Annotated in this window: 74 protein-coding genes, 2 tRNA genes and 1 pseudogene; 42 read left to right on the top strand and 35 right to left on the bottom strand. The window is 72.6% G+C overall.

Features of this window, described 5'->3' with window-relative positions:
* Positions 1-622 precede the first annotated feature (622 nt).
* Both AB0M80_RS38100 and AB0M80_RS38105 read left to right on the top strand, forming a co-directional pair.
* A complete protein-coding gene (locus AB0M80_RS38100; protein ID WP_364574666.1) occupies positions 623-3,316 on the top strand; it encodes a SpoIIE family protein phosphatase in 2,694 nt (897 codons plus the stop codon).
* A 51-nt stretch (positions 3,317-3,367) separates the two neighbouring features.
* Positions 3,368-5,023: a DUF6461 domain-containing protein gene (locus AB0M80_RS38105; RefSeq protein WP_364574668.1), complete on the top strand. Its 1,656-nt coding sequence runs from the start codon at positions 3,368-3,370 to the stop codon at positions 5,021-5,023.
* Positions 5,024-5,026: 3 nt separating this feature from the next.
* Here the strand turns inward: AB0M80_RS38105 and AB0M80_RS38110 are convergent, their stop codons facing one another.
* Positions 5,027-6,727 carry an alpha/beta fold hydrolase gene (locus tag AB0M80_RS38110; protein WP_364574670.1) on the bottom strand — a complete coding sequence of 567 codons (1,701 nt, stop codon included), beginning with the start codon at positions 6,725-6,727 and terminating at the stop codon, positions 5,027-5,029.
* Between the two features lie 124 nt (positions 6,728-6,851).
* The gene (locus tag AB0M80_RS38115; protein ID WP_364574672.1) at positions 6,852-7,391 is read right to left on the bottom strand and encodes a hypothetical protein; all 540 of its coding nucleotides are present in this window, start codon (positions 7,389-7,391) and stop codon (positions 6,852-6,854) included.
* Positions 7,392-7,519: 128 nt separating this feature from the next.
* On the opposite strand from AB0M80_RS38115, the gene AB0M80_RS38120 reads away from it, so the two are divergent.
* The gene (locus AB0M80_RS38120) at positions 7,520-8,542 is read left to right on the top strand and encodes an LLM class flavin-dependent oxidoreductase (protein WP_364574674.1); all 1,023 of its coding nucleotides are present in this window, start codon (positions 7,520-7,522) and stop codon (positions 8,540-8,542) included.
* A gap of 39 nt (positions 8,543-8,581) precedes the next feature.
* On the opposite strand, the gene AB0M80_RS38125 is transcribed toward AB0M80_RS38120, so the two are convergent.
* The 3 genes from AB0M80_RS38125 to AB0M80_RS38135 all read right to left on the bottom strand — a co-directional run bounded on the left by AB0M80_RS38125 (position 8,582) and on the right by AB0M80_RS38135 (position 12,247).
* On the bottom strand, positions 8,582-9,346 hold the full coding sequence (locus AB0M80_RS38125) for a polysaccharide lyase family 7 protein (protein WP_364574676.1): 765 nt from the start codon (positions 9,344-9,346) through the stop codon (positions 8,582-8,584).
* A 178-nt stretch (positions 9,347-9,524) separates the two neighbouring features.
* Positions 9,525-11,798 carry a catalase/peroxidase HPI gene (gene katG / locus AB0M80_RS38130; RefSeq protein WP_364574678.1) on the bottom strand — a complete coding sequence of 758 codons (2,274 nt, stop codon included), beginning with the start codon at positions 11,796-11,798 and terminating at the stop codon, positions 9,525-9,527.
* Positions 11,795-12,247: a Fur family transcriptional regulator gene (locus tag AB0M80_RS38135; protein WP_364574680.1), complete on the bottom strand. Its 453-nt coding sequence runs from the start codon at positions 12,245-12,247 to the stop codon at positions 11,795-11,797. Before AB0M80_RS38135 ends, katG begins: the two co-directional genes overlap by 4 nt.
* Positions 12,248-12,351: 104 nt before the next feature.
* On the opposite strand from AB0M80_RS38135, the gene AB0M80_RS38140 reads away from it, so the two are divergent.
* The 4 genes from AB0M80_RS38140 to AB0M80_RS38155 all read left to right on the top strand — a co-directional run bounded on the left by AB0M80_RS38140 (position 12,352) and on the right by AB0M80_RS38155 (position 16,913).
* Positions 12,352-13,149, top strand: coding sequence for a thymidylate synthase (locus AB0M80_RS38140; protein WP_364574682.1), 798 nt, complete (start codon positions 12,352-12,354; stop codon positions 13,147-13,149).
* A complete protein-coding gene (locus AB0M80_RS38145) occupies positions 13,146-13,604 on the top strand; it encodes a dihydrofolate reductase (RefSeq protein ID WP_364574684.1) in 459 nt (152 codons plus the stop codon). The genes AB0M80_RS38140 and AB0M80_RS38145 overlap by 4 nt, the downstream gene beginning before the upstream one ends.
* 109 nt (positions 13,605-13,713) lie before the next feature.
* Positions 13,714-15,342, top strand: a complete 1,629-nt coding sequence (locus tag AB0M80_RS38150; RefSeq protein WP_364574685.1) for a GMC family oxidoreductase N-terminal domain-containing protein — start codon at positions 13,714-13,716, stop codon at positions 15,340-15,342.
* Positions 15,339-16,913: a succinic semialdehyde dehydrogenase gene (locus AB0M80_RS38155; protein ID WP_364574686.1), complete on the top strand. Its 1,575-nt coding sequence runs from the start codon at positions 15,339-15,341 to the stop codon at positions 16,911-16,913. Before AB0M80_RS38150 ends, AB0M80_RS38155 begins: the two co-directional genes overlap by 4 nt.
* 4 nt (positions 16,914-16,917) lie before the next feature.
* On the opposite strand, the gene AB0M80_RS38160 is transcribed toward AB0M80_RS38155, so the two are convergent.
* The 7 genes from AB0M80_RS38160 to AB0M80_RS38190 all read right to left on the bottom strand — a co-directional run bounded on the left by AB0M80_RS38160 (position 16,918) and on the right by AB0M80_RS38190 (position 25,037).
* A complete protein-coding gene (locus AB0M80_RS38160) occupies positions 16,918-18,375 on the bottom strand; it encodes a phospholipase D-like domain-containing protein (RefSeq protein ID WP_364574687.1) in 1,458 nt (485 codons plus the stop codon).
* Positions 18,376-18,426: 51 nt separating this feature from the next.
* The gene (locus tag AB0M80_RS38165; RefSeq protein ID WP_364574689.1) at positions 18,427-19,344 is read right to left on the bottom strand and encodes a PDR/VanB family oxidoreductase; all 918 of its coding nucleotides are present in this window, start codon (positions 19,342-19,344) and stop codon (positions 18,427-18,429) included.
* Positions 19,344-19,502, bottom strand: a complete 159-nt coding sequence (locus AB0M80_RS38170) for a hypothetical protein (protein ID WP_364574691.1) — start codon at positions 19,500-19,502, stop codon at positions 19,344-19,346. The genes AB0M80_RS38165 and AB0M80_RS38170 overlap by 1 nt, the downstream gene beginning before the upstream one ends.
* On the bottom strand, positions 19,499-20,539 hold the full coding sequence (locus AB0M80_RS38175; RefSeq protein ID WP_364574693.1) for an aromatic ring-hydroxylating dioxygenase subunit alpha: 1,041 nt from the start codon (positions 20,537-20,539) through the stop codon (positions 19,499-19,501). Before AB0M80_RS38175 ends, AB0M80_RS38170 begins: the two co-directional genes overlap by 4 nt.
* Before the next feature lie 91 nt (positions 20,540-20,630).
* Positions 20,631-21,389, bottom strand: coding sequence for an IclR family transcriptional regulator (locus AB0M80_RS38180; protein ID WP_364574695.1), 759 nt, complete (start codon positions 21,387-21,389; stop codon positions 20,631-20,633).
* A 22-nt stretch (positions 21,390-21,411) separates the two neighbouring features.
* Positions 21,412-22,353: an acyl-ACP desaturase gene (locus tag AB0M80_RS38185; protein WP_364574697.1), complete on the bottom strand. Its 942-nt coding sequence runs from the start codon at positions 22,351-22,353 to the stop codon at positions 21,412-21,414.
* Between the two features lie 86 nt (positions 22,354-22,439).
* Positions 22,440-25,037: an alpha-glucuronidase family glycosyl hydrolase gene (locus tag AB0M80_RS38190; RefSeq protein WP_364574699.1), complete on the bottom strand. Its 2,598-nt coding sequence runs from the start codon at positions 25,035-25,037 to the stop codon at positions 22,440-22,442.
* A gap of 177 nt (positions 25,038-25,214) precedes the next feature.
* Between AB0M80_RS38190 and AB0M80_RS38195 the strand changes: the two genes are divergently transcribed.
* Complete coding sequence (locus AB0M80_RS38195) at positions 25,215-28,610, top strand: TM0106 family RecB-like putative nuclease (RefSeq protein WP_364574701.1); 3,396 nt, start codon at positions 25,215-25,217, stop codon at positions 28,608-28,610.
* On the opposite strand, the gene AB0M80_RS38200 is transcribed toward AB0M80_RS38195, so the two are convergent.
* Positions 28,565-28,723, bottom strand: a complete 159-nt coding sequence (locus AB0M80_RS38200; RefSeq protein ID WP_364574703.1) for a hypothetical protein — start codon at positions 28,721-28,723, stop codon at positions 28,565-28,567. The two genes, AB0M80_RS38195 and AB0M80_RS38200, sit on opposite strands and share 46 nt — an antisense overlap.
* 142 nt (positions 28,724-28,865) lie before the next feature.
* Positions 28,866-29,858, bottom strand: coding sequence for an SDR family oxidoreductase (locus AB0M80_RS38205; protein WP_364574705.1), 993 nt, complete (start codon positions 29,856-29,858; stop codon positions 28,866-28,868).
* A 109-nt stretch (positions 29,859-29,967) separates the two neighbouring features.
* On the opposite strand from AB0M80_RS38205, the gene AB0M80_RS38210 reads away from it, so the two are divergent.
* Genes AB0M80_RS38210 through AB0M80_RS38230 form a run of 5 tightly spaced genes read left to right on the top strand, consistent with a single transcriptional unit; the run spans position 29,968 to position 33,404 of the window.
* Positions 29,968-30,891 (top strand): DMT family transporter, encoded by a 924-nt coding sequence (locus tag AB0M80_RS38210; protein WP_364574707.1) that lies wholly within the window; start codon positions 29,968-29,970, stop codon positions 30,889-30,891.
* Positions 30,866-31,336, top strand: a complete 471-nt coding sequence (locus tag AB0M80_RS38215; RefSeq protein ID WP_364574709.1) for a hypothetical protein — start codon at positions 30,866-30,868, stop codon at positions 31,334-31,336. The genes AB0M80_RS38210 and AB0M80_RS38215 overlap by 26 nt, the downstream gene beginning before the upstream one ends.
* A 49-nt stretch (positions 31,337-31,385) precedes the next feature.
* Positions 31,386-31,844: a DUF2243 domain-containing protein gene (locus AB0M80_RS38220; RefSeq protein ID WP_364574711.1), complete on the top strand. Its 459-nt coding sequence runs from the start codon at positions 31,386-31,388 to the stop codon at positions 31,842-31,844.
* The gene (locus AB0M80_RS38225) at positions 31,841-32,593 is read left to right on the top strand and encodes a cytochrome c oxidase assembly protein (protein ID WP_364574713.1); all 753 of its coding nucleotides are present in this window, start codon (positions 31,841-31,843) and stop codon (positions 32,591-32,593) included. The genes AB0M80_RS38220 and AB0M80_RS38225 overlap by 4 nt, the downstream gene beginning before the upstream one ends.
* Positions 32,594-32,612: 19 nt before the next feature.
* A complete protein-coding gene (locus tag AB0M80_RS38230; RefSeq protein ID WP_364574804.1) occupies positions 32,613-33,404 on the top strand; it encodes an FkbM family methyltransferase in 792 nt (263 codons plus the stop codon).
* On the opposite strand, the gene AB0M80_RS38235 is transcribed toward AB0M80_RS38230, so the two are convergent.
* A complete protein-coding gene (locus AB0M80_RS38235) occupies positions 33,401-35,440 on the bottom strand; it encodes a glycosyl hydrolase family 65 protein (RefSeq protein WP_364574715.1) in 2,040 nt (679 codons plus the stop codon). The genes AB0M80_RS38230 and AB0M80_RS38235 overlap by 4 nt on opposite strands.
* Before the next feature lie 760 nt (positions 35,441-36,200).
* On the bottom strand, positions 36,201-38,183 hold the full coding sequence (locus AB0M80_RS38240; protein WP_364574717.1) for an amino acid transporter: 1,983 nt from the start codon (positions 38,181-38,183) through the stop codon (positions 36,201-36,203).
* A gap of 313 nt (positions 38,184-38,496) precedes the next feature.
* Between AB0M80_RS38240 and AB0M80_RS38245 the strand changes: the two genes are divergently transcribed.
* A complete protein-coding gene (locus tag AB0M80_RS38245) occupies positions 38,497-38,901 on the top strand; it encodes a ChaB family protein (RefSeq protein ID WP_364574718.1) in 405 nt (134 codons plus the stop codon).
* 95 nt (positions 38,902-38,996) lie between these two features.
* Here AB0M80_RS38245 and AB0M80_RS38250 read toward each other — a convergent pair whose 3' ends face one another.
* Positions 38,997-39,389, bottom strand: a complete 393-nt coding sequence (locus tag AB0M80_RS38250; protein WP_364574720.1) for a hypothetical protein — start codon at positions 39,387-39,389, stop codon at positions 38,997-38,999.
* Between the two features lie 150 nt (positions 39,390-39,539).
* Between AB0M80_RS38250 and AB0M80_RS38255 the strand changes: the two genes are divergently transcribed.
* Positions 39,540-39,929, top strand: a complete 390-nt coding sequence (locus tag AB0M80_RS38255) for a hypothetical protein (protein ID WP_364574722.1) — start codon at positions 39,540-39,542, stop codon at positions 39,927-39,929.
* A 216-nt stretch (positions 39,930-40,145) separates the two neighbouring features.
* Here the strand turns inward: AB0M80_RS38255 and AB0M80_RS38260 are convergent, their stop codons facing one another.
* Positions 40,146-41,798 (bottom strand): glutamate--tRNA ligase family protein, encoded by a 1,653-nt coding sequence (locus tag AB0M80_RS38260; protein ID WP_364574724.1) that lies wholly within the window; start codon positions 41,796-41,798, stop codon positions 40,146-40,148.
* A gap of 140 nt (positions 41,799-41,938) precedes the next feature.
* Between AB0M80_RS38260 and AB0M80_RS38265 the strand changes: the two genes are divergently transcribed.
* The 6 genes from AB0M80_RS38265 (at position 41,939) to AB0M80_RS38290 (ending at position 45,530) form a co-directional block, all read left to right on the top strand.
* Positions 41,939-42,544, top strand: coding sequence for a hypothetical protein (locus tag AB0M80_RS38265; RefSeq protein WP_364574726.1), 606 nt, complete (start codon positions 41,939-41,941; stop codon positions 42,542-42,544).
* The gene (locus tag AB0M80_RS38270; protein WP_364574806.1) at positions 42,541-42,843 is read left to right on the top strand and encodes a DUF1905 domain-containing protein; all 303 of its coding nucleotides are present in this window, start codon (positions 42,541-42,543) and stop codon (positions 42,841-42,843) included. Before AB0M80_RS38265 ends, AB0M80_RS38270 begins: the two co-directional genes overlap by 4 nt.
* An 87-nt stretch (positions 42,844-42,930) precedes the next feature.
* Positions 42,931-43,425: a YbaB/EbfC family nucleoid-associated protein gene (locus AB0M80_RS38275; protein WP_364574728.1), complete on the top strand. Its 495-nt coding sequence runs from the start codon at positions 42,931-42,933 to the stop codon at positions 43,423-43,425.
* A gap of 10 nt (positions 43,426-43,435) precedes the next feature.
* Positions 43,436-43,771 (top strand): hypothetical protein, encoded by a 336-nt coding sequence (locus tag AB0M80_RS38280; protein ID WP_364574730.1) that lies wholly within the window; start codon positions 43,436-43,438, stop codon positions 43,769-43,771.
* Positions 43,768-44,895 (top strand): hypothetical protein, encoded by a 1,128-nt coding sequence (locus AB0M80_RS38285; protein WP_364574732.1) that lies wholly within the window; start codon positions 43,768-43,770, stop codon positions 44,893-44,895. The genes AB0M80_RS38280 and AB0M80_RS38285 overlap by 4 nt, the downstream gene beginning before the upstream one ends.
* The gene (locus tag AB0M80_RS38290) at positions 44,892-45,530 is read left to right on the top strand and encodes a hypothetical protein (RefSeq protein WP_364574734.1); all 639 of its coding nucleotides are present in this window, start codon (positions 44,892-44,894) and stop codon (positions 45,528-45,530) included. Before AB0M80_RS38285 ends, AB0M80_RS38290 begins: the two co-directional genes overlap by 4 nt.
* A 9-nt stretch (positions 45,531-45,539) precedes the next feature.
* Here the strand turns inward: AB0M80_RS38290 and AB0M80_RS38295 are convergent, their stop codons facing one another.
* Positions 45,540-45,941, bottom strand: a complete 402-nt coding sequence (locus AB0M80_RS38295) for an ATP-binding protein (RefSeq protein WP_364574736.1) — start codon at positions 45,939-45,941, stop codon at positions 45,540-45,542.
* 104 nt (positions 45,942-46,045) lie between these two features.
* Positions 46,046-46,282, bottom strand: coding sequence for a hypothetical protein (locus AB0M80_RS38300; protein WP_364574738.1), 237 nt, complete (start codon positions 46,280-46,282; stop codon positions 46,046-46,048).
* Between the two features lie 473 nt (positions 46,283-46,755).
* Here AB0M80_RS38300 and AB0M80_RS38305 point away from each other — a divergent pair, with 473 nt between their 5' ends.
* Entirely contained in the window at positions 46,756-47,862 is a 1,107-nt protein-coding gene (locus tag AB0M80_RS38305) for a S1 family peptidase (protein ID WP_364574740.1), read from the top strand.
* Positions 47,863-47,909: 47 nt separating this feature from the next.
* Here the strand turns inward: AB0M80_RS38305 and AB0M80_RS38310 are convergent, their stop codons facing one another.
* The 6 genes from AB0M80_RS38310 to AB0M80_RS38335 all read right to left on the bottom strand — a co-directional run bounded on the left by AB0M80_RS38310 (position 47,910) and on the right by AB0M80_RS38335 (position 52,542).
* Positions 47,910-48,173 (bottom strand): GlsB/YeaQ/YmgE family stress response membrane protein, encoded by a 264-nt coding sequence (locus AB0M80_RS38310; RefSeq protein WP_364574742.1) that lies wholly within the window; start codon positions 48,171-48,173, stop codon positions 47,910-47,912.
* A gap of 104 nt (positions 48,174-48,277) precedes the next feature.
* Positions 48,278-49,171: an MBL fold metallo-hydrolase gene (locus tag AB0M80_RS38315; protein WP_364574744.1), complete on the bottom strand. Its 894-nt coding sequence runs from the start codon at positions 49,169-49,171 to the stop codon at positions 48,278-48,280.
* A 77-nt stretch (positions 49,172-49,248) separates the two neighbouring features.
* Positions 49,249-50,124 (bottom strand): helix-turn-helix transcriptional regulator, encoded by an 876-nt coding sequence (locus AB0M80_RS38320; RefSeq protein WP_364574746.1) that lies wholly within the window; start codon positions 50,122-50,124, stop codon positions 49,249-49,251.
* Between the two features lie 120 nt (positions 50,125-50,244).
* The gene (locus tag AB0M80_RS38325; RefSeq protein ID WP_364574748.1) at positions 50,245-51,435 is read right to left on the bottom strand and encodes a hypothetical protein; all 1,191 of its coding nucleotides are present in this window, start codon (positions 51,433-51,435) and stop codon (positions 50,245-50,247) included.
* Positions 51,436-51,588: 153 nt separating this feature from the next.
* Positions 51,589-52,146 (bottom strand): PadR family transcriptional regulator, encoded by a 558-nt coding sequence (locus AB0M80_RS38330; protein WP_364574750.1) that lies wholly within the window; start codon positions 52,144-52,146, stop codon positions 51,589-51,591.
* Between the two features lie 6 nt (positions 52,147-52,152).
* On the bottom strand, positions 52,153-52,542 hold the full coding sequence (locus tag AB0M80_RS38335; protein WP_364574751.1) for a nuclear transport factor 2 family protein: 390 nt from the start codon (positions 52,540-52,542) through the stop codon (positions 52,153-52,155).
* A 189-nt stretch (positions 52,543-52,731) separates the two neighbouring features.
* Here AB0M80_RS38335 and AB0M80_RS38340 point away from each other — a divergent pair, with 189 nt between their 5' ends.
* Complete coding sequence (locus tag AB0M80_RS38340) at positions 52,732-53,577, top strand: protocatechuate dioxygenase (RefSeq protein ID WP_364574753.1); 846 nt, start codon at positions 52,732-52,734, stop codon at positions 53,575-53,577.
* Positions 53,578-53,690: 113 nt separating this feature from the next.
* Here AB0M80_RS38340 and fadD8 read toward each other — a convergent pair whose 3' ends face one another.
* The 3 genes from fadD8 to AB0M80_RS38355 form a co-directional block, all read right to left on the bottom strand.
* Complete coding sequence (gene fadD8 / locus AB0M80_RS38345) at positions 53,691-55,292, bottom strand: fatty-acid--CoA ligase FadD8 (RefSeq protein ID WP_364574755.1); 1,602 nt, start codon at positions 55,290-55,292, stop codon at positions 53,691-53,693.
* Positions 55,293-55,432: 140 nt separating this feature from the next.
* Entirely contained in the window at positions 55,433-56,404 is a 972-nt protein-coding gene (locus AB0M80_RS38350; protein ID WP_364574757.1) for a 5'/3'-nucleotidase SurE, read from the bottom strand.
* Between the two features lie 154 nt (positions 56,405-56,558).
* Positions 56,559-57,956 (bottom strand): alpha/beta hydrolase domain-containing protein, encoded by a 1,398-nt coding sequence (locus AB0M80_RS38355; RefSeq protein ID WP_364574759.1) that lies wholly within the window; start codon positions 57,954-57,956, stop codon positions 56,559-56,561.
* A 318-nt stretch (positions 57,957-58,274) separates the two neighbouring features.
* Between AB0M80_RS38355 and AB0M80_RS38360 the strand changes: the two genes are divergently transcribed.
* Positions 58,275-59,600 carry a sigma-70 family RNA polymerase sigma factor gene (locus tag AB0M80_RS38360; protein WP_364574761.1) on the top strand — a complete coding sequence of 442 codons (1,326 nt, stop codon included), beginning with the start codon at positions 58,275-58,277 and terminating at the stop codon, positions 59,598-59,600.
* A gap of 31 nt (positions 59,601-59,631) precedes the next feature.
* On the opposite strand, the gene AB0M80_RS38365 is transcribed toward AB0M80_RS38360, so the two are convergent.
* A complete protein-coding gene (locus AB0M80_RS38365) occupies positions 59,632-61,878 on the bottom strand; it encodes a PQQ-dependent sugar dehydrogenase (protein WP_364574763.1) in 2,247 nt (748 codons plus the stop codon).
* A gap of 252 nt (positions 61,879-62,130) precedes the next feature.
* Positions 62,131-62,808, bottom strand: coding sequence for a helix-turn-helix domain-containing protein (locus AB0M80_RS38370; RefSeq protein WP_364574765.1), 678 nt, complete (start codon positions 62,806-62,808; stop codon positions 62,131-62,133).
* Positions 62,809-62,890: 82 nt separating this feature from the next.
* Between AB0M80_RS38370 and AB0M80_RS38375 the strand changes: the two genes are divergently transcribed.
* Entirely contained in the window at positions 62,891-63,748 is an 858-nt protein-coding gene (locus tag AB0M80_RS38375) for an NAD(P)H-binding protein (protein ID WP_364574767.1), read from the top strand.
* A gap of 141 nt (positions 63,749-63,889) precedes the next feature.
* A complete protein-coding gene (locus AB0M80_RS38380; protein WP_364574769.1) occupies positions 63,890-65,137 on the top strand; it encodes a hypothetical protein in 1,248 nt (415 codons plus the stop codon).
* Between the two features lie 70 nt (positions 65,138-65,207).
* Here the strand turns inward: AB0M80_RS38380 and AB0M80_RS38385 are convergent, their stop codons facing one another.
* Genes AB0M80_RS38385 through AB0M80_RS38395 form a run of 3 tightly spaced genes read right to left on the bottom strand, consistent with a single transcriptional unit; the run spans position 65,208 to position 67,394 of the window.
* Entirely contained in the window at positions 65,208-66,713 is a 1,506-nt protein-coding gene (locus AB0M80_RS38385) for a hypothetical protein (protein WP_364574771.1), read from the bottom strand.
* A gap of 56 nt (positions 66,714-66,769) precedes the next feature.
* Positions 66,770-66,970 (bottom strand): hypothetical protein, encoded by a 201-nt coding sequence (locus tag AB0M80_RS38390; protein WP_364574773.1) that lies wholly within the window; start codon positions 66,968-66,970, stop codon positions 66,770-66,772.
* 1 nt (position 66,971) lies between these two features.
* Entirely contained in the window at positions 66,972-67,394 is a 423-nt protein-coding gene (locus AB0M80_RS38395; protein ID WP_364574775.1) for a DUF6010 family protein, read from the bottom strand.
* A gap of 131 nt (positions 67,395-67,525) precedes the next feature.
* Here AB0M80_RS38395 and AB0M80_RS38400 point away from each other — a divergent pair, with 131 nt between their 5' ends.
* The 14 genes and pseudogenes from AB0M80_RS38400 (at position 67,526) to AB0M80_RS38465 (ending at position 86,017) form a co-directional block, all read left to right on the top strand.
* Positions 67,526-68,542 carry an SDR family NAD(P)-dependent oxidoreductase gene (locus tag AB0M80_RS38400; protein ID WP_364574777.1) on the top strand — a complete coding sequence of 339 codons (1,017 nt, stop codon included), beginning with the start codon at positions 67,526-67,528 and terminating at the stop codon, positions 68,540-68,542.
* Positions 68,539-69,429, top strand: a complete 891-nt coding sequence (locus AB0M80_RS38405) for an alpha/beta hydrolase (protein WP_364574779.1) — start codon at positions 68,539-68,541, stop codon at positions 69,427-69,429. The genes AB0M80_RS38400 and AB0M80_RS38405 overlap by 4 nt, the downstream gene beginning before the upstream one ends.
* Before the next feature lie 52 nt (positions 69,430-69,481).
* Positions 69,482-70,123: a helix-turn-helix domain-containing protein gene (locus AB0M80_RS38410; RefSeq protein ID WP_364574781.1), complete on the top strand. Its 642-nt coding sequence runs from the start codon at positions 69,482-69,484 to the stop codon at positions 70,121-70,123.
* 255 nt (positions 70,124-70,378) lie between these two features.
* Positions 70,379-71,852, top strand: a pseudogene (locus AB0M80_RS38415) (amidohydrolase family protein).
* Positions 71,849-72,991, top strand: coding sequence for a M20 family metallopeptidase (locus tag AB0M80_RS38420; RefSeq protein ID WP_364574783.1), 1,143 nt, complete (start codon positions 71,849-71,851; stop codon positions 72,989-72,991). Before AB0M80_RS38415 ends, AB0M80_RS38420 begins: the two are co-directional and overlap by 4 nt.
* 23 nt (positions 72,992-73,014) lie before the next feature.
* Positions 73,015-73,908, top strand: a complete 894-nt coding sequence (locus tag AB0M80_RS38425; protein WP_364574785.1) for a GNAT family N-acetyltransferase — start codon at positions 73,015-73,017, stop codon at positions 73,906-73,908.
* The gene (gene menC / locus AB0M80_RS38430) at positions 73,905-75,008 is read left to right on the top strand and encodes an o-succinylbenzoate synthase (protein WP_364574787.1); all 1,104 of its coding nucleotides are present in this window, start codon (positions 73,905-73,907) and stop codon (positions 75,006-75,008) included. Before AB0M80_RS38425 ends, menC begins: the two co-directional genes overlap by 4 nt.
* A gap of 19 nt (positions 75,009-75,027) precedes the next feature.
* A complete protein-coding gene (locus AB0M80_RS38435; RefSeq protein ID WP_364574789.1) occupies positions 75,028-76,413 on the top strand; it encodes a serine hydrolase domain-containing protein in 1,386 nt (461 codons plus the stop codon).
* Positions 76,410-77,300, top strand: a complete 891-nt coding sequence (locus tag AB0M80_RS38440; RefSeq protein ID WP_364574791.1) for a serine hydrolase — start codon at positions 76,410-76,412, stop codon at positions 77,298-77,300. Before AB0M80_RS38435 ends, AB0M80_RS38440 begins: the two co-directional genes overlap by 4 nt.
* Positions 77,297-78,889: an ABC transporter substrate-binding protein gene (locus tag AB0M80_RS38445; RefSeq protein WP_364574793.1), complete on the top strand. Its 1,593-nt coding sequence runs from the start codon at positions 77,297-77,299 to the stop codon at positions 78,887-78,889. Before AB0M80_RS38440 ends, AB0M80_RS38445 begins: the two co-directional genes overlap by 4 nt.
* Positions 78,886-79,866, top strand: coding sequence for an ABC transporter permease (locus AB0M80_RS38450; RefSeq protein WP_364574795.1), 981 nt, complete (start codon positions 78,886-78,888; stop codon positions 79,864-79,866). The genes AB0M80_RS38445 and AB0M80_RS38450 overlap by 4 nt, the downstream gene beginning before the upstream one ends.
* 1 nt (position 79,867) lies before the next feature.
* On the top strand, positions 79,868-81,751 hold the full coding sequence (locus AB0M80_RS38455; RefSeq protein ID WP_364574797.1) for a dipeptide/oligopeptide/nickel ABC transporter permease/ATP-binding protein: 1,884 nt from the start codon (positions 79,868-79,870) through the stop codon (positions 81,749-81,751).
* A complete protein-coding gene (locus AB0M80_RS38460; RefSeq protein WP_364574799.1) occupies positions 81,748-82,671 on the top strand; it encodes an ABC transporter ATP-binding protein in 924 nt (307 codons plus the stop codon). The genes AB0M80_RS38455 and AB0M80_RS38460 overlap by 4 nt, the downstream gene beginning before the upstream one ends.
* A 25-nt stretch (positions 82,672-82,696) precedes the next feature.
* Positions 82,697-86,017, top strand: coding sequence for a serine hydrolase (locus AB0M80_RS38465; RefSeq protein WP_364574801.1), 3,321 nt, complete (start codon positions 82,697-82,699; stop codon positions 86,015-86,017).
* 180 nt (positions 86,018-86,197) lie between these two features.
* On the opposite strand, the gene AB0M80_RS38470 is transcribed toward AB0M80_RS38465, so the two are convergent.
* A complete protein-coding gene (locus AB0M80_RS38470) occupies positions 86,198-87,661 on the bottom strand; it encodes a DHA2 family efflux MFS transporter permease subunit (RefSeq protein ID WP_364574802.1) in 1,464 nt (487 codons plus the stop codon).
* Between the two features lie 181 nt (positions 87,662-87,842).
* Between AB0M80_RS38470 and AB0M80_RS38475 the strand changes: the two genes are divergently transcribed.
* Both AB0M80_RS38475 and AB0M80_RS38480 read left to right on the top strand, forming a co-directional pair.
* Positions 87,843-87,917, top strand: a tRNA-Val gene (locus tag AB0M80_RS38475).
* Between the two features lie 37 nt (positions 87,918-87,954).
* A tRNA-Val gene (locus AB0M80_RS38480) sits at positions 87,955-88,026 on the top strand.
* Positions 88,027-88,223 lie beyond the last annotated feature (197 nt).

An 88,223-nucleotide genomic window follows, 5' to 3' on the forward strand; every position in this document is an offset into this window, starting at 1 on the left:
CCCGCGCGGCACAACCCAGCCGCTGCGGGCGATCCAATGATGCTCCCGATCCCTTCTCTCCTGTGTATTCCACTTACCGGATACTGCAACTGCACAAACAGGTACTGCCACTGCACTTACTGGTACTGCAACTTCTGGTACTGCACTTGCCGATACTTCACTAACTGGTATTTCACTTGCCGGTACTGCACTTCTCGGTGCGACCGCCACGACCGGAACCCTTCCACTGATCGGTCCCAGCACGCTGACGCCGCTGGTCACTGCCCGGAGCCCCTTACACCGATCGGCCCCGGCCACCTGACCGGTCCTACACACTGCACTTCCACTACTTCACGGCCACCAGCCGAAACCATGTTCCCTGATCGGCTCCGCACTGCCTGACCGTCTTGTCTCACCTCGCGGGCAGTTACTTCCTCTCCCGCGCCTGCTGGACGTTGTCTCTCTCGCTACAAGAAGAACCCTACACACACCCGCCACCGAATGTCTACTCCAGTCGCCATAGATTTTCTCCAAGTCCCTCGGCCGGGTGATGCGGCCTGCTCGCCGGGCTGGCACCGGCCTCCGCTCCGGCTAAGGTGTGCCCAGCCGCGTGGCGGGTCGACGTTCGTGGGAGCCGGGGAGTATGCAGCCGGAAGACTGGCGGGATTTTGTCGACGGCCTGCCGGTCGTCGTGTGGGAAGCCGACGCCCGCACCGGTGCGTTCTCCTTCGTGTCCGGCGCTTCCCGTGCGCTGCTGGGGCATCCGCCCTCGGCGTGGCTGGCCGATCCGGCCTTCGCCCTGTCGGTGGTCCACCCGCAGGACCGCGACGACTGCGCGCGGACGCGGGCCGAGGGCTGGGCCCGCGGCGGCTACGAAATCACCTATCGCGCACTGACCGCCGACGACCGGGTGGTGTGGCTGCACGAGCTGGGGCAGGGGCGTCCCGGCGGCGCGACGATCCGCGGCGTGCTGCTGGACGCCTCGGGCCGGCGGTCCGAAGCGGAACGGCAGCGGTTCCTCGCCGGGTTCGAACGCGGGTTGCAGGAGCTGGACGACGCCGAAGAGATCATGGTGTACGCGGCTCGCAGCCTCGGCGAGTACCTCGGTGCGGATCGCTGCGCCTACGCCGAAGCGGAAGAGGACGAAGACCACTTCGTGATGAGCGGTGACCACGCCACCGGCCTGCCGCCGCTGCCCGGCCGCTTCGCCATGTCGGCGTTCGGCGACGGGTGCATGCGGGCGATGCGGGCCGGCCGCTCGTGGGTGGTCGCGGACAGCCGCCACGACGAGCGCCTCGATCCGGCGGACCTGCACGCCTACCGCGTGACGGGCATCCGTGCCGTCATCTGCGTGCCGTTGCTGCGCGGCGGCCGGTTCGTCGCGGCGATGGCCGTGCACCAGGCCACCGTCCGGGAGTGGGCGGACACGGAGATCGAGCTGGTGGAGCTCATCGTGAGCCGGTGCTGGGAGTCCATCCAGCGCACGCACGCGGGCCGCGCCTTGCGGGAGAGCGAACAACGGCACCGGCTGCTGGTGGAACGCGCGACCGATGCGATCTGGGTGCTCGACCGCGACCTGCGGTTCACCGAAATCAACCCCGCGGCCTGCGAACTCCTCGGCTACGCGCGCGACGAGCTGATCGGCACGCCGATCACCGCCCTGCTCGACGACGCCGGGAGCGACCGGTGGCGGCAGCTGATCGCCCAGCCGGGTGCCGTGCGGGAGACCGGCGAAGCCGACCACCTGCGCCGGGCCGACGGCACGCAGGTGGCGCTGGAGGTGAGCATCCAGGCCACTCCCTCGGGCGTGCAGGCGATCGGCCGCGACGTCACCGAACGACGCCGGCGCGAAGCCGAGCGGGACCTCCTGCTGCAGCGGGAGCACGAGATCGCCGAGACGCTCCAGCGCAGCCTGCTGCCGCGCGAGCTGCCCGCCCTGTCCCGGATCGCCGCCGCGGCCCGGTACCAGCCGGCGGCCGTCCACGCCCAGACGGGCGGCGACTGGTACGAGCTCGTCTCCGTGGGGCCGACCCGGGTCGCCCTTTCCGTCGGGGACGTGGTCGGCAAGGGACCGCAGGCCGCCGCGGTGATGGGGCAGTTGCGCAGCGCACTGGCCGGCAGCCTGCTCGACGGGCACGGCCCGGCGGCCGCCCTCGACCGCCTCGACGCCTTCGCCGCACGCACGGACGGGGCGGCCGGCACGACCTGCGCGTGCCTCACCCTCGACTGGGAAACCGGCGAACTGCGCTGGGCCGTCGCCGGCCACCCGCCGCCCGTGGTCGTCGAGGACGGCGGCGCCCGGCTGCTGCCCGGCCGCGGCGCCGTGCTGGGCGGGCCGGACCGGACGCGCTACCGCGAGGACACCGCGGCCCTGCAGCCCGGCGCGTCGGTGCTCCTCTACACCGACGGCCTGGTCGAGCGACGCGACGAGCCGATCGACGAAGGTTTGCGGCGGCTGTGCGAAGCCGCGGGCCGCGCGCACGCCTCGGCGCCGGAGCAGCTGGTCACCGCGCTCTCCGCGGCCCTGCTCGACAGCGGGCAGGAAGACGACGTCGCCCTGCTGGCGATCCGGCTGATGCCGCCCCCGCTGCGGCGGTGCGCGGCCGCCGAACCCGCCGTGCTGCGGCGCCTGCGTGAGGACGTCGTGCGCTGGTCGGCGCTCGCCGGCCTGCCCGCGGAACTGCACCAGGATTTGAACCTCGCACTGGGGGAGGCGGTGGCCAACTCCGTCGAACACGCCTTCGCCGAGACGCCGGGCGAGGTCGAGTACTCGGTGACCCGGACGGCGCACGGGCGGCTCGAGGTCGTCGTCCGCGACGACGGCCGGTGGCGGCCGGAACCGGCCGACAACAGCCACCGCGGGCGTGGCATCGGCATCATCAAGGCGCTGTCGGAAGACTTCGGCATCGACCACGGCGAACCCGGCACCGCCGTGCGGTTCCGCATCGCCCCGGACCCGGCCGCGTCGCCGGAGACCGTGCCCGTGCCGGCCGAAACCGTGGTCCCGGCCAACGTCTCGGTCGACGAGACGGTGCCGGGGCTGCTGGCGCTGAAGCTGACCGGCGACCTCGACCTGGCGACGATCGGCGAGGTCCGCCCGGCCGTCCTCGGCGGCGTCGAAGCCACGGCGTCCCGGAGCGTGGTCCTCGACCTGACGGAACTGCGGTACCTGAGCAGCTGCGGCGTCGCCCTGCTGCTCGACGTCGCGGCGGTGACGCGGCGCCGCGGCCTGGACTTCACCACCCGGGCGGACGCGGCGCCGCTGCGCATCCTCGAGCTCGCCGGTCTGGCGGGGACGCCGTCCGGGCCGTTCTCGGTCGAAGCTGCCCGTCCGTAACGGCTTCACCGGTGTCCGCGGCCCGCCCGCGGGTTCTGGCACAGTGGTCGCATGGGGGAGGACCTTGCCGTCGCCGTGGCCGCCGTCGTGCCTGCCGTGCGTGCCGTGATCCCGCCCGCGCCGGCCGCGGTGCTGGGCCGCCTGCGGTTCGAGCCGCAGCGGCGGCGGTTCCCGGACGCGCCCGAGTCCGCGGTGCTGCGGTCGCTGCGGACCCTGCCGTCGTGGGTGGTCGAGCAGGTGCACGGGGCGGTGGAGCCGATGCTGGCCTCGCTGCCGGTTCCGGCGCCTTCGGTGACGGCCGCGCCGGAGCCGCCGCCGTCGTCCGGGACGTTCGGCTTCCTCAGCACCGGCGGCGAAGCGGAAGCGTTGCGGGAGACGCGGTTGCTCGCCCAGACGCGGCCCGGCCTCCTCGAGCTGGTGGCGGAGCTGACCGCCGGCCTGGCGGCCGGCGACGCGCTGGCTCCGTTCCTGACCGCCGAAGGCGACGAAGCGGCGATCGCGGCCGCGCACGGAGCCGCCCACCTCGCGATCGCGCTGGTGACCGCGACGATCGCCGCGCGCGAAGCCGGCAGCCCCGGCGTCGCGGGCATCGTCGGGACGGCGCTCGGGGTCGCGGCGAGCCTGCTCCGCTCGGCTCCCATGCCGGCCGGGTACGAAGCGGCGCTGCGGGAAAAGCAGCGTGCCGAGTACCGGCTGCCGCAGTCCGGCGGCACGTTCGTGGACGTCCGCGACCACGTCTTCGCCTTGACCGAGGGTGGGTTCCCGGCCTTCGGCAGCTTCGCGGAAAACGGTCTCGCGGAGGCCGTCGAAGGTGGCGTGGTCATCCGCACCGGCACCGGGAACGGCTCGGTGCGGGTGGGCGTCCGGGTACTGGCCGAGCCGCCGGCCACGGCGGAGACGCTCGGCTGGAACGAGGTCGTCGACCTCAGCTGGCGCGCGGAGCACGGCTCGGCCGCTCTCGCACCCGGGTCGTGGCGAGGGGTGACGACGCCGCCGTGGCCCGGCGAGTACCGGATCCGCGTGCACGCGTACGGCCGCGACGACCCGGAAAGCGAGGGCTACGACCTCTGGATCTGGGCCGCGCCGGCCGAGCCGCCGCGGGTGCACGCCCGTGCCGACCGCCTCGGCCACCGCCTGCGCGGCGAGCCGGAGCCTCCGCTCGTGGACCCGCCCGAGGGGGGCTACCGCTGGATCCGGCGGTCCCGGCTGACGGTGGCGGCGACGGTCACGGTGGTCACCGGCCTCCCGGCGGAGGACGTCGTGCGCGGTTTCGGTGGCGACCCGGCCCGGCCCGAGCCGCTGGAGGAGCTGCGCGAGGCGTACGCGGAACCGTGGCTGGCGGTGCTGGATCTCGACGGCGTCGTGGTGGCGATCGAAGAGAACGGCTATCGCGGCTCCCGCGCACCGGTGCTGACGGCGGTGTCCCGGGCCGGCCGGGCGGCGAGCATGTTCTGGAACGTCAACGCGGTGCGGCGGCTGTCCTTCGCACGGGGCGGCGAAGTCGTGTCGTCGTTCGAGCCGGGACCGGGGGAGCCGGCCGCGGACCCGGAGGTGGCCGCGGCGCTGGCCGGCCTCGACCTGAAGAACTACCGCGACCGGGAGGAGAAGGGCTTGGTGGCGGTGGAGCGGTTCACCGGACGCGGGCTCCACCCCGCCGACCTGGAGGACATCGACCGGCTCGGGGTGGCCTACCGCGTCACCGGTTGAGGGTCAGCGTCCGCGGTTGACCGAGCTGATGGTGTTCTGCAGCCGTTCGCGCGCGGTCGAACGGGCGTCGCGCGGTGCGGGTGCCGCCGTCCCGGACGGCTCGCCCGCCGGCCCCGGCACCGGGAAGACCCGGTGTTCGCCGGGCAGCGGGACGCCGGGGCAGATGGTGGCCGCCGGCCGCGCGGTGCCGAGGTAGAAGCCGTTCACCAGATTGTCCACACAGGAATTCCCGCCGACGGCGTACTGGCCGTGGAAGGGCGATTCCGCCACCGAGATCATCGGCACCCCGGCCGCCCGCGCCGCCGCCTCCGCCTGTTCGTAGCCGGTCTGCGGATCGAACTCGCCCTGGATGACCAGGATGTTCTTCGCGGCGGCCGTCGAGAGCCTCGGGAGCTCGTGCCGGGGCCGGTCGGACCAGTAACCGCACGGCTCGCTCAGGCCGTACGCCCAGCCGAACAGCGGGTAGACCGGCCCCTGCAGGTCGCTCAGCAGCTTGTACCAGTTCGCCTCCGGTGCCGGCTGGTCGCCGCACGCCACGGCCAGCCGGGTCCCGGGCACGTCGGCGTAATCGGGTTCGAGCTCCGGCGCGGCCGCGACCACGTCGGCGGCGGTCAGCCGGTCCGCCGACCGCCCGAAGACGGCGCGGGAAACCCGGTCGAGATCGTCCTTCAGCGCGGCGGGCGGCGGCGGGGTGGCCGTGCCGTCGAGCGCCGCCGCGCCCTTGGTGAGGACCAGAGCACCGGTCAGCCACTGCCGGGGACTGCCGTTGCCGACGAAGATCTGGTCGAAGTCGTCGGGTGACACGCCCCGGCTCTCGAAGTAGGTGCGCAGCCGCTCCCACTTGGCGCGGACCTCCGCGGCGGTCTTGCCGAGCTGGTCCGGGAACCGGCGGGCCAGCCACGGGGCGTAGACGCGGTCGAACTGCCGCTGGTCGATCGTCGGGAACGCTTCGAACGCGGCCTGGAGCCGGCCTTCGAAGTTCACACTGGAGTCGAGGACCATCTTGCCGGCGCGGTCGGGGAACAGCGACGCGTACTTCGCGCCGAGCCAGGTGCCGTAGGAAAAGCCGAGGTAGTTCAGTTTCCCGTCGCCCAGCAGCGAGCGGATCAGGTCCATGTCGTGCGCGGTCTGCCAGGTGGTGATGAAGGGCGCGAGCGCGTCGCTCTGGCACGCCTCGGCCACGACGCGCGGCGTCCGCTGGTGCAGCGCGATGCTGCGGGCCGAGCGGTCGCGGGCGTCGAGGGCGTCGTCCAGCGGCAGCCGTCCCAGCGGCACCCGGCACACGTACCCCGGGTCTTCGCCGCCTTCCTGGCCGGTGCCCCGGGGGTCCATGCCGACGATGTCGTAGTGCTCGTTCACCGACGGCTCCAGGCCGGCCAGGGCGCCGGCGAGCGAAGTGCCCCGGCCACCGGGCCCGCCGGGGTTCACCAGGATCGCGCCCTGCCGGGTGCCGGTGGCCGCCACGCGGCTGATCGCCACCTTCAGGTCGGTGCCGGCGGACGGGGCCGACCAGTCCCGCGGGACGGTGATCCGCGCGCATTCCGCGACCCGGCTCGGGCTCCGCAGCTTGAAGGGACACGCGCCCCAGGCGACCTGCTGTCCCCGGTACGGCGCGAGCGGGTCGGGGGTGGTCGCGGCAGCGGGTGCCGTGGCCGCCACCAGGACCGAGACGGCCACCGCCAGCCCTGCTCGGGACGTTCGCACCGCAGTTTTTCCTTCCTCGCGCACCGGCCGGGAAGATCCAATCACGAGCGGTGGGGGCGCGGCAGCGCGAAGACCGCGGTTCACCGGGCCGATTCCTTCGATCCGGTGAACGCGGCGGCTCGGCTCAGGCGCGGTACGGGCCGTGGCTCCCGAGATCGGGGCTCACCTGCGGGTGCGGGCCGCTCTGGCCCGGCACGGGGGTGACGGCGGGGCGCCACGACGGTTCCGCCGCCGGCTCGACGACCACCTCGGTGGCCGGCCGGACGTAGGTTTCGGTGCCGGGCCGGAGATAGGTTTCGGTGCCGGACCGCTCGCTGTCGCGCTCCTGGAAGTGTTCCTCGACGAGCCGGTCCTGACGGCGGCGGGCGAGCACGGCCAGCGTGAGCACGTGCGCCACGGCCATCAGCAGGAGGAAGACGCCGAGCCTGCCGACCAGGGCGGCCGTCGAGCCCGTCCACTGGGGGCCGACGACGGAGAGCAGGGCGAGGACGCCGAACGAGACGAGGTGGAAGACGGTCACCACCATCCACGCCAGCGAGCCGGTCCCCTCGCCGCCGTCCGGTCCGCTCAGGTAGCGCCGGCCCCCGCGGTAGAGCACCTGGCCGTCGGCCACCACGAACACCAAGCCGATGATCAGGAATCCGGTCAGATCGTTGTCGGGCATCGTCTCCTCCTCCTTTCGGGCGGAGTACCCGGCCCGGCGGGCCGCGGGCACCGGTTCACCGGAACGAGCGACCGGCCGGCCGCCTCACAGCGGGGAATCAAACGCGGCCGCCGGACGCTGGAGGTGACGTGAAGAAGATTGGCTTCCTCTCGTTCGGCCACTGGTCGGCGAGTGCGCATTCCGAGACCCGGTCGGCCGCCGACTTCCTGCACCAGTCGATCGACCTGGCGGTCGCCGCCGAGGAGCTCGGCGTGGACGGTGCCTACTTCCGCGTGCACCACTTCGCGCGGCAGGCGGGCAGCCCGTTCCCGCTGCTGTCGGCGATCGGCGCGCGGACCTCGAAGATCGAGATCGGCACCGGCGTGATCGACATGCGCTACGAGAACCCGCTGTACATGGTCGAGAACGCGGGCGCCGCCGACCTCATCGCCGGCGGCCGGCTCCAGCTCGGCATCAGCCGGGGGTCCCCCGAGCAGGTGATCGACGGCTGGCGCTACTTCGGCTACGCCCCCGGGGACGGCGAGACCGACGCCGACATGGCCCGGCAGCACACCGAGGTGTTCCTCAAGCTGCTCGACGGCGAAGGCTTCGCGCAACCGAACCCGCGGCCGATGTTCGCCAACCCGCCGGGGCTGCTGCGGCTCGAGCCGCACTCGGAAGGCCTGCGCGAGCGCATCTGGTGGGGCTCGAGCTCGAACGCGACGAGCGTCTGGGCCGCGAAGCTGGGCATGAACCTGCAGAGCTCCACGCTCAAGGACGACGAGACGGGCGAGCCGTTGCACGTCCAGCAGCGCAAGCAGATCGAGGCCTACCGCGAAGCGTGGGCGGAAGCCGGCCACGAGCGGGAGCCGCGGGTTTCGGTCAGCCGCAGCATCTTCGCGCTGACCAACGACCTCGACCGGGCCTACTTCGGCCGCGACCGCCACTCGCGCGACCAGGTGGGCATGATCGACGAGAACACCCGGGCGATCTTCGGGCGCTCGTACGCCGCCGAACCCGACGAGCTGGTGCGGGAGCTGAAGGAGGACGAGGCCGTCCAGGCCGCGGACACCCTGCTGCTCACCATCCCCAACCAGCTCGGCGTCGACTACAACGTCCACGTGCTGGAGAGCATCCTCACCCACGTGGCCCCGGAGCTCGGCTGGCGCTGAGGGGAGACGGCCCGGTGGCGGCCGGGCCCGCTTCCCGCCTCAGCCGTGGGAGACGTTCAGGCCGTAGAACGCGACCCGCGCGCCCCTGGTCGTGCTGTCCGAAGAGGACTGGTTGTACGAGCCCGCCTTGAAGTACTGCTTGTACGGCTTGAACGACGACGGGATGCCGTAGTGCGTGGTGCTGCCGTTGACCGTGAGGTCGATGGTGTTGCCGCCGGAGATGCCGATCGTGTAGGTCCACGTCTTGCCGAGCGAGACGTGGCCGACGGTGTGCGCCGTCTGGCCGCCGTCGGGGGAGTTCTCCGTGCCCAGCACGATGTCCCCGCTCGCGCGGTAGTACAGCTCCAGCAGCGGTTTGGTCGATGAGCCGCCGGTGCCGAGGTGCACCTGGCCCACGCACACGTTCGACGTCACCGACACCACCCGCAGTGTCGCGCTCAGCTTGTGCGACCCGCTCAGCGACCAGTTCGCGGCGGACCCGTCGCGGTTCATCTCGCGCAGCTCCGAGCGCGCGTAATTGGAGTTCGGTGTGGTGACGCCCTTTTCCGGCGCCCAGAAGGTCATCGCGCCGTCACGGGTGTCGGTGTAGAAGTAGCTGTCCTGGAAGCCGTTCGGCCCCTGCAGCCGGGACGAGGAGATGGTGGTCGGCTTGCCCGGTGAGCCGACCGGCTCCTGCAGCTGCCAGACCGACAGGTCGAAGTTGCCACCCGGCGCCACGGACGGATCCGCTGCCAGTGCGGGCGCCGCGGTGACCGCGGCCAGTACCGGGACCGCCAGGAGGGTGAGGAAGGCACGCACGCGCATCGTGGTGTCCTTTCGCGGTGGGGACACTGCACCATTCGTTCACGGACGTGAAATAAATGGTCTGGACAACCCGGCGGCGTGGACCCACGGTAGGACGGCGATCACCGGTTGTCAAGATCGCCGCGGACGCGAACGGGCCCGGCCGATCGCGAGGATCGGCCGGGCCCGTGCGGGTGGATCAGGCGAGGTCGAAGCGGTCGAGCTCCATGACCTTCGTCCACGCCGCGACGAAGTCGCCGACGAACTTCTCGCGGGCGTCTTCGCTGGCGTAGACCTCCGAGAGGGCGCGCAGCTGCGAGTTCGAGCCGAAGACGAGGTCGACCGCCGTGGCGGTCCACTTCAGCTCGTCGGTCGCCACGTCGCGGATCTCGTAGACGTTCTCCTCGGACTCCGACGCCTTCCACCGGGTGCCCGGCGCGAGCAGGTTGGCGAAGAAGTCGTTGGTGAGCACGCCCGGCTGGTCGGTGAGGACACCGTGCGCGGCACCGCCGTGGTTGGTGCCGAGCGAGCGCAGGCCGCCGACGAGGACGGTCATCTCCGGCGCGGTCAGGCCGAGCATGTAGGCGCGCTCGAGGAGAAGCGTCTCCGGCTGGAGCTTCTCGCCGGAGCGCAGGTAGTTGCGGAACCCGTCGGCGCGCGGCTCGAGGACCTTGAACGAGTCGACGTCGGTCTGCTCCTGCGAGGCGTCGGTGCGGCCCGGGTGGAACGGCACGGTCGTCTCGACGCCGGCGTCGCGCGCCGCCTTCTCGACGGCGGCCGAGCCGGCCAGCACGATCAGGTCGGCGAGCGAGATCTTCGCGCCGCCGGCCTCGTTGAACTCGCGCTGGATGCCCTCGAGGATCTCGAGGACCTTGCCGAGCTGCTCGGGCTGGTTGACCTCCCAGTTGCGCTGCGGCTCCAGGCGGATCCGGGCGCCGTTCGCGCCACCGCGCTTGTCGGTGGAGCGGAAGGTCGCGGCCGACGCCCACGCGGTGGCGACGAGCTCGCTCGTGGTCAGCCCGGAGTCCAGCACCTTCGCCTTGAGTGCCGCGATGTCGGCGTCGCCCACGAGGTCACCCTCGACGGCGGGCACCGGGTCCTGCCACAGCTGCGGCTCGGCGACCCACGGGCCGAGGAAGCGGCTGACCGGGCCCATGTCCCGGTGCAGCAGCTTGTACCAGGCCTTGGCGAAGGCCAGCGCGAACTCGTCCGGGTGCTCCAGGAAGCGGCGCGAGATCGGGCCGTAGACCGGGTCGAAGCGCAGCGACAGGTCCGTCGTCAGCATCGTCGGCTTGTGCTTCTTGGTGGGGTCGTACGGGTCCGGGATGATCTCCGGGGCGTCCTTGGCGACGTACTGCTTGGCGCCGCCGGGGCTCGTGGTGAGTTCCCACTCGTAGCCGAACAGGATCTCGAAGAAGCGGTTGCTCCACTCGGTCGGCTTGTCGGTCCACGTCACCTCGAGGCCACTGGTGATCGTGTCCGGGCCCTTCCCGCTGCCGTGGGTGCTCAGCCAGCCGAGGCCCTGGGTCTCCAGGTCCGCGCCCTCGGGCTCGGGGCCGACGTGGTCGTCGGCGACACCGGCGCCGTGGGTCTTGCCGAAGGTGTGGCCACCGGCGATGAGGGCGACGGTCTCCTCGTCGTTCATCGCCATCCGGGCGAAGGTCTCGCGGATGAAGTGCGCCGCCGCCTCGAAGTCCGCGCTGCCGCGGGGACCCTCGGGGTTGACGTAGATCAGGCCCATCTCGGTCGCGCCGACCTCGGGCGCCATCTCCGAGTCGCTGACGTAGCGCTCGTCACCCAGCCAGTCGTCCTCCGGGCCCCAGATGATCTCCTCGGGCTCCCAGACGTCTTCACGGCCGAAGCCGAAGCCGAAGGTCTTGAAGCCCATCGACTCCAGGGCGACGTTGCCGGCGAGCACGAGCAGGTCGGCCCACGAGATCTTCTGGCCGTACTTCTGCTTGACCGGCCACAGCAGGCGGCGCGCCTTGTCGAGGTTGGCGTTGTCGGGCCAGCTGTTGAGCGGGGCGAAGCGCTGGCTGCCGTCCCCGGCGCCGCCACGGCCGTCGTGGATGCGGTAGGTGCCCGCGGAGTGCCAGCTCATCCGGATCATCAGGCCGCCGTAGTGGCCGAAGTCGGCGGGCCACCAGTCCTGCGAGGTGGTCAGCACCTCGGTGATGTCCCGCTTGAGCGCCTCGACGTCGAGCTTGGCGAACTCCTTGGCGTAGGAGAACTTCTCGCCGAGCGGGTTGCTCTTGGCGGAGTGGGCGTGCAGCACCGAAAGGTCGAGCTGGTTGGGCCACCAGTCCTTGTTCGTGCGCGGACGTCCGCCCGTCTTCGGCTGCGGCGAGTCGATCGCCGGGTTCTCGCTCTCGCTGCCGTGCGAGGTCACCGAGTCGTGGGCGACCGGGCAACCGGCCGCCGCCTTCTTGTCCACGCCCTGTGCGCTGGACGGGGTGTCCTGGGTGGAGCTCATTTACTTCCTTCCGGGAGCGGCGAATCATTTCGGGGGCGTTCGGCCGCGCAGCCGGGGCAGGTGCCCCAGTAGACGACCTCCGCCTGGTCGATCACGAAACCGTGGTCGTCCGAAGCGGTGAGACAGGGGGTGTGGCCGACGGCGCAGTCGACGTCGGCTATCGCCCCGCACGAACGGCACACGACGTGGTGGTGGTTGTCACCCACCCGTGCCTCGTAGCGGGCGTTCGCGCCGGCCGGCTGGATCCGCCGGATCAGCCCGGTGTCGGTGAGCGCCCGCAACACGTCGTAGACCGTCTGGTGCGACACCGCCGGGTGCTCGGCGCGGACCAGGTCGATCACCGTCTCGGTGTCGACGTGAGGATGGTCGCGCAGCGCGGCGAGCACGGCCAGCCGGGGCCGGGTGACCCGCAGCGAGACCGCTCGCAGCTGTGCTTCGAAGTCCGGCATCACCGCCGACCCTAGGGCCTTTTCTGGAATGAGTCAAGTTATGCCGGGGCGGGTTCGGCCATCCGGGGTTCACGCTGAGTCAGCGGCTGGCTAGGCTCCCGGGCATGCCGGACACGCAGTACGAAGACCTGCTCCGCCACGTTCTCGACACGGGCGCCCGCAAGGGCGACCGTACCGGTACCGGGACGCGGTCGATCTTCGGGCACCAGCTGCGGTACCGCCTGTCCGAGGGTTTTCCCTTGATCACGACGAAGAAAGTCCACTTCCGGTCGATCGCCTACGAGCTGCTGTGGTTCCTGCGCGGCGACGCGAACGTCTCGTGGCTGCGGGAGCACGGCGTCACGATCTGGGACGAGTGGGCGGCCTCCGACGGTGATCTGGGCCCCGTCTACGGCGTGCAGTGGCGGTCGTGGCCGACCCCGGACGGCGGACACGTCGACCAGATCGCCGAGGTACTGCGCACGCTGCGTGAGAACCCCGACTCCCGCCGGATCGTCGTGTCCGCGTGGAACGTCGCCGACATCCCGCGGATGGCGCTGCCGCCGTGCCACGCGTTCTTCCAGTTCTACGTCGCCGGCGGCGAGCTGTCCTGCCAGCTGTACCAGCGCAGCGCGGACCTGTTCCTCGGCGTGCCGTTCAACATCGCCAGCTACGCGCTGCTGACCCACATGATCGCCGAGCAGGTGGGCCTCGGCGTCGGTGACTTCGTCTGGACCGGCGGCGACTGCCACATCTACGACAACCACGTCGACCAGGTCCGCACGCAGCTCGCCCGCGAGGCGCGGCGGTTCCCCGCCCTCAGCCTGAAGCCGGCGGACAGCCTGTTCGACTACACCTACGAGCACTTCGCGCTCGACGGCTACGACCCGCACCCGGGCATCAAGGCGCCGGTGGCGGTGTGATCGGGCTCGTCTGGGCGCAGTCGGCGAACGGTGTCATCGGCCGCGACGGCACGCTGCCGTGGCACCTGCCGGAAGACCTCCGCCATTTCCGGGCGCTGACCGCCGGGGCGGCCGTGCTGATGGGCCGCCGCACCTGGGAGTCGCTGCCGCCGCGGTTCCGGCCGCTGCCGGGCCGGCGCAACCTCGTGCTGTCGGGCACGCCGCAGGACGGAGCCGAGACGTTCGCCGACCTGCCTTCGGCGTTCGCCGCGGTGTCCGGGGATCTGTGGGTGATCGGCGGCGCGGCGGTGTACCGGGCGGCGCTGCCGTTCGCGGACCGGATCGTCGTCACCGAGCTGCGGGAGTCCTTCGAGGGGGACACCCGCGCGCCGGAGGTGGGGCGCCCGCCCGAGTCGGCCGGCGAGTGGCAGGAGTCGTCGACGGGGTTGCACTACCGCTTCCTGACCTGGGGCTGAAGCCCGCTTCGCCGGTCCGGCCGTTGCGTTCGCGGGGGTCGGGGCGATACGGTTGGCTCGAACTAGAACACGTTATAGTTTGCGTGGCCGGCCTGACCGAGGAGCGGAAATGGCGAAGCGGGCGCCGCGGGCGGACGAAGCCGATTACGTGGTCGTCGGGTCGGGGAGCTCGGGAGCCGCGATCGCGGGACGGCTGGCCCAGTCCGGGGCCAGCGTGATCGTTCTGGAAGCCGGGAAGAGCGACAAGCAGCTGCTGGTCAGCAAGCCCGGGCTGGTCGGTCCGATGCACGCGGTGCCGCAGCTCAAGAAGCCGCTCGACTGGGGCTACTACGGGGTGCCGCAGAAACACGTTCTCGATCGGCGGATGCCGGTGCCGCGCGGCCGGGTCGTCGGCGGCTCCAGCTCCATCAACGGCATGGTCTACGTCCGTGGCAACCGCGCCAACTTCGACTCCTGGGCCGCCGAGGGCAACACCGGCTGGGACGCCGACAGCGTCAACGCGGCGTACAAGCGGATGGAGGACTTCGAGGACGGCGAGAACGCCTTCCGCGGGGCGGGCGGACCGATCCGGATCACCCGCGCGAAGAACCCGCAGGAAGGCTCGCTGCAGTTCGTCGACGCCACCGCCGACGCGCTCGGCTGCAAGATCCTCGACGACTACAACGCCGAGTCGCAGGAGGGCGTCAGCCGGATGCAGCAGAACGCCGCCGACGGCTTGCGCTACAGCGCCTCGCGCGGCTACCTCCACCACCTCGCGCCCCCGACGCTGCAGGTGCAGTCCAGCGTGCTGGTCGAGAAGGTGCTCATCGAGAACGGCCGCGCCGTCGGCGTCGAGGTCGTCGACCGTGGTCGTCAGCGCACCATCCGCGCCGGCAAGGAGGTCATCCTCTCCGCCGGCGTCGTCGGCTCGGCGCAACTGCTCATGCTGTCCGGCATCGGCCACGCCGAGCACCTGAAGGAGCACGGCATCGACGTCCTCGCCGACCTGCCGGTCGGGGACAACCTGCACGACCACATGTTCCACGCCCTGACGTTCCACGTGTCCTCCAGCAAGAACAAGGGCACCGCGCCGTACTTCGCCCGCGGGCTGGCCAGGGAACTGCTCCGGCCCGGCACCACGTTCCTGGCGAACTCGGTCTTCGAGGCGGTCGCGTTCCTGCGGACTTCGCAGGCCGGAGCGATCCCAGACCTGCAGCTGCACCTGCTGCCGTGGGCCTACGTGTCGCCCAACCAGGACGCGCCGATCCGGCACGCCGTCGACAAACGCGGCGCGCTGACCGTGCTGACGACGCTGATCTACCCGAAGAGCCGCGGCACCCTGCGGCTCGCTTCGGCCGATCCCACCGCGGCCCCGCTCATCGACTTCCAGTACCTGTCCGACCCGGCCGACCTCGAGCTGCTCGGTGAAGGTTCGGAAATGGTGCGCGAGATCTTCGCGTCCAAGGCGTTCAAGGGCGCGGTCAAGGAAGAGATCCATCCGGGGAAGGACCTCAAGGGCCAGGAACTGCGCGACGCGATCCTCAACCGCGCGACGTCGGTCTACCACGGCGTCGGCACGTGCCGGATGGGCGTCGACGAGCTCGCGGTCGTCGGCCCCGACCTGCGCGTGCGCGGCGTCGAGGGCCTGCGGGTCTGCGACGCCTCGATCATGCCGTCGATCACCGGCGGCAACACCAACGCGCCCTGCATCATGATCGGGGAAATGGGCGCCCAGCTCGTGCTCGGGAGCCGGTCATGACCCTTACTCCGCTCGAACTCACCCGTCCGGCGTCGGTGACGGACGCGTTCCTGGAGCAGCTCGTGGCCCGGGTGCCGGGCTCGTCCGGCGCGACCTGGAAGCTGACCGAGGTCTACACCGGCGACGTGCTCGTCGAACTGCCGCAGTCGACGACCGACGACATCGAGCGGGCGTTCGCCGTCGCGCGCGAGGCCCAGCGGAAGTGGGCGGCCACGCCGCTCAAGGACCGGCTGGCGGTGTTCAAGCGGGCGCACGCGCTGTTCGTCGGCCACGCGCGGGCGGTCGCCGACCTCATCCAGGTCGAGAGCGGCAAGAACCGGCGGATGGCGATCGAGGAAACCTGCGACCCGCCGATGGTGATGAGCCACTACCTGAAGCGGGCGGCCCGGTTGCTGGCGCCGACCCGGCGCGGCGGCCCGGTGCCGCTGCTGACGACGTCGACGGAGATCCGGCAGCCCAAGGGGGTCGTCGGCATCATCGCGCCGTGGAACTTCCCGTTCGCCACCGGGGTTTCCGACGCGGTGCCGGCGCTGATGGCCGGCAACGCGGTGGTGCTGAAGCCCGACAACAAGACGGCGCTTTCGCCGCTCTACGGCGTCCGGCTGCTGGAGGAAGCGGGCCTGCCGGAAGGGCTGTTCCAGGTGGTCTGCGGCGAGGGCCCGGACGTCGGCCCGACGCTGATCGACCACGCGGACTACGTGATGTTCACCGGCTCGACGGCGACCGGCCGGGTGATCGGCGAGCGGGCGGGCCGCAACCTCATCGGCTGCTGCCTCGAGCTCGGCGGCAAGAACCCGATGATCGTGCTGGAGGACGCTTCGCTGACCGAAGCCGTTCAGGGCGCGATCTTCGGTGCGTTCGGCAACACGGGCCAGATCTGCATGCACATCGAGCGGATCTACCTGCCGGAGTCCCGCTACGAGGAGTTCAAGACGGCGTTCGTGGCGGCGGCTTCGGCCCTCGACGTCCGCGCGGCGTACGACTTCGGGCCGGACATGGGATCACTGGTTTCGGTGGACCACATGCGCCGGGTGAAGTCCCATGTGGACGACGCGGTCGCGAAGGGCGCCACGGTCCTCTGCGGCGGCAAGCCCCGCCCGGACCTCGGCCCGGCGTTCTTCGAGCCGACGATCCTGGAGGGCGTCACCACGGACATGCTGTGCGGCGTCACCGAGACCTTCGGACCGGTGGTGTCACTGCACAAGTACCGCACGGTCGACGAAGCGGTGGCGCTGGCCAACGACACGGACTACGGGTTGAACGCGTCGGTCTGGAGCACCGACGTCACGGCGGCGCGCGCGGTGGCGGCCCGGATCGAGTCGGGCAACGTGAACGTGAACGACATCCTGGCGACCGCGTATGCGGCGAAGGGGACGCCGTCGGGCGGGGTGAAGAACTCCGGGGTCGGGGCGCGCCACGGTGATCAGGGGTTGCTGAAGTACACGGACGTGAAGAACCTGGCCGTGTTGAAGAAGCAGGTGATGGGGCCGCGGCCGGGGCAGGGGTACGAGAAGTACGTCGAGAGCATGCTTTCGGGGCTGAAGCTGATGCGGAAGCTGCGGATCCGGTAGCCGCTCAACCGTCCACCAGAAGCCCCCGCAACGGGCCCTGCAACCGGCCCGCCCGCCGCGAGACGCCCGGGAGCAGCACCAGCCGGTGGGTCCGCTGCTCACCCCGGCGTTCCCGCTCCGCCTGCTCCTCCGCCAACGGCCGCCACAGGTTGTCGACGATGTCCGCCGGGTCCCGGCTCTCCAGCTCCGATACCGGGCGGCCCAGGTGCTCGGCCCACAGCCGCAGGCGGGTCGCTCGGACTACGGACGGGTCGTCGGTCGCGATGTTCACCTCCGTGTCGTTGAACAGCGAATGCTCGTTCAGGTTCGCCGACCCGACCGTCAGCCACGAGTCGTCCACGATGCCGAGCTTGGCGTGGACGTACACCGGGGCCGCGGAGTCGCCGTCGTGCGCGCTGATCGTCGTGGCCAGCAGGCGGCGGTTGCCGTCGTCGGCGTCCAGGAGCCTGCCCAGCTGGCCGCGCGTGGTGTCCGAGCCGTTGCTCGGCTTGCGCGGCAGCAGCAGGACCACGCGGAACCGGTCATCCGGCGGGTTGCGCAGCTTGTCGAGCAGGACCTCGGCGATCTCCGGCGACCACAGGAACTGGTTCTCCAGGTAGACCAGCCGCTGCGCCGAGCGCAGCGCCCGGAGGTAGCCGTCGAGGAGCGTGAACTCGCCCTTCGGCAGGAAGTCGTACGTGTTGTTCGGCACCGTCCGCAGCAGCTGGACGCGGCTGCCGCCCACCGGCTCCGGGACCGCGGGCGCCGGCAGGTCCTCGCCCGCCACCTCGGTCCACCGGCGGCGGAAGTGCTCGGCGACGTCGGCGATCACCGGGCCTTCGAGCCGGGCCATCAGGTCGTGCCAGCCGATCGAGCGCGGCGGGTGGTCCGGGCTGTCGTGCCGGTCACCCTCCAGCGCCGTGAAGTCCACGCCGCCGACGAACGCGACGGCGTCGTCGACGACCACCAGCTTCTCGTGGTGGCAGTGCAGGGTCCGCTCGCGGGAATCCAGCACGCAGCGCACGTCCGTGCCCTCGGTGAACTTCCGCCGTTCGGACCGCGCCAGGCGCCGCGACGGCTGGAACGCCGGGAAGGGCGGCCCCGCCCACAGCAGGACGCGGACCTCGACCCCGCGCCCGGCCGCCTCGGCGAGCAGCTCGCGCAGGGTGGGCGAGCCGGGCTCGCGGGTCAGCCGGAAGTCGGCGCTCGCGTGCCAGTTGGCGATGTGCACGTGGGACTTCGCCCGCCGGATGGCGTCGGCGACGGCCGGCAGCGACTCCTCGCCGTCGATCAGCACCTCGACGCGGTTGCCGTCGCGGACCGGGGCGCGGCCGCCGAGCGGCTCCTGCGCGCCGCCCGGTTCGAGCACGTCACCCCAGCCGAGCCCGCGCAGCCGCCGCCGGTGGTGGGCGCACAGGGCGCTCTCGAGCCCGTCGCCCAGCCGGTCGTCCACCTTGTCCAGGAAAGAGTGAAACGTCGTCACCCGTCCCATACCACTACAGATCGGCCCGGTTCGCCGTGCAGTGACGCTCCGTCAGAGGTCGAGCACGAGCCGCGCGGAGCACGCGCGGGAGACGCAGAGCATCATCACCTCGTTCTCCAGCCGCTCATCCGCGGTCAGCACGGAGTCGCGGTGGTCCGGTATCCCGCCGAGCACGCCGGTTTCGCAGGTGCCGCACGTGCCCTCGCGGCACGACGACAGCACCGTGACCCCGGCTTCCTCGACCACCTCCAGGATCGACCGGTCCGCGGGCACCGGCAGCACCCGGCCGGACCCGGCCAGCTCGACCTCGAACGCCGTGCGCGGTCCTTCCTCCGTTCGAGGGGTGAAGCGCTCGACGTGCAGATCGGCGGGGCCGAGCGCCTCCACCGCCGCCAGCAGGGGTTCCGGGCCGCAGCAGTACACCGCCGTGCCCGGCCGCAGGTCGGCGAGCAGCCGCGGCAGGTCGAGCAGCCCGTGCTCGTCCTGGGGCCGGAACGTCACGCGGTCGCCGTGCCGGGCCAGGTCGGCGGTGAAGGCCATCGACGCGCGCGTCCGGCCGCCGTAGACCAGCTGCCATTCGTGACCGGCGCGGGCGACCCGGTCGAGCATCGGCAGGATCGGCGTGATGCCGATGCCGCCGGCGAGGAACAGGTAGCGCTCCGCGTCCACCAGCGCGAAGTGGTTGCGGGGTCCGTCCACCCGGACCCGGTGCCCGGCGAGCAGCCGGTCGTGGACGTGGGCGGAGCCGCCGCGGCCGTCGGCCTCCCGCAGCACCGCGACCTGGTAGGCCGACGTGTCCTCGGGACGGCCGCACAGCGAGTACTGCCGGACGCCGCCGGGCAGCAGGAGGTCGACGTGCGCCCCCGGCTCCCACGACGGCAGCGGCTCCCCGCCGGGCGCGCGGAGGGTGAGCCGGACGACGCCGTCGGCCACCTCGTCCTTGCGGTCCACCAAGAGATCGAGGGTCATCAGTGTCCTTCGGGGTGGGCGAGCAGCCAGTCCCACAGCTGCACGGGATCTTCGAACTCGCGCTCGGCGCCGCAGTGGCAGACCGCGCGCAGCCGGTCGGTGCCGAGCACCCAGTGGATCCGGTTGACGCGGTCGCCGGTGAGCATCGGGCGGGTCACGACGTCACCGGCGCGGCCAGCCGCTGCAGCATCCGGCGGGCCGCGAGACCGCCGGTGTCGATGTTGACCGACAGCTCCTGGTACCCCGCCGGTTCGGCGGCGATCACGCGTTCGAGGACGTCCAGCGCTTCGACGTCCTGCAGCACGACCGTGCGGTTGTTCTCCGCGAGGAAGGCCGACACGCCTTCGTCGTCGAGCGCGAAGTCGCGGGCCACCGCCCAGAAGTCGTGCGTCGAGTGCTCGGTCTCGGGCGTGATCGCGTAGACGACCTCGACGTGGAAGGCGTCCGGGTCGCTGCCGTCCGGGTTCGGCACGGACCCGACCGGCGCGATGCGGCTGTGCAGCTTGTACAGGCACGGCGGCGTGTACTCGATGTCCTGCCAGCGCGTGATGCGGCCCTCCAGGCCGGTCGACTTGGCGTAGAAGGGCGGGCACGCCGCGTCCGCCATGTGCCGCGAGACGTAGACGGTGCCGGCCTCCTCGTCGACCTCGGTCGTGATCGGCGTTTCGGCGACCTCCGGGGTGCCGATGTAGCCGCCGTGCAGGTAGGTCTCGTGGGACAGGTCCAGCAGGTTGTCCACCAGCAGCGAGTACCGCGCCTTGAGCGGTTCCATCCCGGCGACCGTGGTGTAGCCGGGGGAGTCCAGGTAGGGCGCCCGGGGGATCGTCGCCGCGTCGGCCTTCTCCGGGTCGCCGATGAACACCCAGACGAACGAGTCCTGCTCCACCAGCGGGTAGCGTGTCAGCCGCGCGGTCCGCGGCACCCGGGTCTGCCCGGGCACGGCCACGCACTTGCCGTCCACGCCGTAGGTGAACCCGTGGTAGCCGCACACGACCTGGTCGTCGACCAGCCGCGAAGGCGCCTGCGACAACGGGAACCGCCGGTGCACGCACCGGTCGGCCATCGCGGTCACGCTCCCGTCGCGGGTGCGCCAGAACAGGATCGGCTCGCCGCAGACGGTGCGGCTGAACAGGTCGGCGCCGATCTCGGAACCGTAGGCGGCGACGTACCACTGGTCGCGGGGAATGGCGCTCATCGGAGTCCTCTCGTGGCGGGAGCCGTGTCCGGGCTCACAGACTCCGCGGACGAGCCGCCGCCACGAAGGGCGATTCCATAAGATGGAAAATTCAGCCGAGGGCGCGGGAGATCGCCCGGGCGCTCGTCCGGACCAGGGGAGCCAGCGCGTGCGGCGAGGCGCTGCCGTACCGGACGACGAGGGACACCGCGGCCACCACCCGGCCGCGGGTGTCGTGGATCGGCGCGCCGACGGAGAGGCTGTCGAGGGTCACCTGGCGCTCGCTGATCGAGAACCCGTGGGTGCGCACGTCGGCCAGCAGGTGCCGCAGCCGGTCCGGATCGGTGACGGTTTCGGGGGTGTACCGCTCGATCGGGCGGCCGAGGACGTCTTCCTGCACCTCGGCGGGGGCGTGGGCGAGCAGGACGAGCCCCACCCCGGTCGCGGTCAACGCGAACCGGCCGCCGACGCGGGTCAGCACGGGCACCGCGCCGGTCCCGGCGATCCGCTCGATGAAGACCACCTCGGTGCCCTCGCGGACGGCGAGCTGGACGTTTTCCCGCGTGATCTGCGAAAGGTCCTCCAGGAACGGCAGGGCCCGTTCGCGCAGGCCGAGGCCCCGCGGCGCGAGCGAGCCCAGCTCCCACAACCGCAGCCCGACCCGGTAGACGCCCGTTTCGTCCCGCTCGAGCGCGCCCCACGCGCAGAACTCCCGCAGCAGCCGGTGCGCGGTCGCGGCCGGCAGCCCGGCCCGGCGCGCGACCTCGCTCAGCCGCAGCGCCGGCCGGTCGGGCGAGAAGGCCTCGAGCACGCGCAGCGCGCGTCCCAGCACCGGCCCGGTGGCGCCGGGCACGCGACCTCGGTGCGGCACGGGCGACCTCCGGCGGTGGGGCTCAGGCGTCCACTATGCCCCGGGCCGCGCGCCGTGCGGCGGTCGCGTCACGACGCTCTTCGAACCGGGACGCCTGCGTGTCGAGCCCCTTGACGAACGTGGCCAGCTCCTCCCGCGCGGCTTCCCCGGTGGCGCCGAGGCCGGTCAGGTCGAAGACCTTCCAGTACCGCAGCAGCGGCAGGACGACGTCGTCGTGGTGGATGCGCAGGTCGTAGATGCCGGCCTTGGCCATCAGCGCGGCCTTGCGCTGGAAGCTCGGGATCACCGCTCCCGGCATCGCGAAGTTCAGGACCTCGTCGGTGATCGCGCGCACCATCGCGTCGGGGGAGATCTCCAGGGCCGCCTTGACCAGGTTGCGGTAGAAGACCATGTGGAGGTTCTCGTCCGTGGACACCCGGGCCAGCAGCCGCTCGGCCAGCGGGTCCTGGGTGTAGCGGCCGGTGTTGCGGTGCGAGAGCCGGGTGGCCAGCTCCTGGAACGAGACGTACGCGCAGACGTTCAGCAGCGGCTTGTCGCCGGTGTCGTAGCCCGCCTGCATGGTCTCCATCCGCATCCGCTCCAGCTCGACGGGGTCGACGGCGCGGGTGACCAGCAGGTAGTCGCGGATGCAGATGCCGTGGCGGCCCTCTTCGGCCGTCCACCGGTGCACCCAGGTGCCCCACGCCCCGTCGCGGCCGAACGCGCGCTCGATCTCGCGGTGGTAGCTGGGCAGGTTGTCTTCGGTGAGGAGGTTGACCTCCAGGGCCGTCCGCGCGATCGGGGTCACCCGCGACTGCTCCGGGTCCCACGGCTCGCCGCCCAGCTCGGCGAAGTCACGACCCTGGCTCCACGGGACGTACTCGTGCGGCATCCATTCCTGGGCGACGGCGAGGTGCCGGTTGAGGTTCTCTTCGACCGTGCCTTCCAGCTCGTGCAGCAGGCGGGTGGTTTCGGGGACCGGCATGGGACGTCCTTCCGTACCTACGCGACCGTAACTTACGGAGCCGTAGGATACGACAACGGAGCCGGGCGTCGCGCGGTTCCCGGAGCTCAGTGCGTGGCTACCACCAGGTCGAAGACATAGTCCTTGAGGATGGGCCCGAAGAAACTGTTCGCGGTGATTCGCACCACAGCGCGCCCGGGGACCCCGTGCGCCTGACTGATGAGCTCGCACTTCGCGGCCGGATCGACCGGCACCACCTTCGTGATTTCCGGGGACGTGCCGGCCGCCACCGGGATGGTGGACGACGGCGCGCCGGCGTCGAAGCCGCCGATCGTCCGGCCGCCGACGACGATCTTGATCGAAAGCGGCCCGTCCGTCGGGATCGGCAGGCCGTTGAACTCCTGCCAGTAGCGCACGCAGGTGTCGCGCCAGGTGCCCGCGTCGGCCTCGTGGGCGGCGAGCTTGGCCCGCACCTCGGCGAAGCGCCGGGCGTCGACGTGGGGTTCGAGCGAGTCCCAAGCCCGGCGCATCCACGACACGTAGTGGACGCCCGTCTGGTACCGGTACACCAGTTCGTCCCAGAAGAGCCGGCCGGTGCGCATCCGCCGGTCCCACGGCACGTGGTGGAACCACATCAGCAGGTTTTCGGGGACGGTCTCGATGTCGGCGTACCGGGCCGCGAGCACCGGGAAGTACTGCGCGGTGAAGCCGCTGCCGGTGGGGGAGCGGTCGTAGCCGAGCCCGGTGCGGTCGGCCCGGTTGTAGTACACCGGGCTCCAGTCGTCTCGCGCCAGCCGTTCGGCGGGGTTGGGGCCGTAGTGGTCGCTCGACCGGAACTGGTGCGCGACGCCGAGCGGCGTCTGGTAGCTCACCAGCGCCTCCCGGGAACCCATCATCATCGTGACGATCGTCCGGACGGCGAAGTCGCGGTTGCCCCAAGTCAGCCGGACCCAGTCTTCGGCGATGCCGCGGGCGTCCAGGGTCCAGTCCCACGCCAGCCTGCCGAAGGCGTACAGGTTCGCCTGCGCGAAGTGGTGCCCGGTCAGGTTGTCCGCGTTGCCGAAGTTGGCCACGCCGACGATGGCGCTGTCCGGGTGGCCTTGGGCCGTGCCGTCCACCACGTGCCCCACCAGGCGCTTCGCCAGCAGCCGGCCGTGCTCGTCGGTGGCGAACGTGTCGGACTTGAGGACCTCTTCCCACAGCGGGCCGAGGTAGCACAGCATCGTGTTCTGTCCGGTGTACTCCTGGGTGACCTGCAGTTCCAGGGCCTGGTTGGTGTGTTCCATCCGGCCGAAGAGCGGGTTGGCCGGCTCCCGGGCCTGGTAGTCGAGCGGGCCGTTCTTGGTCTGCAGGAACACGTTCTCGGCGAACCGGCCCTTCGTGCCGTCGGGCTGGGGCTCCTCGTCGATGGGGCCGAACTCCAGGTACGCGCGCTTCAGCCGGTCCGCGTCCACGTCGGCGTTGTAGACGAAGGTCCGCCAGAAGATCCGCATCCCGAGCGGCGCCACCGCCGCCGCCATCCCGTTGGCGCCGTCACCGTGGTCGTAGCCCAGGTCCTGGGGACCCGGCTGGCCCTCGGAGTTCGCTTTGACGGTGAACCCCATGAAGTCGGGGATCGCGGCCTGCAGCTGCCGGGCCCGGCGGGTCCACCAGTCGCGGAACTCGGCGCCGTAGGGATCCAGCTGTTCCCGGGTGAGGGTGTCCGGCGCGAACCGGGCGTCCGTCGGGGCCGCGTAGTTGATGGAGACGGCGAGCTTGATCCCGTACGGGCGCAGTGCGTCCGCCAAGGCGGCTTCCTGCTCGATGGCGGCCGGGGTGAGGTAGAAGCTGTTCGCGTTGACGTTGTTGATCGTGAGGCCGTTGATGCCGACGGAAGCCATCGCCCGCGCCGCCACGAGGTACCGGTCGAGGATCACCGGCAGGTTCAGCCCGGCGGCGGCGCCCGTGGCGGTGAAGTCGAAGATCGCCCCGTTTTCGCCGTTCAGCCCGCCGGTTCCGGCCGGGTTGTTCCCGGCGTAGAGGCGCTCGGTCTCCCAGTAGTTCAGGTACCGGTGGTTGATCCTGGGGACCGACGAGAGGTCCAGGTTCGTGACGGGTTGCCGGGCCTGGAGACGCCGGAGGAAGGCGAAAGTCCCGTACAGGGCGGCGAGATCGGTGTTGCCGGCGATGACGATCGCGCGGTGCCCGCCCCGGGACAGCGAGCGGATGAGGTAGCCGTCGTCACCGAGCGGCGCCAGGTCGTGCGCGGGTACGTGCCGGCGCACCAGGGGTGAGCTGTCCGGGGTGCCGACGACCACCGCCCGGTCGGGAAACCCGCCCTGCACCGGCACGGACCGCCCCAGCAACCCGCCGAGGCCCCGGACGAGTTCGTCCCGCGCCGCTTCCAGGGTGCTTTCCACCAGGTGCTCGGTGGAGCCGGGGGCCATGCTCAGGTTCGCCGTGTGGCGGTGGACCGGGGTCTGCCCGGCGTTCTCCACGACGATCGCGCCGAGCGCGGCCCGGTAGCGGGCGAGGAGGCCGGGATCGGCGACCCGCTCGTAACGCAGCCACAGGTCCGAGCCGTCGTAATCGCCTGGGAAGGCGCTCGGCGGAGTCGCTTGTGCCGGAGCGGCACCGAACATCGAGGTGGCCACGACAGCTCCGCTGCCGATCAGGAAGGAACGCCGGCGCAGCCGGCTCTGCTCGTTCTCGTCGCTGGAAGACACGGCGCCCCCATCGTGTTCACGAGTATTCAGTTCGGTTCTCGCACTATTGCGGGCGTGGTCCGCGCTGTCAAGAATTGGCGATATACCAGGGAATTCCCGAAAGTTTCGGCGCACGCCCGGCGTGTCGGGGACGGCGTGCTCCGGCCCTGATGATCGGCCGTGTCAGACTTCGCGGCGATGCTCACCCCAGCCGATCTCGCCGACCTGCTCGATTGTGAGCACCGCAGCATCCTCCTCCAGGCGCTGGCCGCGGACCTGCCGGGAGCGCCGCGGCCCACGCCCGCCGAACCGGACCCGCGGCGCGGGCACGCCACGGCGATGCTCGCCGGATTCCGCGCCGGTGGGCGTGAGGTCGCGGAGATCGACGTCCAGGACACCGCGCTCGCCGCGAAGGCGACGGAGGAGGCGTTGCGCTCCGGAGTACCGGTCATCCACCGGGCCGTCTTCCTCGACGGTGAGTTCTCGGCGCAGGCGGACTTCCTCGTCCAGGACGGCGAAGGCCGCTACGAGGTCTACGACGCGACGCCGGTCCGGCAGGCGACGCCGGCCGCGGTGGTCCGGCTGACGGCCTGCGCCGACGCGATCACCCGCGCCGGCTGGCCCGCCGGGCCGCACCTGCACCTGCGGCTGACCGACGGCGGCACCCGGACGCTGCGCGTCGAGGACTTCCGGCCCCTGGTGGACCGGCTGCGGACCCGGCTGGCCGCCCGGCCGCCGCGGCTGCCGGTGCCGCTGTGGGCCGACGAACGCCCGGCCTGCGCCGGCTGCGGCTTCGCCCGGCACTGCGCGGCCGCGCGGGAAGCCGACCGGGACCTCTCGCTCGTGGCCGGGATGCGCGGCGACCAGCGCCGCAAACTGGTCGCCGCCGGGCTCGGCTCGATCGACGCGCTGGCCGCGGCCGGTCCCGGCGACCGGCCGCGGGACCTGTCCGTGACGGCGTTCGCGACCCTGCGCGCCCAGGCCGCGCTGCAGGTCCGGCAGGACACCACCGGCGAGGTGGCCTACGAGGTCGTCGACCCGGACGAGCTGGCCGCCCTGCCGGCCCCCGCGCCGGGCGACGTGTTCGTCGACCTGGCGGGCGATCCGCACGCCCTCGCCGGCGAGGGCCTCGAGTACCTGTTCGGCGCGGTCGGCGGCCGGGAGTTCACGCCGTTCTGGGCGCACAGCCGCGCCCAGGAGCGGCGCGCGTTCGAGGAGTTCGTCGACTTCGCCGCGGCGCGGGTCGCCGAGCACCCCGGCTCGCACGTCTACCACTACGCGCCGTACGAGGTCACCGCGATCAAGCGGCTGGCGGCGGTGCACGGGACGCGCGAGGAAACCGTCGACCACCTGCTGCGCAGCGGTGCGGTCGTGGACCTGCACGCGGTCGTGCGCAAGGCGCTGCGGGTGTCGCAGCGGTCGTACTCGATCCGGCACCTCGAGCCGCTCTACCAGCCCGGCGCCCGCGGCAAGACCGCCGTGTCGGACGTCGACGCGTACGAGCAGTACCTGGCGCTCGCGCAGGCCGGTGAACCGCAACGCGCGGACGAGGTCCTGCGCCGCATCGGCGAGAACACCGAAGACGACTGCGTCTCCGCGCAGCGGCTGTTCGAGTTCCTGCACCGGGTCCGCGCCGACGCGGGGATCGACGTCCCGGAGCCGGCCGCGGAAACCGCCGAGGACGCGCTGCTGCGCGCGGCCGAGGAGGACGTCGCCGCCGAGCGGCGCGCCGAACGGGCCGCGCAGCTGGCCGCGCTGGTCGACCCCCTCCTCGAGGGCCTGCCGGACGACCCGGGCGACTTCACCGGCGAGGAGCGGGCCCGCGCGCTGCTGGCGGCGTCCGTCGGCTACCACCGCCGCGAGACCAACCCGGCGTGGTGGGAGTACTTCCGCCAGCTGGCCGCCCCGCTCGGCGACCTCGAAGTGGACACCGCCTGCGCCGTGCCGGTTTCGCTGGAGGCGGGGGAGTGGGTGCCCCCGGCCGGGCGGGCCCGCACCGCGAAGCGGACGCTGCTGCTGGCGTGCGACCCCGACCGGCCGCACCCGTTCGCCCCCGGCGACGACGTGCGGCTGCGCTACGGCGACACCGCCCGCGACGCGAAGGTCGTCGCCGCGTCGGCCGTGGAGCTGACGCTGGAGGAGAGCTGCCCGCCGGACGCCACCACGAACGAGCGGCCGGCCGCGGTGCTGCCGGGCAGCCCGGTGCGGCCCTCGCCCAAGGACGAGGCGGTCGCCGAGCTCGCCCGCCGGGTCGTCGACGCCCTCCCGGTGCTGCCGCGGCACCCCGGCGTCGACCTGCTCCGGCGGACGCCGCCGCGGCTGCGCGGCGGCGCGGCGCTGCCGGCGCCGGGGGAGGACCTGGTCGCCACGGTGATCGAGGCGGTCGACGCCCTCGACGGTTCGGCGCTGGCCGTGCAGGGACCCCCGGGTGCGGGCAAGACCTACCTCGCCGGGAAGCTGATCGCCCACCTCGTGCGCGCGGGGCGGACCGTCGCGGTCACCTCCACGAGCCACAAGGCCGTGGAAAACGTGCTGAGCGCGGCCAAGAAGAGCGCGCCGGAGCTGCCGTGCGCCAAGCGCGCGAAGAAGACACCGGACCCGGCCGCGCCGTGGGACCAGCCGAAGAGCAACCCGGCGTTGGTGAAGTGGCGCGAAGAGCACGACACCGGGCACCTGGTCGGCGGGACGGCGTGGACGTTCGCCAACGCCGCGATCCGCGAGGAACCGTTCGACCTGCTGATCATCGACGAGGCCGGCCAGTTCGCCCTCGCCGACGCGCTCGCGGTGTCGGTGTGCGCCCGCAACGTCCTGCTGCTGGGCGATCCGCAGCAGCTGCCCCAGGTGGTGCAGGGCACGCACCCCGCGGGCGCCGAGGCCTCGGCGCTGGGCCACCTGATCGGCGACGCCGACATCATGCCGCCTTCGCTGGGGTACTTCCTCGACGAGACCCGGCGCATGCACCCGGCCGTGTGCGAACCGGTGTCGAAGCTGTCGTACGCCGGAAGGCTGCACGCCCATCCCTCGGCCGCCGACCGCGCCCTGGAGGGGATCGCCGCCGGGCTGTACCTGACCGAGGTGGACCACCGCGGCAACACGACCCGGTCGGTGGAGGAAGCGGCCGCCGTCGTCCGGATCGTGTCCGAAGTGCACGGTCGCCTGTGGACCGACCACGGCCACCGGCGGCCGTTGGGCGACCACGACATCGTCGTCGTCGCGCCCTACAACCTCCAGGCGCGCACGGTGACCCGGGCCCTGGAGGAGGCCGGGTTCCCCGGCGTCCGGGTGGGCACGGTCGACCGGTTCCAGGGCCAGGAGGCCCCGGTGGTGATCACCACGATGACGTCGTCGTCGGCGGTCGACCTGCCGCGCGGCCTCGACTTCCTGCTCTCCCGCAACCGGCTCAACGTGGCGCTGTCGCGGGCACAGGCGCTGGCGATCCTGGTGTGCTCGCCCCGGCTCGTCGAGGCGGACATCCGAACGGTGGACCAGATGCGGCTGGTCGCGGGCATGATCGGCCTGATGACCGCGGCGCGGCCCTGGCCGGCCGGTCAGCTGGGCGGTTCGACCTCGCCCGCGTCGTCTTCGACGTCCTGAGTGTCGGGTTCCTTCCGGTCGGCTTCGGGGATTTCGACGTCGAGGTCGATCTCCGGGGTGCCGGGCGGGCGCGGGGCGTCGGGGGTCAGGGGCTGGTTTTCGGATTCGGTCATGGGAGGCGGTTACCCCGGCGGCCGGTGATCGAAGCCCGGTCCTCGTGGCCACGGCGACGGGCGGGGGAGGATCCACCGAACGGCGCCGTCGCCGCGCCGCCGCCCGCCGCCGTGCAACACGTCGACGCGCGCCCGCCGATCCTCAGCCGGTCGTGCGGTGCCGCCGCGACACCGCCGCGGTGAGCAGGTCGCCCGGGCGGGGGAGCGTGCCGACCAGCCTGGTGAACGCGCTGCGCCGCACCACCTTGCCGGGGTGGCTGCCGTGGACCTGGCCCGGTTCGTCCACAGTGGAGTCGACGTTGTCCGTGCCGTTGTCCGGCAGGGTGTTGCGGAAGCTGCGCGAGCCGACCCGGCGCAGCGACAGCAGCGCGTCGGTCAGCGCCGGGGAAAGCCGCTGGCCGAGAAAGAACCCGACCGCGGCCCCGCCCACGGGGATCTCGCGGCGGGGGTGCGTCGAGGCGAACACGATGGTGTCCGCCACCGTCTCGGGCGCGTACACCGGCGGTGGGGGCTTCGGCAGCGCGCCGATCTTGCTGCGTGCGTGCTCGAAGAACGGAGTGTCGATGGCGCCGGGCAGGATGGTGGTGACCGCGATCGGCGCGCCCTCCTGCGCGAGCTCGATGCGGAGGCAGTCGTAGAAGCCGCGCAGGGCGAACTTGCTGGCGGTGTAGGGCGCGTGCAGCGGCACCGCCCGCACGCCCTCGACCGACGCCACGCCGATCACCGAGCCGCCGCCGGTGCGGCGCAGGGCGGGCAGCACCGCGCGCACCCCGTGGACGTGGCCCAGGAAGTTCACCCGCAGGACGCGGTCGAACTCTTCGTCGGTGATGTCTTCGACGCGGCCGAACACGGACACGCCGGCGAGGTTGACCCAGGTGTCGATCCGGCCGAACCGCTCCTCCGCCGTGCGGACCAGCGCGCGGACCGCGTCCGGGTCGGTGATGTCGGTGGGCACGGCCAAGGCCGTCCCGCCCGCGCCCGCGATCTCCTCGACCACCGTGTCGAGGGCGCGAGCGGTGCGTCCGGCGCACACGACACGCGCCCCGTGGGCGGCGAAGGCGAGCGCGGTGGCGCGCCCGATCCCGCTCGACGCGCCCATCAGCACGACTACCTGGTCGGACACCGGTCGGGGCATGAGGGTCTCCTCGTGGTCGCACGGGCTTTCCCGGACCACCCGGTTACCGCTTCCCCCGGCTCACAAACGCGGCCCGGATAACTGCCGGGGCCCGGGGTACCCGTACCGGGTGCCCCTCCCCGCCGGAATCGCCGCCTTCGTCCCCGGAACGGCGGTCGCCGCGGCCGCCGCCGTCCTGTTCGCCGTCGGATCGGTGCTGCAGCACGAGGCCGCTTCGAGCAGTGCGCACGCCCGGGGCCTCGAACTGCGCCTGCTGGTGACGCGTCCGAAGTGGATGGTGGGGCAGAGCGCCACCGTGCTGGGGACCCTGCTGCAGGTGGTCGCGCTGGCCTTGGCGCCGGTGTCCATCGTGCAGCCGGTGCTCGCCGGGGGACTGGTCGTCGCGCTGGCGATCCGCTCGGTGCGCGATCGGTGCCTGCCGTCCCGGCTCGACGGGATCGGGGCCGTCTGCACCTGCGGTGGCCTGGCCGTCTTCCTCGTCGCGGCCCGCCCCGCCGCCGGCAACGGCGCCCACCTGCCGCCCTGGTTCGCCGTCGTCGCCGCGGTGCTCCTGGCCGGGGGTCTGGTCGCCGGGTGCAGCCGGATCGGCCGCGGGCCGTGGGGCGCGCTGGCCTGCGGGGCGGCGGCCGGGATCGCCGCGGGCGTCGCGGCGGTGCTGATCTCCGCGGCGGTGAAGACGTTCGGCGAACGCGGGCTGCCGGCCACCCTGACCGGCAGCGCACTGTGGGCGGCCCTCGCCGTGGCGGTGCTCGCGCAGTTCGGCAGCCAGCAGGCCTACGCCCGGGGTGCGCTGTCGTGGTCGATGCCCGCACTGGTGCTGCTCGACCCCCTGGCCGCCGTGCCCGCCGCCCGGCTGCTCACCGGGGAACGCCTCGAACCGGGTCACGCTTTCGTGTGGGTCCCTGCCGCGGCGGTGGCCGTCGTGGGCGTGGTCCTGCTGGCCCGGACCGGGGAAGGCTGCCGGCGGCCGGTGTTTCGCCGTCGCGTCAGCGGGAAGTCCGGGGAACATGACCGAACCGGATCAGAGCTATGACCCGCCGCAGGACACCGGCGCACCGGACGCCGTCGAGACGGATCCGGCCGCGCTCAACAGCGCCGAGGACCTCGACGAGGACCGGATCCGCGCCGACCCGCTCGAGGAGGGCATGGACCCCCCGGAGCACTGGTCGGGCGTGACGAAGTACGGGATGACCCCGTGGGAGCAGGCCCACCCGCGGGGGCTGGGCGACCGCATCGACGAGGAGATCCCGGACCCGGCCGCGGAGGTACCCCCGGCCGGTCTCGGCGCCCGGGCGGACGAGGAAGCGGACCCGGACCCGGACACGGGCGAGACCCCGGACCAGCCGATCCAGCTGGAACCGGTCGACGGCGACGGCTTCCCGGTCGACACCGAGCCTGACCAGGTGGGCGTGGAAGCCGGTTCCGCGGTGGCCGCGGGGCCGGAACAAGCCGCCCTGCACGTCGAGGAAGAACGCTGAGCCGCAACGACTTCCGGGCGGGCGCCCGGGGACCGGAGGTGTGGTGCGGATGCCGGACGGCGTCAAGAACGAAGTGAGGCACCCCGCCCGCTCGGCGTGGGCGGGAGTGCTCGCCGGGATCGGCGTGGCGGCCTTCGTCGACGAGACCGTGTTCCACCAATTGCTGCACTGGCACCACTTCTACGACCGCTCGACCACGGACGCCGGCCTGGTCTCCGACGGGCTGTTCCACGCCTTCGGCTTTTTCGCCGTGGTGTTCGGCCTGGTGCTCGTCGCCGACCTGCGGCGGGGTGACCGGCTCTCCGGCCGCGCCCTCGCGGGCGGCGTCCTGACCGGCGCCGGCGCCTTCCAGCTGTACGACGGCACGATCCAGCACAAGCTCCTCGGCCTGCACCAGATCCGCTACGCGGTCGACCTCACGCCGTACGACTGGACGTGGAACGTCGTCGCGGTGCTCCTGGTCGTGGCCGGGGTGGTCCTGCTGCGCGGCGCGCGGAAGGCGGCGTGAGCGCCCACGTCCTTCACCAAGGGCTCGCGCTGTTCACCTTCGCGGCCTACGAAGCCGGTGCGTGGCGGCTGCGGCGCAGGGGCGACCGGTGGCCACCCCTCCGGGACGTCGTGTTCGGTGCCGGCGTCGCCGCGGCGCTGGTGCCGGGCGCGCCGACGTTCACCGGGCACATGGTGCAGCACGTCGTGCTGGGCATGCTGGCGCCCGTCCTGGTGGTGCTCGCCCGCCCCGTGACCCTCCTGCTGCGTGCGGTTCCGGCGGCGGCTCGCCACCGCCTCAAGCGCGTCCTGGGCTCCCGGCCCGCAGGGGTGCTGGTCTTCCCACCGGTCGCGGCCGCCTTGGAGGCAGGCAGCCTGTGGCTGCTCTACCGGACCGGCCTGTACGCGACGAGCGGCGACGCGCTGTGGATGCACGTCCACGTCTTCCTGACCGGGCTGCTGTTCACCACGGCGGTGTGCCGGCTCGACCCGTTCCGCCACCGGGCCGGGCTCGGCGTCCGCGCCGGCGCATTGATCGGCGCCGCCGCCGCGCACGCCGTGCTGGCCAAGACGTTGTACGTCACCCCGCCGCCGGGCGTGCTGCTCGCGGTCGCGGACCGGCAGGCCGGTGCCCGGCTCATGTACTACGGCGGGGACGTCGTCGAACTCGGGCTCGCGCTGATCGTCGCGCTGCAGTGGTACGCCGCCCGGGCTCGCGCCGAGGTCCGGAGTAGCCGCCGAACGGGGGTGCCCCGCGGAGCCCGATGCTGATAAGCCTCTGCGGGTGACCATGGACACGATCGACCTGCACAGCATCAACCCGTGGGAGGTGTCCTTCCTGCGCGAGGAGGTGGGTGCCTACTTCGCCCACGGGGTGGAGCTCGCGCCCGGAGCGACCGTCCTCGACGTAGGCGCCAACATCGGCGTCTTCTCCGCGGCCGTCTACGAGCGGTTGGACGGGGACGTGCGGATCTACGCGTTCGAGCCGCTGCCGCCGCTCCACGCGACGCTGGAGCGCAACGGCCGCGACTTCTTCGGCGGCCGGCTGACCGCGCTGCCCTACGGGCTGGCGGCCGCCGAGGACGAGCTGGACTTCAGCTACTTCCCGGCGGCGACCATCTTTTCGTCGTCGTGGCGGGACGCGGCCAACGTCGAGGCCGAGCGGCGGCGGGTCACCGCCAGCGTCGTCGAGATGATCCGCCGCGGCGGGCTGGGTGCGCCCCTGCGCCGCGTGCCGGCGCCCATCCTGCGGGGGATCGTCGGGCGCAAGCTGCGCGTGATGCGTGAGCTGGAAACCCACCGCGTCCGCGTCCGGCCGCTGTCGGCGGTGCTCGACGAGCAGGGCGTCGAGCGCATCGACCTGCTCAAGGTCGACGTCGAAGGCGCCGAGCTCGACGTGCTGCGCGGGCTCGAAGACCGGCACTGGCCGCTGGTCCGCCAAGCCGTCGTCGAGGTCGAAGGGTGGCTGCGGAACCGCGACACCGTCCGCGAAGTCTTCACCGCACGCGGCTTCGCGGTCGAGGCCGTGCAGGACCCCGTCCAGGAGGCCGCCGACATCGGGATGGTGTTCGCGGTCCGCTAGCGGCGGTACTCGAGCCAGTCGAGGTTGATCGAGCCGGTGTCGCCCGCCCCGTAGGAGAGGGTCACCACCGGGTCCCGGCCGGTGAGCGGGACGTCGGTGAAGGTCGTCGTGCCCCAGGCGTCCCAGCTGTCGGAGACCTTCGGGAAGCCGACCTGCCGGACGGTCTGCCCGTTCACCGACAGGGTCATGGTCCGCGTGTCGTTGCTGGCGTTGGCGTACCGCACGGTGATCGCGGCGCTTTCCGGTGCCGTCGTGGTGCGGTGCACGGTGAAGGACGACGCCGCGCCCTGCGCCCAAAGCCCGTCGAGGAACGCGCGGCCCGAGTAGCCCGTGTGGTTCACGTTCGTCTTCACCCCGCCGGAGTTGCGGGCGTCCTCGGCCTCGAGGTGGGCGGGGTCCGGGCAGCCGGTCAGGGCGGCGGTGCCCGTGGTGTCGGCGCAGCGGTCCTGCGCATCGGGCACGCCGTCGCCGTCCCGGTCGCCGGCGGGGGCTCCGGTGAGGGTGATGTCGATGGTGTGGTCGCCGGTGAGGGTGGCCGGGAGCTCGGTGGGGGCGGGCCGGCCGTCGACCGTGAACGAGCGGATCGTGGTGCCCGCGCCGTGCAGCGCGACGGTGAGGTTCGCCGCGCGGTAGCGGAGGGTGCGCAGGGTGACGTCCCCCCAGCCCGCCGGGAGGCGGGGCGCGAAGGACAGCCCGCGGTCGGTGAAGGTCACCCCGAACAGGCCGGTGTGGATCATGTCGAGGAACGCCGTGGCCGACCAGGTCTGGTCCGGCTCGGAACCCCAGTGGAACTTCACGGTGTCGCCCAGCCGCTGCCAGCCGCCGTCGACGACCCCGGTGGTCCCGTTGTAGATCTCCCAGAAGCCGCTGTTGCCGCCGGCCAGCTTGGCCAGGCGCGCCGTCTCCGCCGCGAACGCGTTGGGCTCGCCCTGCCCGGCCAGGGCCTTCGCCCACAGCCCCTGGACGAGCGGCCAGACGATCGCGTTGTGGCGGCCGGGCTGCGCGTCGCTGTAGCGCGCCCAGTTCGGGAAGGTGTCGGGCATGCCCCAGGGCAGTTCCCGGGCGTGGGCCAGGATCGAGCGGGCCTGCGCCGGGTTCGCGACGCCGAAGATCAGGGCGAACGCCAGCCCGGTGCCCTCCTGGAAGGCACCGCGGGAGCCGTCGGCGAGCAGCTGGTAGTCGTACAGACCGGTGCCCGGGTTCCAGAAGTGCCGGTTGATCGCCGTCCGGAGCGCGGTGGCCTTGGCCCGGTAGCCGGCGATCTCCGGCCCCGGCCGGCGCAGCTTCTCGGCCATGGCGGCGGCGTTGACGTAAGCGGCGTAGTAGAGCTCGTTCGTGCTCAGGTACATCCCGCTGGCCACCCCGGGCCACGGCATGCTCCCGGTGCTGACCGACTCGGTCGCGTCGGCGGGTGGGGCGGGGTAGCCGGCGATCCCGTCGTTGAAGAAGGAGGCGCCGGTGAACAGGCCGTACGTGGCGTTGAAGCCGGCGGTGGTGGCGTGTTCGCGGATCGCCAGCGTGGTCGCCGCCGTGCGGTAGGCGTTCTGGAGGAAGGCCGGGTCGCCGGTGACCAGGTAGTGGTGCCAGGCGGCGGTCACCCAGACGACCTGGTCCCACTGCTGGTCGTCCTGCTGCACGCGCAGCGCGCCGCTCGAGTCCTGGTCCACCACCGCCCAGAGCGTGTTCTTCGCCAGGGCCGGGTCGAGGAGGCTGGTCGCGTTCCAGCTGTTGACCGACGCGTCGCGCGTCCACGGCTGGTCGTAGCCGCCGCCCGCGCGGACGATGCCGGTGGCCGGATCCAGCAGGCCACTGCGGTTGTAGCGCGCGTCGTAGCCGATGGTGTTGGTGCGCAAGAGGTTCTGCAGGGCGGCGGCGTAGGCGGCGCCGAACAGGGCCTGGCTGTCCGGGTTCGCGAACTCCAGCGAGGGTGGCGGCGCCGGGCTCGCCGTCGCCGGGGCCGTGCCGGCGAGCACGCCGCACGCTGTCGCGAGGGCCAGAAGCGTGTAACCGATCCGCGACGGGAAGCCGTTCCTCATGCGCGTACCCCTTTCGGCGCCGTCGCCATTGCACCACGGACCGGCGATCTCTCTCCGGATACGCACGAATCCTGTCCGTTTCTGTCCACCGCCGCGGACAGGTGAAAACGTCATGCCTGATCACGCCGTGTGATCATGGTCGCCCCGGTACCCCGACCAGGTGGCCGTGCCGGGTGCCGTCGTTGCATACTGCTGGAATGGCGCCAAGGAACCCGGAGACCGCAAGGTGAGTCCCCGCGAGGGGCCGGCACGCCCGAAGTTCGGCCGGATCGACCCGTTTTGCCTGATGGCGGTGCTGCCGGTGCTGCTCGTGGCCGGGATTCTCGGTGCACTGGTCAACGTGGCGCTGGGGATCGGGTGCGCGGTCTTCGCGGGCTTGATCCTGCTGTTCGACTCCTGGGTCAACCGGCCCCGCCCGGTTCCGGCTGCCGACCGCCCGGCTCGCCCGGCGCCCCGCGGACCCTCGCGAACACCGGCTCGGGCTCCCGCTCGCGCGCCACGCCCGGTGGACGGGCGCGGACCCGCTCGCGCGCCTGGTCGCGCTCCGGTGCGGCGGGCAGGCCCACCGCCGGCCGGCAGATGAGGACCCGCTGACCCCAGGCGGTTCAGGGGGTCTGCGGGTTGAGTTCGGCTCTCGGGCGAGCCGGTCGGGGTCGCCCGGCGAGCTCGGCACGACCCGGCAGTCCGGCGGCTCGCCCCGGGCGCGGTCCGGCGACTTCGGCGGACCCGTCCCGGCAGCGCGTGAAGCCCGGCCGCCCCCTCAGCCGCCGACGTGGATGCCCGGGCGGCGGGCCGGGTCCTTTTCGATGCTGCGGATGATTTCCCGGACGACGGGCGCGGTGTCGCCGCGGCCCAGGAGCAGGTAGCGGAACAGGTGCCCGAGCGGGTTGCCTTCGGACCACTCGAAGTAGCAGCGGGGGCGGACGCCGGTCACGTCGCGCAGGGTGAGCAGGATCGCGGCGATCGCGTTGGGCGCCGCGGGGCTGTTCGCGCGGAGGATCCGGTAGCCGTCGATCTCGACGCCCCGCACCCGGAGCACGTTGCTGAACTCCGAGGGGTCCACGACGTCGATCTCGAGGAACAGGATGTCGGCGGCCCCGGGCACCGGGTTCATCCCGCGCTGTTCGGCTTCCTTCGCGGAGTACTCGGCGTGGTCGCCGCCCTGGCGCTTGTTGGCGACGATGTTCAAGGCGCCGTCGTGGTCCAGCGAGTCGGCGATGAACCGGCGGGCCTCCTCGTCGAACTCGATGCGGTCGGCGCGCAGCTCCGTCGTCCGCGAAACCCGCGACACCAGCGAGACGATGATGATCCCGACGATGAACAGGGCCGAGATGGCGATCCCGTCGGGCTTTTCGATGACGTTTTCGACGAGGGCGTACAGCAGGACCAGCGTCAGGACGACGAAGCCGGCGGCGGCGCCGCGCTGCCGCCGCCGGATCGCCGAGATGCTGACCGCCACCGCGCCGGAGACCATCATGGCCAGGATCCCGGTCGCGTAGGCGCCGGCCTGGGCGTTGACGTCGGCGCCGAACGCGATGGTGATGAGGACGCTGATCGCGGTGTAGACGAGCACGACCGGCCGGACGGCGCGGCCCCACTCCGGCGCCATCCCGTAGGAGGGCAGGTACCGCGGGACGATGTTGATCAGCCCGGCCATCGCCGAGGCGCCGGCGAACCACAGGATCAGCACGCTGCTGATGTCGTAGACGGTCCCGAAGAGCTCACCGAGCTCGTGGTGGGCGAGGTAGGCCATGGCGCGGCCGTTGGCCTCGCCGCCGTCCTTGAACGCCTCGGCCGGGATCAGCACGGTGGTGACGAAGCTGGTCGCGATCAGGAACACCGACATGACGAGCGCGGCGGCGGTCAGCAGCTTCCGCGTGTTGCGGATCCGCGATTCCAGCTTCTCCTCGGCGGTCTTCCCCTCGGCCGCGACCAGCGGCATCATGCTCACGCCCGTCTCGAACCCGGAGAGGCCCAGCACCAGCATGGGGAACGCGATGACGGCCGGGCCGAGCACGCCGGTGAAGCCGCCACCGCCGGCGGTCAGCGCGTCCGTCCAGCGGGAAAGGGCGGCGGAATCGCCCAGCAGGTCGATCACCCCGGCCACCGTCACCACGCCGTTGAGCAGCAGGAAGACCGCGACGAGCGGGATGGCGACCCCGACGGCCTCGCTGAAGCCGAGCAGGAACACACCGCCGAGGACGAGCAGCAGCACGACGGTGATCAGCACCGCGTGGCCGTGCAGGAAGCCCGGCAGGTACGGGTTCTCCAGCATGTGCACGGTGGCGTCCGCCGAGGACAGCGTGATCGTGATGATCCACGACGTGGCGACGAACCCGAGCAAGGTGAGGACGAAGAGCTTGCCCCGCCAGAACGGCAGCAGGGTCTCCAGCATCGCCACCGAGCCCTGTCCGTGCGGGCTTTCGCGGGCCACCCTGCGGTACATCGGCAGCATCCCGAGCAGCGTCAGGGCGACGATCAGCAGGGTCGCCAGCGGCGACAGCGCCCCGGCGGCGAGCGCGGCGATCCCGGGCAGGTAGGAGAGGGTGGAGAAGTAGTCGACGCCGGTCAGGCACATGACCTTCCACCAGGCCTGCGGCGTGCCGTGGTCTTCGCCGCCCGCGCGGCCGACGGGGGCCACCCGGTGCTCCAGCAGCCACCGGGCCACACCGGACGCGGGTGGGCGCGCCGCCACCGGGCTTTCGACACTCGCCGGTACGGTCAAATCGGGCGAAGCACCCATTCTTCCCTCGCGTCCCCTCGTTCCCGCCAACACCGGCCACCAGGATGCCGGATCCGGGTGCGGCGCCTCACGGGAGGCTCACCACGGTCCGTTTGGTCCTCTTCGGACGGTAACAGCCACGGCGGCGCGATCGGTTCGCCACGCTGGGCGGGGCGTGAGGGGCGATCGGAGGGCAGCTGTTTCGTCGCCGCCGTGGTGGCTGGCGGTGAGGTGACGGGCTTGAGCGGGGGTGCGGTGTCAGGTGCCCTGTTCGTCGCCGAGAACGCCGCACCTCGCCGTTTCGCCACTCCGGTGCCGGGGTAGCCGAGGCGGCATGCCCGGACGCGAAGACTTGCCCAGCACCCTGCTGCGGTCGCCGCGCAAGGCGCAGGACACGTGGGTGGCCGCGCACGACTCCGCGCTGCGGACCTACGGACCCGGCAGGCGGGCCCAGCAGACCGCCTACGCGGCGTTGAAGCACACCTTCGAGAAGGTCGGCGACCACTGGGAGCCGAAGCCGGAGCGCGGCCCGTCGGACGAGCAGGCCGCCGGCGGTGCGGGGCAGCCCGAGCGGCCGACCCGCGGCGGCGTCTACGCGACCGCGAGCCGGCAGCACCTCTACGAGCGCGCCAAACAGCTCGGCATCCCCGGCCGGTCGCGGATGTCCAAGGACGAACTCGTCACCGCGCTGGAGAAGGAGAACCGCCGGCGCACCGACCGGGCCCGGCGCGCGGAGTGAAGCGGCGGCCCGTGGAGTCGGCCGGCATCGCCTCGATCGGCTACGACGCCTCGGTCGGCACGCTCGATGTGGAGCCCCGCGTCCGGTGTGGACGGTCAGAAGTCGTCGGCGCCGGTGAGCTCGTGCTCGAAGGCGTCCGCGCGGGCGACGACCGCCTTCAGCGGGCGTTCGAACTCCTCCTGGATGCTGAGGTCCTCCAGGGGCACGGTGTGCTTGAGCAGCGCGACGCCGTCCACCACCGCCGCGCCGCCGACGGCCGAGCCGCCGGCGAGCTCGAGCAGCCGCCGCAGGTCGACCGCGTCGGCCCAGCCGACCGGGGAGGAGATCTCGATCCACGAGCCGCCGTCGAGCTCGGCGAGGTGGTGCACCGTCACCTGCTGGGTCCGGTCCCGCGGGCCCTCCAGCCGGAACCGCAGCCAGTCCTCCGATTCCTCGAGGACCTCGTACCGCGTCCGGACAAAGTTGATCACGTCGATCCAGCTGGTCACCCGCTGCGCCTCCCGCCTTAGGCCTGCCTGCGCGGTCGAGCATCTCACGCCCGCCCCGCGCCCGGCACCGAGGCCGTGCCATGGCGGCAGGCGCAGGTCGGACCGGCCGGGCGATTGCGGCCGCGCCGGCCGGGTGTTATCCGTTGATCCATGGGGTTGACCAAAGTTTGGCTCGCGACGCTCAGTGACGGCCTGCTCCGCGCCGACCAGGTCGTCGGCCTGACGGCGCACGCGACACCGGCGTTGACCGGGAAGCCGCCGCGTTGGCTGTTCGACGCGACGATCCGGACCGCGGCGGGCAGCGGCAGGGGCGACGGCTGGGACGTCGGGATCCTCCACCGCACGCTGATCCAGACGCCGTCGGAACCGGCGGGGGCGCCGGAGGCGCTGGCCCGCCTCCTGGCCCGGCTCGACGGCGAGGACGCGGCGGGGCTGATCACGGCGGTGGCGGACGGCGGCGCCGGGGCCCGGCCGGCGAGCATGGTGCGCTTCCGCTTCCATCCGTTCGAGGACGACGCGGGCCACACCGGCGACGCCTGACGCTCGCCGACCTCGGGGCCGGGCGACCGCCGCGGCCTCCTTGGCGCGCGGCTCTCGGCGGTGGCCCGCTGCTTGTTGGCGAGCGCGGCTCCCGGTGGAGCCCGGCCCTACTAGTGGGCGCGGTCCCCGGCGGAGGCGCGCTGCTCCTTGGCGCGCGCGGCTCCCGGGGGCCCCGCCGTTACTGGGCGCGCGCGGCTCCCGGCGGAGCCCCCGCCGCTACTTGGTGAGCGCGGCGATCCGGCCGAGGACTTCCTCCTGGCCCAGTGCCTGCGTGATGGCGTGCAGGTCGGGGCTGCGCGTCGACCCGGTGAGGGCGATGCGGATGATCTGGGAGGCCTCGCGGATGGAGCCGGGGTAGCCCTCGGGGTTCTTCTTGAACTCCTTGGCGTTGCGGGCGAAACCGTGCTTGGCCGCGACCGCGCGGATCTGGTCGAACCACTCCTGGCCGTCGTCGAGCTGGCGGTAGTCGGCCGCGAAGTCGCGGGCCACGGCCTGGACGACCGCGGGGTCGACGCCGAGGGCCGCGATGCGTTCGTCGTCGGGACCGGTGACGGCCGCGTGGAGCTGGGGGAAGAAGAAGCCGTAGACCGCGCGGAACTCGCTCCACTTCTTCAGGTCCTTGCGGGGGTTCTCGGCGCCGTCGCGCTCGACGGCCAGCGCGCGCAGGGCCAGGTCGGGCTCGTCGTCGAGGACCCGGCGCAGCTCGGGGTCGAACCGGCCGGCCCAGGCGCGGACGGCGTCGAGGATCGCGGCGCCGGACAGGGTGGCGATGTGATCCGCGGCGATGTCGTCCAGCTTGACCAGGTCCACCAGCGGGCCGGCGACGCCGCACTCGTCGAGGTTGATCGGCTCGGTCAGCGCCTGCTCGAGCGGCATTTCGGCGAGCCGGCCGTTGGCGAGGCCGCGCAGGTAGTACAGGACGGCTTCGGCGGGGTAGCCGGCCTCGATGTAGAAGTCGACGGACGCTTCCGGGTCCTTGCGCTTGGACAGCTTGCGCTTGCTGCCGCCCTCCTGCTTCATCAGCGGCGCGATGTGCGCGTAGGTGATCGGCTCGAAGCCGAGCGCGTCGAACAGCTGCTGGTGCACCGGGACCGACGAGATCCACTCGTCGCCGCGGACGACCAGGTTGATCCGCATCAGGTGGTCGTCGACGGCGTGGGCGAAGTGGTAGGTCGGCAGCCGGGGGCTCTGGTCGGAGCTCTTCAGGATGACGACGTCGTTGCGGTTGGCCTCGGCTTCCAGCGGCCCGCGGATGGCGTCGGTGAAGCGGGCGCGGGCGCCGGTGTCGTCCGGGGCGCGGAACCGCACGACGTACGGGGCGCCCGCGTCGAGCTTGGCCTGGACGTCGGCCGGGTCGGCGTCACGCCAGATGGCCCAGCTGCCGTAGTAGCCGGTGGGCAGCTTGGTGGCCTGCTGCCGCTGGGTGATGGCGGCCAGCTCCTCCTTGGTCGCGAAGTCGAGGTAGGCCTTGCCCTGGCGGAGGAGGTGGCGGACGTAGGTGAGGTAGATCTGCTCGCGCGCGGACTGCTGGTAGGGGCCGTAGTCGCCGCCGCGGCCGAGGTCTTCGTCGGCGGCGAGGTGGAAGTAGCGGAAGCCGCGCTCGAACTGCTCCAGTGCGCCTTCGACTTCGCGGGACTGGTCGGTGTCCTCGACGCGCACGAGGTAGCGGCCGCCGGTGCGGCGGGCGAGGTCCTGGTCGATGGTGGCGACGTAGATGCCGCCGACGTGCACGAACCCGGTCGGCGACGGGCCGAAGCGGGTGACCAGCGCGCCGTCGGGGAGGTCGCGGGCGGGGTAGCGCTGCTCCCAGTGCTCGGGTTCGGGCAGGTCGGCAGGGAAGAGGGCGTCGATGACCGCTCGGTCCAGCATGGGTTGTTCTCCCCGCGTCGTGGTGCACATGCGTCGGCGAAAGTGGTGGTCGTTTTCGCCGACGAAGAGCCTAGCCGTGCGGCCTGCCGTCACTTCCGGGTAGGTGGTGCTCGGCCGTCCGCGGTGCTAGCTTGCCGGGAATGCGCGGTCGGTTTCCTTTCACCAGAACGCTTTCGATCCTGACCGCCCTGCTGGTGGTCCCCTTGATCGCCCCGGCGGCGGCCTCCGCCCGGCCGGGTCACGAGTGCGCGACACCGTCGATCGACCGGCTGCAGCAGTGGCTCGCCAGCGGCGAGGGCGCCACGGTCCCGGCGACCGGCAGCCTGCTCGTGCCCGAGGGACGCCGGTACGCGGCCAAGGTGACGTTCCTCAACGCGGAGTGGCACGTGGCCGTGGTGTGGCTGGGCAACCGGTTCGAGGCGCAGGCCGACCTGTCCCGGTCGGCGGGCTTCCTGATGACCTACAGCGCGACCGACGACCTCTACGTCCAGCTGCGCCCGGCGTCGCACTGGAGCGGCGGGGACAAGTGGCTCACGCTCGTCCCGTCGACCGGCGGGAAGATCGTGACGCGGTTCTTCGGCTTCGCGCCGCACCGGTGGACATCGCTGCCCGAGCTGGGCACGCCGTCGTACTCGTTCGCCTCGGCGCTGAAGGAGGCGCGCGGCCTGGTGTTCGTCGGCAAGACGCCGAACGAGCTGGAGTTCCGCGGGTTGCGCGTCGACGGCTACCGGCCGCCATGTCTCTGACCGTCGTCTTCGACGCCGAGCTCTGGGAATGGGACGCGCGGCGCACCGACAGCTGGACCTTCGTCAGCCTGCCCGCCGAGGCGTCGGACGACGTCCGCGAGCGCGCCGCCGAGCCGCGGCGTGGCTTCGGATCGGTGCGCGTCCGGGTGACCGTCGGCGCCACCAACTGGCAGACGTCGATCTTCCCGGACGGCTCGCGCGGCACCTACGTGCTGCCCGTCAAGCGGGCCGTCCGCGAAGCCGAAGGCCTCGATGTGGGGGACACCTGCACCGTCACCGTGGAGCTCGCCGGCGGCTGAGCGCCCGATCCGGGGAAACGCGATCGGCGGCCGGGTGGATCTGCGATGATGCGGACACAGGCCCCCGAACCGCGCAAGGGAGACCCGATGTCCGCCCAGATGGACGAGCTGATCGCCCAGTTCGAGAACTTCCGCAGCAAGGTGCGGCAGGCCGAGGCCCGGTTCGCCGGGGTCGGCGACATGCAGGAGCGGATCGCCCGGCTGGAGACCACCGTCACCTCACCGGACGGGACCGTGACGGTGACCGCGGGCGCCGGGGGGACCATCACCGACCTGCGGCTCACCGCGGGGGCCACTCGCGTGGAAGCCGGCCGGCTGGCCGCGACGATCATGGACACCATCCGCCGGGCGGTGGCCGGGGCCGCGCAGCAGCAGGCCGGCATCGTCGACGACGCCTTCGGCGACGCGTTCGGCGTGGACGTCTCGGCGCAGGTTCGCGAAGCCCAGGCGGAGGCGTTCGGAACCGCGGCGGCCGAACCCGCGTCGGAGCAGCAGCCGCGGCAGCCGTCGCGGCCGGCCCGCCGGCCCGCCGCCGAGGACGACGACGACTTCGGTCAGGGCCCCATCCTCCGCCGATCCTAGGGAACTCCCGATGCCAGACGGAATACAGACGAACATCGGCGCGATCTCCGCCTACGCCCGGCAGCTGCCGTTCTACGAGCAGGAAGCGGACAAGTTCGGCGCCAAGATCGACGCCGCCGACGTGACCGACGAAGCGTGGGGGCTCGTCGGCCTCTTCGCCAAGCAGGGCTACACCGAACGGCTCACGGAGCTGCGCTCGCTGCTGACCGACCTCAAGGACGGCGTGGACGGGTTCACCACCAAGCTGACCAAGGCCGCGGAGATGTACCAGGGCACCGAAGACGCCGGGAAGGTCACCTTCGGCCGGTACGAAGCGGAAATCGACGCGATCGGGCAGGGCGAATGACCGAGCCGAAGAAGAGCATCGCCGACGCGCTGAACGTCGAGGCCTACGACGAGAGCACCGGCGCCAACCTCGACCGCGCCGCCGGGTACGTGCCGGTGGCCGGCACCGCCTACAAGGCCGGCAAGAAGATCGGTGAGCACGCCCAGCAGGCTGCGGAGGCCGACGGCCCGGCCGAGCTGGCGTCCGCGGGCGCCGCGCTGGTCGGCGACGGCGCGGCGTTCGTCGGTGCCGCCGCCGGCGACATGGTCACCTTCGCCATGGACCCGATCGGCTGGCTGGTCAGCCACGGCCTGAACATGCTGCTCGAACTGGTCCAGCCGCTGCAGGACGCGCTGCACCAGGTCACCGGCGACGGCCCGGCCATCGGGCACGCCTCGGAAAACTTCGTCACGATCGCGCAGGGCTTCGTCGCGCTCGCCGACGACTTCGAGCGCACCGGCGACACCGCGCTGGCCGAGTGGGTGGACGACGCCGGCAACGCGGCGAAGGAAGCGCTCGGCGACTTCTCCTCCGGCATCCGCGGCATCGGCTCGGCCGCCGGCTCGGTGGCCGAGGTGCTGCAGATGTGGTCGATGGTCATGGTGGTCATCGAAGAGGTGATCAAGGGCATCATCACCGAGCTGGTGTCCTGGCTGATCACCCTGTGGCTGCCGGCGCTGGCCGCCTCGGTGATCAGCTTCGGCGGCTCGGTCGCGGCCGCGATGACCGCGTCCATCGCCAAGGCGGCCAGCGTCCTGCAGAAGGTGACGCGCTACCTCGGCAAGTTCGGCAAGCTGCTCGACACCTTCATGGAGTTCCTGGTCAAGTACTCCGGGAAGCTCGAGGTGTTCGCCCGGAAGCTGCGGATCGGCGTGATGCCCGGCGAGACGAAGTTCGGCTTCGGCGCGGTCGCCCAGGGCTGGCAGCCCAGCAACCGGGCGCTGACGACGATGTTCGGCACGTCGGCCGGCGTCAAACCCTTCCTCGCCGGTGCGGGCGTCAAGGCCGGCATCGGGGCCGGGAAGGGCGCCTTCGCCGAAGGCAAGGAAGCCGTCACGCCGGAGGGGGACGAACCGTGGTTCGACAAGAGCGAGATCGGCGGGGACCGCAGCCCGGAGGAGACGCGCAAGGACCTCGACATTTGAGCGGGTTCGCCGACCACGCCGAACGCTGGTCCGCCGAGGCCCAGGTCCGGCCCGGGTTCCGGGAGCGGGTCGAGGCGCTGATGCGGGACCGGTGGCACGAGCCGGTCATCGTGCTGCGCCTCGGGGACACGGATCTCGGCTTCGCCGTCCCGGGACGGCGCCAAGACGGGACGCTCGAGGGAAAACGGCTCGTCCGGCAGTTCTTCCGGAACATCCTGCGCGGTCTCGGCGGGGCGGTGCTCTACGTCCTCTACCTGGCGAACGGTTCCGCCGGGGGTGGCAAGACGGGTCATCCGTTCCAGCGGGAGATCCGCGTCGCGGGTCCGGAGAACGCGATGGTGCTCGACCTGGTCGACCGGCTTCGCCCGGCAAGCGGCCCATGGCTCGTGTGCTCTCCGTCGTGCTTGGCGGTGGTGGACACCGGAGTCACCTACGTCGACCCGGCCGACGCGCCCCCGCCGCGGATCGTCTGGGAAGCGCGCCGGCCGCAAGCTCCCGAGCTGAACTTCCGCAAGCGCACCCTGACCTGGCCGGACGGCTCGAGCTTCCGGTTCCCGCTGCACGGCCGCACCGAGGAGCAGCACCTGCGGAAGTACCTCGAGCCGCCGGACACCGTGCACTGGAACGGCCGCTAGGCCCGGCCGCTACTCGCAGGCGAGGCGGGCCCACACGACCTTGCCGTCGTCGTGGTGGCTCACGCCCCAGGCGAGGGCGAGTTCGTCGACGAGCAGCAGGCCGCGGCCGCCGGAGCGGCCCGGCACCCGCAGCCGGGGTTCGCCGGTGCCGACGTCGGCGACGGCCACGATCACCTCGCACGGGCCGTGCGCGAGGTGGATCCGCAGCTGCTGGGGGCCGGTCGCGTGCACGTGGGCGTTTTCCAGCAGTTCTCCGACCACGATCAACGCGTCGACCCGATGTGCCTCGGCGAGCGAAGCCAGCTTGGCCCCGGCCCACCGGCGCGCGGAGGTCAGCCCCGTGGTGTCGGCTCCGGCCAGGTCCAGTACTTGCCAACCCGGCTCGGGCGCCGCTCCCCAGTTCACTTGCACGTGCGGCTCCTCCTTCCGCAGTGGCGTACCCGGGAAAGCGGCCGTTACTCGTGCGGCCGCCCGCGGAAAGTTCGCGGGGAGGTCAGGAGGAGCGGCGGGGGAGACTACGGGAGCCCGGTCCGCCAGCGGAACGCGGCACGCAACGCCTCGATGAGGGCTTCGTCGTCGACTTCGCTGGGCCGGTCGCCCATCGGCAGCCAGACCTCGTCGTCGGGGACGCCGGCGATGACCCGGGTGAGGGTGACACCGGGATAGGTGAGCGTCTCGCGGCCGCCGTCGACGTCGGACACGCTGACGTCCCGGGACTCCGCCCGGACGAGCACCTGCCGCTGGTCGTTCATGTCGCGCGTCTTCCCGGAACCGACGGGTCTGGCCGCTCTCCAGCATAGAGACGCGCAGCGGTGAACACGTTCCGGCGAACAGCGGATTCTCGTCCACTTCAGCTCAAGAACCACTGCGGGACAACATCTCCGCTGGCGGGCACGGCGCGCTCCGAGGGGGAGGAGAGCGCGCCATGTCCGTGCCTCGAACGGTACGCCGGGGGCCGGCCTCCGGCGCCGGAACCACTCGTACGCCGGAGCGGCGCACCGGGGACGGGGCGCCCGTGCCCGGTTGCTGTGCGCGAAACTCGCGTAGGGCGAATTGCCCGCTACCTATCTTTTGTCCTGTCCGACGAAAGTCGGTATCGCCGTGCCGGGCCCGCGATCACCCTCGAGCCACCGGATCACCGGTGCCGGCCCCCGGCCGGTTCACCCACCGTGGCCGGCGTGGCCACCCTTCGCGCCGGCTCGCCCCGCGAAAGTGAGTTACCGGCATGCGCAGAACGTCCCCGGGACACCACCTCCTCGCCCGCTCCGCCACCACCCTGGTGGCGGCCGCCGCGGCCATCGGCTTCTTCACCCCGGCCACCGCCACCGCCACCACCATCGACGGCTACTCGGCCACGGTGCAGAGCGAAGCGGTCGCTTCCCTCGCCGCGGACGCGGGGATCAGCGAATCCGCCGCCGTCGCGCTGCTGCGCACCCAGGCGCGCAGCGTCGAAACCCTGCACCAGGTCACCGCTTCCCTCGGGGCTCGCGCCGCCGACGGCTACCTCGACGCGGCCGCCAAGCCCGTGGTGAACGTGCTGGACCAGGCCGCCGCGGCCCAGGTCACCGCGGCCGGGGCGCAGGCCAAGCTGGTCAAGCACTCCAGTGCCGCGCTGGCGAGCGCGCAGGACGCCCTGCAGGCGCTGCCGGCGGTGGCGCACACCTCCGTCGGCCTCGACCCCCAGGCCAACCAGGTCGTGCTGACCGTGGCCGACGCGGCCAAGGGCACCGAAGCCCTGCTGAAGGCCGCCGGGTCGCTCGGTGACCGCGTCCGCGTGGAGCGGGTCGCCGGCGAGATGCACACCGCGATCTACAACGGCGAGGCCATCACCGGCGGTGGCATCCGCTGCTCGGTCGGCTTCAACACCAACCGCGGCGGCCAGAACTACATCATCGACGCCGGTCACTGCACCCGCGCGGTGTCGCAGTGGAACGTCGGCCCGTCCCAGGGGGCGAGCTTCCCGACCAACGACTACGGGCTCATCCGCAACACCACCGGCAGCGCGCCGGGCGCGGTGACCCTGTGGAACGGTTCCACCCAGCGGATCAGCTCCGCCGGCACCGCGACCGTCGGGCAGCGGATCAGCAAGAGCGGCAGCACCAGCCACCTCACCTCGGGCTCGGTGCAGCGGACCAACGTGACGGTGAACTACGCCGAGGGTTCGGTGTACCAGCTGATCCAGACCAACGCGCTGGTCAACCCCGGCGACTCGGGCGGCTGCCTGTTCGCCGGCAGCGTCGGCCTGGGCATCACCTCCGGCAAGGGCGGCGGGAGCTCCTACTTCCAGCCGGTCGGCGAGGCGCTGAGCGCGTACGGCGTCACCCTGAACTGAGCGGACGCGCCGGCGGGGGACACCTCCGGGTGCCTCCCGCCGGTGCGTCAGTCGTGGCGGCGGCCGAAGATGAGGCGGTAGCCGGCCAGGATGATCAGGGCGCCCAGGACGGCCAGGCCCCACGTGCGCAGGTCGAAGAACGTGCCGAGCTGGGTGTGGAACAGCGTCTTGCCCACCCAGCCACCGACGAACGCGCCCGCGATGCCGAGCAGGATCGTGATGATGCAGCCACCCGGGTCCTTGCCCGGCATGAGGGCTTTCGCGATCACCCCGGCGATGAGACCGAGCACGATCCAGGCGATGATGCCCACGGGGGTGTCCTCTCGTCCGCTTCCTCTTGACGGCACAGGATCGCAGGTGCCCACCCCCGGAGCGCACCGAAGCACGCGGACGTGATGCGGATCTCACCCGGCGCTCACCGGCGCGGGAACGGGCCCCACCGTTTGACGGCGAACGCGCCGCCGCGGCGCTCGACCTCCAGGGCGCTGTGGCCGCCGAAGTGGGCGGGCAGGAGCAGGACGGCTTCGTCGGCGGCCCAGCCCAGCAGGCGGTGCCGGGTGGTGCGGGCCCGGGCCGGGTCTTCGCAGAAGCAGCTGTTGTGCCCGGGTTCCGCGAGCTGCAGGGGAGTGTGCAGGACGTCGCCGGCGAACAGGGCGCGGTCGCTGCCGGAGGCCAGTTTCACCACGCTGGAGCCGGGCGTGTGGCCGGGAGCGGCTTCGAGACTGAGGTTCGCGTCGATCGTGTGGGCGTCTTCCCACAGCCGGACCTGTCCCGCCTCGTACACCGGCCGGATGCTGTCTTCGAAGGCGTGTTCGTTGACGCCCCCGGCGACGGCCGGGTTGCGGGCCGGGTCCCAGTGCTCGAAGTCCGCGCGGGGCATGAGGTGCGTGGCGTTGGGGAAGGTCGGTACCCACGTGCCGTCGACCAGGCGCGTGTTCCACCCGATGTGGTCGAGGTGCAGGTGGGTGTGCACGACGAGGTCGACGTCCTCCGGGCGGGCCCCGGCTTCGCGGAGCCGGTCCAGGTAGTCCAGCCGGAGGTGGTCCCAGGCGGGGACGGCCGGGCGGTGCTTGTCGTTGCCCACTGCGGTGTCGATCAGGATCGTGCGGCCTTCGCTGCGCAGCAGCCAGGTCTGCATCGAAGAGAGGACCAGTCCGTCGGGGGTCAGGAAATCCGGTTCCAGCTCGGAGCGGTGCTCCTGCCAGGCCCGCTCCGGCAGGTCCGGGAAGAAGTCCCGCGCCGGCATGATCGGGCCGTGCTGCTCTTCGACGCGGGTGACGGTGACGTCCCCGAGCTTGATCTCGGTCATCTTTTCCTTGCTTTCAAGGGGTTTTCGGGCGCGTTCGGCTCGGCATTCCTCGCCGAATGCTTGGTCAGAACAATTTTTCAGTCGCGCGCCGGCTGGCTGCGGCGTGCGGTGGCGGTGGTGTGGGTCAGCAGGGTCATCGCGGCGTGCGACGCGGAGCCGGGTTCGGTGGTCGCGATGACGACGTGCTGGTCCGGCTCGGTGCGCAGCGCCTGGTGGGTGACGGTCATCGCGCCCACCAGGGGATGCCGCATTTCGTAGACCGCGTCACCGCCGGACTTGACCCGCTGGGCTGCCCACCACGTCGCGAATTCGGTGCTCCGCACCGAAAGTTCGCCGACGAGCGCGGCCGTCCGGGGATCGTCGAGGTACCGCCCGGACGCCATCCGCAGCGTCGCCACCACCGCGCGGGCCTTGGCCGGCCAGTCGGCGTACAGCTCGCGGGTGTGCGGGTCGAGGAACACCAGCTTCGCCAGGTTCGGGCGCCGGCCGGGCCGCTCGGGAGCGTCGGGCTCGAGGTGCCCGGCGAACAGGGCGTGGCCGGCGGCGTTCCACGCCAGGACGTCGCTGCACCGGCCGAGCACGACCACCGGCACGTCGCCCAGGGTGGCCAGGAGCTGCCGGACGGCGGGGGTGACGCGCTCCGGCGCCGGACGTCGTCGCGTGGCCGGTCTCCGTGCGCCGGTCGCCAGCTCGTGGAGGTGGCGGCGTTCGGCGTCGTCGAGCCGGAGAGCCTGCGCGAGCGCGTCCAGCACCTCCGGGGAAGCGTTGGCGGACTGGCCCTGTTCGAGCCGCGAGTAGTACGGCGCGCTCACCCCGGCCAGCTGGGCGAGCTCCTCGCGGCGCAGGCCCGGTACCCGGCGGCGGTCGCCGTAGGTGGCCAGGCCGAGGTCCTCGGGCTGCAGGTGGGAACGGCGGGTCTTGAGGAACTCGCCGAGTCGTCGTCTGGCTTCCATGGAGCCAGTATGGGCAGCGGTGCGGCGGCGCAACCACACCCTCGCGGGGTGCGGGTCGGCGCGCGAAAGGGCCCGCCCGGGAACCCTGCCCCGGACGGGCCCTTTCGCGATCCGGCTCCCTCAGCCACCGCCGTAGGTGGCCTGGGTGACCGCGAAGACGTTGCGGTTGCCCGCGCCTTCCTGCAGCGACCACAGCAGGTCGGCGCTGGTGTCGTCTTCCCAGTACGAGAGGCTCTCGCCACTGCTCACCCAGGAGAACGTCTGCGCGGCGGCCGACGGCTTCCAGTAGTAGAGCTGCTTCTGGCCGGACGACTGGAACCACCAGCGGCCGTTGTGCGAGGCCACGCCGTTGAGCTTGGACCAGGGCAGCTGCAACGCCTGGCTCGCCGTGGTCGTGGCGGCGAAGACGCCGGAGGAGGCGAACGGGTAGCGGATCGCCCGCGGCGCCCGGTTCGGGTAGTCGGTGCAGCCGGACGGGCAGGTGTACTCGGTCATCACGATCGACTTGCTGACGCGGTCGAGGGAGATCGACGACCACGCGAGGTTCGTTCCCGACGTCGTCTTCGAGGAGATCGTGCCGACCTGCGGCAGGACGTAGGCGTAGTTGTGGGCGTAGTACGTGCTGCCGCTCTGGTGGCCGATCTGGTCGGCGGTGCCGCCGCCGTTCGTCTTGAGGATCTTGCGCATGTCGAACACGCGCATGCCCTTCCCGGTGTCGGCGACGTAGAGGTAGTCGCCGTACCAGGACATGCCGCCGGCGTGGATCGGGATGTCCTTGAAGTCCGGCGCCGCCGCGGTCCCGGTCGGCTCGACCAGCAGGATCTTGCGGTAGGCGTTCGGGTAGGTGGCGTCCCAGTCGACCAGGGTGATGCGGCTGCGCTGCTGGCCGCCGTCGCAGCCGTCCTTGGTGTACCAGCTGACCGCGATGAGCTGGTGCCCGTCGTAGTTGCCGCCGTTCGCCGTCCCCACGGCGTCGCGGCTGGTGGTGATGCCCTGGGGGTAGTTGGTGCAGTCGGAGTTGTCGCCGCTGTCGAACCGGAACCCCGTCGAGAGCCCGGCGACGGAGAACGACGACGGCAGCGCGGTGCGGTCGTGGTTCGCGTTGTCCATCACGGTGTGGACGGCGGCGGTGCCCAGCGTCGACACCAGAGCGCTGTTCACCGCGTCGAACTGGTTGTAGTTGGCGGTCAGGGTGTACTGGTCGGCCGGCAAGGTGGACGGCGCGGCCGCGGCGGCCGCCGCCGGCGCGGCGAACAGGCCCGCGAGCACGCCCGCGGCCAGTGCGGCCTTGGTGAGACGGTGCAATGACATGGGACCCATCGTCGGACTGACCTGTACAAGAGCCGTACAACCCTGGATTGAGACTTTCCGCCTGTTCCACGACCTCCGAAGTTCCGATGTGCGCTGCCGCCGTGCCGGTGCCGATCCCGCGCGAGCACGACGTGTCCGTCCACATCGGACGCGCTACCGCGCCGCCCGCCGGTCGAGCACCTTCAGCGACTGCTCGCACCACCGCAGGTTCTCCCGCTCGAACGACAGTCCCCGCATCAGCGTGAGGTACGGGCCGATCCGCTCGGCTTCGGCGAGGTAGTCGTCTTCGAAGCGGCCGTCCAGCAACCGGGCGCGGAGCCGCTCGTAGCCGGCGATCTTGGTCTCCGCCCGGGCCATCCGCGCCGCCAGGGCGCGCCGGACCGCCGGCTCGTCGCCTGCGTCCACCGCCTGCACCTGGACCAGCAGTTCGTCGCGGATCACGCCCGGGCGGGGCGGGCGGGCCGTGAACTCGCGCAGCGTCCGGTGCCCCGCTTCGGTCAGCGAGAACAGCCGCTTGTCCGGGCGCCGCTCCTGGTGGACCACCCGGGCGCACACCAGGCCGTCGGTCGCCATGCGGTCGAGTTCCCGGTAGAGCTGCTGCGGGGTCGCCGCCCAGAAGTTCGCCACCGAGGCGTCGAACCCCTTCGCCAGGTCGTAGCCCGACGCCTCGCCTTCGAGCAGCGCCGCCAGCAGCGCGTGACGCAGTGCCATACTCAACTAGTTGACTGCTTCGCGCTGGATCCGGTCGAACTGCGCCGCCATCGCCTCCGACAGCGCCTGCGCCGCCGACAGCGGCCGGACCATCACCGTGAACTCGTCGATCAGGCCGTCGTCGTCGAGGTGCAGGAAGTCGCACCCCTCGACCCGCACGTCGCCGATCCGGGCCTCGAAGACGAGGGCGTGCTCCCGGCCCTCGGCGCCGGTCAGCTCACGCACGTAACGGAAGTCCTCGAACACGCGCAGCACGCCGCGCAGGATCGCGGCCGTGATCGCCTTGCCGGGGTACGGCCGGAACGCCACCGGGCTGCGGAACACGACGTTCTCCGCCAGCGTCGCGGCCATGGCGTCGGGATCGCGGGCCTCGACGGCCTTGCGGAAGCTGCTCATGCGCACCTCGGATACTCAATTAGTTGACTAGGTCGCCGTCAGCGTACCTCCTGGCCTGCGGTGACCGCTCGACGACGCACAGCTCCACCACAGGCCGGCCACAGCTGCTCTCGCCACGCTGGCCCAAGGCCGGGTCAGGCGGAAGTCAACCGGCCATTACCCACCACGACCGGCAGCGGAAGGACAGGCATGGGAAACGATCACGAGGGACAACGGGTCAGCAGGCGCCGGATGCTCGCGGGAGTGAGCTCGGTCGGCTTGGGCGCGCTCGTCACGGCGTGCGCGGGCCGGAGCGCGGTCACGACGTCCACCGGGGAGACGGTCGCGCTGCAGGCGGTCACCGACGCGGACCTCACCGCCCTGTTCGCCGGCGCGCGGACGTGCACCCTCACCGCGTCCACCACGCAGGGGCCGTACTACTTCGACGCCGACAAGATCCGCAGTGACATCCGCGAAGACAAGCAGGGCGCGAAGCTGCGGCTCGCCCTGCAGGTGCAGGACAGCGAGACGTGCAAGCCCATCCCGCACGCGGTGGTCGAGATCTGGCACTGCGACGCGGGCGGCCTGTACTCCGGTGCGGAAGCGGCGTCCGGCGGCGGGGGTGGCACCCCGCCCACGGGCGAACCGCCGACCGGGACCCCGCCCACCGGCTCCCCGCCGCCCGGTGGTGGGGACGGCGACCTCGTCCCCACCGACGACCGGCGGTACCTGCGCGGCGCCCAGGTCACCAACCAGCGGGGAACCGTCGAGTTCACCACGATCTGGCCCGGCTGGTACCGCGGCCGGACCGTCCACGTCCACGTGATGGTGCACGTCGGCAGCGAGAAGACGCTCACCACGCAGCTCATGTTCGACGAAACGCTGAACGCCGAGGTGCTGGCCACCCAGCCCTACGCGCAGCGCACCGGCCGGGACACCTTCAACGACGGTGACTCGATCTACCGGCCGAGCATGCTGCTGAAGGTGACCCGGGCGCACGACGGGTACGTCGGCTGCATCGTGCTCAACGCCGACCCGGACCACGACGGCGCGTAGCGGAGCCGGTCACGACCGGGCGAGCCGCGCGCCCGGCCCGGCAGGAGGTCTTCCGGCCCCGGCGCCGCACTTCGGTGCGGTGCCCGCGGGCCGGGAGACCGCCGTATAACGCCCTACACAGCGGCGCTACGTGGCTCGTACTGGGCGCGCAGCGCCTTCTTGTCCGGCTTGCCCAGCCCGGTCATGGGCAGCGAGGCGGCCACGATCACCTGCTTGGGCACGTGCACCGGGCCCTTGCGCTCGCGCACCGCGGCCTGGATCTCGGCGGTGAGCCGCTCGAGGTCGTGGTCCGCGTCCTCGCGCAGCACCACGACCGCCGTCACTGCCTCGCCCCACTTGTCGTCCGGGGTGCCGATCACGCCAACCTGCGCGACGGCGGGGTGTTCGGCCACGACGTCCTCCACCTCGCGGGGGAAGACGTTGAACCCGCCGGTGACGATCATGTCCTTGACCCGGTCGACGATGAACCAGAAGCCGTCCTCGTCCTCGCGGGCGACGTCGCCGGTGTGCAGCCAGCCGTCGCGGAAGGTCTCCGCGGTCACCTCCGGCAGGTTCCAGTACCCGCCGGCGAGCAGCGGGCCGGCCACGCAGATCTCGCCCGGTTCGCCGGGGGCCACCGGGGCACCGTCCGGGCCGAGCAGCGCGGTGCGCAGGAAGGCCGACGGACGGCCGCAGGAGGCCAGCCGCGCGTCGTCGTGGTCGCCCTTGGCGAGGTAGCTGATCGCCATCGGTGCCTCGGACTGGCCGTAGTACTGCGCGAAGATCGGCCCGAACCGGTCGATCGCTTCGCGCAGGCGCACCGGGTTGATCGACGCGGCCCCGTAGTACACCGTTTGCAGCGAGGACAGGTCACGCGTGCGCGAGTCGGGGTGGTCCATCAGGGCGTAGAGCATGGTGGGCACCAGCATGGTCGCGGTGATCCGCTGCTCTTCGACGATCCGCAGCACCTCGGCGGGGTCGAACTTCGGCACCACGATCAGCGAACCGCCCTTGAGCAGCGTCGGGGCGAAGAACGCCGCGCCGGCGTGCGAAAGCGGGGTGCAGATCAGGAACTTCGGCGCCTCGGGCCATTCCCATTCGGCCAGCTGGATCTGCGTCATCGTGGTCATCGCCTGCGCGGTGCCCATGACGCCCTTGGGCTTGCCGGTCGTCCCGCCGGTGTAGGTGATCGAGACGACCTGGTCCGGGGGCAGCACGGCGGGCTCCAGCGGCCCGGGTTCGAACGTCGCGGCGGCCGCGGTCAGGTCCTTGCCGACGTGGGCCAGCGGCTCGGGCACCGGTCCGATGGTGAGCACCTGGGTCAGGCCGGGGACCTTTTCGAGCAGGCCGAGCGCGCGGTCGACGAAGGCGGGCACCGGGTCGATGATCAGCGTGGTGATGCCGGCGTCGCCGAGGATGTAGGCGTGGTCGTCGAGCGACCCCAGCGGGTGCAGCGCCGTGCGCCGCGAGCCCTGCAGCTGACCGGCGGCGATGATGAGCAGGACTTCCGGCCGGTTCAGCGAGAGCAGCGCGACCGGGGCGCCCGTGCCGGCCCCGAGCGCCTCGAAGGCCTGGGCGTACTGGCTGACCTGCTCGGCGGTCCGGCCCCCGGTCATCGTGGTGTCGCCCAGCACCATGACCGGCTTGTCCCGGTGGCGTTTCAGGGCGGAGACGACCAGGTGGCCGAGGTGGTTCGGATACCGCATCGCCTGCTCGTCCATCCCGGTCCCTTTCACGGCGCCAGACTAGAACACGTTACTGTTCTGGACAAGGTACGGCGGTCGGGCGTGGTTTGTCAGCTCGGCGGCGTGGTGGAACAGGTTTCAGTGACTCTGGAGGAGGCGCCGCGCGCCGCGATGCGCCCCCCGGAGCCGTCTCAGCCGCGCAGGCGGCCGGTGTAGTTGCGGTCGACGGCGACCGCCGACACGCTCACGTACCCGTCGAGCAGGGCCTTCGCATCACTGTCGGCTTCGTACGCCGGCGCGGGCACCGAGTTGTAGGACAGCTGGTACGTCCCGTCGGCCGCCGGCACGTACGCCACCCAGCCCGATGCCACCCGGCTCACCTTCGTCCAGCGCACCGGCGACGGTCCGGAACCCGGCACGACGTCCGGCTGGTTGACGTTGACCAGCGCCATGTCCTGCACGAACTTCCACATCCCGGGCGACGCGAGCAGCCGGATGACGACGTCGGCCGCGGCCGCGTACGTCTCCGTCGACGGTGGCGTCGCGCTCGAACCCGCGCTGACCGCCACCGCGGGCACGCCCCGCTCGATCGCCACGGAGGCCGCGCCGATCGTGCCGGACATGTTGACCGGGATGCCGGTGTTCTGGCCCGCGTTGACCCCCGAAAGGACCAGGTCCGGTCCTGTGGTCCAGCCGAGCCGCTGCGGCAGGATGCCGGTCAGCGCGAGCTCGGTCACGTCCGCCGGGGTGAGCGACGGGCTGCCGGGGCCGCACGGGGTGCCGCCCTGGCACGCGCCGAGCACCAGCCCGTGTCCCGGCGCCCCGGCGCAGTCGGCGGCGAACTCGGCCGGCACCGCCGGCGGCGGCGCGACGGAGGACGTGAACGACACCGCCGTGGACCGGCTCTTCCCACCCTGCGAAGCCCACGGGCCGACGATCGCCACGTCGGCTCCGGCCCGGCACAACGCCTGCCGGAGCACGTAGATGCCCCGCCCGTCCGACCCGTCGGGCTTTGCCGCCTGTACCGAATCGTCGTTGACCAGCAGAACCTTCTTGCCCCCCAGCGAAACCGGTTGATCGGGCCGCGGGCTGGCTTGGGCGGGCACGGCCAGCGACAGTGCCACCACCGCCGCGACCGCGACGCGCAAAGCCTTGAACCGCATCGCCACCTCCTCATTCGTTCGGAAACTCAATCATTCGGAATCGGAGGGGTCAGGGTAGCGAGAACGGCGGTGGCGAGGGGGCGTTTCGGCGGTTTCGCCGGCGAGCCCGCCCCGGACCGGGGCGGGCTCGCGGTTTATATTCCTTTGTGGACGGTTACGGCACCGGCGTGGCCTGCGCCCGGGCCACGGCCTCGTCGCGGTCGGCCTGCAGCAGGTAGCCCGACCGCAACGCCCGGTCCGCCGCCGCGGTGAACTTGGCGACGTAGGTGGCGTGGTCCGGGTACAGCTGCCGGATCCGCTCCGGCGTCAGCGGCGTGGTCGTGCCCAGCAGCAGGCACGCGCCCGGCACGTTGCCGCCGCTGTTGTTCGGCGCGTACGACGCCACGGGGACGTCGAGGTCGGGCAGCCGGACGCCGCCGAGGGCGTTCTGGTCGCCGTCGCGCAGGATGATGAGGTTGAACAGCATCGAAATCGGCGAAGCCGTGGGCGGGGCCGCGCCGCCCCGCGCCCAGCGGTCCAGGTAGCGGAACGCGGCGTTCTCCGCGTAGCGGAAGGTCATGCTGTTGACCGGCTTGTCGCACGTCGTCGGGGCACCGCCGTTGATGGACTTGTCGCGGGCGTTGGCCGCGTTGTACAGGTTCAGGCCGTACTGGTCGGCGTGCGCGGTGCCGGCGACCTCCCAGGTGCGCACCTGTGCGGTGTCCTGCCGGACCGAGGCCGACGCGATGACGTCGGTCTCCGACTGCAGGACGAACACCGGGACCCCGAGATCGGTGCGGATCCGGGCCGACAGCGGGCCGACGACGCCGTCGCCGATCGGGGCGGCGAGCGCCGCGCGGCCGTGGATCATGAAGCCGTCGTGGTTCCGGCGCACCGGCTGGATCGCGTTCGCGTAGGTGGTCAGCCGCAGCGCGGACTGCGAGTGCCCGGTGCCCAGCACGACTGCCGGGGTCCGGCCGCCCAGCACCTGCGGGTTCGCCCGGACCGCCTGCGCGGCCTGGGCGAAGATGTCGTAGGAAAGCGCGTCGCCGCTGATGTTCACGGCGCCGTACCGCGCGGGGTCGAGGCTCTTGAGCTTGTCGGCCCCGGCCTTCTGGGTCGTCACGCCGACGTAGGCGTAACCCTCGCGGATGAAGTGCTCGTAGGACTGCGAGAAGTCCACGGGGATGTCGACGCCGAAGCTGACGTTGAGCCATTCGACCACGACCGTGCCGTTGAACCGGGCGGCGTCGCGCGGCCGCACCACGACCAGCCGGGTGGTGTACGGGTTGCCGGTGGTGGCCACCCGGGTGGCCCAGCGGCCGTCTTCGGTCCACAGGCCCACCTGGTCGAACGTATCGGCCTGGCCGGACAGCAGGTACTCCTCCTCGACGTACCCGCGGGCGGCGAGGTCGAGGACGCCTTGGGCGCCGCTGACCGGCCAGCCCCGCCCGGCGTTCGCGGGCACCGCCGCGACGGTGGGCGCGACGGCGGCCGGCGCGGCTTGGGCGATCCCGGTGGTCACGAAGGATGGCAGGAGCACTATCAGCAGCACGAGCAGGGCTCTGCGCATGGGTAAACCCTTCTGGTGGTCGACGGCGGCGGAGCGGCTCCCGGCTCCGGTACCGTCCACATCGGACACTGAGCGGTGACCGGCCGGCCACCGCCTTTGTCTTCTACTCGCCGGTAAGGGCCGGGGCAACGCCGTGCCCCCGAACCGGGAGGACCCCGCCGGGGAACGCTCAGGGAACTGACAACTCCGCCGCCCGCCCACTCGCCAACGGAGAAATCCGGGAAAGTGCTTTCGCGGCCGCAACCTTGCGCAGGTGTCACTCGTTGCGCGACTATCTCGGGACGTTCTGCACGTGCATCCGCACGGCGAGGGGGTGTGGTGACCGAACTGGCGCCGGCGGTGGCCGGGACGACGGACGTCCCGAGCGACGCGGCCTTGATCGCGGCAGTCCGTGGTGGCGACATCGCGGCGTACGGCGAGCTCTACGACCGGCACCTCGCCGCCGCCCGCCGGGTGGCGGCCGCGATCGCGGCCGACCGGGCGGAGCGCGACGATCTGATCGCCGAAGGATTCACCCGCGTATTGCGGATTCTGCGCTCCGGCGAGGGGCCGGACGAGGATTTCCGGCCGTATCTGCTGACGACGATCCGGAACACGATGATCAGCTGGCGCCGGCGCGACTCGGCCGTCTCGCTGGTGGCCGAGGTGCCGGACGTCCTGCCGGGTGCGGGCAGCGACGAGCCGGTGGGCAGCCGGATGCACGCCACGGTCGCCGCGGACGCGTTCGCGAGCCTGCCCGAGCGGTGGCGGACGGTGCTGTGGCGGACCGAGATCGACGGTGACCCGCCCGCGCGGATCGCCGAGGACCTCGGGATGACGCCGAACGGGGTGGCCGCGCTGGCCTACCGGGCCCGGGAGGGCCTGCGCCAGGCCTACCTGGACCAGCACGTTCCCGAGGCGCGGCGGCGCAACTGCCGGAACGTCTCCGGCCAGCTGGCCCGGTGGGTGCGCGACGGCATCTCCGACCACAAGGCGCACCGGATCGCGGCCCACCTCGACCGCTGCGTGGACTGCCGGGAGCTGGCCGCCGGTCTCCGTCAGCTCAACGAGGAACTGCCCGTCGCGGTGGTCCCGCTCATCCTGGGCGTCCCGATCGTCTCGCAGTGGTTGTCCGCGGGCGGCTCCCTCGCCACCTCCGGCGCCGCCACCGGCACGGGCGCGTCCGCCGTGTCGTGGGCCACGGCCGCGAAGGTGGCCGTGGCGGGCGCCGCGCTGGTCACGACGGTGACGATCGGCGCGAGCACCTCCAGCGACGCCCCGCCGCCGCTCTCCGGCGGCGAAGGCACGACGACCCAGCCCGTCCGGACCGGGCCGCAGGCCGGCTCCCGCGCCGGCGCTCCGCCGGGCGGCGTCGCGCCGGCCTCGGACGGGCCGGGCACGTCGGCGCCCGCCGTTCCGGGCGTGGAACCGACGGGCGTGCAGCCGGCGGGCGACTCGCCGGGGGCCGCGACTTCCGGCGATGCGGGAGCGGCCGCGGGCAACGGCAACGGCAACAACGGCAACAACGGCAACGGGAACGGGAACAACGCGGACAAGCAGGCCGCGAAGGAGTCCAAGCAGGCCGCCAAGGAGTCGTCCAAGGCAGCGAAGGAATCCGCGAAAGAGTCGAAGAAGGCGGAGAAGACGAAGAACCCCGGGGAATGACCCGGCGCCGCGTGGCGCCGGGTCATCCCGCTCAGCAGGGCTGCAGCAGCCAGCAGAGCCGGTAGTTCGCCTGGTAGGTGGCCGTCGTCGCCGGGGCGACGATGTTCTGCGTCCGCGCCCCGCCGTGCGCCCAGCTGGTGAAGGCGTACTTCATGTTCAGCGGGGGCAGGGTCTGCGGGCTGTTCGCGCTGATCGAGTTGGTCGATCCGGCGATCACCGTCCGGGAGAACGGGGTCCGCTGCTGGGTCCCGCCGACGGTGAGCATCGCCTGGCTGGGGTTCGACGTGAAGTTCAGCGTCACCGTCTTCGGCTGGAGGTCGATCGTCTTGGTGCCGGTGCGGCCCGTCGAGTCCGTCGCGGTCAGCGTGAGCTGCAGGTACGACGGGTACTCGTGGTCCGGCGCGACGAACGAGCCCGCGGCGACGCCGGCGAAGTCCTGGACGTTGTGGGTGTGGCAGGTGCCGTTGGCCGCGCAGTGCCGGATGGCGAGCCGCCAGGACAGCGCCGAGGGCGGGAGCGTGCCGTCCTGGGCGTCGACGGCGCGGCCGGCGAAGGGCACGGTCTGCCCGACCGACCAGGTCAGCGTGGCGGCCGGGGCGTCGATGACCGGCACCGGGTCGAGCCCGGCCGGGGTCCCGACCGTCACCCGGACCGTCGTGGCCGCCGTCGCGCCGTGGGAGTCGGTCACCCGCAGCCCCGCGTCGACGGCCGCCGCGCTGGTGTAGGTCCAGGTCGGCCGCGCGGCCGCCGAGTCGTCGTAGGCGCCGTCCGCATCGAGGTCCCACGCGTACGAGAGCGTGTCCCCGGCGTCCGGGTCGGTGGAGCCGGTGCCGTCGAACTGGACGGTCAGCGGGGCGGGCCCGCTGGAGGGGGTCGCGGTGGCCGCGGCGACGGGCGGCCGGTTGGTGCCGCCGGCGTAGCCGACCCGGTGCAGTTCGCCGGCGCCCAGCGCGACGTAGAAGAGATCACCGCCGGGACCGGTGAGCACCTGCACGGGCGTGCTGACGCCGGTCACGAAGGGCACCAGCTTGCTGGGACTGGGCTGGCCGCCGGCCGTCTGCATCGCCCAGATGCAGCCGCGGGAGGAATCGGCGAAGAACAGGGCGCCGGCGTACTCGGCCGGGTAGTTGCTGCCCGACTCGAAGGCGATCCCGCTGATCGAGGAACCACCGGCGGGGCACGGGTCGGTCGCCACGACCTTGGCGTTGTGGTTGTAGGCGTAGTACGGCGCGGTCTGCCCGCCGGCCGAGTACAGCGATTCGCAGCGGTCGAGGTTCGCGCCGTCGTAGCCGGCTTGGCGGGCGGTGCCTTCGAAACAGGGCCAGCCGAAGTTCTCCGCCACGCCGTCGCCGGCGGCGGCGACCCGGTTGATCTCTTCCCAGGTGTTCCAGCCGACGTCACCGGCCCACAGCTCCCCGGTGCCCGGCCGGAACCCGAACCGGAACTGGTTGCGCGAGCCGTAGGCGATGACGCGCCGGGCGTTGGCGTCGGCACTCGCGGCGAAGGGGTTGCCGGGCAGGCCGTCGCCGGTGTCGGGATCGATGCGCAGGAGCGTGCCGTTGAGCAGCACGGGCTGCCCGGCCGCGCGGCGCGGCGACTGCGAACGCAGGGCGCCGCCTTCGGCCGTCGGCGGGGTGAGGTTCGTGCCGGCGGGCGACGGCGGGTCGGCGCAGGGGTTGCCGACCTGGCCGTAGTCGGCGAAGTTGAAGCTGGCGCCGTCGCCGCCGCCCGCGTACAGGGCACCGTCCGGGCCGAAGGCGAGCGAGCCGACCGAGTGGCTGGGGTACTGCTGGCACCAGCCGGTGACCAGGGGTTTCTCGCTGACCGCCGTCCCGTCCGGGCCCATCGTCAGCTGGGAGACGCGGCCGGTCACGACGCAGCCCTGGTCGGTCGCACCCGGCGGCGTCGGGCAGGTGTCGCCCCACTTCGGCGCGGTGCCGCCCGGCAGGGCGTCGAGCGTGTAGGACACGTAGACGTACGGCCGGGCCGGGAAGGCCGGGTCGACCGCCAGCCCGAGCAGGCCGCGGTCCCAGAAGTCCTGGGTGGGGGTGCGCAGGTCGGCGAACACGGTCGCCGTCGGGTCGGAGAGCGAGTCGAACACCTTGACCAGGCCGCTCTTCTCGGCGACGAACACCCGCCCGTCGGGGGCGAACGCGGCGGCGGTCGGCGAGCTGAGCCCGCCGACCGCGACCGTGTCGGCGAACCCGGTGGGTACGGCGGCGGCGGGGGCCGCGGTGGCGACGGCCACCGCGAGGGCACCGGCCAGGGGCACGACCACCCCCAGTGCCAGTGCGCGTCTTGATCTTCGCGGAAGCGTGGAACGACGACAACCCATCACGAACTCCTCGTGCGGCGGGGACCGGACTGGCGCGAACGCCGTCCCCTATGGCGCGCGAAGTCCGAAAGTTGTTACGTCATAGGCAAAAGTGTGCACGAACAGCTCAATCCCGTTGGGCGGGAATAACTTACCGCCCCTCGCGCGGCCACCGCGGTGCGGCCACGGCGGGGCCGGTCCGGGAGACCGAGGAGGTCACGTCCGTGGTGCGGCCGGCTCCCGGTCCGCCGGGCGGTCCAGCCACTCCGCCAGCAGCGCCCGTTCCGCCTTCGTGAGCGGGGCCGGGAAGGCGGCCGCGGCCGGGGGTGTCGCCGGTGCGTCGGTGAGGATCTGCTGCGCCACGGCCTCGAACATCGCGTCGGCGAGCCCGGGATCCCGGCTTTCCGGCGGCTGGGCCAGCAGGGTGAGCACGGCGCCGGTGCCGGCGGCGTGGACCAGGTCGGCCGCGCGGGTCTCGGGGACGCGCAGCCGCCCGCTCCGCCCGACGCGGTCGATCCGGGCGCGCAGGACCGCCCGGCCGGCCTCCGCCGCGGGGGAGACGCGGCCGGGGGCGACGAGCAGGCCGAACAGGGCCGCGTTGGCGAGGCCGAAGCCGATGTGCGCGTCCCAGCCCGCCCGCAGGTCCGTCACCGGGTCTCCGCTGCCGGCGGCGCGGGACTTTCCGGTGACGTAGGTGGTGAAGACGTGCTCGGCGACCGCGTCGAGCAGCGCGTCCTTGTCTTCGAAGAAGCGGTAGAGCGCCGGGACCTGCACCCCGGCCGCCTGGGCGACCGCGCGGAGGGTGACCGCCGCGGCGCCCCGCTCCTGAAGCAGCCGCGCGGCGATCTCCACGACCTTTTCCCGCGCTTGCGCCCGGCTGATGCCCTTCATCATGGTTCCAATGATAACCCTCTATTGCTATCAGCGGTGATAACGTGGTTAGTATCAGTGTGAACATCGAGAAGAGGGGTACCCCATGATCGTCATCACCGGCGCCACCGGCCGGCTCGGTTCCCAGGTCGTCGACCGGCTGCTCGAGCGCGTCCCGGCGGCCGAAATCGGCGTCAGCGTCCGTGCACCCGGCCGGGCGGCCGGGCTTGCGGCCCGGGGCGTCCGCGTGCGGCGCGGCGACTTCGCCGACCCGGGCTCGCTCGCCGAGGCCTTCGAAGGGGCGGCGCAGGTCCTCGTCGTCTCGACGGACCAGACGGGCGATGCGGCCGTCGCCCACCACGTCGCCGCGATCGAAGCCGCGCGCGAAGCGGGGGTGAAACGCGTCCTCTACACCAGCCACCAAGGCGCCGCCGAGGATTCGCTGTTCGCTCCGATGGCCGACCACGCCGCGACCGAGCGCCGGCTCGCGGGTGCGGCGTTCACCGCGCTGCGCAACGGTTTCTACGCCGGCACGGTGCCGCTGCTGCTGGGCGAGGCGCTGCGGACCGGTGAACTGGCCGCCCCGGCCGACGGGCCGGTGTCGTGGACGGCGCACGCCGACCTCGCCGAGGCCGCGGCGATCATCCTCGCCGGGGAGGGCCGGTTCGACGGGCCGACGCCGCCGCTGACCGCGCCGGTGGCCTTCGACCTCGAAGACGTCGCCGCTCTCCTGACCGACCTCGCCGGGCGTCCCGTCCGGCGCGTCGTGGTCGGCGACGACGAATGGGTGGCCACCTTGACCGGGCACGGTGTTCCGGCGGACCGGGCGGAGCTGCTGCTCGGCATGTTCCGCGCCGCCCGCCGCGGCGAGTTCGCGGCGGCCGGGTCGGACCTGGAAGCCCTGCTGGGGCGTCCGGCGACGCCGCTGCGTGCGGTACTGGCCGAGGCCGTCGAAGGGCAGTGATCGCGGTGCGCCGGGGGTACTGAAAACCTCCACAATGGACGGTGCCGGCGGAGCGGATCCGGATCCGCTCCGCCGGCCGGTACAAGAGCCGTACAACGTCGGTGTACGGAATTTGGATCGCCGACCGGCGTACTGGCTCCCATGCGAATTCGGAAAGTCCTCCTGCTGGCGCTGGCCGTGGCGGCCGGCGCACTGGCGTTGCCCGGCACGGCGAGTGCCGCCTACAGCGACCCCCTGACCACGACGACCAAGCAGAGCCTGGTGTGGCACGCCACGCCGGCCGCCGCGCTGACCACGCTCGACAACGCGCTGCCGAACGTCAGCCTCAACACCGTGGTCAACGACCCCAGCTACGACATGACCGGCTGCACCGGTGCGGAGAAGGCCGCGCTGCCCCAGGCGCCGGTGGCCACCAAGTCGATGTGCTGGGACGCCGACCGCGCCGGGACGACGACGTGGAGCCCGCAGGGCATCACGACCTCCGGCGACGCCGACAACGACGGGAAGTGGGGCGACGACAAGGTCATCCTGTCCGGCTGGCACGGCACCGACGCGCTCGGCCGCTACAACGACGCGCGGATCCAGGCGATCAACTACAACGACCCGGCTTCGCCGTCGTACCGGATGCTCTACCTGGCGGTGCCGAACAGCGCCGGCACCAGCTTCTCCGCGGCGCAGGCCCACATGGGCGGGATGGCCTGGTACGGCGACAAGATCTACGTGACGGCGGAGGGCAGCACCTCGACCGCCATCCGGGTCTTCAGCACCAAGCACATCCTGCAGCTGACCGACACGACGTCGAACGCCATCGGCAAGACCTCGGGCGGGTACGCCGCCTACACCTACAAGTACGCGATGATGCAGGTCGGCTACTACACCTACGCGGGTGGCACCTGCAGCATGTCGTCCGACACGGGCGTGCCGTGCTTCTCGTCGATGTCGCTGGACCGCAGCACCACCCCGGCCAGCGTCGTGACGACGGAGTACTTCTCCGACCAGAGCCTCCACGGCCGCCTCTACCGCTACCCGATGGGCACGGACTACCTGCTGGCGGCCTCGTCCGGCACGGTGGCCGCGACCGAGGCGCTCCGCAGTTCGGTGGGCAACATGCAGGGCGTGCTGTCCAACAACGGCAAGTGGTACGTCGCCCACAGCTCGGCGACGATCAACGGCCAGCTCTGGACCCAGACGACGGCGAAGAGCAGCTCGGCGACCTGCGGTTCCGGGACGACGGCCTGCTGGGCGGTCCACCCGGAGGCGCTGACCTACGACTGGTCGACGGGCCTGGTGTGGTCGCAGTCCGAGTGGTCCACGGCCGACTGCACGGCGAAGAACCAGACGTGCGGCCGGTCGGTGTTCGCGGTGCCGCTGTCCTCGCTGCCCGCGTGACCCCGTCCGTGGCGGCCTGCCCCCCGGTTGTGGGAGCAGGCCGGCCATGGCTGGTCCCGTGGACGAAGTTTCAGTTGACCGGGGCCACGGGCTCGGGCTCCCGCGGTTCCTCCGCCGCGACGGCCGGAACCCGCCGCCGCCGGTTCCACAGTTCCCGGCCCCGCCGCAGCAGCACCGGGGCCACCATGACGCACAGCGAGAGGGTGGCGACGTCGAGCAGGTAGGCCGCCAGCCACACGTGCTTGGCGATCTCGAAGTACCCGTCGCCGACCACCGACATCGCGGCGATGCCCAGCGCGCTCGTCACGGCCACGCCGGCGACCACGCCGTAGCGGGTCGTCGACCGGTGGCGCCGCACCAGCGCCACCACCGCGGCGGCCAGGCCGAGCAGGACGAGCAGGGCGGGAAACCACGGCACGCCCATGCCGTCGAGCCACTCCTGGAACGTCGCCGAGTCGCCGCCCATGTCGCCGCTGACCGGGGCCGAGTTGTCCGGGGGGCGGCTCACCGCCGACCACGGCTCGTCCGGCAGGTACGGCAGGCTCCGCCCCAGCGTCGCCTGCAGGCCGATGCCGATCGCGCGCACCAGCACCCCCGGGTGCTCCAGCAGGACGTCCCACGCCTTGTGCTTGACCGTGGTGGGGTCCTCCAGCAGCACGTCCGAGCCGGCGAGCGCCTCGGGGCCGTCCGGGTAGTACGCGTGCCCCGCACTGTCCTGCGCGGCTTCGGGCAGGCCGAGCCGGGGCGCCGAACCCGGCACCTCGGCCAGGGTGAAGGTGTAGACGACGTTGACCGCGTTGACGTCGGCGTAGTTGCGCTCCTGCCACGCGAGATTCGCGCGGACCGGGGCGATGATCTCCAGCACGAGCAGGACCGCGAGCACCGGCCCGACGATCCGGCCGGACCACCACCGGCCGCTGCCGGGCCGGGCGGCGGTGACCGCGCAGACGACCACGGCCAGCACGAACAGCGGGAGGAAGCCGATCTTCGCCAGCCCGCCCACGACCCCGCCGACGGCGACGAGGACGAGGGCCGCCAGCCGCGCGAAACCGTCACCCGCCTTGGTCGCGGCGATCACCGCGAGCCCGCACATCAGCGTGTACGCGCCGAACAGCCCGGCCGGCTCGGCGAACGTCGAGACGAACAGCCGCGCGAAGGCGGGCTCGAGCAGGGGCACCAGGGGCGGCACCAGGAAGAGCAGCCGCAGCGGGCCACGGGCCTGCACCGCCCAGGCCGCGAGCAGCGTGACCAGGAAGACCAGCAGCACGTACAGCCAGCCGAGTTCGACGAGGCTGAACGAACCGTGCCCGTTGGCGACCGACCCGAACAGCACCGCCGCGCTGGACGGCTGCGGGTCCGGGCACGGCGTGCCGCGCGCGAAGTCGAGCACCACGCCGCCCAGCCAGCTCGCCTTGTGGTTCGGCGTCGCCGGCGTGAGCCCGGGCCCGCAGAACAACCGGTAGCCGTCCCCGTTGTCCCCGGCGCCGGTCGGTGTCCCGCCCAGCAGGCCGAGGACGAGCGCCAGCGCGAGCGCGGCGACCGCCGCGGTCGCCGTGGCGATCCCCACCCTCTTCATGCCGGTCAGCGTAGGTGGTCGGTTCGCCGGCCGGTTCCGGAACTCCCGAATCTGCCTCAGGCGCCGGGGTGCCCGCACGCGTAGACGTTGGCCGAAGCCAGCGTCACACAGGCGGGGCAGGTGTGCAGCGGCCGGTCGCGGCGGCCGTAGTAGGAGTGGCGGGCGCCGCACAGCGCCGTGATCACGTCCCCGGGGCGCGGATCCGGGTGGCAGCGGGGACAGTAGGCGTGCGCGGCGCGTTCGACCTCGGCGCTCATGTCACCCGGGTACCCCCGGCGGCGGTGTGCCAACCCGCCGTGGAAGCAGCGCCGTGAACAGGGACCGGCCCCCGGTGAAGCACCAGATCGCGATGACCGGGTCGCAGATCGCGCAGCCGAACGACGAGCCGTGGGCGAAGGGGAGGATCGGCTGCCCCTTGAGGTGGTGGACGACGTCCCAGCCGGTGTGCAGCAGCCAGCCGAGACCGATGAACGTCCACGAGTCGAGCCCGCGGAACGCGACGTAGGTCAGCACGGCGCAGAACACGAGCTCCCACGGCCCCAGCGCGCCGCCGGAGAGGTAGGCCGCGCCCGCACCGCCCACCAGCACGGCGTTGAACCGCCGCCGGTGCGGCTCCGGGACGAGCGAGCTGAGCAGGACGTAGACGAGGCCGATGAGGATCGGCGCCAGGATCTCGAGCACGGGATCGACGTTAGGGACCGGCCGGCCGGGCGGACAGTGGCCGTCTTGCCAGGGGACGCCGGATTCTCGCCACCACCGAGGAGGCCCCATTAACTCAAGCGCTTGACTTAAAGCCGGGGTAGGCTGCCGTCATGACCACCACGGAACCGCTGAGCGCGGACACCCCGATCGGCGACTGGGTTGCGCACCCCGAGGGCGGCCCGCTCATCCGCGCCCTGCTCGCCGAAGCGGGGGTCGACGAGACCGTCCTCGCGCCGGTCCGCCTGCTGCCACTGCGGCAGCTGGTCGGCCTCAGTCGGGGGCGGCTCGACCAGGACGTCGTCGACGACCTGGTGGCCCGCGCCAACCACGGTGTGGTCCCGGCGCCCGGGGCCGGCCGGACGGGGTGGCGCGAACGGACCGTGCCCGGCCGGTTCGAAGGCCGGACGGTCGTCGTGACCGGGGCCGCCTCCGGGATCGGCCGCGCCACCGCGTCGCGCATCGCTCGTGAAGGCGGCCGGGTCGTCGCGGTCGACGTCTCGGCGGGCAGGCTGGACGAGTTCGCCGCCGAGCTCGGCTCGCCGGAACTGGTCGCCGTGCCGGCCGACATCACCGACGAGGGCGGCGTGGCGCGGATCCTCGCCGCCGCGGGCTCCCGCATCGACGGGCTGGCCAACGTCGCGGGCGTCGTCGACGACTTCTCCCCGGCCCACGAGGTGAGCGACGAGCTGTGGCGGCGGGTCTTCGCGGTGAACGTCGACGGGACGTTCCGGCTCATCCGCGCGGTCGTCCCGTCGATGCTCGAAGCGGGGTCGGGCGCCATCGTCAACGTCGCTTCCGAAGCGGCGCTGCGCGGCTCGGCCGCCGGGATCGCCTACACCGCCTCGAAGCACGCCGTCGTCGGCATCACCCGCAGCTGCGCCTTCATGTACGGGCCGCACGGCATCCGCGTCAACGCCGTCGCGCCCGGCGGCGTCGCGACCGGCATCGGCCTGTCCGGCGAGCCGTCGGAGTTCGGGCAGGGCCGGCTCGGAGCCTTCCTCGGGCTCATCCCGCCGATCGCCACGGCGGAGCAGCTGGCCGCGTCGATCACCTTCCTGCTCGCCGACGACGGCGTGAACGTCAACGGCGCCCTGCTGCCGTCCGACGGCGGCTGGTCGGTCCAGTGACCGTGCCGCTGTCCGCGGTGGCGCCCGAACTGCGCGGCCCGGTCCGGCGGATGCCGCGCCTGCCGCTGGAGCGGGCCTGGGTCCGGCGCCTGGTGCGGGCGGCGACCGGGCGGATGCGGCCGCCGTCGCTGCCGGACGTCGCCGTCGAACTGCACCCCGGCCTGCGGGTGTACCGGCCGCGGACGCCACGGTCCGAGCTCACCCTGCTGTGGATCCACGGCGGCGGCCTGGTCATCGGCGGCGCCGCCCAGGACGACCGCTTCTGCGCCGGGACCGCGCGCGAACTCGGCATCACCGTGGTGTCGGCCGAGTACCGCCTCGCCCCGGACGACCCCTATCCGGCGGCGCTCGACGACTGCCACGCCGCCTGGACGTGGCTGCGGGGTCACGTCGCCGCCGAGCGGGTCGTCGTCGGCGGGCAGAGCGCGGGCGGCGGGCTCGCGGCGGCCCTCGTGCAGCGCCTGCACGACCAGGGCGAGCGGCCGCGCGCGCAGTGGCTGTTCTGCCCGATGCTCGACGACCGCACCGCCGCCCGGCGCGGCCTCGACGACGCCGGCCACCGGGTCTGGGACAACCGCCTCAACCGCTTCGGCTGGCGTGCCTACCTCGGCACCGAACCCGGCGCCCCCGTCGTGCCGCTCTACGCCGTGCCCGCCCGCCGGGACGACCTCTCCGGCCTGCCGGACACCTGGATCGGCGTCGGGGACATCGACCTGTTCCACGACGAAGCCGCCGAATACGCCCGCCGGCTGCGCGCGGCCGGCGTCGGCACGACGTTCCACGTCGCGCCCGGCGGGCCGCACGGGTTCGAAGCCTGGGCCCCCGGGACCGAGTTCAGCCGACGCTATCTGGACGCGGCGCGGGCGTGGCTGGGCCGGCTGCGGTGACCGGCTCCGTAAGGTGGGGCCCGGCAGAGCGTCGGGGTGACCGGGTGGGTGGATGAACGTCAAGGCGGACCGCGCGAGTGCCACGCGGGAGAGCATCCTCGTCACGGCGGAGCGGCTGTTCGCCGAGCACGGGGTGCACGCGGTGTCCAACCGGCACATCAGCGAGGCGGCCGGGCAGGGCAACAACGCCGCGGTCAACTACCACTTCGGCACCAAGGTCGACCTGGTCCGCGCGATCGCCCGCAAGCACTTCGGGCGGATCGAACGGCTGCGCGCCGAGCTCGTCGAGGCCATCGACGGCGACGGTGACCTGCGCGACTGGGTCGCGTGCCTGGTCCGCCCGACCACGAGCTACCTGCACCAGCTGGGCGCGCCGACGTGGTTCGCGCGGTTCAGCGCCCAGGTGATGACCGACCCGGCCCTGCGGGCGATCGTCGCGGAGGAGTCGCTGTCCGCACCGGCGCTGGCCCGCGCGGTCGAGGGCCTGAACCGCAGCCTGGACGGCCTGCCGCCCGACGTCCGCGCCGAACGCGGCGACATGGCCCGTCAGCTGATGATCCACATGACGGCGGAGCGCGAGCGGGCACTGGCCGAGGGCACGGCCACCCCGCGCGCGAGCTGGAACGACGCGGGCACGGGCCTGATCGACGCGATCACGGGCCTCCTCCTGGCCCCGGTCTCCCCACCTTCCTGACCCGGTACCCACCCGGACGACACGCGTACCCACCCGGACGACACGCGTACCCACCCGGACGACACGGCGTCCGGCGCCGGCTCCGGCCGTGTCGTCCGTCCAGGTACGCGTGTCGTCCATCGGGGTACGCGTGTCGTCCGTTGGGGTTCGTCCGCGCGGATGGAACCGGCCGCTGCGATTCGTCGTGGCGCACGAACGGGACCGCCGGAAATCCTCCTAACGTCACCTCGGTCGGCGGCGACGAGGAGGCGGCGGGTGCGGACACTCTTGCGGGGCGGCCGGGTCATCGATCCGGGGACCGGGTTCGACGGCGTCGCCGACGTGCTCCTGGCCGGCGGGACGGTCGAAGCGGTCGGGCCCGGCCTGGCGGCGCCGGACGCCACCGAAGTCGACGTCGCCGGGCTCGTCGTCGGGCCGGGCTTCGTCGACCTGCACAGCCACGTGCATTCCGTCGCCGGGCAGCGGCTGCAGGCGATGGACGGCGTCACCACCGCGCTCGACCTCGAAGCCGGCCTGATGCCGGTCGAGCGGGCCTACGCCGAAGCGGCCGCGGCCGGGCGGCCGCTGCACTACGGCTTCTCCGCCTCCTGGAGCGCGGCCCGGGCGCAGGTGCTGGCCGGGATCGAACCCGACGCGAACATCGACAGCGGCTTGGCGGTGCTCGGGAACCCGGCGTGGCAGCGGTCCTCGTCGCCGACGGAGCTGGCCGCCTGGCTGTCCCTTTTGGACACCGAACTCGCGGGGGGGTGCCCTGGGGATCGGCGTGCTCATGGGGTACGCGCCCCAGACCGCGCCCGGCGAGTTCCTCGCCGTCGCCCACCTCGCCGCGAGGGCCGGGGTGCCGGCCTACACCCACGTCCGCGAGCTGGTCGAGGTCGACCCCGAAATCCCCGTCGACGGCTCGGGGGAGATCGCCGCCGCCGCGGGGGAGACGGGCGCGGCGATGCACCACTGCCACGTCAACAGCACCTCCGGTCACCACATCGACCGCGTCCTCGCCACGCTCGCCGACGCCCGCCGCGAAGGATCCCGCGTCACCGTGGAGGCTTACCCGTACGGCGCGGGCAGCACCGCGGTCGGTGCCGCCTTCATCGAGCCGGAACGCCTGCGGCTGAAGGGACTCCGCCCGTCGAGTGTGGTCATCCTCGAAACCGGGGAGCGCGTGCGGGACGAAGCCCGCCTGCGCCGGCTGCGGCGGGAGGACCCGGGCGCACCCTGCCTGCTGGAGTTCCTCGACGAAGAGAATCCCCGCGAACGCGCGCTGCTGCAACGGGCCCTCGCCTTCCCCGACGCCGTCGTCGCCAGCGACGCGATGCCCGTGTACTGGCCGGACGGCCGCACCGAAAGCACCCAATGGCCGCTGCCGGCCGGCGGCAGGACGCACCCGCGCACCGCGGGGACCTTCGCCAAGACCCTGCGGCTGATGGTCCGCGAAACGGCGGCCTGGAGCTGGCTCGAGGCGTTCCGGCGGTGTTCCCACCTGCCTTCGCGGCTGCTCGACGACGTCGCGCCGGCGGCCCGCCGCAAGGGCCACCTGGGCGCCGGGGCCGACGCCGACATCGTTGTGCTCGACCCGGAACGGATCACCGACACCGCCACCTACGCCGAGCCCACCCGGCCCTCGCTCGGCGTCCGGCACCTGTACGTCGCCGGGGTCCCGGTGGTCGGCGACGGAAGGCTCGACACCGGCGCGTTGCCCGGCCGGCCGCTGCGGGGTGAGCCCCGATGAGCGACCTGATCGCCGACATCGAAACGCTCGTCCGCTGCGAATCACCGTCGGCGGACCACGACGCCGTCGCGCGCAGCGCCGAAGCCGTCGCCGGCCTCGGCCGCCGCCTCCTCGGCGCCGAGCCGGAGCGCCTGGTCACCGACGGGTGCACGCACCTGCGGTGGCGGTTCGGCGACGGCCCGCCGCGCGTCCTGCTGCTCGGCCACCACGACACCGTGTGGCCCCTGGGCTCCCTGCGGACGCACCCCTTCTCCGTCTCCGGCGGCATCCTGCGCGGCCCGGGGTGTTTCGACATGAAAGCCGGCGTGGTGATGGCCCTGCACGCGGCCGCGGCGCTGCCGGACCGCACCGGCGTGGCGATCCTCGTCACCGGCGACGAAGAAATCGGGTCCCCGCTGTCCCGCGGGCTCATCGTGGAAGAGGCCCGAAGCTGCGACGCGGTGTTCGTGCTCGAAGCCTCGGCCGACGGCGGGGCGCTGAAGACCCGCCGCAAGGGCGTTTCCCGGTACCGGATCGAAGTCGACGGCCGGGCCGCGCACGCCGGTCTCGAACCCGAAAAGGGCATCAACGCCGGGGTGGAGGTGGCCCACCAGATCCTCGCGGTGGCCGCGCTCGCCGACCCGGCCCGCGGCACCACCGTCGTCCCGACCGCCCTCGGCGCCGGCACCACCACCAACACGGTGCCGGCCGCGGCCAGCGTCGCGGTCGACGCGCGGGCGTGGGACGCGGCCGAGCAGGATCGCGTCGACCGGGCCGTGCGGAGCCTGGTGCCGGTGCTCGCGGGCGCGCGGATCCGCATCGCCGGCGGCATCAACCGGCCGCCCCTGGCCGCGGCCGCGTCGGCGGAGTTGTTCACCCTCGCGGACACACTGGCGGCCGGGCTCGGCATCGGGCCGCTCACCCAGGCCGCGGTCGGCGGTGCCTCGGACGGCAATCTCACCGCGGGACTGGGCATTCCGACGCTCGACGGCCTCGGTGCGGTGGGCGGCGGAGCCCACGCCGACGACGAACACGTCGTCGTCGCCGAGCTGCCCCGGCGGACCGCGCTGCTCACCGCGCTCACCGCAACCGTGCTGGCCCAACGGAGTTCGTCTGCGCCGACGAACCCCCACGGTGAATCCGGTGCGGAGCAACGGTGACCGGGGGCGAGCGTCCGGAAAGGATGGTGGGCGTGACAGAAGTCGTGACGAACACAGCCCCGCCGCTGCGGGACGAGGCCACGGCCGCGGCGGCCGGCGCCGCCCTCGCCTCGGGCGTCCGGATCCGGACGCTGGCCGAGGTCGCCGACCTGGCCGCCGTGTCCCGGCTCTTCGCATCGATCTGGCGGACCGCGCCGGGAAACCCGCTGGTGACGGCCGAACTGCTGCGGGCGATGGTCTCGGCGGGCAACTACGTCGCCGGGGCGTTCGACGGGTCCGAGCTGCTCGGCGCCTGCTTCGGGTTCTTCGGCGAGCCCGCGAAGGGAGGACTGCACAGCCACATCGCCGGGGTCGCGACGACCGGGCACGGCCGCGGCATCGGCTTCGCGCTCAAGCTGCACCAGCGGGCGTGGGCGCTGCGCCAGGGCGTCGCGGTGATCTCCTGGACGTTCGACCCGCTGGTGCGCCGCAACGCGCACTTCAACCTGACCAAGCTCGCCGCTCGCCCGGAGCACTACCTGCCCGACTTCTACGGCCCGATGAGCAACGGCCTGAACGGCGCCGGCGAGACCGACCGCCTGCTGGTCGCCTGGGACCTGGCGAGCCCGTCCGTGCGGGCGGCCGCAGCCGGCCGGCCGGACCGGGTGGACGCGGCGGCGCTGCGGGCCGGGGGAGCCGCGGTCGCGCTGGCGGCCGGTCCGGACGGCGGGCCGGTCACCGGCTCCGCGGACGCGCCCGTGGTGCTGGTCGCCGTACCGCCGGACATCGAGGCGCTCCGGCGCGCCGACCCGGAACGGGGCCGGGCGTGGCGGGTCGCGCTGCGGGAGGTGCTGGGCGGCCTGCTCACCGAGGGCGCCTCGGTCACCGGGTTCGATCGGGCCGGCTGGTACGCGGTCGCCAAGGAGCGTGCGTCGTGAAACTCACCGGTGTGGAACTCCTCCGGGTGCGGATGCCCTTGGTGGCCCCGTTCCGGACGTCGTTCGGCACGCAGACCGCCCGCGAACTGCTGCTCCTGCGCGCGGTGACGTCCGAAGGCGAAGGCTGGGGAGAGTGCGGGGCGATGGCCGACCCGCTCTACTCCTCGGAGTACGGCGACGGCGTCGAGCACGTGCTGCGGACCTTCCTCGTGCCGGCGCTGCTGGCGGCCGGGGAGCTCACCGCGCACCGGGTCGCGCCGCTGCTGGCGAAGTTCAAGGGCCACCGGATGGCCAAGGCCGCGCTGGAGATGGCGGTGCTCGACGCCGAGCTGCGCGCGCACGGGATGTCCTTCGGCACCGCACTGGGGTCCACGACGGACTCGGTGCCGTGCGGGGTGTCGGTCGGGATCATGGATTCGATCCCGCAGCTGCTCGACGTCGTCGGCGGCTACCTCGACGCGGGGTACCTGCGGATCAAGCTGAAGATCGAACCCGGCTGGGACGTCGGGCCGGTGCGCGCGGTCCGCGAGCGCTTCGGCGACGACATCCTGCTCCAGGTCGACGCGAACACGGCGTACACGCTGTCGGACGTGCCGCAGCTGCAACGGCTCGACCCGTTCGGGCTGCTGCTGATCGAGCAGCCCCTGGACGAGGAGGACGTGCTCGGCCACGCCGAGCTGGCCCGGCACCTGCGGACGCCGATCTGCCTGGACGAAACCGTCGTGTCGGCGCGCTCGGCCGCCGACGCGATCAGGCTCGGCGCCTGCCGCATCGTCAACATCAAGCCGAGCCGGGTCGGCGGCTACCTGGAAGCGCGGCGGGTGCACGACGTCTGCGCGGCGCACGGCGTCGGAGCCTGGTGCGGCGGAATGCTCGAAACCGGGCTGGGCCGGGCCGCCAACGTCGCGCTCGCGTCGCTGCCCGGGTTCACCCTGCCCGGCGACACCTCGGCGTCCGACCGGTTCTACCGCACCGACATCACCGAGCCGTTCGTGCTCGACGCCGGGCGGCTGCCGGTGCCGTCCGGTCCCGGCCTCGGCGTCACCCCGATCCCGGAGCGGCTGGCCGAGGTGACCACCGCCAAGTCCTGGCTCGCCTAGCGAAACCCGAGAGGCCCCCATGTCGAAACTCCCCGCACTCTCCGCCTGGCTCGAAGGCCGCCTGCCCGCCCTGCTGGCCGAGCACCAGGTCCCCGGCGCGGCCGTCGCCGTGTACGCCGGCGGCGAAATCGTCGACCGCGCCGCCGGGGTGCTCAACAAGGCCACCGGCGTCGAAGCGGACGTCGACTCGCTGTTCCAGATCGGCTCCATCACCAAGGTCTGGACGACCACGCTGGCGATGCAGCTCGTCGACGACGGCGTGCTGGACCTCGACCAGCCGGTCCGGAAGCACCTGCCGGAGTTCGTGCTCGCCGACGCGGACGCGGCCGCGCGGATCACCGTCCGGCAGCTGATGTGCCACACCGCCGGGTTCGAAGGCGACATCTTCACCGACACCGGCCGTGGCGACGACTGCGTCGAGAAGTACGTCGCCACCCTGGGCGACGTACCCCAGCTGTTCGCCCCCGGCGAGCTGTTCTCCTACAACAACGCCGCGTTCTGCGTGCTCGGCCGGATCGTCGAGGTCCTGCGCGGCAAGGCTTTCGGCGCCTGCCTGCAGGACCACCTGTTCGCGCCGCTCGGCTTGACGCACGCCGCGCAGAGCCCGTACGAGGCGATCCGGTTCCGCGCCGCGCTGGGGCACCTGACCCCGTCGCCCGGCGCCGATCCGGAACCCGCGGGCATGTGGGCGCTGACGCCGTCCAACGCCCCGGCCGGCTCGATGCTCGCGATGCGCCCGCGGGACCTCGTCAAGTTCGCCGCGATGCACCTGAACGACGGCGAAGGCCCCGACGGCACCCGCGTGCTGAGCGCGGAAAGCGCCCGCGCCATGCGGGACCGCCAGGCCGAGCTGCCCGACCTCGGCCTGTTCGGCGACGCGTGGGGGCTCGGCTGGTCGCTGTTCGACTGGCCCGGCGGACAGGTCGTCGGCCACGACGGCGGCACGATCGGCCAGTCGGCGTACCTGCGCGTCGCTCCGGAGCACGGCGTCGCGGTGGCCCTGCTGACCAACGGCGGCGACACCATCGCCGTCTACACCGAGGTCATCGAGCACGTCCTGCGCGAGCTGACCGGCATCGAGCCGGTCGCGCCGCCGAAGCCCGACCCGGCCGCGCCGCGCGTCGACGCGTCGCGGTACGTGGGCGAATACTCCTCGGCGGTGGCGGACATCGTGGTCAGCCAGGACGACGACGGCCGGGTCTGGGTCGAGCGCGTCCCGAAGGGGATCTTCGCGGAGCTGGCCAAGCCGGAGAAGACCGAACTGGTCGCGATGAACGGCGACACGCTCATCCTGGCCGAGCCGATGCAGGGCATGTACGTGCCGCACGCCTTCGTCGGGGACGACGGCACCGGCCGCGCGCTGTACCTGCACACCGGCCGCGCCGATCGGCGGGTGAGCGCGTGAGTGCCGTCGAGGCGGAGATCACGGGAGTCTTCGCCGAAGCGGACGCGCGCGGGTTCCTGCACGCACGGGAGATCGGCGGCGGACCGGAAGTGGCCGTCGGCGCGGACGACCCGGTGGTGCTCGCGTCGGTGTTCAAGATCCCGGTCGCCGTCGCCTACGCGCGGGAAGTGGCCGCGGGACGGCTGGACGAGACCGCCCGGACCCGCGTCGGCCGGCGCTACCGCATCGGCGGCATCGGCACCGCGGGCTGCGCCGACGACGTCGAGCTGAGCTGGCGCGACCTCGCGCTGTTCATGCTGACGATGAGCGACAACGCCGCCACCGACGTCGTCTACCACCGGATCGGGCCGGACGCCGTGAACCGCCTGCTGGCCGACCTCGGCCTGCACCGCACCCGGCTGGCCGGCTGCTGCGAAGACCTGTTCGCCTCCGTGTCCGCCGACCTCGGCGTGGCCGAAGGCGCCGACATCGACGCCGTGTTCGCCGGCGCGACCCCCGAGCAGACGTGGAAGCTCGCGGTGCTGGACCCGGAACGCACGACGTCGTCCACGCCGCGGGAAATCACCGCGCTGCTCGACGCCGTGTGGACCGACCGCGCCGGCGAACCGGCGGCGTGCGAGCGGGTCCGCTCGATGATGGCGCGGCAGATCTGGCCGCACCGCCTCTCGTCCGGGTTCGGCTCGGACGTCGCGATCGCGGCCAAGACCGGCACCCTGCCCGCGGTCCGCAACGAAGCCGGCGTCGTGTCCTTTCCCGACGGTCGCCGGTTCGCCGTCGCGGTCTTCACCCGCGCGAACTCCCTGGCGCAGCGGCAACCCGCCGTCGACGCGGCGATCGGCAAAGCCGGCCGCCTCGCCGTGGACCACCTGCGGAAGGAAATCCCATGACCTGCACACGGACGGCGGTGGTCCTGCTCGGCGTGCTCGCCCTCGCGGCCACGGCCTGCGGGGGACCGGGCGGCCCCGGCGCGGCCGGCGGCACGCTCGCGGACGGCAAGACGTTCACCCTCGGGATCGCCTCCGACCCGGGCAACCTCGATCCGCACATGTCGGTGCTGGCGGTGACCGGCCAGGTCGACCGGTTCCTCTACGACTCCCTGCTCGAGCTCACCCCCGACGGCAAGCCGGTGCCCGCGCTCGCCGGAAAGTGGGACGCCACGACGACCACGGCGTCGTTCACCCTGCGCCCGGGCATCACCTGCGCGGACGGCGCCCCGCTGACCGCCGCCGACGTCGCGGCGAACATCGTGTTCGTCGGCGACCCGGCGAACAAGTCGCCGTTCGCCGGCCTGACGATCGCGCCGGGCACGAAGGCCGCGGCCGACGAAGCCACCCGCACGATCACCGTGACCAGCGGCGCACCCGACGCCTTCCTGCTCCGCAACGTCGGCGGCTTGCCGATCGTCTGCGGCAAGGGACTGGCCGACCGGAAGCTGCTCGCGAAGGGCGGCAGCGGCACCGGCATGTTCACCGTCTCCGAGGTCGTGCCGAACGACCACTACACGTTCACCCGCCGCACGGACTACACCTGGGGACCGGGGACCTGGCAGGCGCAGCAGCCCGGCCTGCCGGACAAGGTCGTCGCCCGGGTCATCCCGAACACCTCGACGGCGACGAACCTGCTGCTGTCCGGCGAGCTGAACGCCAGTCAGATCAACGGGCCCGACCGCCAGCGGCTCGAAGGGCGGAAGCTCTTCCACGCGGACTTCACCGCGCCACTGGGGGAGATCTTCTACAACCAGGCCGCCGGGCGCCCCGGCCAGGACGAGGCCGTGCGGCGCGCGCTCACCCAGGCCCTCGACCTCGCCCAGCTCGGCAAGGTGCTGACCAACGGCACCGGCAAGCCGTCGCAGAGCCTGGTCACCGCCGAGCCGAAGGCGTGCTCGGGCGACACCGTCACCGGCCACCTGCCGAACCACGACCCCGCGGCCGCCGCGTCCACTTTGGACAACCTCGGCTGGCGGGCGGGCCCGGACGGCGTGCGCGTCAAGGACGGGAAGCGGCTGGCGCTCACCGTCCTCTACGGCACCCAGCTGGGCCCGACGATGGCGCCCACCGCCGAACTGGCCCAGCAGACGTGGAAGTCCCTCGGCGTCGAGGTCACGCTCAAGGCGGTCGACAGCCCCGGGCTGTCCCAGGTGCTGTTCGGCACCGGCGAGTGGGAGGTGTCGCTCGGCCCGGTCGGGCTGACGCTGCCCAGCCAGCTGGTGCCGTTCGTGTCCGGGCCCGCGGCGCCGGACGGGACCAACTTCGCCCACATCGCGAACCCCGCGTACGAACAGGGCGTGCAGCAGGCCGCCGCGATGAGCGGCGCGGCCAGCTGCCCGGCCTGGGAGGCCGCGGAGACCGCGTTGGTCAAGCGCGTCGACGTGGTGCCGTACATCGACTCCGTCGTGCCGTACTACGCGAGCGGTTCGCGGTTCGAGGTCAGCCAGGGCAGCGTCACGCCGTCGTCGATCCGGATGTACGCGCGATGACCACGGCGGCGGCGCCGGCGCGCCTGCGTGGCGGGCCGTGGCCGGCGTTCGCCGCTCGGCGGCTGGCCCGGTTCGCCGTCTCCCTGTGGGCGCTGGTCACCGCGGCCTTCCTGATGATCCACCTGGTGCCCGGCGATCCCGTGCGCGCCGCGCTCGGCCTGACCGCTCCGGCGGATCTGGTGCGGGCCCGCCGTCAGGAGCTCGGCCTGGACGACCCGCTGTGGGTGCAGTACGGGCACTACCTGCGCGGCCTGGTCACCGGGGATTTCGGGACGTCGATGGCGAGCGGGCAGCCCGTCTCGCAGGTGATCGGCGACCGCCTGCCGGCGACCCTGCAGCTGGCGCTGCCCGCCTTCGCCGTCGTGGTCGCCGTCGCGATCCCGGTCGGGGTGGTGTTCGCGGTGCTGACCCGCGGCGGCCGCCGCCGGGGCGGCGAGCTGGCCTTCACGTCGGTGAGCGTGTTCCTCGCCGCCATCCCGGAATTCCTGGTGGCGGTCGCGCTGGTGGCGCTGTTCGCGGTCGGCCTCGGCTGGTTCCCGGTGGCCGGTGGCGACGACGCGAGCGCGTACGTGCTGCCGGTCGCGGCGCTCGCCACCGGGCCGTCGGCGGTGCTCGCGCGGATCGTCCGGGTGGAGCTGCTTTCCGTGCTCGGCGCCGACTTCGTCCGCACCGCGCGGGCGAAGCGGCTGCCCGCGCGGCTGGTCTACCTCCGGCACGCGCTGCCGAACGCGCTGACCGCGACGCTGACGCTGGGCGGGCTGATGCTGACCGGACTGGTCGCGGGCACGGTGCTGGTGGAGAACGTGTTCGCCTGGCCCGGCCTCGGCTCGACGATCGTGCAGTCGATCCTGCAGAAGGACTACCCGCTGGTGCAGGGGATCGTCCTGGTCTACGGCGTCGGCGTGCTGCTGGTGAACCTGCTGGTCGACGTCGTGCTCGGGCTGCTCGACCCGCGCTCGGCCATTCGGGAGGCGTGAGATGGCGCGACGCGGTTCGGTGTGGGCGGCGGCGGTGCGCACGCCGGTGGGCGCGTGTTCGGCGGTGCTGCTGGCCCTGGTCGTCGTCCTGGCGGCGTTGGCGCCGGCGCTGTGGGGTGACGGCGCGGCCGCGATCGACACCGACGCGATCGGCCGGGGACCGTCCGGGGCGCACCCGTTCGGCACCGACTCCCTCGGCCGGGACCTGGTGCTCCGCACCCTGGTCGCGACCCGGCTTTCGGTCGGGCTGGCGGTGCTCGCCACCGCGATCGGCGCCGGCACCGGCGTCGTCCTCGGCACGCTGCCGTCCGTGCTGCCCCGCCGGGTGGGCCGGCTGCTCACGGCGGTCGTCGACATCGCCGTCGCGTTCCCCGGCCTGCTGCTGGCCCTGTTCCTGGCGGTGATCTTCGGCGTCGGCACGCACGGCGCGGTGCTGGCGATCGGGTTCGCGACGGCGCCGGCGTTCGCGCGGCTCGTGCAGACGCTGTCCGCGTCGGTGCACGGCCGCGACTTCGTCGCCGCGGCCCGGATCGCCGGGGTCGGCCCGATCCGGCTGCCGGTCCGGCACGTGCTGCCCAACATCGGCGAGCCGCTCGTCGTGAACGCGACCATCGGGGCGGGCTCGGCGCTGCTGGCCTTCGCCGGGCTGTCGTTCCTCGGGATCGGCGTGCAGGCGCCGGACTACGACTGGGGACGGCTGCTGCGGGAAGGCCTGGACGGCATCTACGTCAACCCCGTGGCCGCACTCGCCCCGGCCGCGGCGGTGGTGCTCGCCGGGCTGGCGTTCAACCTGGTCGGCGAGACGGTCGCCGCGGTGGTCGGGGTCCGCACGCGGGTGAACCGGCGCGGGGCCGCACCGCTTCCGGCCGCGCGGCCCGCAGTCGCGGAGACACCCGCCGGTGACGCGGTCCTCGTCGTCGAGAACCTCCAGGTGGCGTTCCCGGGCCCGGCCGGGTGGACGGTTCCGGTGCGCGGAGTCAGCTTCAGCGTCCGCGCCGGTGAAGCGATCGGCGTGGTCGGCGAGTCCGGTTCCGGCAAGAGCCTGACCGCACTGGCCGTGTCCCGGCTGGTCGAAGCCCCCGGGGTGGTCACCGCCGACCGGCTCGAGTTCGACGGCCGGCCACTGGCGGCCGCGTCGGACCGGGAACTCGGCACGTCACTGGCGATGGTGTTCCAGGACCCGATGACGTCGTTCAACCCGGCCCGCCGCGTCGGCGGGCAGCTGGCCGAGGTCTCCGAGCAGCACCACGGCCTCTCGCGGCGCCAGGCGTTCGCCCGCGCGGTGGACCGGCTGGCCGCGGTGCGCGTCCCGGCCGCCGAACGGCGCGCGCGGCAGTACCCGCACGAGTTCTCCGGCGGCATGCGGCAGCGGGCGATGATCGGCATGGGCCTGATGGGCCGGCCGAAGCTCATCGTGGCCGACGAGCCGACCACCGCGCTCGACGTCACCGTGCAGCGGCAGGTGCTGCGCCTGCTGGCCCGCACGCGCGAAGCCGAAGGCGCGGCGATCCTGTTGATCAGCCACGACATCGCCGTGGTTTCCCAGACGTGCGAACGGATGCTCGTGATGTACGCCGGCCGGGTCGTCGAGGACCTGCCGACCGGGAGCCCGGCCCGGCACCCGTACACCCGGGCACTGCTGGCCACGACGGTGGACCTCGAGACCGACCGCGACCGGCCCCTGGAAGTGATCCCCGGCCGTCCACCGGAACCGGACCAGCTGCCCGCCGGCTGCGCGTTCGCCGCCCGGTGCCCGCTGGCGTCGGACCGCTGCCGCACCGAGGACCCGGTGCTCGAACCGGCCACGGCCGGCCACCGGGTCGCCTGCTGGCACCCCCAGCTCAGTGTCCTTTCCGGACAGTCGCACGAGGAGGGTGCCGCGTGAGTGCATTGGAGTTCGACGCGGTGAGCGTCCGCTACGGCAAGCTGACCGCGGTCGACGGCGTCAGCCTGACCGTCCCTTCCGGACAGGTCGTCGGCTTGGTCGGCGAATCCGGTTCCGGCAAGTCGACGCTGGCCAGGGCGGCGGCCGGGCTCGCGCCGGTCAGCGCGGGGCGGGTGCTGCTCGACGGCGTCGACGTGCGGCGGCTGCCCCGGCGCCGTCCGCTGCAGATGGTGTTCCAGGACCCGTATTCGTCCCTGGATCCGCGGATGGCGATCGGCGAGTCGATCGCCGAGGCGATGCCCCGCGGCACCCAGCGCCGGGCCGAGGTCGCCCGGCTGCTCGAACTGGTGAACCTGGACCCCGATCGGGCGAGGACGCTGCCCGGGCAGCTCTCCGGCGGGCAGCGCCAGCGCGTCGCGCTCGCCCGTGCGCTCGCCGGGCAGCCGAAGGTGCTGATCGCCGACGAGATCACCTCGGCCCTCGACGTCTCGGTGCAGGGCGCCGTGCTCAACCTGGTCCGGGACGTGCAGCGGCGGCTGGCGCTGTCGATGCTGTTCATCTCGCACAACCTCGCCGTGGTGCGGTACGTCAGCGACGTCGTCGCGGTGATGTACCTCGGCCGGATCGTCGAGGCCGGCCCCGCCGAGCAGGTCCTCACCGATCCGAAGCACCCCTACACGCGGGACCTGCTGGCGGCCGCGCCGTCGGCGCACCGGGGCCTGCTCGACGACACCGGCGACGACGCGCTCGCCGACACCGAACCCGCCGATCCGCACCACCCGCCGGCCGGCTGCCACTACCACCCGCGGTGCCCGATCGGGCCGTTCGTGCACGCCGACCGCACCGTCTGCGTCCGCGCCGACCCGCACCACGCGGCCGGTCACCGGCCGCACCGCGCGGCCTGCCACTTCGCCGCCTGAGACCGCCACCCCCGAGGAGATCCGCATGACCCGACGTCCGGGCACCGACGACCTGTACGCCTTCGCGTTCCCCGAGCAGCCGGCGATTTCGCCCGACGGCGCCCGGATCGTGTACGTCCTGCGCACCGCCGACCGGGACGAGGACGAGGACACCCGATCGCTCTGGCAAGTCGCCACCGAAGGCGGTGAAGCGCGGCGGCTGACCCGCGGCTCCGCCGACCTGGCGCCCGCCTGGGCGCCGGACGGTACGCGGATCGCGTTCCTGCGGGCCCAGGACGGCCCCGCCCAGCTGTGGCTGCTGCCCGCGGACGGCGGCGAGCCCGAGCAGGTCACCACGCTCCCGCTCGGCGCGGGCACCCCGGTCTGGCGCCCGGACGGCGCCGAAATCGCCTTCGCCGCCCCGGTCGACCTCGCCGCCGACGAAGGTGAAGACGACGCCGCCCGGGCCCGCCGGGCGGGGGCCCCGGTGGTCGCCGACCGGCTCGACTTCAAGGCCGACGGCGCCGGGCTGCTGCGGACGCTGCGCAAGCACGTCCACGTCCTCGACGTCGCCACCGGCGAGGTCCGGCAGGTCACGTCGGGGGACTGGCACGCCGGCGACCCCGCCTGGTCACCGGACGGCGAGCGGCTGGCCTTCCCCGCGGGGCCGGAGGCCGGCGCCGACCTGACCTTCCGCTCCGGCGCGTACGTCGTCGAGCCCGGCGACCGGGCCGGCGAGCCCCGGCTGATCGGTTCCGGCGACGGCCTGTGCGCTGCGGTCACCTGGAGCGCCGACGGCACCGCGCTGCTGGCCGTCGGTCGCCGCGACACCGCACCCGGGCACCTCGGGCTGCTGCGGATTCCCCTGGACGGCGGGGAAACCGCCGACCTGGCCGCCCCGCTGGACCGGAACGTCATGCCGGGCGGCCCGGGCTACCCCGGCGCGCTCCCGCAGCTCGCCGGCGCCACCGTGCTGTTCTGCGTCCGCGACCGCGGCTGCACCCACCTGTACGCGGTCGACGCCGAGGGTGGCGAGCCGCGGCTCGTCGCCGGGGGCGCCGGGAACGCCGTGGCCGGGATGGCCGTCGCCGGGGACACGGCGGCGATCGTGCTCGCCACGCCGTCGTCCTACGGAGAGATCGCGACGGTCGGCGTCACCGGGGGAGCGGTGGAGGTGCGCACCGCGCACGGTTCCGGCGACCTCGAGCCGTTCACCCACGAGGAACGGCAGTTCACCGTCTCCGACGGCACGACCGTGTCCGGCTGGCTGCTGCGCGACCCCGCCCGCACCGGCCCGCGGCCGCTGCTGCTGGACATCCACGGCGGCCCGCACAACGCCTGGAACGGCACCGCCGACGCCGTGCACCTCTACCACCAGGAACTCGTCGCGCGGGGCTGGGCGGTGCTGCTGCTCAACCCGCGAGGCAGCGACGGCTACGGCGAAGCGTTCTACACCGCGGCGGTCGGCGCCTGGGGCGTGGCCGACGCCGACGATTTCCTCGAGCCCTTGGAGCAGCTGGTCGCCGAGGGCGTGGCCGACCCGCGGCGGCTCGCCGTGGCCGGTTACAGCTACGGCGGCTTCATGACCTGCTACCTCACCAGCCGGGACGACCGCTTCGCCGCGGCGGTCGCGGGCGGGGTCGTCAGCGACGTGGTCAGCATGGCGGGCACGTCCGACAGCGGCCACTACCTCGGCGTCGCCGAACTCGGCGCGCTCCCGTCGGAGAACCGGGCGCACTACGCGGCGCTTTCCCCGTTGGCTCAGGTGGAGAAGGTGCGCACGCCGACCCTGGTGGTGCACGGCGCCGACGACGAGCGGTGCCCGGCCGGGCAGGCCGAACAGTGGTTCACCGCGCTGCGCGAACAGGGCGTGCCGACGCGGCTGGTGCTCTACCCCGGCGCGTCACACCTGTTCATCCTCGGCGGGAAGCCGTCGCACCGCGTCGACTTCAACCGCCGCGTCGTCGACTGGGTCGAGCAGCACGCGGGCGAGCCGGGCAAGCCGGCGCGGGTGCCGCTCGACGCCGCGCACTGGCGGCGGCGCCTGGCCGCGCTCGCGCGCAAGCACCGCGTTCCCGGTGCGTCGCTGGGCATCCTGCGCGGTGCGGACCAGGTGCTCGCCGGCCACGGCGTGCTGAACACCGCCACCGGCGTCGAGGTGACCGACGACTCGGTGTTCCAGATCGGTTCGATCACCAAGGTCTGGACGGCCACGGTGGTGCTGCAGCTGGTCGACGAGGGCCGGGTGGACCTCGACGCGCCGGTCGCGGACGTGCTGCCCGAGCTGCGGCTGGCCGACCCCGACGTGACCAAGCAGGTGACCCTGCGGCACTTGCTCACCCACACGAGCGGCATCGACGGCGACGTCTTCACCGACACCGGCCGCGGCGACGACTGCGTCGAGAAGTTCGTCGGCCTGCTCGACCAGGTCGCGCAGACGCACCCGCTCGGGGCGACGCTGTCCTACTGCAACTCCGGGTTCGTGCTGGCCGGCCGGGTCATCGAAAAGCTCACCGGCCGGACGTGGGACGCGGCGCTGCGCGAGCGGCTGTTCACCCCGCTCGGCCTGACCCGCACGGGCACGCTGCCGGAGGAGGCGCTGCTGCACCGCGCGGCAATGGGGCACGTCGCGGCCGGCGACGGCGAGCCGCAACCGGCGCCGGCGTGGGGCCTGCCGCGCTCGGCGGGCCCGGCCGGGCTGATCACGGCACCGGCGGCGGACGTGCTCGCGTTCGCCCGGATGCACCTGGCCGGCGGGCTCGACGTGCTGTCCGAGGCGTCGGCCACGGCGATGACCGAGTGGCAGGCCGACCTGCCCGACAAGCACACGCTGGGCGACTCGTGGGGCCTCGGCTGGATCCGCTTCGACTGGGACGGCCACCGCGTGCTCGGCCACGACGGCAACACGATCGGGCAGTCGGCGTTCCTCCGGCTCCTGCCGGAACAGGGGCTGGCGGTCACCCTCCTCACCAACGGCGGCAACACCCGCGACCTCTACGAAGAGCTGTACCGCGAAATCTTCGCCGAGCTGGCGGGGGTGGCGCTGCCCCACCCGATCGAGCCGGCCGCCGCGCCGCCGTCCGTCGGCTTCGAGGAGTACGTCGGTGTCTACGAGCGCGCGTCGATGCGGATCGAGGTCTTCGAAGGGGAGCGGGGCCTGCGGATGCGGCAGACGATCACGGGCCCGATCGCGGAGCTGGTCCCGGAACCGACGACCGAGCACGACCTGATCCCGGTCGGCGAGGACCGGTTCGTCCACCGCGAGCCGGGCGCGCGGTCGTGGATCTCGGTGACGTTCTACACGCTGCCGACGGGGGAGCGGTACCTGCACAGCGGCGTCCGCGCCACCCCGAAGGTCGAGGCATGAGCCGGGTCACGTCGGGGAACACCGCCGCACCCGGGGCGTTGTAAGGGGTGTCGGTACGGCCGTGTCCCCGCGCCTCATTCCTGGCCTTTCGGGGCGAGGCGACCCCCGGACCGCTCCAGAACCCCCGCTTCCGCTCGCAGGTCTCCCCCCGGCCTTCGCCGAGCGGAAGCGGGACTTCTTTCAGTGCCCCGAAGTGGACGCCGTGGACGTAGCGGACGACGCGGACGGTCCACGCCGGATCAGCCAGCTGCCCGCGAAGGCGAGCAGCCCGACGACCCCGGCGAGGACGAACGCCGCCCGCAGGCCTGAGGCGTCCGGGCTGCCCGCCGTGGTGTCGTGGCTGCCCAGCGTCGCCACGCTGACGAACACCGCCGTGCCGAGCGCACCGGCCACCTGCTGCAGCGTCGACAGGATCGCGCTGCCGTGCGAGTACAGGTGATCGGGCAGCACGCCGAGCGACTCGGTGAACAGCGGCGTCATCATGAGCCCGAGCCCGGCCATCATCAGCACGTGGATCCCGATCACCGCGACCAGCGGCGAGCCCGGCCCCAGCACCGCGAACAGCCACAGCGAAGCGGCCATCGCCGCCGCCCCGGGGATGACGAGCGGCCGCGCGCCGACCTTGTCGAACAGCGCGCCGACCGGACGGCCCAGCAAACCCAGCACCAGCCCGCCGGGCAGCAAGGCCAAGCCGCTGACGAACGTGCTGGTGTGCAGCACCGTCTGCAGGTAGAGCGGCAGCAGGATCGCCGCGGCGCCGATCAGGCACACGAACAGCAACGCGGTCAGCACCAGCGCGACGACGAAGCTGCGGTGGGTGAACGGCCGCAGGTCGAGCAGGGCCCGGTCCCGGCGCTGCAACCGCAGTTGCCGCCAGGTGAACACCACCAGCGCGGCGACACCGACGACGATCGGCACCCACCCCGGCACCAGCGGTCCGGCCCCGCCCTGCTCCCCGCCCGAAGACAAGCCGTACAGCACCCCGCCGAACCCGATCGCGGACAGCAGCACCGACGGCAGGTCGAGCGGCACCCGGCGGCGCCGGCCGTCCAGGCGCAGCATCAGCGCACCGGCCACCAGCGCGGCGACCGACAGCGGCAGCACGATCCAGAACATCCAGCGCCAGCTCAGCGACGACAGCACCGCACCCCCGATGGTCGGCCCGATCGCCGGCGCGACCGCGATGACGATCGTGATCGTGCCCATCGTCGCGCCGCGCCTCTCCGGCGGCACCAGCCGCATCACCGTCGTCATCAGCAGCGGCAGCATCACCGCCGTGCCGAACGCCTGCACCACGCGCCCGGTCATCAGCAGCCCGAACCCGGGCGCCAGCGCACACAGCAGCGTGCCGAGACTGAACGCCGACAGCGAGAAGAGGAAGACCTGCCGCGGCGAGAACCGCTCCAGCAGGAACCCCGTCGTGGGAATGACGACAGCCATGGTCAGCAGGAACCCGCTGGTCAGCCACTGCACCGTCGTGGTCGGTACCCGGAGGTCGACGGTCAGGTCGCGCAGCGCCACGCTGAGGATCGTCTCGTTGAGGATCATCACGAACGCGGAGAGCACCAGGACCCCGATGAGGAGTCCCGCGCGCGCCGGAGCGCGGTGCACGTCGGAGGGTGAGGTGGACACGGTTTCGGTCATCGAGGTGGAAGCTCTCCTGGTCGGCCGCGACGGCCGGGACGAAAACAGGACGTCCTCCGCAGTCTGCCCGTCCCCGCCCCTTCGTGTCACGGCGGTTTTCGCACCTCGTGAGGCACACCGGACCCCCTGCACGGCCCCGGCAGACATCCGATATGCTTCCGTCAGTACGAAGTTCCGCAGCGCGCGATTAGCTCAGCGGGAGAGCGCTTCCCTGACACGGAAGAGGTCACTGGTTCAATCCCAGTATCGCGCACCACGAGTCCACCCCCGGATTTCGTGGAAGTTCGTACCGCGGGCGATTAGCTCAGGGGGAGAGCGCTTCGTTCACACCGAAGAGGTCACTGGTTCGATCCCAGTATCGCCCACGAGATTCGCTGGGAGAGCCCTGTTCGCGGAAAGCGCGAACCAGGGCTCTTCTCGTCGTGTCCTGTGGGGGCCCAGCCCCCACGCCCCGGGGGGGGGGGGGGCGCCCCCCCCCCCCCCCGGGGGGGGGGGGGGGGGGGGTTTTTTTTTTTTTTTTTTGGTTTTTGCCGGGGCGGTTTGTGTGATCACTGGGTTCTCG

Origin of the sequence: Amycolatopsis sp. NPDC051045, assembly GCF_040682955.1 — a bacterium.
Lineage (GTDB): Bacteria > Actinomycetota > Actinomycetes > Mycobacteriales > Pseudonocardiaceae > Amycolatopsis.

Excerpts from the sequence above, each read along its gene's own strand:
- AB0M80_RS38100 (WP_364574666.1), top strand. The coding sequence starts at position 623 with ATGCAGCCGGAAGACTGGCGGGATTTTGTCGACGGCCTGCCGGTCGTC.
- AB0M80_RS38105 (WP_364574668.1), top strand. The coding sequence starts at position 3,368 with ATGGGGGAGGACCTTGCCGTCGCCGTGGCCGCCGTCGTGCCTGCCGTG.
- AB0M80_RS38115 (WP_364574672.1), bottom strand. The coding sequence starts at position 7,391 with ATGCCCGACAACGATCTGACCGGATTCCTGATCATCGGCTTGGTGTTC.
- AB0M80_RS38125 (WP_364574676.1), bottom strand. The coding sequence starts at position 9,346 with ATGCGCGTGCGTGCCTTCCTCACCCTCCTGGCGGTCCCGGTACTGGCC.
- katG (WP_364574678.1), bottom strand. The coding sequence starts at position 11,798 with ATGAGCTCCACCCAGGACACCCCGTCCAGCGCACAGGGCGTGGACAAG.
- AB0M80_RS38135 (WP_364574680.1), bottom strand. The coding sequence starts at position 12,247 with ATGCCGGACTTCGAAGCACAGCTGCGAGCGGTCTCGCTGCGGGTCACC.
- AB0M80_RS38140 (WP_364574682.1), top strand. The coding sequence starts at position 12,352 with ATGCCGGACACGCAGTACGAAGACCTGCTCCGCCACGTTCTCGACACG.
- AB0M80_RS38150 (WP_364574685.1), top strand. The coding sequence starts at position 13,714 with ATGGCGAAGCGGGCGCCGCGGGCGGACGAAGCCGATTACGTGGTCGTC.
- AB0M80_RS38155 (WP_364574686.1), top strand. The coding sequence starts at position 15,339 with ATGACCCTTACTCCGCTCGAACTCACCCGTCCGGCGTCGGTGACGGAC.
- AB0M80_RS38165 (WP_364574689.1), bottom strand. The coding sequence starts at position 19,344 with ATGACCCTCGATCTCTTGGTGGACCGCAAGGACGAGGTGGCCGACGGC.
- AB0M80_RS38175 (WP_364574693.1), bottom strand. The coding sequence starts at position 20,539 with ATGAGCGCCATTCCCCGCGACCAGTGGTACGTCGCCGCCTACGGTTCC.
- AB0M80_RS38185 (WP_364574697.1), bottom strand. The coding sequence starts at position 22,353 with ATGCCGGTCCCCGAAACCACCCGCCTGCTGCACGAGCTGGAAGGCACG.
- AB0M80_RS38195 (WP_364574701.1), top strand. The coding sequence starts at position 25,215 with ATGCTCACCCCAGCCGATCTCGCCGACCTGCTCGATTGTGAGCACCGC.
- AB0M80_RS38200 (WP_364574703.1), bottom strand. The coding sequence starts at position 28,723 with ATGACCGAATCCGAAAACCAGCCCCTGACCCCCGACGCCCCGCGCCCG.
- AB0M80_RS38205 (WP_364574705.1), bottom strand. The coding sequence starts at position 29,858 with ATGCCCCGACCGGTGTCCGACCAGGTAGTCGTGCTGATGGGCGCGTCG.
- AB0M80_RS38215 (WP_364574709.1), top strand. The coding sequence starts at position 30,866 with ATGACCGAACCGGATCAGAGCTATGACCCGCCGCAGGACACCGGCGCA.
- AB0M80_RS38220 (WP_364574711.1), top strand. The coding sequence starts at position 31,386 with ATGCCGGACGGCGTCAAGAACGAAGTGAGGCACCCCGCCCGCTCGGCG.
- AB0M80_RS38230 (WP_364574804.1), top strand. The coding sequence starts at position 32,613 with ATGGACACGATCGACCTGCACAGCATCAACCCGTGGGAGGTGTCCTTC.
- AB0M80_RS38235 (WP_364574715.1), bottom strand. The coding sequence starts at position 35,440 with ATGAGGAACGGCTTCCCGTCGCGGATCGGTTACACGCTTCTGGCCCTC.
- AB0M80_RS38240 (WP_364574717.1), bottom strand. The coding sequence starts at position 38,183 with ATGGGTGCTTCGCCCGATTTGACCGTACCGGCGAGTGTCGAAAGCCCG.
- AB0M80_RS38245 (WP_364574718.1), top strand. The coding sequence starts at position 38,497 with ATGCCCGGACGCGAAGACTTGCCCAGCACCCTGCTGCGGTCGCCGCGC.
- AB0M80_RS38255 (WP_364574722.1), top strand. The coding sequence starts at position 39,540 with ATGGGGTTGACCAAAGTTTGGCTCGCGACGCTCAGTGACGGCCTGCTC.
- AB0M80_RS38260 (WP_364574724.1), bottom strand. The coding sequence starts at position 41,798 with ATGCTGGACCGAGCGGTCATCGACGCCCTCTTCCCTGCCGACCTGCCC.
- AB0M80_RS38265 (WP_364574726.1), top strand. The coding sequence starts at position 41,939 with ATGCGCGGTCGGTTTCCTTTCACCAGAACGCTTTCGATCCTGACCGCC.
- AB0M80_RS38275 (WP_364574728.1), top strand. The coding sequence starts at position 42,931 with ATGTCCGCCCAGATGGACGAGCTGATCGCCCAGTTCGAGAACTTCCGC.
- AB0M80_RS38280 (WP_364574730.1), top strand. The coding sequence starts at position 43,436 with ATGCCAGACGGAATACAGACGAACATCGGCGCGATCTCCGCCTACGCC.
- AB0M80_RS38285 (WP_364574732.1), top strand. The coding sequence starts at position 43,768 with ATGACCGAGCCGAAGAAGAGCATCGCCGACGCGCTGAACGTCGAGGCC.
- AB0M80_RS38300 (WP_364574738.1), bottom strand. The coding sequence starts at position 46,282 with ATGAACGACCAGCGGCAGGTGCTCGTCCGGGCGGAGTCCCGGGACGTC.
- AB0M80_RS38305 (WP_364574740.1), top strand. The coding sequence starts at position 46,756 with ATGCGCAGAACGTCCCCGGGACACCACCTCCTCGCCCGCTCCGCCACC.
- AB0M80_RS38315 (WP_364574744.1), bottom strand. The coding sequence starts at position 49,171 with ATGACCGAGATCAAGCTCGGGGACGTCACCGTCACCCGCGTCGAAGAG.
- AB0M80_RS38320 (WP_364574746.1), bottom strand. The coding sequence starts at position 50,124 with ATGGAAGCCAGACGACGACTCGGCGAGTTCCTCAAGACCCGCCGTTCC.
- AB0M80_RS38325 (WP_364574748.1), bottom strand. The coding sequence starts at position 51,435 with ATGTCATTGCACCGTCTCACCAAGGCCGCACTGGCCGCGGGCGTGCTC.
- AB0M80_RS38330 (WP_364574750.1), bottom strand. The coding sequence starts at position 52,146 with ATGGCACTGCGTCACGCGCTGCTGGCGGCGCTGCTCGAAGGCGAGGCG.
- AB0M80_RS38335 (WP_364574751.1), bottom strand. The coding sequence starts at position 52,542 with ATGAGCAGCTTCCGCAAGGCCGTCGAGGCCCGCGATCCCGACGCCATG.
- AB0M80_RS38340 (WP_364574753.1), top strand. The coding sequence starts at position 52,732 with ATGGGAAACGATCACGAGGGACAACGGGTCAGCAGGCGCCGGATGCTC.
- AB0M80_RS38350 (WP_364574757.1), bottom strand. The coding sequence starts at position 56,404 with ATGCGGTTCAAGGCTTTGCGCGTCGCGGTCGCGGCGGTGGTGGCACTG.
- AB0M80_RS38355 (WP_364574759.1), bottom strand. The coding sequence starts at position 57,956 with ATGCGCAGAGCCCTGCTCGTGCTGCTGATAGTGCTCCTGCCATCCTTC.
- AB0M80_RS38370 (WP_364574765.1), bottom strand. The coding sequence starts at position 62,808 with ATGATGAAGGGCATCAGCCGGGCGCAAGCGCGGGAAAAGGTCGTGGAG.
- AB0M80_RS38375 (WP_364574767.1), top strand. The coding sequence starts at position 62,891 with ATGATCGTCATCACCGGCGCCACCGGCCGGCTCGGTTCCCAGGTCGTC.
- AB0M80_RS38380 (WP_364574769.1), top strand. The coding sequence starts at position 63,890 with ATGCGAATTCGGAAAGTCCTCCTGCTGGCGCTGGCCGTGGCGGCCGGC.
- AB0M80_RS38385 (WP_364574771.1), bottom strand. The coding sequence starts at position 66,713 with ATGAAGAGGGTGGGGATCGCCACGGCGACCGCGGCGGTCGCCGCGCTC.
- AB0M80_RS38390 (WP_364574773.1), bottom strand. The coding sequence starts at position 66,970 with ATGAGCGCCGAGGTCGAACGCGCCGCGCACGCCTACTGTCCCCGCTGC.
- AB0M80_RS38400 (WP_364574777.1), top strand. The coding sequence starts at position 67,526 with ATGACCACCACGGAACCGCTGAGCGCGGACACCCCGATCGGCGACTGG.
- AB0M80_RS38410 (WP_364574781.1), top strand. The coding sequence starts at position 69,482 with ATGAACGTCAAGGCGGACCGCGCGAGTGCCACGCGGGAGAGCATCCTC.
- AB0M80_RS38420 (WP_364574783.1), top strand. The coding sequence starts at position 71,849 with ATGAGCGACCTGATCGCCGACATCGAAACGCTCGTCCGCTGCGAATCA.
- AB0M80_RS38425 (WP_364574785.1), top strand. The coding sequence starts at position 73,015 with ATGGTGGGCGTGACAGAAGTCGTGACGAACACAGCCCCGCCGCTGCGG.
- AB0M80_RS38435 (WP_364574789.1), top strand. The coding sequence starts at position 75,028 with ATGTCGAAACTCCCCGCACTCTCCGCCTGGCTCGAAGGCCGCCTGCCC.
- AB0M80_RS38445 (WP_364574793.1), top strand. The coding sequence starts at position 77,297 with ATGACCTGCACACGGACGGCGGTGGTCCTGCTCGGCGTGCTCGCCCTC.
- AB0M80_RS38450 (WP_364574795.1), top strand. The coding sequence starts at position 78,886 with ATGACCACGGCGGCGGCGCCGGCGCGCCTGCGTGGCGGGCCGTGGCCG.
- AB0M80_RS38455 (WP_364574797.1), top strand. The coding sequence starts at position 79,868 with ATGGCGCGACGCGGTTCGGTGTGGGCGGCGGCGGTGCGCACGCCGGTG.
- AB0M80_RS38465 (WP_364574801.1), top strand. The coding sequence starts at position 82,697 with ATGACCCGACGTCCGGGCACCGACGACCTGTACGCCTTCGCGTTCCCC.
- AB0M80_RS38470 (WP_364574802.1), bottom strand. The coding sequence starts at position 87,661 with ATGACCGAAACCGTGTCCACCTCACCCTCCGACGTGCACCGCGCTCCG.